Source organism: Nocardia sp. NPDC003999 (genome assembly GCF_053604885.1).
In genome coordinates this window covers 169,781-281,740 of sequence record NZ_JBSGIB010000009.1, presented here as the reverse complement: position 1 = coordinate 281,740, position 111,960 = coordinate 169,781, and the positions used below count along the sequence as shown (strand labels likewise).

The 111,960-nt window shown below is 68.7% G+C and carries 104 protein-coding genes, 1 other RNA gene and 2 pseudogenes (1 of these 107 running past the window's edge); 63 read left to right on the top strand and 44 right to left on the bottom strand.

What is annotated here, in order from left to right:
• The 14 genes and pseudogenes from ACWESM_RS20320 to ACWESM_RS20255 form a co-directional block, all read left to right on the top strand.
• Positions 1-184 (top strand): annotated as a pseudogene (locus ACWESM_RS20320) (hypothetical protein); the annotation flags it as partial.
• Positions 156-1,283: a glycosyltransferase family 4 protein gene (locus tag ACWESM_RS20315; protein WP_452493071.1), complete on the top strand. Its 1,128-nt coding sequence runs from the start codon at positions 156-158 to the stop codon at positions 1,281-1,283. The pseudogene ACWESM_RS20320 and the gene ACWESM_RS20315, both read left to right, overlap by 29 nt.
• A 29-nt stretch (positions 1,284-1,312) precedes the next feature.
• On the top strand, positions 1,313-1,696 hold the full coding sequence (locus ACWESM_RS20310) for a polyketide cyclase / dehydrase and lipid transport (protein ID WP_355072943.1): 384 nt from the start codon (positions 1,313-1,315) through the stop codon (positions 1,694-1,696).
• Between the two features lie 37 nt (positions 1,697-1,733).
• Entirely contained in the window at positions 1,734-2,168 is a 435-nt protein-coding gene (locus ACWESM_RS20305; RefSeq protein WP_355072941.1) for an SRPBCC family protein, read from the top strand.
• On the top strand, positions 2,165-3,466 hold the full coding sequence (locus ACWESM_RS20300; protein ID WP_355073000.1) for an ArsA family ATPase: 1,302 nt from the start codon (positions 2,165-2,167) through the stop codon (positions 3,464-3,466). Before ACWESM_RS20305 ends, ACWESM_RS20300 begins: the two co-directional genes overlap by 4 nt.
• Entirely contained in the window at positions 3,456-3,872 is a 417-nt protein-coding gene (locus ACWESM_RS20295) for a hypothetical protein (RefSeq protein ID WP_452493069.1), read from the top strand. The genes ACWESM_RS20300 and ACWESM_RS20295 overlap by 11 nt, the downstream gene beginning before the upstream one ends.
• Positions 3,869-4,879: an ROK family protein gene (locus ACWESM_RS20290; protein WP_355072938.1), complete on the top strand. Its 1,011-nt coding sequence runs from the start codon at positions 3,869-3,871 to the stop codon at positions 4,877-4,879. Before ACWESM_RS20295 ends, ACWESM_RS20290 begins: the two co-directional genes overlap by 4 nt.
• A gap of 178 nt (positions 4,880-5,057) precedes the next feature.
• Positions 5,058-5,789: a lysophospholipid acyltransferase family protein gene (locus ACWESM_RS20285; protein WP_355072936.1), complete on the top strand. Its 732-nt coding sequence runs from the start codon at positions 5,058-5,060 to the stop codon at positions 5,787-5,789.
• Between the two features lie 44 nt (positions 5,790-5,833).
• Positions 5,834-6,505 carry a phosphoribosylanthranilate isomerase gene (locus ACWESM_RS20280; protein WP_452493066.1) on the top strand — a complete coding sequence of 224 codons (672 nt, stop codon included), beginning with the start codon at positions 5,834-5,836 and terminating at the stop codon, positions 6,503-6,505.
• A 72-nt stretch (positions 6,506-6,577) separates the two neighbouring features.
• On the top strand, positions 6,578-7,342 hold the full coding sequence (locus tag ACWESM_RS20275) for a sporulation protein (protein WP_356965156.1): 765 nt from the start codon (positions 6,578-6,580) through the stop codon (positions 7,340-7,342).
• A 70-nt stretch (positions 7,343-7,412) separates the two neighbouring features.
• Positions 7,413-8,978 carry an alkaline phosphatase D family protein gene (locus ACWESM_RS20270; protein WP_452493065.1) on the top strand — a complete coding sequence of 522 codons (1,566 nt, stop codon included), beginning with the start codon at positions 7,413-7,415 and terminating at the stop codon, positions 8,976-8,978.
• A gap of 52 nt (positions 8,979-9,030) precedes the next feature.
• Positions 9,031-10,308 carry an FAD-binding oxidoreductase gene (locus ACWESM_RS20265; RefSeq protein WP_356965153.1) on the top strand — a complete coding sequence of 426 codons (1,278 nt, stop codon included), beginning with the start codon at positions 9,031-9,033 and terminating at the stop codon, positions 10,306-10,308.
• Between the two features lie 99 nt (positions 10,309-10,407).
• A complete protein-coding gene (locus tag ACWESM_RS20260; protein ID WP_452493063.1) occupies positions 10,408-10,707 on the top strand; it encodes a YciI family protein in 300 nt (99 codons plus the stop codon).
• A 290-nt stretch (positions 10,708-10,997) separates the two neighbouring features.
• Positions 10,998-12,095 carry a CSLREA domain-containing protein gene (locus ACWESM_RS20255; protein WP_364427913.1) on the top strand — a complete coding sequence of 366 codons (1,098 nt, stop codon included), beginning with the start codon at positions 10,998-11,000 and terminating at the stop codon, positions 12,093-12,095.
• Here the strand turns inward: ACWESM_RS20255 and ACWESM_RS20250 are convergent.
• The 3 genes from ACWESM_RS20250 to ctaC form a co-directional block, all read right to left on the bottom strand.
• Positions 12,092-12,748, bottom strand: a complete 657-nt coding sequence (locus tag ACWESM_RS20250) for a TetR/AcrR family transcriptional regulator (RefSeq protein ID WP_355072920.1) — start codon at positions 12,746-12,748, stop codon at positions 12,092-12,094. The genes ACWESM_RS20255 and ACWESM_RS20250 overlap by 4 nt on opposite strands.
• A gap of 124 nt (positions 12,749-12,872) precedes the next feature.
• Positions 12,873-13,289: a cytochrome c oxidase subunit 4 gene (locus tag ACWESM_RS20245; RefSeq protein ID WP_355072918.1), complete on the bottom strand. Its 417-nt coding sequence runs from the start codon at positions 13,287-13,289 to the stop codon at positions 12,873-12,875.
• Between the two features lie 13 nt (positions 13,290-13,302).
• On the bottom strand, positions 13,303-14,394 hold the full coding sequence (gene ctaC, locus ACWESM_RS20240) for an aa3-type cytochrome oxidase subunit II (protein ID WP_364427908.1): 1,092 nt from the start codon (positions 14,392-14,394) through the stop codon (positions 13,303-13,305).
• A 364-nt stretch (positions 14,395-14,758) separates the two neighbouring features.
• On the opposite strand from ctaC, the gene asnB reads away from it, so the two are divergent.
• Positions 14,759-16,702, top strand: coding sequence for an asparagine synthase (glutamine-hydrolyzing) (asnB, locus tag ACWESM_RS20235; protein ID WP_452493060.1), 1,944 nt, complete (start codon positions 14,759-14,761; stop codon positions 16,700-16,702).
• A 58-nt stretch (positions 16,703-16,760) separates the two neighbouring features.
• On the opposite strand, the gene ACWESM_RS20230 is transcribed toward asnB, so the two are convergent.
• Both ACWESM_RS20230 and ACWESM_RS20225 read right to left on the bottom strand, forming a co-directional pair.
• Complete coding sequence (locus tag ACWESM_RS20230; RefSeq protein WP_355072915.1) at positions 16,761-17,729, bottom strand: carbohydrate kinase family protein; 969 nt, start codon at positions 17,727-17,729, stop codon at positions 16,761-16,763.
• A gap of 252 nt (positions 17,730-17,981) precedes the next feature.
• On the bottom strand, positions 17,982-18,332 hold the full coding sequence (locus tag ACWESM_RS20225; protein ID WP_355072914.1) for a HesB/IscA family protein: 351 nt from the start codon (positions 18,330-18,332) through the stop codon (positions 17,982-17,984).
• Positions 18,333-18,588: 256 nt separating this feature from the next.
• Here ACWESM_RS20225 and ACWESM_RS20220 point away from each other — a divergent pair, with 256 nt between their 5' ends.
• Complete coding sequence (locus tag ACWESM_RS20220) at positions 18,589-19,203, top strand: DUF3043 domain-containing protein (protein WP_355072997.1); 615 nt, start codon at positions 18,589-18,591, stop codon at positions 19,201-19,203.
• Between the two features lie 28 nt (positions 19,204-19,231).
• Here the strand turns inward: ACWESM_RS20220 and ACWESM_RS20215 are convergent, their stop codons facing one another.
• Positions 19,232-19,393: a hypothetical protein gene (locus ACWESM_RS20215; RefSeq protein ID WP_355072912.1), complete on the bottom strand. Its 162-nt coding sequence runs from the start codon at positions 19,391-19,393 to the stop codon at positions 19,232-19,234.
• A gap of 85 nt (positions 19,394-19,478) precedes the next feature.
• Between ACWESM_RS20215 and ACWESM_RS20210 the strand changes: the two genes are divergently transcribed.
• The 5 genes from ACWESM_RS20210 (at position 19,479) to ACWESM_RS20190 (ending at position 24,114) form a co-directional block, all read left to right on the top strand.
• Complete coding sequence (locus ACWESM_RS20210) at positions 19,479-20,447, top strand: helix-turn-helix domain-containing protein (protein WP_355072910.1); 969 nt, start codon at positions 19,479-19,481, stop codon at positions 20,445-20,447.
• 142 nt (positions 20,448-20,589) lie between these two features.
• On the top strand, positions 20,590-21,147 hold the full coding sequence (gene cobU, locus ACWESM_RS20205; RefSeq protein WP_452493057.1) for a bifunctional adenosylcobinamide kinase/adenosylcobinamide-phosphate guanylyltransferase: 558 nt from the start codon (positions 20,590-20,592) through the stop codon (positions 21,145-21,147).
• A gap of 154 nt (positions 21,148-21,301) precedes the next feature.
• The gene (gene cobT / locus ACWESM_RS20200; protein ID WP_452493055.1) at positions 21,302-22,381 is read left to right on the top strand and encodes a nicotinate-nucleotide--dimethylbenzimidazole phosphoribosyltransferase; all 1,080 of its coding nucleotides are present in this window, start codon (positions 21,302-21,304) and stop codon (positions 22,379-22,381) included.
• A 166-nt stretch (positions 22,382-22,547) separates the two neighbouring features.
• Positions 22,548-23,303 carry an adenosylcobinamide-GDP ribazoletransferase gene (locus tag ACWESM_RS20195; RefSeq protein WP_397281614.1) on the top strand — a complete coding sequence of 252 codons (756 nt, stop codon included), beginning with the start codon at positions 22,548-22,550 and terminating at the stop codon, positions 23,301-23,303.
• A 97-nt stretch (positions 23,304-23,400) separates the two neighbouring features.
• Positions 23,401-24,114: an MBL fold metallo-hydrolase gene (locus ACWESM_RS20190; protein WP_355072903.1), complete on the top strand. Its 714-nt coding sequence runs from the start codon at positions 23,401-23,403 to the stop codon at positions 24,112-24,114.
• 1 nt (position 24,115) lies between these two features.
• Here the strand turns inward: ACWESM_RS20190 and ACWESM_RS20185 are convergent, their stop codons facing one another.
• The 3 genes from ACWESM_RS20185 to ACWESM_RS20175 all read right to left on the bottom strand — a co-directional run bounded on the left by ACWESM_RS20185 (position 24,116) and on the right by ACWESM_RS20175 (position 27,070).
• A complete protein-coding gene (locus tag ACWESM_RS20185; protein ID WP_355072901.1) occupies positions 24,116-25,213 on the bottom strand; it encodes a branched-chain amino acid aminotransferase in 1,098 nt (365 codons plus the stop codon).
• Positions 25,214-25,319: 106 nt separating this feature from the next.
• Positions 25,320-26,420 (bottom strand): glycine cleavage system aminomethyltransferase GcvT, encoded by a 1,101-nt coding sequence (gene gcvT, locus ACWESM_RS20180; protein WP_397281612.1) that lies wholly within the window; start codon positions 26,418-26,420, stop codon positions 25,320-25,322.
• Positions 26,417-27,070: a GNAT family N-acetyltransferase gene (locus ACWESM_RS20175; RefSeq protein ID WP_364427888.1), complete on the bottom strand. Its 654-nt coding sequence runs from the start codon at positions 27,068-27,070 to the stop codon at positions 26,417-26,419. Before ACWESM_RS20175 ends, gcvT begins: the two co-directional genes overlap by 4 nt.
• Before the next feature lie 109 nt (positions 27,071-27,179).
• On the opposite strand from ACWESM_RS20175, the gene ACWESM_RS20170 reads away from it, so the two are divergent.
• Both ACWESM_RS20170 and ACWESM_RS20165 read left to right on the top strand, forming a co-directional pair.
• Entirely contained in the window at positions 27,180-27,983 is an 804-nt protein-coding gene (locus ACWESM_RS20170) for a TetR/AcrR family transcriptional regulator (RefSeq protein WP_364427885.1), read from the top strand.
• Between the two features lie 9 nt (positions 27,984-27,992).
• Entirely contained in the window at positions 27,993-29,504 is a 1,512-nt protein-coding gene (locus ACWESM_RS20165; protein WP_364427882.1) for a leucyl aminopeptidase, read from the top strand.
• A gap of 203 nt (positions 29,505-29,707) precedes the next feature.
• Here ACWESM_RS20165 and ACWESM_RS20160 read toward each other — a convergent pair whose 3' ends face one another.
• Positions 29,708-30,070, bottom strand: a complete 363-nt coding sequence (locus ACWESM_RS20160; RefSeq protein WP_412806193.1) for an oxidoreductase — start codon at positions 30,068-30,070, stop codon at positions 29,708-29,710.
• 260 nt (positions 30,071-30,330) lie between these two features.
• Between ACWESM_RS20160 and sucB the strand changes: the two genes are divergently transcribed.
• The 7 genes from sucB (at position 30,331) to ACWESM_RS20125 (ending at position 38,533) form a co-directional block, all read left to right on the top strand.
• Positions 30,331-32,124: a 2-oxoglutarate dehydrogenase, E2 component, dihydrolipoamide succinyltransferase gene (gene sucB / locus ACWESM_RS20155; protein WP_364427879.1), complete on the top strand. Its 1,794-nt coding sequence runs from the start codon at positions 30,331-30,333 to the stop codon at positions 32,122-32,124.
• Between the two features lie 19 nt (positions 32,125-32,143).
• The gene (locus ACWESM_RS20150; RefSeq protein ID WP_355072890.1) at positions 32,144-33,052 is read left to right on the top strand and encodes a TIGR01777 family oxidoreductase; all 909 of its coding nucleotides are present in this window, start codon (positions 32,144-32,146) and stop codon (positions 33,050-33,052) included.
• Complete coding sequence (locus tag ACWESM_RS20145) at positions 33,049-33,585, top strand: GNAT family N-acetyltransferase (protein ID WP_355072888.1); 537 nt, start codon at positions 33,049-33,051, stop codon at positions 33,583-33,585. The genes ACWESM_RS20150 and ACWESM_RS20145 overlap by 4 nt, the downstream gene beginning before the upstream one ends.
• Positions 33,586-33,943: 358 nt before the next feature.
• Positions 33,944-34,705 carry a lipoyl(octanoyl) transferase LipB gene (gene lipB / locus ACWESM_RS20140; RefSeq protein ID WP_452493051.1) on the top strand — a complete coding sequence of 254 codons (762 nt, stop codon included), beginning with the start codon at positions 33,944-33,946 and terminating at the stop codon, positions 34,703-34,705.
• The gene (gene lipA / locus ACWESM_RS20135; RefSeq protein WP_355072885.1) at positions 34,702-35,742 is read left to right on the top strand and encodes a lipoyl synthase; all 1,041 of its coding nucleotides are present in this window, start codon (positions 34,702-34,704) and stop codon (positions 35,740-35,742) included. Before lipB ends, lipA begins: the two co-directional genes overlap by 4 nt.
• Positions 35,743-35,980: 238 nt before the next feature.
• Positions 35,981-37,171 carry a Fic family protein gene (locus tag ACWESM_RS20130; RefSeq protein WP_452493048.1) on the top strand — a complete coding sequence of 397 codons (1,191 nt, stop codon included), beginning with the start codon at positions 35,981-35,983 and terminating at the stop codon, positions 37,169-37,171.
• 774 nt (positions 37,172-37,945) lie between these two features.
• Positions 37,946-38,533 (top strand): transglycosylase SLT domain-containing protein, encoded by a 588-nt coding sequence (locus ACWESM_RS20125; protein WP_355072881.1) that lies wholly within the window; start codon positions 37,946-37,948, stop codon positions 38,531-38,533.
• Between the two features lie 185 nt (positions 38,534-38,718).
• On the opposite strand, the gene ACWESM_RS20120 is transcribed toward ACWESM_RS20125, so the two are convergent.
• Together ACWESM_RS20120 and ACWESM_RS20115 are read right to left on the bottom strand one after the other, a co-directional pair.
• Positions 38,719-39,408: an esterase/lipase family protein gene (locus ACWESM_RS20120; RefSeq protein ID WP_452493046.1), complete on the bottom strand. Its 690-nt coding sequence runs from the start codon at positions 39,406-39,408 to the stop codon at positions 38,719-38,721.
• A 538-nt stretch (positions 39,409-39,946) separates the two neighbouring features.
• Positions 39,947-41,290 carry a helix-turn-helix domain-containing protein gene (locus ACWESM_RS20115; RefSeq protein ID WP_452493044.1) on the bottom strand — a complete coding sequence of 448 codons (1,344 nt, stop codon included), beginning with the start codon at positions 41,288-41,290 and terminating at the stop codon, positions 39,947-39,949.
• A gap of 154 nt (positions 41,291-41,444) precedes the next feature.
• On the opposite strand from ACWESM_RS20115, the gene ACWESM_RS20110 reads away from it, so the two are divergent.
• The 7 genes from ACWESM_RS20110 (at position 41,445) to ACWESM_RS20080 (ending at position 45,693) form a co-directional block, all read left to right on the top strand.
• A complete protein-coding gene (locus tag ACWESM_RS20110; RefSeq protein WP_452493042.1) occupies positions 41,445-41,663 on the top strand; it encodes a hypothetical protein in 219 nt (72 codons plus the stop codon).
• Positions 41,660-41,869 carry a hypothetical protein gene (locus ACWESM_RS20105; protein ID WP_364427856.1) on the top strand — a complete coding sequence of 70 codons (210 nt, stop codon included), beginning with the start codon at positions 41,660-41,662 and terminating at the stop codon, positions 41,867-41,869. The genes ACWESM_RS20110 and ACWESM_RS20105 overlap by 4 nt, the downstream gene beginning before the upstream one ends.
• A 114-nt stretch (positions 41,870-41,983) precedes the next feature.
• Positions 41,984-42,493, top strand: coding sequence for a DNA-directed RNA polymerase subunit beta (locus ACWESM_RS20100; RefSeq protein WP_452493040.1), 510 nt, complete (start codon positions 41,984-41,986; stop codon positions 42,491-42,493).
• Between the two features lie 192 nt (positions 42,494-42,685).
• Positions 42,686-43,183 carry a DUF3558 domain-containing protein gene (locus ACWESM_RS20095; protein WP_364427850.1) on the top strand — a complete coding sequence of 166 codons (498 nt, stop codon included), beginning with the start codon at positions 42,686-42,688 and terminating at the stop codon, positions 43,181-43,183.
• A gap of 15 nt (positions 43,184-43,198) precedes the next feature.
• Positions 43,199-43,573 (top strand): hypothetical protein, encoded by a 375-nt coding sequence (locus tag ACWESM_RS20090; RefSeq protein WP_364427847.1) that lies wholly within the window; start codon positions 43,199-43,201, stop codon positions 43,571-43,573.
• Between the two features lie 13 nt (positions 43,574-43,586).
• A complete protein-coding gene (locus ACWESM_RS20085; protein WP_364427844.1) occupies positions 43,587-44,870 on the top strand; it encodes a hypothetical protein in 1,284 nt (427 codons plus the stop codon).
• A 61-nt stretch (positions 44,871-44,931) separates the two neighbouring features.
• Positions 44,932-45,693 carry an ESX secretion-associated protein EspG gene (locus ACWESM_RS20080; protein ID WP_364427841.1) on the top strand — a complete coding sequence of 254 codons (762 nt, stop codon included), beginning with the start codon at positions 44,932-44,934 and terminating at the stop codon, positions 45,691-45,693.
• A gap of 1,241 nt (positions 45,694-46,934) precedes the next feature.
• Here the strand turns inward: ACWESM_RS20080 and ACWESM_RS20075 are convergent.
• Complete coding sequence (locus ACWESM_RS20075; protein ID WP_397281584.1) at positions 46,935-47,060, bottom strand: hypothetical protein; 126 nt, start codon at positions 47,058-47,060, stop codon at positions 46,935-46,937.
• A gap of 22 nt (positions 47,061-47,082) precedes the next feature.
• Here ACWESM_RS20075 and ACWESM_RS20070 point away from each other — a divergent pair, with 22 nt between their 5' ends.
• The gene (locus tag ACWESM_RS20070; protein WP_355072857.1) at positions 47,083-47,304 is read left to right on the top strand and encodes a hypothetical protein; all 222 of its coding nucleotides are present in this window, start codon (positions 47,083-47,085) and stop codon (positions 47,302-47,304) included.
• Positions 47,305-47,329: 25 nt separating this feature from the next.
• On the opposite strand, the gene ACWESM_RS20065 is transcribed toward ACWESM_RS20070, so the two are convergent.
• Positions 47,330-50,773, bottom strand: coding sequence for a phosphotransferase (locus ACWESM_RS20065; protein ID WP_452493037.1), 3,444 nt, complete (start codon positions 50,771-50,773; stop codon positions 47,330-47,332).
• 135 nt (positions 50,774-50,908) lie between these two features.
• Here ACWESM_RS20065 and ACWESM_RS20060 point away from each other — a divergent pair, with 135 nt between their 5' ends.
• The 4 genes from ACWESM_RS20060 (at position 50,909) to ACWESM_RS20045 (ending at position 57,074) form a co-directional block, all read left to right on the top strand.
• Complete coding sequence (locus ACWESM_RS20060) at positions 50,909-52,333, top strand: WGR domain-containing protein (protein WP_452493035.1); 1,425 nt, start codon at positions 50,909-50,911, stop codon at positions 52,331-52,333.
• 133 nt (positions 52,334-52,466) lie between these two features.
• Complete coding sequence (locus ACWESM_RS20055) at positions 52,467-53,957, top strand: serine hydrolase domain-containing protein (RefSeq protein WP_364427829.1); 1,491 nt, start codon at positions 52,467-52,469, stop codon at positions 53,955-53,957.
• 96 nt (positions 53,958-54,053) lie between these two features.
• Positions 54,054-56,249, top strand: coding sequence for an elongation factor G-like protein EF-G2 (locus ACWESM_RS20050; RefSeq protein ID WP_356965107.1), 2,196 nt, complete (start codon positions 54,054-54,056; stop codon positions 56,247-56,249).
• 87 nt (positions 56,250-56,336) lie between these two features.
• Positions 56,337-57,074: a hypothetical protein gene (locus ACWESM_RS20045; RefSeq protein ID WP_452493033.1), complete on the top strand. Its 738-nt coding sequence runs from the start codon at positions 56,337-56,339 to the stop codon at positions 57,072-57,074.
• A gap of 15 nt (positions 57,075-57,089) precedes the next feature.
• Here the strand turns inward: ACWESM_RS20045 and ACWESM_RS20040 are convergent, their stop codons facing one another.
• From ACWESM_RS20040 to glnA (ACWESM_RS20015), 6 genes are all read right to left on the bottom strand, one after another.
• Positions 57,090-58,109, bottom strand: a complete 1,020-nt coding sequence (locus tag ACWESM_RS20040; RefSeq protein WP_452493031.1) for a hypothetical protein — start codon at positions 58,107-58,109, stop codon at positions 57,090-57,092.
• A 13-nt stretch (positions 58,110-58,122) separates the two neighbouring features.
• The gene (locus tag ACWESM_RS20035) at positions 58,123-60,429 is read right to left on the bottom strand and encodes a hypothetical protein (RefSeq protein ID WP_355072843.1); all 2,307 of its coding nucleotides are present in this window, start codon (positions 60,427-60,429) and stop codon (positions 58,123-58,125) included.
• A gap of 89 nt (positions 60,430-60,518) precedes the next feature.
• Positions 60,519-60,839: a hypothetical protein gene (locus ACWESM_RS20030; protein WP_039796979.1), complete on the bottom strand. Its 321-nt coding sequence runs from the start codon at positions 60,837-60,839 to the stop codon at positions 60,519-60,521.
• 130 nt (positions 60,840-60,969) lie between these two features.
• On the bottom strand, positions 60,970-61,317 hold the full coding sequence (locus tag ACWESM_RS20025; protein ID WP_452493028.1) for a hypothetical protein: 348 nt from the start codon (positions 61,315-61,317) through the stop codon (positions 60,970-60,972).
• A gap of 37 nt (positions 61,318-61,354) precedes the next feature.
• A complete protein-coding gene (locus ACWESM_RS20020; RefSeq protein ID WP_355072841.1) occupies positions 61,355-61,648 on the bottom strand; it encodes a hypothetical protein in 294 nt (97 codons plus the stop codon).
• Between the two features lie 405 nt (positions 61,649-62,053).
• A complete protein-coding gene (glnA, locus tag ACWESM_RS20015; RefSeq protein WP_355072839.1) occupies positions 62,054-63,490 on the bottom strand; it encodes a type I glutamate--ammonia ligase in 1,437 nt (478 codons plus the stop codon).
• 252 nt (positions 63,491-63,742) lie between these two features.
• On the opposite strand from glnA (ACWESM_RS20015), the gene ACWESM_RS20010 reads away from it, so the two are divergent.
• The gene (locus ACWESM_RS20010; protein ID WP_364427805.1) at positions 63,743-64,198 is read left to right on the top strand and encodes an RDD family protein; all 456 of its coding nucleotides are present in this window, start codon (positions 63,743-63,745) and stop codon (positions 64,196-64,198) included.
• Positions 64,199-64,272: 74 nt separating this feature from the next.
• On the opposite strand, the gene ACWESM_RS20005 is transcribed toward ACWESM_RS20010, so the two are convergent.
• Together ACWESM_RS20005 and ACWESM_RS20000 are read right to left on the bottom strand one after the other, a co-directional pair.
• Positions 64,273-65,007, bottom strand: coding sequence for a DUF4191 domain-containing protein (locus ACWESM_RS20005; RefSeq protein ID WP_355072836.1), 735 nt, complete (start codon positions 65,005-65,007; stop codon positions 64,273-64,275).
• Positions 65,008-65,069: 62 nt separating this feature from the next.
• Positions 65,070-65,513 (bottom strand): TY-Chap domain-containing protein, encoded by a 444-nt coding sequence (locus ACWESM_RS20000; protein ID WP_364427802.1) that lies wholly within the window; start codon positions 65,511-65,513, stop codon positions 65,070-65,072.
• 614 nt (positions 65,514-66,127) lie between these two features.
• Here ACWESM_RS20000 and ACWESM_RS19995 point away from each other — a divergent pair.
• Both ACWESM_RS19995 and ACWESM_RS19990 read left to right on the top strand, forming a co-directional pair.
• Positions 66,128-66,868 carry a polysaccharide deacetylase family protein gene (locus ACWESM_RS19995; protein ID WP_364427798.1) on the top strand — a complete coding sequence of 247 codons (741 nt, stop codon included), beginning with the start codon at positions 66,128-66,130 and terminating at the stop codon, positions 66,866-66,868.
• Positions 66,869-66,876: 8 nt separating this feature from the next.
• Positions 66,877-67,986 carry a glycosyltransferase gene (locus tag ACWESM_RS19990; RefSeq protein WP_356965094.1) on the top strand — a complete coding sequence of 370 codons (1,110 nt, stop codon included), beginning with the start codon at positions 66,877-66,879 and terminating at the stop codon, positions 67,984-67,986.
• 333 nt (positions 67,987-68,319) lie between these two features.
• On the opposite strand, the gene ACWESM_RS19985 is transcribed toward ACWESM_RS19990, so the two are convergent.
• The gene (locus tag ACWESM_RS19985) at positions 68,320-69,234 is read right to left on the bottom strand and encodes a DMT family transporter (RefSeq protein WP_452493025.1); all 915 of its coding nucleotides are present in this window, start codon (positions 69,232-69,234) and stop codon (positions 68,320-68,322) included.
• 111 nt (positions 69,235-69,345) lie between these two features.
• Between ACWESM_RS19985 and ACWESM_RS19980 the strand changes: the two genes are divergently transcribed.
• From ACWESM_RS19980 to ACWESM_RS19965, 4 genes are read left to right on the top strand one after another with little or no spacing between them, the layout of a single operon-like run.
• A complete protein-coding gene (locus tag ACWESM_RS19980; RefSeq protein ID WP_452493024.1) occupies positions 69,346-71,013 on the top strand; it encodes a CocE/NonD family hydrolase in 1,668 nt (555 codons plus the stop codon).
• Positions 71,010-72,380: a M20/M25/M40 family metallo-hydrolase gene (locus ACWESM_RS19975; RefSeq protein ID WP_452493022.1), complete on the top strand. Its 1,371-nt coding sequence runs from the start codon at positions 71,010-71,012 to the stop codon at positions 72,378-72,380. The genes ACWESM_RS19980 and ACWESM_RS19975 overlap by 4 nt, the downstream gene beginning before the upstream one ends.
• On the top strand, positions 72,377-73,264 hold the full coding sequence (locus ACWESM_RS19970) for an alpha/beta hydrolase (protein WP_364427786.1): 888 nt from the start codon (positions 72,377-72,379) through the stop codon (positions 73,262-73,264). The genes ACWESM_RS19975 and ACWESM_RS19970 overlap by 4 nt, the downstream gene beginning before the upstream one ends.
• A gap of 9 nt (positions 73,265-73,273) precedes the next feature.
• Positions 73,274-73,726 carry a 6,7-dimethyl-8-ribityllumazine synthase gene (locus tag ACWESM_RS19965; protein ID WP_364427783.1) on the top strand — a complete coding sequence of 151 codons (453 nt, stop codon included), beginning with the start codon at positions 73,274-73,276 and terminating at the stop codon, positions 73,724-73,726.
• Between the two features lie 3 nt (positions 73,727-73,729).
• Here ACWESM_RS19965 and ACWESM_RS19960 read toward each other — a convergent pair whose 3' ends face one another.
• From ACWESM_RS19960 to ACWESM_RS19950, 3 genes are all read right to left on the bottom strand, one after another.
• Positions 73,730-75,166 (bottom strand): neutral zinc metallopeptidase, encoded by a 1,437-nt coding sequence (locus ACWESM_RS19960; RefSeq protein ID WP_356965087.1) that lies wholly within the window; start codon positions 75,164-75,166, stop codon positions 73,730-73,732.
• A 298-nt stretch (positions 75,167-75,464) separates the two neighbouring features.
• Complete coding sequence (locus ACWESM_RS19955) at positions 75,465-76,409, bottom strand: endonuclease/exonuclease/phosphatase family protein (RefSeq protein ID WP_452493019.1); 945 nt, start codon at positions 76,407-76,409, stop codon at positions 75,465-75,467.
• Between the two features lie 138 nt (positions 76,410-76,547).
• A complete protein-coding gene (locus ACWESM_RS19950; RefSeq protein ID WP_364427773.1) occupies positions 76,548-77,240 on the bottom strand; it encodes a class I SAM-dependent methyltransferase in 693 nt (230 codons plus the stop codon).
• Between the two features lie 229 nt (positions 77,241-77,469).
• Here ACWESM_RS19950 and ACWESM_RS19945 point away from each other — a divergent pair, with 229 nt between their 5' ends.
• Positions 77,470-77,781, top strand: coding sequence for a hypothetical protein (locus ACWESM_RS19945; RefSeq protein ID WP_397281551.1), 312 nt, complete (start codon positions 77,470-77,472; stop codon positions 77,779-77,781).
• Between the two features lie 227 nt (positions 77,782-78,008).
• Here ACWESM_RS19945 and ACWESM_RS19940 read toward each other — a convergent pair whose 3' ends face one another.
• Together ACWESM_RS19940 and ACWESM_RS19935 are read right to left on the bottom strand one after the other, a co-directional pair.
• Positions 78,009-78,656, bottom strand: coding sequence for a cysteine hydrolase (locus tag ACWESM_RS19940; RefSeq protein WP_379253116.1), 648 nt, complete (start codon positions 78,654-78,656; stop codon positions 78,009-78,011).
• 2 nt (positions 78,657-78,658) lie between these two features.
• Positions 78,659-78,985: a YciI family protein gene (locus tag ACWESM_RS19935; protein WP_040865768.1), complete on the bottom strand. Its 327-nt coding sequence runs from the start codon at positions 78,983-78,985 to the stop codon at positions 78,659-78,661.
• Positions 78,986-79,091: 106 nt separating this feature from the next.
• Between ACWESM_RS19935 and ACWESM_RS19930 the strand changes: the two genes are divergently transcribed.
• Positions 79,092-79,427: a winged helix-turn-helix transcriptional regulator gene (locus ACWESM_RS19930; RefSeq protein ID WP_355072814.1), complete on the top strand. Its 336-nt coding sequence runs from the start codon at positions 79,092-79,094 to the stop codon at positions 79,425-79,427.
• A 58-nt stretch (positions 79,428-79,485) separates the two neighbouring features.
• Here the strand turns inward: ACWESM_RS19930 and ACWESM_RS19925 are convergent, their stop codons facing one another.
• From ACWESM_RS19925 to ACWESM_RS19915, 3 genes are all read right to left on the bottom strand, one after another.
• On the bottom strand, positions 79,486-82,497 hold the full coding sequence (locus tag ACWESM_RS19925; protein ID WP_356965079.1) for a bifunctional [glutamine synthetase] adenylyltransferase/[glutamine synthetase]-adenylyl-L-tyrosine phosphorylase: 3,012 nt from the start codon (positions 82,495-82,497) through the stop codon (positions 79,486-79,488).
• Positions 82,498-82,554: 57 nt separating this feature from the next.
• Entirely contained in the window at positions 82,555-83,892 is a 1,338-nt protein-coding gene (gene glnA / locus ACWESM_RS19920) for a type I glutamate--ammonia ligase (RefSeq protein WP_355072810.1), read from the bottom strand.
• A 164-nt stretch (positions 83,893-84,056) separates the two neighbouring features.
• The gene (locus ACWESM_RS19915; RefSeq protein ID WP_355072992.1) at positions 84,057-85,595 is read right to left on the bottom strand and encodes an alpha/beta hydrolase; all 1,539 of its coding nucleotides are present in this window, start codon (positions 85,593-85,595) and stop codon (positions 84,057-84,059) included.
• Between the two features lie 188 nt (positions 85,596-85,783).
• Between ACWESM_RS19915 and panB the strand changes: the two genes are divergently transcribed.
• The 6 genes and pseudogenes from panB to ACWESM_RS19885 all read left to right on the top strand — a co-directional run bounded on the left by panB (position 85,784) and on the right by ACWESM_RS19885 (position 89,896).
• Positions 85,784-86,638 (top strand): 3-methyl-2-oxobutanoate hydroxymethyltransferase, encoded by an 855-nt coding sequence (panB, locus tag ACWESM_RS19910; RefSeq protein ID WP_379252999.1) that lies wholly within the window; start codon positions 85,784-85,786, stop codon positions 86,636-86,638.
• A 59-nt stretch (positions 86,639-86,697) separates the two neighbouring features.
• Positions 86,698-86,916 carry a DUF2191 domain-containing protein gene (locus ACWESM_RS19905; RefSeq protein WP_355072809.1) on the top strand — a complete coding sequence of 73 codons (219 nt, stop codon included), beginning with the start codon at positions 86,698-86,700 and terminating at the stop codon, positions 86,914-86,916.
• The gene (locus ACWESM_RS19900; RefSeq protein WP_355072807.1) at positions 86,913-87,314 is read left to right on the top strand and encodes a PIN domain nuclease; all 402 of its coding nucleotides are present in this window, start codon (positions 86,913-86,915) and stop codon (positions 87,312-87,314) included. The genes ACWESM_RS19905 and ACWESM_RS19900 overlap by 4 nt, the downstream gene beginning before the upstream one ends.
• A 262-nt stretch (positions 87,315-87,576) precedes the next feature.
• A complete protein-coding gene (locus ACWESM_RS19895; protein WP_355072805.1) occupies positions 87,577-88,026 on the top strand; it encodes a hypothetical protein in 450 nt (149 codons plus the stop codon).
• A 13-nt stretch (positions 88,027-88,039) separates the two neighbouring features.
• Positions 88,040-88,987 (top strand): annotated as a pseudogene (pip, locus tag ACWESM_RS19890) (prolyl aminopeptidase); the annotation flags it as partial.
• 21 nt (positions 88,988-89,008) lie between these two features.
• Entirely contained in the window at positions 89,009-89,896 is an 888-nt protein-coding gene (locus ACWESM_RS19885) for a CHAD domain-containing protein (protein WP_364427969.1), read from the top strand.
• On the opposite strand, the gene ACWESM_RS19880 is transcribed toward ACWESM_RS19885, so the two are convergent.
• The 3 genes from ACWESM_RS19880 to ACWESM_RS19870 all read right to left on the bottom strand — a co-directional run bounded on the left by ACWESM_RS19880 (position 89,886) and on the right by ACWESM_RS19870 (position 92,076).
• On the bottom strand, positions 89,886-90,107 hold the full coding sequence (locus ACWESM_RS19880) for a hypothetical protein (RefSeq protein ID WP_412806216.1): 222 nt from the start codon (positions 90,105-90,107) through the stop codon (positions 89,886-89,888). The genes ACWESM_RS19885 and ACWESM_RS19880 overlap by 11 nt on opposite strands.
• Before the next feature lie 186 nt (positions 90,108-90,293).
• Positions 90,294-91,745: an RNB domain-containing ribonuclease gene (locus ACWESM_RS19875; RefSeq protein ID WP_364427760.1), complete on the bottom strand. Its 1,452-nt coding sequence runs from the start codon at positions 91,743-91,745 to the stop codon at positions 90,294-90,296.
• A 16-nt stretch (positions 91,746-91,761) separates the two neighbouring features.
• Positions 91,762-92,076, bottom strand: coding sequence for a hypothetical protein (locus tag ACWESM_RS19870; RefSeq protein WP_228827325.1), 315 nt, complete (start codon positions 92,074-92,076; stop codon positions 91,762-91,764).
• A 452-nt stretch (positions 92,077-92,528) separates the two neighbouring features.
• Between ACWESM_RS19870 and ACWESM_RS19865 the strand changes: the two genes are divergently transcribed.
• Positions 92,529-92,900, top strand: coding sequence for a hypothetical protein (locus tag ACWESM_RS19865; protein WP_452493014.1), 372 nt, complete (start codon positions 92,529-92,531; stop codon positions 92,898-92,900).
• A gap of 97 nt (positions 92,901-92,997) precedes the next feature.
• Here ACWESM_RS19865 and rnpB read toward each other — a convergent pair.
• Positions 92,998-93,411, bottom strand: an RNA gene (gene rnpB, locus ACWESM_RS19860) — RNase P RNA component class A.
• Between the two features lie 36 nt (positions 93,412-93,447).
• Here rnpB and ACWESM_RS19855 point away from each other — a divergent pair.
• The 4 genes from ACWESM_RS19855 to ACWESM_RS19840 all read left to right on the top strand — a co-directional run bounded on the left by ACWESM_RS19855 (position 93,448) and on the right by ACWESM_RS19840 (position 95,831).
• A complete protein-coding gene (locus ACWESM_RS19855) occupies positions 93,448-94,335 on the top strand; it encodes an alpha/beta hydrolase (RefSeq protein WP_355072799.1) in 888 nt (295 codons plus the stop codon).
• Positions 94,336-94,428: 93 nt separating this feature from the next.
• Positions 94,429-94,716 (top strand): hypothetical protein, encoded by a 288-nt coding sequence (locus ACWESM_RS19850; RefSeq protein ID WP_355072797.1) that lies wholly within the window; start codon positions 94,429-94,431, stop codon positions 94,714-94,716.
• Between the two features lie 32 nt (positions 94,717-94,748).
• Positions 94,749-95,321: an NUDIX hydrolase gene (locus tag ACWESM_RS19845; protein ID WP_452493012.1), complete on the top strand. Its 573-nt coding sequence runs from the start codon at positions 94,749-94,751 to the stop codon at positions 95,319-95,321.
• Between the two features lie 48 nt (positions 95,322-95,369).
• Complete coding sequence (locus ACWESM_RS19840) at positions 95,370-95,831, top strand: GNAT family N-acetyltransferase (RefSeq protein ID WP_355072794.1); 462 nt, start codon at positions 95,370-95,372, stop codon at positions 95,829-95,831.
• Between the two features lie 4 nt (positions 95,832-95,835).
• Here ACWESM_RS19840 and ACWESM_RS19835 read toward each other — a convergent pair whose 3' ends face one another.
• The 3 genes from ACWESM_RS19835 to ACWESM_RS19825 all read right to left on the bottom strand — a co-directional run bounded on the left by ACWESM_RS19835 (position 95,836) and on the right by ACWESM_RS19825 (position 97,978).
• The gene (locus ACWESM_RS19835) at positions 95,836-96,807 is read right to left on the bottom strand and encodes a hypothetical protein (RefSeq protein WP_452493009.1); all 972 of its coding nucleotides are present in this window, start codon (positions 96,805-96,807) and stop codon (positions 95,836-95,838) included.
• On the bottom strand, positions 96,804-97,385 hold the full coding sequence (locus ACWESM_RS19830; RefSeq protein WP_355072790.1) for a GNAT family N-acetyltransferase: 582 nt from the start codon (positions 97,383-97,385) through the stop codon (positions 96,804-96,806). Before ACWESM_RS19830 ends, ACWESM_RS19835 begins: the two co-directional genes overlap by 4 nt.
• Before the next feature lie 185 nt (positions 97,386-97,570).
• A complete protein-coding gene (locus tag ACWESM_RS19825) occupies positions 97,571-97,978 on the bottom strand; it encodes a hypothetical protein (protein WP_356965071.1) in 408 nt (135 codons plus the stop codon).
• A gap of 129 nt (positions 97,979-98,107) precedes the next feature.
• Here ACWESM_RS19825 and ACWESM_RS19820 point away from each other — a divergent pair, with 129 nt between their 5' ends.
• The gene (locus tag ACWESM_RS19820) at positions 98,108-98,923 is read left to right on the top strand and encodes a helix-turn-helix domain-containing protein (RefSeq protein ID WP_397281540.1); all 816 of its coding nucleotides are present in this window, start codon (positions 98,108-98,110) and stop codon (positions 98,921-98,923) included.
• 7 nt (positions 98,924-98,930) lie between these two features.
• On the opposite strand, the gene ACWESM_RS19815 is transcribed toward ACWESM_RS19820, so the two are convergent.
• The 6 genes from ACWESM_RS19815 to ACWESM_RS19790 all read right to left on the bottom strand — a co-directional run.
• Complete coding sequence (locus tag ACWESM_RS19815; protein ID WP_452493006.1) at positions 98,931-106,031, bottom strand: amino acid adenylation domain-containing protein; 7,101 nt, start codon at positions 106,029-106,031, stop codon at positions 98,931-98,933.
• Between the two features lie 313 nt (positions 106,032-106,344).
• Complete coding sequence (locus ACWESM_RS19810; protein ID WP_364427734.1) at positions 106,345-108,816, bottom strand: FAD-dependent monooxygenase; 2,472 nt, start codon at positions 108,814-108,816, stop codon at positions 106,345-106,347.
• A 314-nt stretch (positions 108,817-109,130) separates the two neighbouring features.
• Entirely contained in the window at positions 109,131-110,324 is a 1,194-nt protein-coding gene (locus ACWESM_RS19805; protein ID WP_364427731.1) for a bifunctional RNase H/acid phosphatase, read from the bottom strand.
• 31 nt (positions 110,325-110,355) lie between these two features.
• Complete coding sequence (locus ACWESM_RS19800; RefSeq protein WP_356965065.1) at positions 110,356-111,093, bottom strand: zinc ribbon domain-containing protein; 738 nt, start codon at positions 111,091-111,093, stop codon at positions 110,356-110,358.
• A gap of 72 nt (positions 111,094-111,165) precedes the next feature.
• Entirely contained in the window at positions 111,166-111,810 is a 645-nt protein-coding gene (locus ACWESM_RS19795; protein ID WP_364427725.1) for a hypothetical protein, read from the bottom strand.
• 136 nt (positions 111,811-111,946) lie between these two features.
• Positions 111,947-111,960, bottom strand: partial view of a Nif3-like dinuclear metal center hexameric protein gene (locus ACWESM_RS19790; RefSeq protein ID WP_452493003.1) — the 3' end only. 1,099 nt of this gene lie beyond the right edge of the window; the window shows 14 of its 1,113 coding nt (coding positions 1,100-1,113); the start codon falls outside the window, past its right edge — the gene reads right to left on this strand; the stop codon is at positions 111,947-111,949.

Genomic DNA, 111,960 nt, shown 5'->3' with positions numbered 1-111,960 from the left:
CAACATCAACACCAACCGGATGGACCTCATCCAAGGCAGCCCCGCCGCGTACGCGACGAAGGAGCAAGCGGCGGCCGCGCAAACGCGAGCCACAAAGGGGCCGCGAACACGCCGCGACGAAGTCGCGGCCAAACAAACACAGTATTTTGTTGCGCATGGCTCGAACTCTGCTGGTTACCAATGATTTCCCGCCGCGGCCGGGCGGTATCCAGTCGTATCTGCAGGCGTTGGCCGGTGAGCTGCCGCCGGACGACCTGGTGGTCTACGCTCCGCGCTGGCGTGGCGACAGCCATCTGAAGTTCGATGCCCGGCAGAAGTTCCAGGTCATTCGCCATCCCACCACGCTGATGCTGCCGACTCCGCTGGTGCTGCGCAGAGCCGCGCGCCTGTTGCGCAGCGAGCAGTGCGACACGGTGTGGTTCGGGGCCGCGGCGCCGCTGGCGCTGCTGTCGCCCGCTCTGCGTCGCGCGGGCGCCGAACGGATTCTGGCCAGTACCCACGGCCACGAGGTCGGCTGGTCGATGCTGCCGGGGGCCAGGCAGGCGCTGCGTGCCATCGGCGAGCACACCGATGTGGTCACCTATGTCAGCCGCTATACCCGCCGCCGGTTCGCGTCCGCGTTCGGCTCGAACGCGGCGCTCGAGTATCTGCCGCCCGGGGTGGACTCCGAGGTCTTCCGCCCGGATCCGGCCGCGCGGGCCGAGCTGCGCGAACGATACGGCCTCGGCGACCGGCCGACCATTCTGTGCCTGTCCCGGCTGGTGCCGCGCAAGGGGCAGGACGCGCTGATCCTGGCGATGCGCGATATCCGCGAGCGTGTGCCGGGCGCGGTCCTGGTGATCGCGGGCGGCGGCCCTTTCGAGGACAAGCTGCGCGCCCTGGCGGTCGCCGCGGGCGTCACCGAGGACGTGGTGTTCACAGGCCGCGTCCCGTCCGGTGAGTTGGCCGCGCATCACACGCTGGCGGACGTCTTCGCGATGCCGTGCCGGACCAGGGGCGCGGGGCTGGATGTGGAGGGGCTCGGCATCGTGTACCTGGAGGCGTCGGCGTCCGGTGTCCCGGTGGTGGCGGGTAACTCCGGCGGCGCGCCGGAGACGGTGATCGAGGGCAAGACCGGTCGCGTGGTGGACGGGCGTTCCGTGCAGCAGATCGCCGACGCCCTGGTGGACATTCTGTCCGACCGGGATGCCGCCGCGCGGATGGGCGCGGCTGGCCGCTCATTCGTCGAGCAGCAGTGGCGCTGGGACAGCTTGGGCGCGCGCCTGCGACAGCTGCTGCGGTGATCCGCGTCGCATCTACTACGCTCAGCGGAGTGAGCAGTATCCAGGTCGCAGATCAGACCTTCGTCGCCGCACCGGGGGCCGCCGTGGCCGAGCTGCTGGCGGGACCGAACAATTGGCGCCGTTGGTGGCCCGACCTGGCCCTGGATGTCCGTGAGGATCGAGCCGAGAAGGGTATCCGCTGGTCGGTGTCCGGTGGCCTGACGGGGACCATGGAGGTATGGCTGGAGCCCGCGCTCGACGGGGTGATCCTGCACTACTTCCTGCACGCCGAGCCGGAGCCCGCGCTGCCCGCGGGCAAGCTCGCCGCCGCCAACCGGGCGCGCCGGGTCGCGGGCAAGAACATGTCGTTCGAGGTGAAGTCCCGCCTGGAGGCGGGCCGCCCCGCCGGTGTCAGTCCCGCGCCCCAGCCTTGATCTACCAGCACCGACGCTGAAAGGAACCGCTGTCCGCATGGCCGACCGGACCCAGAGATCGATCGTCATCGAGGCCCCGTCGCAGCAGGTGATGTCCGTCATCGCCGACCTGGAGTCCTATCCCGAGTGGGTATCCGCGGCGAAGTCGGTCGAGGTGCTGGAGGTGGGGCCGGACGGTCTGGCCAAGACCGCGCGGTTCGTGTTGGACGCCGGGGTGGTCAAGGACACCTACGTCCTGTCCTACGAGTGGCGCGCCGACCGTAAGGCGGTCAGCTGGCGGCTGCTCAGCGGCGAGTTGCAGAAGGCGCAGAACGGCACCTACGAGCTGATCGATCGGCCCGGCGGCACCGAGGTCGTCTACACGCTCACCGTCGATCTGAACATCCCGATGATCGGCATGTTCAAGCGCAAGGCCGAGAAAGTGATCACCGATACCGCGCTGAAGGAACTGAAGAAACGGGTCGAAGGCTGACCGCGCACAAGACCCGGGTCGAGCTGTTCATCGGCAAGGGTGGGGTGGGCAAGACCACGCTCGCGTGCGCCACCGCCATGGCCGAGGCCAGGTCGGGCCGTCGCGTGCTGATCGCCTCGCTGGATCAGGCGCATTCGCTCGGCGACGCGCTCGGCTTCCGTTTTCCGCACGATCCGGGCACCGTCACCGGCGTCGCCACCGTGCTGCCCGGACTGGACGTGATCGAGATCGATTCGCTCGCGCTGCTCGAGGACCGGTTCCGCGACGTGGTGCGGGTGATCTCGGCCGGCCGCGGGCACGAGCACGGTTTCGACCTCGCCGCGCTGGACCCGGCGGAACTGACCGGATTGCCCGGCGTGCAGGAACTACTGATGCTGGTGGAGATCGCCCAGTTCGCCGCCGAGGACGACTGGGATCTGATCGTCGTCGACTGCCCGCCCTCGGCGGACATGCTGCGCATCGTCACCGCGCCGGGCACGCTGCTGGGTTACGTGGAACGGATATGGCCGCCGCACGCACGGGCGATGAGCGCCGTCGGCACCGACCTGCGGCGCGCCGTGCTCGCGGCCACGGTCGAACGAATCGTACGGGCGGTCACTGAAGTTCGCGATCTGCTCGCCGACCACCGGCGCACGCGGGCGCGGCTGGTCACCCTCGCCGAGCGCGTCGCGGTGGCCGAGTCGCAGCGGGTGCGCTCCGCCGCGGCGCTGCTGGGCCTGCGGCTGAACGCCGTCGTGGTGAACAAGGTGCTGCCCGATCTCGCGCCGCCCGACGGAGCCGAACATCCGGCGGTGCAGTGGTATTCGAACCGGCGCGGCGAGCAATCCGATGTAATCGCCGAGTTGCGGAGCACGATGCCGGGTATACCGGTGGTGATCGCGCGGCACACCGGCCCGGAGCCGATCGGGCTGAACTCGCTGGCCGCGCTGTCGTACGCGATGGACTCGGCGGGCGACACCGGGGACGCTGCGCTTATGCTGAGCGACAATCAGACGGAGGTCGACGCGAGTTCCGGCGAACCGCTGGTTCTCCTGGAATCCGGCACCGGATTGCAGTCGGTGTACGCGCTGCGCATGCACCTGCCGGTGGTCGACGCCGCCACACTGCGCCTTGGCCGAGTGGAGGACGATTTGATCGTGGGAGCGGACGGTGTCCGGCGCCGGGTGCGCCTGGCGCCGGTATTGCGGCGGTGCACGGTCGACGGCGCCGAACTCGATGACGGATACCTGGTGGTCCGCTTCCGGCCCGATCCGCGGGTCTGGGCGCACGCGTCCGAAAGTCGCGACCATGACCGGTGATCCGCACTCGCCCAGGGGCGAGGAGGTCGGCGGCCACACCGCGCCGGACGGTGTAGCCGAATTCGCCGAGGAACTGAAGCTGCTGGCCGAGGCGGTGCTGGAACGGGTCGAGCCGGTGTTGCGGCGCGCGGCCGACGGACAGGTCGAGTGGTCCAGCTGCAGCTGGTGCCCGGTGTGCGCGGCCGCGGCGCTGGTGCGCGGGGAGCACCACGACGTGCTGGCCGCGGTCGCCGATCACGGCACCGCGATCGTCACCGTGCTGCGCGAGGCGCTGGCCGGAGCGCCGGTCGAACCCGTCATGCCCACCGAAGCCGACCCGGAGACCGGCGCGCCGCATCGCCATGGCCGGCCCGGGGACGACGACGGTCCCCGTTACGTCGACATTCCCGTGACGATCAAGGTATGACGCACCAGATGGCCGGTACGCGACCGCTGACCGTCGGAATAGACGTCGGCGGCACCAACATTCGGGCGTCGGTGATCGATGACAGCGGCGAGGTGCTGGACACGGTCCAGGCGCCGACGCCGCATTCCGCGCGAGCGCTGGAGGACGCGCTGGACCGGGCCGTGCGCGACCTGTCCGGCAGACATCCCATCGGCGCGGTCGGCCTCGCGGTCGCCGGGTTCATCAACGGCGATCGCTCCACCGTCCGGTTCGCCCCGCATCTACCCTGGCAGGACGCCCCGGTCGCCCAGCGTCTCACCGAACGGCTGGAACTGCCGGTGATCCTGGAACACGACGCCAACGCGGCGATGTGGGCCGAGTATCGGTTCGGCGCCGCCGCGGGCGGGCACAACGTGGTGCTCATCGCGATCGGCACCGGCATCGGCGCCGCCCTGCTGATCGACGGCCAGCTGTATCGGGGCACGCACGGCGTCGCACCTGAACTGGGTCATCTGCAAGTCGTTCCGCAGGGGCGGCCCTGTCCGTGCGGCAAACGCGGGTGCTGGGAGCGCTACTGCAGCGGAACCGCTTTGGCGGAGACCGCGATCGAGATGCTGGCCAGCGATACCCTGCGCTCCGTGCTGGCCAGGGATGTGGCACGCGATCCCGGCTCGCTGACCGGACGGCGGGTCGCGGGCGCCGCGCAGGACGGCGACCCGCTCGCCGTGCGGGTGATGGCCGACTTCGCGCGCTGGCTCGGGCTCGGGCTGGCGTTCGTCAGCGACATCTTCGATCCGGACCTGGTGGTCATCGCGGGCGGCGTGAGCAGTTCGGCGCCGTTGTTCCTGGACGAGGCGCGCGAAGAGTACGCGCGCGCGATCACGGGCGCGGGACACCGGCCGCTGGCCCGCATACGAACCACCCAACTGGGTGAGGCCGCGGGCATGATCGGCGCGGCCGACCTCGCGAGGGCGGCACTGCCCTCGGGCGCGCGTAAGTCCGCGCGCGTCGCGCGGACCAGTCGTTGACCACGCCGCCACGACCCCTCGTGGCCTGCCGCGACACGCCGGTCGTCGTCATCGCTCGGCGTCGGGGCCGAAGTGTGGTGAGATTCGCCGCTGCGGTTGGATGTGATCTTGCACCGGCGGTAAAGTCGGCAATTGAAGCAGGTGCCCGCAACTATCCCGGTCCCGGGGGAAGGACGTCATGTTCTACTGGCTGCTGAAGTTCGTGCTGCTGGGACCGTTCATTCATCTCTACAACCGGCCTACGGTCGAAGGCGTAGAGAACATTCCGGCGGACGGGCCGGCCATCATGGCGGGTAACCATCTCTCCTTCGCCGACTGGCTGTTCGCTCCGTTGCTCAGCCCGCGGCGGATCAGCTACCTCGCCAAGGCCGAGTACTTCAACACCCCGGGCATCAAGGGCCGGCTCCAGAAGTTCTTCTTCAGCGCCTCGGGCCAGTACCCGATCGATCGCAGCGGCGCCGACGCCGCCGAGGACGCGCTCAACGCCGCCCGCAAGCTGCTCGACCAGGGCCGTCTGGTCGGCCTCTACCCCGAGGGCACCCGCTCCCCCGACGGCCGCCTGTACAAGGGCAAGACCGGCTTGGCCCGCCTGGCGCTGGAGACCGGCGTCCCCGTCATCCCGGTCGCCGTCATCGGCACCGACGAGGTGAGCCCGCCCGGACCGTTCCGCTGGCGCCGCAGGAAGGTGACAGTCAAGTTCGGCGAGCCCATCGACTTCTCCCGCTACGACGGCATGGGCGGCAACCGCTTCGTCGAGCGCGCCGTCACCGACGAGGTCATGTACGAGCTCATGCAGCTCACCGGCCAGGAGTACGTCGACGTCTACGCCCACAGCCTGAAGAAGGGCGTCCCCAGCGGCAGCCACCCCGCCGCCGTCCCCGTCCGCATCCCGGACACCGCCGCAGGCTGATCACTCCATCGCAGGACGATCAGGGTCCCCTCGAGCCGGCTGACGTGCGCCCGTCGACCGTACGGACGAAGATCTGTGGCATCCGATCGGAGGCCGACCTGCGCGCGGCCGTCGCCGCGGGCGCCGACGCGGTCGGATTCATCTCGGGCGTAACGCATGTCAGTGAAGACGCGCTCGACCGGCGTCGCGCTGCCACGCTGGCGGCGGCCACCCCGCCGTTCGTCACCCGCGTGCTGGTCACACATCTGGAGGACCCGGCGGCGATCATCGCACTGGCCGACCGGGTGGGTGTGGACGCGATCCAGGTCCACGGGCTGGTCTCCGCCGATGTGGTCGCCCGGGTACACGAACGCGCGGCCGGGCGGCCGGTTCTCGCCGCCGTACACGTGACCGGTCCGGAGGCCGTCGGCGCCGCACGCGCCGTGGCTCCGTATTGCGATGCGGTGCTGCTCGATTCGCGCACTCCCGACCGGCTGGGCGGCACCGGACGCGCACACGATTGGTCGGTCAGCGCCACCATCGTCGGCACGATGGCCGAGTTCGACCGTCCCGTCGTACTGGCAGGCGGCCTCACGCCCGCGACGGTCGCCGCGGCCGTCGGGCAGGTCCACCCGTACGCCGTCGACGTCAACAGCGGCGTCGAATACCCCGGCGGCGACAAGGATCCCGCTGCTTGCGACGCCTTCGTCGCCGCCGCTCGATCGGCGCTGCCCTAGACTCGGCCGAGTCGTCCACAGCGACAAGGTAATGACAAGCCTTCGGTAAGACGGCGCGGCGAAAGTACGGGCATGTTCAAGAAGTTGTTGGCGGTGGCCGGGGTCGGTGGGGCGGAAGTGGAGACCGAGTTGTTCACTCCGGGTGTGCAGCCCGGGGGCACGGTGGAGGGCGTGATCCGTTTGCGGGGCGGTGCGGTCGCGCAGGAGATCACCCAGGTGGCCGTCGAGTTCGTGACCAGGGCCGAGCAGGAGTACGAGGATCACGAGGGCGTGCGCGACGTCGCGTTCGGACGTACCGGAGTGCACGGACCGTTGCATCTGCCCGAGGGGGCGCCGCTGGAGTTCCGGTTCGCGGCCCGCGCGCCGATGGAAACACCGATCACGTTCTACAACGGACGACACCTGCCCGGCACGGTGGTCTCGCTGCGCACGATCGTGGAGATCCACGGCGCGGTGGACGCCGCCGACACCGACCCGATCGGCGTCGGCGCCCTGCCCGCTCAGCACGTGCTGCTGGAAGCGGTGGAACGCTTGGGATTCCATTTGCGTAGCGCGGACGTGGAATCCGGCCGGGTGCACGACACGCCCCAGACGCTGCCGTTCTACCAGGAGATCGAGTTCGCGGGCTCACCGCACTACCCGGGCCTGAACCAGCTCGAGGTGACTTTCGTTCCGACCGAGACCGGCATGAGCGTGGTCCTGGAGGCGGACAAGCGCGGCGGTTGGCTCTCCGAGGGCCGCGACGTGTTCGACGCGCTGTGGGTGGACTACCAGCACCTGGGCGGCGTGGACTGGGCGGGCGAACTGCACCACCGTATAGCGCGCCTGGCGCACTGACTCTCGCTTGTTGTCCACACGGACCCGGCCCGTTCACGCGCCGTTGACGTAGTTGCGTCAGGGTTGCCTCATGACCGGCTCGGACTCGAGACCATCCCGGCGCACCGTATTGCGCGCCTCCGCGCTCGGACTGGTGGCGGCCCCTGCACTGGCGGCATGCTCGCCGGACAACGGCCCCGCGCTGGTCCGCGGGCGGCCGGTGCTCACACACGGTGTCGCGGTGGGTGATCCGCGCGCGGACGGCGCACTGATCTGGGCCCGCGCCGATCGCCCCGCCACCTTGCTGGTGGAAACCGCCGCCACGGAATCGTTCACCGATCCCAAGCGTTTCACCGGACCGCTGCTCACATCCGATTCCGACGGCACCGGCCGGGTGCGGGTCAACGGCCTGCCCGCCGGAACGCAGGTGCACTACCGGGTGACGCTGCGCGGCGAGGACGGCGCCACCTCCGAACCGGTCACCGGCGTCTTCCGCACCGCGCCCACCGCCGCGTCGGACATCCGGCTCCAGTGGTCCGGCGACGTCGCGGGCCAGGGCTACGGCATCAACCCGGAGCTGGGCGGCATGAGGATCTTCGCCGTCATGGCCGCCCGCGACCCGCATCTGTTCCTGCACTCCGGCGACTCGATCTACGCCGACGGACCGCTGCGGGAATCGGTCGCCCTGCCCGACGGGCGGATCTGGCGCAATGTGGTGAGCGAGGCGAAAAGCGCTGTCGCGCAGACTCTCGACCAGTTCCGCGGCAACTACGCCTACAACCTGACCGACGAGAATTACCGCCGCTTCAACAGTTCGGTCGCCCAAGTGGTCCAGTGGGACGACCACGAGACGGTGAACAACTGGTACCCGGGCGGACTGGTCGGCGAGTCCAAGGGCTACACCGAACGGGCCATGGACACCCTGGCAACCCGTTCCTGGCAGGCCTTCCACGAGTGGATGCCGCTGGAGCCGAGGGAAGCGGTGGACGGCCGCCTGTATCGCAAGATCTCCTACGGTCCGCTGCTCGACGTCTTCGTGCTGGACATGCGCGCGAACAAGGACGCCAACAACGCGAACAACGGCCCCGACGGCCGCATCTTCGGTCCGGCGCAGACGAAGTGGCTCGTCGACAGCCTGCGCGAGTCCACCGCCACCTGGAAGATCATCGCCAACGACCTGCCGCTCGGCTTGGTCGTCCCGGACGGCGAACAGAAGAACACCACCGCCTTCGAGGGACCCGCCAACGGCGATCCCGGCGCGCCGTCGGGCCGGGAACGCGAGATCGCCCAGGTGCTGTCGTCGATCAAGGCGAACAAGGTGGCCAACGTCGTCTGGCTCACCGCCGACGTGCACTACACGGCGGCGCACCGTTATTCGCCCGAGCGGGCGGCCTTCACCGACTTCGACGAGTTCTGGGAGTTCGTCTCCGGTCCGCTCAACGCGGGCGCGTTCGGCCCGAACCAGCTCGACGGCACGTTCGGTCCGGAGGCGATCTACGTGCACGCTCCGCCGGTGCAGAACAGCTCGCCACTGGACGCCTTCCAGCATTTCGGCGAGGTGCGCATCGACGGAAGGTCAAGGGAACTGACCGTAGATCTGTGCGACGCCGCCGGATCCGTCCTGTTCAGCAAGAGCCTTGCGCCGGCGTCGCGGTGACACCCCGCTTCGGGGGAGCGGCGCGGGCCGCGCTGTGGTTAGCTCTTCTGCCATGAGCACGCCGCACATTGTCTCCAACGCCGAGGAATACCTCCCCCGCGATACCGCCGATGTCGTTCGCACGGTGCGGGATTCACGCGGGCGATCGGAACGGCTGATGGTGCGCGGCGGCGAGCTGCTCGACGAGGGCCTCGCGCTGCCCGCTCAGCCGACCGTGGTGTCGCTGCGCCGGATGAATCAGGTGCTGGACATCAACCTGGGCCGGCGCACCGTCCGGGTGCAGGCGGGCGCCAAACTCTCCGATATCGACCGCAGGCTCGGCGCGCACGGCCTCGGCCTGCCCGTCGTCGGCGATCACCGCGACATCACCGCGGGCGGCTTCGCCTCGGTCGGCGGCGTCAGCGCGGCCTCGCACAAACACGGCCTGTTCATCGACCAGATCGTCGATCTGGAGTACGTGGACACCGACGGGCGCATCGGCACCTGCGGGCGCACCCACCACACCGAGCGGTTCCAGCGCATCCTGGGCGCGGGCGGCCGGGCTGGCATCATCACCGCGCTCACCCTGGACGCGATCGAGATCGACAAGGAACACACCTGGCTGACCACCGACGCCGACCGGTTCCTGGACTTCGACTCCTTCGTCGAGCACGCCTATGCGGAGATCTTGCGGCCCGGCAACGCCGAACTGCAGGTCGGCCGCTGGGTCGATACCGCGCCGCTGAAGGTGGCGCGCCCGGTCGGCACCGGTCACGTACAGCTGGGCACCGTGCGCTTCGGGCAGTGGTCGAGCCTGTACCCCACCGCGCCCACCAGGGGACTGCGCGCCCGGCGCGAGGTCGGGTCGCGCGCGCGGAAATCGCTGGGCGCCATCGCCTCCGCCGCGCCCGGCAAGGCGGGCATGCCTGTGCGCAACGCGGCCGCGGGCGCGGTGCTGTTCGCGCCGAAGGTGCAAACCCTCCGCGATGCGGAGTATCTGGCCGATACGGCGCTCAGCTCGTCCGAGCGTGGTCCCGCCTACCGGGTGGGCATTTTCGCGCCCCTGTCGAGCTATACGTCGGTGTTCTACCGCCTTCACGATCTGTTCTCGGGACACCGGGAACGCACCGGCTGCTTCACGGTCATCTCCGCGATGACCTACGGCGTCCGCTCGCGCTACCTGCGCGCCGAATCCGCCGCCCGCGGCCTGCCCGCCGAAGACCACGGCCTGATCACCTTCACCTGCCGCCTGCGCCCTGCCGCGCTCCCGTCGGAACAGTTGCGCGACATCGTCTCCGGCATCGAGGAGATCTGCCGTTCGGAGAACTCGCTGCGGTACGAAGCCGAGTAGCGGTTCGGCCCGTACCGTCCCTCGGTCGAGGGCCGCTGGTGCGCGTGCCGCCGGAAATCGCCATGACTACCGATCAGGGCCAGCGCTAGCGTTGCGTTCATGTTCGTCGTGACCGTCAGCTACACCGTTCCGCTCGCCGAAGTGGACCCCCTGCGCCCCGCTCACGGTCGCTGGCTGGAGCAGCTCATCACCGACCGGCGCCTCGTGCTGGCGGGACGCCGCGTTCCACTGGTGGGCGGCGTCTACCTGACCACCGATATGCCGGGCGATCGGCTCGACTCGATCCTCGCCACCGATCCGTACCTGCTCCACGGCGTCGCGACGCACGAGGTCGTGGAGTTCACGCCACTACTCGGCGCGCCCGAGGTGATCGCGGCCTCCGACCGCAACGGAGCCTGAGGTGAGCCGGACACAGCGGGTCTGATTCGCGAGCACGCACCGCCGAATTCGCCACTCACACTCGGTGAAACTCCGACTGAGCGCTTCTCGGGCCCGAGGTAGTTCTCGAACACCATCCTGCCGCGGCTGTCAGGATGCGGACGACGCCGATGCCGATCAGCGACTGCGGACCGAATTCCGGAAAACGCCACCGGTAGCGGGTTCTGATGCGACATAGTGGTAAACGCTCACGTTCCCTACTTATACGCGAGCGTACCTTACTCCATGTTCGTGATCGGATCAGAGACCTCATGAGGACGAGCACATCTGCCGCGGCGATCAGCGCATTCGCCATCTCAGCCCTGGTCGCGGGAACCGTGGCCGGTTTTCCCGCAGCGGCCGACGCCGACGCATCACCCACCGCGGGTGCGCCGGGTGTGATAACGGTGGACTCCACGACGGACGACGTAGCGGCCGACCCAGGCAGCGGGCAATGCCGCACGATCTCCGGCGCCTGCACGCTGCGCGCCGCGGTGCAGACGGCCAATGCCCGTCCAGGCAGCACAATCGTGGTTCCCGCCGGTCGATACGTGTTGACGATCGCCCCCGATCAGCGGAAAGTACAGGGTCGCAACCCTGATCCGACCACGGGCGACCTGAACCTGACCGCCCCCACGACGCTGCGCGGCGCCGGTCGCGATCGAACAGTGCTGGACGCCGACGGGATCGACCGGGTGCTCAGTGTCGCCGCGCCGGTGACGTTGGCGGGATTGACGGTGACCGGCGGAGTCGCCGCCCAGCACGAGATCCCGTTCTACGACACCGGCGGGGGCGGCATCGCGAATTCGTCGGATCTCGTTCTCGACGACGTCGTGGTCCAGGGCAACAGCGCCGGATACGGCGGCGGCATCTTCAACGTGCCCGGCTCGGACTTGAAGACGAGGAATACGGTCATCTCCGGCAATTCAGCGGGCGAGGCGGGCGGTGTGCGGTGCGACAACACCTGCACCTTCACCGATACCACGATCGCGGACAACCACGTGGTCGACCCCGGAGTCTGGTACCGCCCTGGCGGATTCGCCGGACGCGGCGGCGGCGTCGACGTTCGGGGAAGGGGCGTGGTGACCTTCGATCGCGCGACGATCACCGGGAACACCGCATCCGACGGCGGCAGTGGCATCAACGTCGCGCCGGCCTACCTCGACACCCTTCCACGCCGGTTGACCGACCTGGTGGACGTCCCTCTCGGCACCGTCCTCCTGCGGGACTCCACGATTCTCGGCAACAGGTCCGGGACAGCTGTGGTCAACTGCGCCGAGGTGTTCGCGAGAATTGCCTCGGAAGGTGGCAACACCAGCGACGACGCATCCTGCAACCTCACCGGGGCCGGCGACAGAGTTCTGTCCTAGTCGGCGGGCGTCGGCGGCCCGAGCAAGGCGCGGTGGATGTACACGACGGCTTCCTCGAGCTCGAGCAAGTCTCCTCCGGCACGGAGGGTTCGGCGGATGGCCTCGTTGGTCGCGTCGGTGACCGCCAGGTACGCGCAATCGGGAACGGTGGAGTCGACGGGGCCCGCTGCCGCACGCCACGATCGGATGAATCCCGCGAACCACTGCTGGCATCGTTCGAACGACTCGATCGCGCGCGACCCGGCCACAGCGGTTTCCAGGTAGAAGGCGCGGGCGAACGAAGGCTCGTCGCGCAGCAGCGTGAGGTACTCACGGATGCCGCGGCGGAGCGCTTCGAGTGGCGTCACCGGCTCGGACGAGATCTGCCTCATGACCTGCCGGAGATGATCGATCATCAGATCGCGGCCGGTCTCGGCCGCCGCGAGGAAGCAGGCTTCCTTGTCCGGAAAGTGCTGATAGAACGTCCGACGCGAAACCTTCGCGGCAGCGGCGATATCCGCGATCGTCGCATCGAGGTAGCCCCGGTCGGCGACGACGACCGTGACCCCGTACAGCAGGCGCTGCCGTTGCGAGCCCGTCACCAGGTCGCGAGCGAGGCCGTGCGGTCCGTGTGGTAACGCCTTCAAGGTCGGTTCCAGCAACTTCTCTCCCACCCGCACCTTCATAGCAGGTGGGGCCCGGAGCTACCCCGGACTCCGCCGCTTCGGCAGCTCGTCGCACACGCGAAACGGCCCCACCGGATTTTTTCCGGTGGGGCCGTTTCGGCAGATCTTCGGCTCAGTGCTTCTCGGGACCGAGGTAGTACTCGAACACCAGCCCGGCGGCGGCGGTCAGGACGCACACGACGCCGATGCCGATCAGCCAGAACTGGAAGAACGCCAGGCCGAGCGCGGTCACCGAACCGGCGGCGGCCAGCGTGATCGGCCAGAAGCTGCCGGGCGAGAAGAAGCCCAGGTCGCCCGCACCGTCGACGATCTCGGCGTCCTCGTAGTCCTCCGGGCGCAGGTCGAGACGACGGGCGACGAACCGGAAGTAGGTCCCGATGATCAGCGACAGACCCGCGGTCAACACCATGGCCGTGGTGCCCGCCCACTCGACACCCGTACGCGACTGACCGGTGAAGAAGCCGTAGACGCCCGCGATGATGATGAAGAACACCGTGAGCAGTTCGAAAATCCGCGCTTCGATCTTCATGTCAGATCAATCCTCACTTGCTCTCGGCCGAGGCCGCGCTCTTGGTGTCGCGCCTGGTGTTGAACGGCGCGGTGGACGTGGCGACCGGAGACTCCCCGATGGACGCGAGCGCCTCGGCGTTGGTCTTGCCCGCCTGGCGCGCGTCCAGGTACTTGGTGAACTTCTCCGGCGTGACCGCGCGGACCTCGAAGTTCATCATCGAGTGGAAGGTGCCGCACATCTCGGCGCAGCGGCCGACGAACGCGCCTTCCTTCTCGATCTTGGAGATCTGGAAGACGTTGTCGGAGTGGTTTTCCTTCGGGTTGGGCATCACGTCGCGCTTGAACAGGAACTCCGGCACCCAGAAGGCGTGGATCACGTCGGCGGCGGCGAGCTGGAACTCGATGACCTTGCCGGTCGGCAGCACCAGGACCGGGATCTCGTTGCTCGAGCCGATCGTCTCGACCTTGTCGTAGTGCAGGTAGGAGAGGATGTCGTTCTCCGGCTTGCCGTGTACCGGGCCCGGCTGCGGGTGACCGTCCTTGGTCCGTTCCTTGTACCCCTCGAGCTGCTCCTGGTTCAGCGCCTCACGCGCGGTGTCGATGCCGTCGAACCGGTAGCCGTCCTTGAAGTCGACGTTGCGGTAGCCGAACTTCCAGTTCCACTGGAAGGCGGTCACGTCGACGGTGACGTCGGGGTTGTCCACCTTCTCGTGCACGTAGTTCTGCACGACCACGGTGAAGTAGAACAGCACGGCGATGATGACGAACGGAATCGCCGTGTAGGTCAGCTCCAGCGGCACGTTGTAGCCGGTCTGGCGCGGGAACTCCGGAGAGTCGGCCTTCTTGCGGTGGAACGCGATGGTCCAGAAGGTCAGACCCCAGACCAGCACGCCCATCGCCAGCGCGGCGATGACCGACCAGGTCCACAACTCCCGCATCCGGGTGGCCTGCGGCGTGATGCCGGACGGCCAGCCGAACCGCAGCCAAACAGTGTCGATCGAGCAGCCCGAGACGAGCAGCGCGGTGATCCCCAAGGACACCGCCAGCCCGGCCCGCCGAAGGATACGGCCCTGCCGACCCCGGGCGGGTCGTGCCCCGATCTCTTCGCTCGCCTTGTGCGCCACGCTCACGCCTTCCTGGTCGCCACACATTCCGACAGTGCATCGTCCGGGCTGCGATGGGCCCCGACGATACGTCCTAAGCTCGTATCAGGGCACTCCCCGGGCCGGCGCATTCGCGCGCGGGTCGCCTGAGAGAGACCTGAGTACTACGCAGCGTAGACCAAACGCACCCCCCCTTTGTCGTCGGGTCGGCTTCGACACCTCACCGGGCCCGCCGGGATCATCGTCACCAGCGATTCCGCCCTGACGTGACGCGCGCGACGCGCGGACGCCCTAGGTGCGGCATACTCGGACACTAGATTTCGTCCCCTTGCGCCCCATCCGGTGCGCGCGTATCCCGACTGTGAGAAATGAGGTTGCCGACGCCGTGTGTGGACTGCTCGGATTCCTGGCATCTGACGAGGCGGCACCTGGCACGGTGGAGCAGGTCTACGAGGCCTTGCACTGCGTGCGCCACCGCGGCCCGGACGAGCGCGGCACCTGGCACGACGACCATGTGATCTTCGGCTTCAACCGCCTGTCGATCATCGACATCGAGCACTCGCACCAGCCGCTGCGCTGGGGCCCGCCCGAGCGGCCCGACCGCTACGCGCTCACCTTCAACGGCGAGATCTACAACTATCTCGAGCTGCGCGCGGAACTCGCCGAGGCGCACGCCGCCGAGTTCCCGGACGGCAAGATCTTCCAGACCGAGGGCGACAGCGAGGCCATCGTCGCGGCGTTCCACTACTGGGGTCCGGAGGCGGTGCGGCGGCTGCGCGGCATGTTCGCCTTCGCGATCTGGGACACCGAGACCAACGAGCTGTTCCTGGCCCGCGACCCGTTCGGCATCAAACCGCTGTTCCTGGCCACCGGGCCGGGCGGAACCGCGTTCGGCAGTGAGAAGAAGAGCCTGCTCGAACTGCTGCCCGTGCTGCGGCTGAGCGACGAGCTGGACCCGCGCGCGCTGGAGCACTACACGGTGCTGCAGTACGTGCCCGAGCCGGAGACGCTGCACAAGGACGTCCGCAGGCTGGAATCGGGCAGCTACGCCACCGTGCGGCCCGGCGCGGCGCCGGTCGTCACCCGGTACTTCACCCCGAAGTTCCCGGTGCGCCCGTTCACCCCCGGCTCGGCGGCGTCCCGCTACCGGGAGATCGCCGCTGCGCTCGAGGACTCCGTCGCCAAGCACATGCGCGCCGACGTGACGGTCGGCTCGTTCCTGTCCGGCGGCATCGACTCCACCGCGGTCGCGGCGCTGGCCATGCGGCACAACCCGAAGCTGATCACGTTCACCACCGGGTTCGAGCGCGAGGGCTACTCGGAGGTGGACGTGGCCGCCGAGAGCGCCGAAGCGATCGGCGCGCGGCACGTGGTGAAGGTGGTCTCCCCCGCCGAGTTCGCCGCGGCGATCCCGGAGATCGTCTGGTACCTCGACGACCCGGTGGCCGACCCGGCGCTGGTCCCGCTGTACTTCGTCGCCAAGGAGGCCCGCAAGCACGTCAAGGTGGTGCTCTCGGGTGAGGGCGCCGACGAGCTGTTCGGCGGGTACACCATCTACCGCGAGCCGCTGTCGTTGAAGCCGTTCGAGAAGCTGCCCCGCGGCCTGCGCAGGCTGGCGGGCAAGCTGTCGGACCGGATTCCGGACGGCACGAGGGGCAAGAGCCTGTTGCACCGCGGCTCGCTCACGCTGGAGGAGCGCTACTACGGCAACGCGCGCAGCTTCAACGACGCCCAGCTGCGCGCCGTGCTGCGCGAGTTCCGGCCGGAATGGACCCACCAGGACGTCACCGCGCCGCTCTACGCGCAGTCGCGCGGCTGGGATCCGGTGGCCCGGATGCAGCACCTGGACCTGTTCACCTGGTTGCGCGGCGACATCCTGGTCAAGGCCGACAAGATGACCATGGCCAACTCGCTGGAACTGCGCGTGCCGTTCCTGGACTCCGAGGTGTTGAAGGCGGCCGAGGGATTGCCGTTCGACCAGAAGATCACCAAGGAGACCACGAAGTACGCGCTGCGTCAGGCGCTGGAGGGCATCGTGCCGCCGCACGTGCTGCACCGCGCCAAACTCGGCTTCCCGGTCCCGCTGCGGCACTGGCTGCGCGGCACGGAACTCTACGACTGGGCGCAGCAGCAGATCGCGGAGTCGCAGACCGAGCACCTGCTGAACAAGGCCGCGATCAGCGAGATGCTGGTCGCGCACCGGGCCGGGACCGCCGATCACAGCCGCAGGCTGTGGACACTGCTGGTGTTCATGGTGTGGCACGGCATCTTCGTCGAGGACCGGATCAAGCCGGAGATCCAGGAGCCGGTCTACCCGGTCTCGCTCTGACCCCGAAACGCGGGAAAGGCGCGCACCCGGCCGGGTGCGCGCCTTTCGTCCGCACGGTCTACAGCAGCGTCTTGATGTCCGCCGCGGCTTCGGGACCGTAGGCCTGGCTGAGGCGCTCGAGCGCGGACTCCTTGGTCAGCGTCCACTCCTGGGTGCCCATGGTCTCCAGCACGAGCACGGCGATCAGCGAGCCCAGCTGCGCGGAACGCTCCAGGCTCAGCCCGGCGGTGTGCGCGGTGAGGAAGCCGGCGCGGAAGGCGTCACCGACGCCGGTCGGCTCGACCTTCTCGATCTCGGGCACGACGCCGACGGTCACGTCGGTGCCGTCGCGATCGACGATCCGCACGCCGTCCGCGCCCAGGGTGGTGACGCGGACGCCGACCTTCTGGGCGACCTCTTCCTCGGTCAGGCCGGTTTTCTGCAGCAGCAGGCCCCACTCGTACTTGTTCGTGAAAAGGTATGCGGCGCCGTCGATCAGCTGCACGGACTGGTCGCCGTCCAAGCGGGCCAGCTGCTGCGAGGGATCGGCGGCGAACGGGATCCCCAATTCGCGGCACTCGGCGGTGTGCCGCAGCATCGCCTCCGGGTCGTTGGCGCCGATCAGGACGAGGTCGAGGTCCCGCGTCTCGGCGAGTTCGGCGATGGAGATGTCGCGGGCCTCGCTCATCGCGCCGGGGTAGAACGACGCGAGCTGGGCCATGTCGTCGTCGGTGGTGCAGACGAAACGCGCGGTGTGCGCGCGGTCGGACACCAGCACGGTGGAGCAGTCGACCCCGTGCTTCTCCAACCAGGCGCGGTACTCGCCGAAGTCGGCGCCGACGGCTCCGATCAGCAGGGGCGTCCGATTGAGCAGGCCCATGGCATAGGCGATGTTGCCACCGACGCCTCCGCGACGGATCTGCAGATCGTCGACGAGGAAGCTCAGCGACACGTGGTCGAGCTGATCGGCCAGCAGTACGTCGGCGAACCGTCCGGGAAAACGCATGAGGTGGTCGGTCGCAATGGACGCGGAAACGGCGATGGACACGTGGCTGAGCCCCTTCAACGGTAGGCGGCAGGCGGTGCAGACCGGGACGCGAGTCCCGATCTCACCGTAGCTGATGCCGCCTCTCCGGGTCTTCAGGCCGTACTAGTTGAGCGGCACCGGATTTGCGTTCAGGTCTTGCGCAAGTGCCGCTCGGGTCCTGGGCGTTCCCGACGAGTTACCCATGTCCTTACGAGATCAGTTGTTCCGATCGAACGCGGCCGATCTCCGCGACCGCGCCGGGACGCTATTCCCTCAGTTGAAGGAGTCGCCGCAGGCGCAGGAGCCGGTGGCGTTCGGGTTGTCGATGGTGAAGCCCTGCTTCTCGATGGTGTCGACGAAGTCGATCGAGGCGCCCTGCACGTACGGCGCGCTCATCCGGTCGACGGCCAGCGTGACGCCACCGAAGTCGACGGTGAGGTCGCCGTCGAGCGAGCGGTCGTCGAAGAACAGCTGGTAACGCAGGCCGGCGCAACCACCCGGCTGCACCGCGATCCGCAGCGCCAGGTCGTCGCGGCCCTCCTGGTCGAGCAGGGCCTTCGCCTTCGTGGCGGCGGCGTCGGTCAGAGTCACACCGTGGGTGGCGGTCTCGTTCTGCACAGTCATGAACTCTCCTCGAGGAACCTGTGGTCGAACCCGTGGAACAGCGCACGGGTCGTGTCGGTAAACACCACTCGGCGGGCTGCTATTCCTCCATCTTGCCACCAGCCGGTCCGCGGTGACACGCAACCTCCGTGAGCCCGCACACTCCGGGCGAATCGGACCGCATTTCTCGCCGCGCCACCCATCGAATAGCCTGGTCGGTGTGAAATTGTTCCGTCGCGGCGAGTCCAGCACCACCGACGCGACCGCCGCATCGACGGTGGTCACGAACGGCGACTCGGCCGCAAGCAGCACCCGCGCGGCGGCCACGGCCACCGCGGGCAAGGGCCGTCCCACCCCGAAACGCCGTGACGCGCAAGGCAAGCGCCGCGGCCCGATAGCACCCGCTCCGCTCACCGCGAAGGAGGCCCGCGCCCGGCGCAAGGCCGCGCGGGGCACCAGAGCGGAGCGCAAGGCGGCGTCCGCGAAGCGGCGCGAGGCCGCCGCGGATCGACGGGAGCGCATGCTCGCGGGCGAGGACAAATACCTGCCGCCCCGCGACCAGGGCCCGGTCCGGGCCTTCGTCCGCGACATCGTCGACGCCCGGCGCAACCTGGTCGGCCTGTTCATGCCGATGGCGCTGGTGCTGATCTTCTCGATGTTCCTCGCGCCCGCGCTGCAGACCGTCGTCACCCTGGCCATGCTGGTGATGATGCTGTTCATGGGCATCGAGGGCGTCCTGCTCGGCCGCGTGGTGAACAACCGGGTCAGGGAGCGTTTCCCGGAGACCACCGACGGCGGCTACCGCCTCGGCTGGTACGCCTTCGTCCGCGCCTCGCAGATCCGCAAGATGCGCGCCCCGAAGCCGCGAGTAACCCCCGGCGAAGCTGTGTAGTTTTGCCAGCGCCTGCGGCGCTGGTTGGTCAGCGGTGGTGGGTGTTGCGGCCGAGCATCGCCGTCAGCTCGGAGTGCAGCCGCTGTACGTCGCGGTCGATCACTTGCGCGGATCCCGCGCGGTCGGTGCCGCGGGTGATGAGTGTGGCGAAAGCCACGATGACCGCCAGGGTGATGAGAAAAGTAACCATGGCAGTAATTTTGCGGTCAGTGATTTACCGCCGAAAGTGGCGGTACTGACATAGTTCGCAAAAATACGGCCACTAGACTGGGCGCATGCTGTCGAAGGTCGCCGTGGTGCTGTCCGAACGCATGGCCATGTTCGAATTCGGGGTCATCTGCGAGGTTTTCGGCCTCGACCGCACGGCCGACGGACTGCCCGCCTTCGATTTCCGGGTGTGCGGGGCCGAGCCGGGTGTCCCGCTGCACTCGACCAGCCCTGGCATCACAGTCACACCGGAGTACGGGCTGGAGGAACTGGCGGCGGCCGATCTGGTGGCCATTCCCGCCGCCGCGGCCGACCATGGATTCGATCCGCGGGTCGTCACGGCCATCCGCGACGCTGCTGCCGCCGGGGCGACCGTGCTCACCGTGTGTTCCGGAGCGTTCCTGGCCGGGGCGGCCGGGTTGCTCGACGGCCGCAAATGCACCACGCACTGGCGCTACGTGGAGAAACTCGCGGCCGAGTACCCCGAGGCAACTGTCGATCCGGACGTGCTGTTCGTCGACGAGGGTGACCTGATCACCAGCGCAGGCACCGCCGCGGGCATCGATGCCTGCCTGCACCTGGTGCGGCGCGAACTCGGCAGCGGCGTGGCCAACGCGATCGCGCGGCGGATGGTGGTCCCCCCGCAGCGCGACGGCGGGCAGCGCCAGTTCATCGAACGCCCCGTCGCGGCCTGCACCTCCGACAGCCTGATCCCCACCTTGGAGTGGATGAACGAACACCTCGACCTGCCGCACACGGTGGAAGACCTGGCCGCCCGCGCCAACATGTCCACCCGCACCTTCGCGCGCCGATTCGCCGCCGAGACCGGAACCACCCCCGTGAAATGGCTCACCAACCAGCGCGTGCTGCTGGCCAAGCAACTGCTCGAGGAAACCGACCTCGGACTGGAGCACATCGCCGACCGCTCCGGCTTCGGCTCCGGCGCCCTCCTGCGCCACCACTTCCAGCGCCTCGTCGGCATCGCCCCCACCGAGTACCGCCGCCGCTTCGGACGCAGCTCGGACACACCCGCCTGATCGCGGAACGGCGAGGGGACCCCGCGCCCGCTCGGCACGTCTCGCCGCAGGCCGCATTCCGAAGTTCGCCGGAGCACGGCACACGCCGGGCGGGCATCGGCAGTCACGCGGCAATCCGCCGTTCGATTGATACCGTGCACTCGTGTCGGAAAGTCCCTCGCCCGCGGCGCGCAGCATCCTCGTCCTGGGTGGCGCGCGGTCCGGGAAGTCGGCGTTCGCGGAGGATCTCGCGCTCCGGGCCGGCGGCCCGGTGCGCTATCTCGCGACCGCCGTGCCCGATCCCGCCGACCATGATTTCGCCGAGCGCATCGCCAAACATCGCGGCCGACGCCCGGCGGGCTGGTCGACCATCGAAAGCGCGGACCCGACAGCGATTCTCACCGCGTTCATGCCCACGCCGCCCGACGTGACCCTGATCGACGACATCGGCACCTGGCTGACGGCCCGCATCGACGCGCGCGAGGCTTGGGAGGCTCCGCGCGGCACGGTCTCCCCCGACACCGACGCACTGGTCGCGGCCGTCGCCGCCTACACCGGTGATCTCGTGATCGTCAGCCCGGAGGTAGGCATGGGCGTCATCCCGGCCACGCGTTCGGGCCGCCTCTTCCGCGACGAGATCGGCACCCTCAACCAGCGCTTGGCCCAGGTCTGCGACGAGGCCTTCTTGGTCGTAGCGGGCCTTCCCCTCCGTCTCAAGTAGCCCGCGCGACTACGAGCGACGACCGGCGGTGAACCGCGCTGATCGGTCGCACCGCCCACCGCCGGAGATCAGGTCACGAACCCACGGCGCGAAGGGGCAATGGCAAGATTGGGCGGCGTAGTCGGCGGAACCGCCATGACCGAAAGGCTCGATAGTGACGCACGGATTCGGACCGGTAGCGCCTCCGGACACACAGTTTCGTGCGGCGGCCGAGCAACGGCAGGCGCAGCTGACCAAACCCGCTGGCGCACTGGGCCGATTGGAGCAACTCGGCAATTGGGTGGCGGCCTGCCAGGGCACGTGCCCGCCGAAGCAGTTCGAGCGCGCCAGGGTCGTGGTCTTCGCCGGGGATCACGGCGTCGCGCGGCACGGGGTGTCGGCGTATCCGAGTGAGGTCACCGCGCAGATGGTCGCGAACTTCCTGGGTGGCGGCGCCGCGGTGAACGCGCTGGCGGCGGTGGCGGGCGCGACGGTTCGGGTGGCGGACATCTCCGTCGACGCCGACACCGATCCGCGGGTGTCCGAGCACAAGGTGCGCCGCTCCAGCGGGGCGATCGATCGCGAGGACGCGCTCACCGCCGAAGAGGTCCGAGCGGCGATCGAAGCAGGCCGTGCCATCGCCGACGAGGAGATCGACGCGGGCGCCGACCTGCTGATCGCGGGTGACATGGGCATCGGCAACACCACTCCGGCCACCGTGCTCGTCGCGAGCCTGACCGATACCGAGCCGGTCGCGGCGGTCGGCCGCGGCACCGGCGTCGACGACGCCGGATGGATCCGCAAGGTCGCCGCGATCCGCGACGCGATGCGCCGTGCCCGCCCGGTGGTGAAGGACCCGGTCGAACTTCTCCGCGTGGCCGCGGGCGCCGACTTCGCCGCGATGGCGGCGTTCCTCGCCCAGGCCGCCACCCGTCGTACGCCCGTCGTCCTGGACGGCGTCGTCGTCACGGCCGCGGCGATGGTCGCCGAGGATCTCGCCGCGGGCGCGAGCGCCTGGTGGCTGGCCGGTCACCGCTCCACCGAACCGGCACACGAACTCGCGCTGCGGCACCTGCGCCTGGATCCGCTGCTCGACCTGACCATGCGCCTCGGCGAAGGCTCCGGCGCCCTGACCGCCCTTCCGATCCTCCGCTCGGCGGTGGCCGCGCTCGCGGAGATGTCCACCTTCGCCGAAGCGGGCGTCAGCACGTCCGACGCCGAACCGGCGAGCGCCTCGCCGAACCTGCGCAAGTGAAGTCCGCCCTGCCGCGAGGCCGCCGCCTGCCTCCGACTCGGCGCGTCTGCCGTGACCTGGTTCCTGCGGGACAGTTCAGGGCTTCGAGCGGTGATCCGCAGGCGTCGGCAGTCCGCCCGCGGCACCCGGCCCCCAGGGAAGCGCCGCCCGTCCGCGGAGGACCGGCGTGAACGGGGTTCGGCTGGCGATCTCCTGGCTCACGGTGCTCCCGGTGCGCGGGCCGGATGCCGTGGACCGCGCGGCGGCGGGGCGGGCGATCCTGCTGGCGCCGCTGGTCGGCGCCCTGCTCGGGGCCGGGGCGGCGGGCCTGCTCTGGGCGCTGACCGAGGCCGGGGCGAGCGCCGCGCTGGCCGGGCTGCTGGTGGTCGGCGCGCTGGCGTTGATCACCAGGGGTATGCATCTCGACGGCCTGGCCGACACCTTGGACGGGCTCGGCAGCTATGGGCCGCCGGAGCGGGCAAGGCAGATCATGAAAAGCGGCGGGGCCGGACCATTCGGCGTCGCCGGGCTGGCGTTCGTCATCGGCATACAGGCGTTCTCGTTCGCGTCCTTGGCCGATTCGGGCCGGTGGTTCGCCGCCGCTCTCGCCGTGGTGACCGGCCGTGTCGCGGTGATCCTCGCTTGCCGGGGCGTCCCGGCCGCGCCGGGCACCGGGTTCGGTGTTCTGGTGGCAGGCACGCAATCGGCCGCCGCCGCGGTCATGTGGCCGGTGACCACGGCGGGTCTCGCCGTGTTCGCCGTGCCGGGCCGCCCGTGGCTCGGCCCGCTGGCCGTGACGCTCGGACTGGCCGCGTCGACGGTTCTGGTCCGGCACTGCGCGCGCCGTTTCGGCGGGCTCTCCGGTGACGTCCTCGGCGCCGCGATCGAGACCACGGTGGCCCTCACCGCGGCCGTGCTGTCCCTCACGATCCAGCCCGGCTGACCGTCTCCGGCGGGCCTTGGGGGCGAGAGTCTGGGTCACTGGAATTTTTCCGGCGGTGGCGCGCGGATCGTCTGGGTCGGGCAATAAGGTGGGCGGTATGTCTTCTGAGCGCCTGTACTTTCGCCAGCTGTTGTCGGGACGCGACTACGCCGTGGGCGATCCGATCGCGACGCAGATGCGCAACTTCGCGTATCTGATCGGCGATCGGGAAACGGGCGACTGCGTGGTGATCGATCCGGCCTACGCCGCGGGTGATCTGGTGGACATCGCCGAGGGCGACGGCCTGCGGCTGAGCGGGGTGCTCGCCACCCACCACCACCCCGATCACGTGGGCGGCACGATGCTCGGCTTCACCCTGCGCGGTGTGCGCGAGCTGCTCGAAAAGACAAGCGTCCCAGTGCATGTCAACGCCAAAGAACTGCCGTGGGTGGCCAACGTCACCGGGATCGCCGAGAGCGAGTTCACCGGCCACGAGCACGGCGACAAGGTCACCGTCGGAGCTTTCGACATCGAGTTACTACACACGCCCGGCCACACGCCGGGCAGTCAGTGCTTCCTGTTCGACAACCGCCTCATCGCGGGCGACACCCTGTTCGTCGACGGCTGTGGCCGCACCGATTTCCCCGGCGGCGATTCGGACGAAATGTTCCGCAGCCTGCGCTACCTGGCCGGACTCGCCGGCGACCCGGTCGTCTATCCGGGCCACTGGTACTCGCAGGAACCCAGCGCCGCTCTGTCCACTGTCCGGGACAAAAACTACGTCATGCGTCCGCAGACGCTGGAGCAGTGGCACATGCTGATGCCGGGCTGAGTCACATCCGCCGCATCCACCCGTGCTTGTCGGCGAAGGTGCCGCGCTGGATGCCGGTGAGGGTGTCGCGCAGGGCCATGGTGACCGCGCCGGGCTCGCCACCGCCGATGGTGAATTCGCCCTCACCGGAGCGAACCCAGCCGACCGGCGTGATCACCGCGGCGGTGCCGCACGCGAAAACCTCTGTGATCTCACCGGATTCGGCGCCCTTGCGCCATTCCTCGACCGAGATCTTGCGCTCCTCGACCGGGAAGCCGGAATCGGCGGCGAGGGTGAGCAGCGAGTCGCGGGTGATGCCGGGCAACAGCGAGCCGGACAGTTCCGGGGTGACCAGGCGCGCGTCGGAGCCGGAACCGAAGACGAAGAACAGGTTGTTGGTACCCATCTCCTCGACGTAGCGGCGCTCACACGCGTCCAGCCACACCACCTGGTCGCAGCCCTTGGCCGACGCCTCGGCCTGGGCCAGCAGCGAAGCCGCGTAGTTGCCGGCGACCTTCGCCTCGCCGGTGCCGCCCGGCGCGGCGCGCACGTATTCGGTGGACAGCCAGACCCGCACCGGCTTGACGCCACGCGGGAAGTACGCCCCCGCCGGGGAACCGAGCAGCAGGTACTTGTACGCCGCGGCGGGCTTCACGCCGAGTCCGGCCTCGGTCGCGAACATGAACGGCCGCAGGTACAGCGATTCCTCGCCGCCCGCCGCGGGCACCCACTCGCGGTCCACCTCGAGCAGTTGGCGCACCGACTCGATGAACAGCTCGTCGGGCAGCTCGGCCATCGCCATCCGGCGAGACGACCGGCGGAAACGCGCGGCGTTGGCGTCGATGCGGAAGCAGGAGACGCTGCCGTCACCGTGCCGGTAGGCCTTGAGTCCCTCGAAGATGGCCTGGCCGTAGTGGAACACCATGGTGGCGGGGTCCAGCGCCAGCGGCCCGTACGGCTCCACCCGCGCGTTCGTCCACGTGCCACCGACGTAATCGATCGAGACCATGTGATCGGTGAAGTACCGCCCGAACCCCGGCTCCGCCAGTACCTCCTGTCGCCGCTGCGCCGGAAGCGGCGCGGGGTGCGGAATACGGGTGAACTGTGCGGCAGCGGTCATGGCGACGATCCTATCCGGCCCGATTCCGGCCATTTCGCCTTGGTCCACACCCCTCAGCGCAGCGCCGCCCGCAGCCGATCGCCCATGCGTCCGGGAGAAGGACGGGTCACTTGGTGCTGGTCCGCACGAACGGCGGGCGCACGATTTCGCAGCGCACGCGGCGGCCGCGCACGTCGACCTCGACCTCGGCGCCGGGTTGGATGTCCGCCGCGGTGTCGAGCAATGCCAGCGCGATGCCGACCTTGAGGGTGGGCGAGAAGGTGCCGGAAGTGGTTTCGCCGACGGGCTCGCCATCACGCAGCACGGTCTGCCCTTGCCGGAGCACACCCCGGTCGAGTGCTTTCAGCCCCAGCAGGATTCGACGCGGACCGGCCGACTTCTCCTGTTCCAGAGCGGCCTTCCCCCAGAACTCCGGCTTCTGCCAGCCGACCGCCCACCCGCAGCGCGCCTGCACCGGGGAGATGTCCAGGGAGAGTTCGTGCCCGTGCAGCGGATAGCCCATCTCCGTACGCAGGGTGTCGCGGGCCCCGAGCCCGGCCACCTGGCCCGCGGCGGCGCGCACCCGCTCGACCAAGGCGCGGAACAGCGATTCGGCGTCGGCCCAGCGCGGCAGCAATTCGTAGCCGTGCTCGCCGGTGTATCCGGTGCGGCAGACCCGGACGGGACGGCCGTCCCACTCGGCGTCGGCGTAGGCCATGTACTCGAGGTCGGTGGGCAGCCCGAGCGCGCTCAGCACCTCGCCGGAGCGCGGGCCCTGCACGGCGAACACGGCGTAGTCGCGATGCTCGTCGGTCACCGTGACGCCCTCGGGCGCGACCTTGCTCAGTTCCGCGACGACCGCCGCGGTGTTGGCGGCGTTCGGCACCAGGAAGATCTCCTCGTCGCCGACGTAGTAGGCGATCAGGTCGTCGATCACTCCGCCGTCCGGGGCGCAGCACAGTGTGTACTGCGCCTTGCCCGCCCGGATCCGGCCGAGATCGTTGGTCAGGGCCGAGTTCACGAACGCCGCGGCGCCCTGGCCGCGCACCGTCGCCTTGCCGAGATGGCTGACGTCGAACAGCCCCACCGTCGTGCGAACCGCCTGGTGCTCGGTCACCGTGCCCGCATAGGACACCGGCATCTCCCAGCCGCCGAACGGCGCGAAGGTCGCCCCCAGCTCGACGTGCACGGCGTGGATGGGTCCTTGCAGCAGGTTCGTCTCGGTCACCAGCCGAGCTTATCCGGGACCAGGGCGTCCGACGCTCGCACGCACTGAGGCCGGAACCACATCGGGATGAGCGTCGGGCCGTTCTGCGGCAAAGTGTGCGTCGTTCCGGTCGGCGCGAATCCGCAGCGGCTGTAGAGCCGGGCGGATCGTTCGGTGCTGGCTTCCAGGAACGCCGGGACGTCCGCTTGGGATGCCGCCTTCAACCGATCGGCGAGAATCGCCGCACCGGCCCCCTTTCCGCGATGCTCCGGCACCGTGACGATCACCTGCAGGTACCGATGCGGGAACTCCCGGGGGTGTTCGCGGGCGAGCAGGTCGGTGACGATCACCAGCCGCTGCGCCACGCGCAGATCGGGAGCCTGCTCGAGCATGGTCCGCGCCTCGGCGGCTTCGTCGGCGAATCGTTCGACCGAGGTGACGTGCTGCCAGATCGACATCGACCAGATCTCCTCGCCCGCGCCCGCGACCCAGATCTCGTCGTCGCGCAACGCTCGATCGACCAGACCGGGCACGAACGCGGTACGGAAACCCGTGTCGGGCTGTCCTTCGAGCACCCACGCGGTCACCACCTCGTCCGCGCTGGCGATGCCGAACGCCTCGATCAGCGCGTCACGGTCCTGGACACCCGCCTGGCGAGCGGTGATCTCCATCCGCCTCCCCTTTCCCTGCGAACACCGTATTCACGCATGAATCTAGGCAGGTCGAAGCCGTATCACTACCATTTCGTCACACCTGTTCGTGTGTCGAAACGGAATCCGGATGACCTGCGCTATCTGCCACGGCGACCTCGCCCAGCCCAGCCGGGGCCGACGGCGCAAGTACTGCTCGCGCTCCTGCCAGGCCCGCGCCTATCGCGCCCGCCGCGCGGCGATTCCGGTGCGCCGCCCCACCCGTCCGGCGCGGCTCACCACCGTCGGCATCGCACGCGCGGCGGTGGAGCTGGCCGACCGCGACGGGCTCGACGGTCTCACCATGCGCCGCCTGGCCGGCGCGCTCGGCGTCGCGACCGCCACCCTCTACCGCCACTTCCCCGACCGCGAAGCGCTCCTGGCGAGCATGGCGGAGCTGGCGCTCGACGAGATCCCGCCGCCCGGGACGGAGTGCGGCGGCTGGCGTCCCCGGCTACGGCACGAAGCGCGCGAGGAGTGGCGCCTCTACCGCAGGCATCCGTGGATGCTGCCGCTGCTGGCGCGCGTCCGTCCGCCGCTGGGCCCGGCGCTGCTGGACGTCCTGGAGCGCAACTTCGCCGCCCTCGACCATCCCGGCCTGACCCGGCAGACCGGATTCGCGATCTACCTCGCACTGTCGGGCCTGGTCCAAGGGCTCGCGCTGTTGTGGAGTTCCGAGCGCGCCGACCGCCTCGGCGATCCGCGCGACGCCGCCGAGACGGCCGCGCCACGCGAACTCGCCGAACTGCTCGACCCGGCGCTGCGTCCCGTCCTGCACCGTTACTTCACCGGCCTCGACTCCACCTTCGAGATGGACTTCGACGACCTGCTCGCGACCTCGGTGGAACTCCTGCTCGACGGCGTCGCGGTGCGCCATCCGGAACGAAGCGAATAGCCTGTGCCAATGACCGCTGTTGCAGATCGCTCGCTCGGACCGGAACTGGCACGCACCGAGACCATCGGCGCGGACACCGATGTGCTCGTCATCGGGTTGACCTCCTCGGAGGACGGTCCCGCCATCGTGCCCGAGGACCTGTTCGGCGACGTGCTCACCGCCGACGTGCGCACGGAACTGCTCGATCAGCTCGGCGTGGTGGGCGCCAAGGGCAAAGCCGAGGAGCTGACCCGCATCCCGGCGCCGGTCGGGCTGGACGGCGTGAGCAGCGTCCTGGCCGTCGGCCTCGGCTCCGCCGAGAAGCTCGACGCCGAGCAGATCCGCCGTTCGGCGGGTGTGGCCGCCCGCTCGCTGTCCGGCACCGAACTGGTGGTGACCACGCTGTCCGGGCTGGATATCGGCGCCGCCGCCGAGGGCTTCTACCTGGGCGCCTACTCGTTCACGCCGTTCCGCTCGGACAAGTCGGCGCCCAAGCCGGACGAGCGGCCGGTGGCCCGCGTCGAGTTGCTCGTGCCCGAGCCGGGATTCGGCGAAGAAGCCTTGTTCCGTGCGCAGGTCACCGCCGAGGCCGTCGCCACCGCACGGGATTTCGTGAACACCCCGCCCAGCCACCTGTTCCCGGCCGAGTTCGCGTCGCGTGCTCAGGAACTCGCCGAGGCCGCGGGCCTCACCGTGGAGGTGCTCGATGAGAAAGCGCTGGAAGCGGGCGGTTACGGCGGCGTGCTCGGCGTGGGCAAGGGTTCCTCGCGCCCGCCGCGCCTGATCCGGATCACCTACGCGGGCGGCCCGAAGAAGGTCGCCCTGGTCGGCAAGGGCATCACCTTCGACACCGGCGGCATCTCCATCAAGCCCGCGCAGAACATGGAGAACATGACCTCCGACATGGCGGGCGCCGCCGCCGTGATCGCCACGACGCTGCTGGCCGCGCGGCTGAGCCTGCCCATCACCGTCACCGCGACCGTGCCGATGGCGGAGAACATGCCGTCGGCCACCGCGCAGCGCCCCGGCGACGTGCTCACCCAGTACGGCGGCATCACCGTCGAGGTGCTCAACACCGACGCCGAGGGCCGGTTGATCCTCGCCGACGCGATCGTGCGCGCGAGCGAGGACGACCCGGAGTACCTGATCGACGTGGCCACCCTGACCGGGGCGCAGATGGTCGCGCTCGGCACCCGCACGCCCGGCGTGATGGGCACCGACGACTTCCGCGACCGGGTCGCCCGCATCTCCCGCGAGGTCGGGGAGAACGGCTGGGCCATGCCGCTTCCCGCCGAACTGCGCGGCGACCTGAACTCCAAGATCGCCGACCTGGCCAATGTCGCGCCGCACCGCTGGGGCGGCATGCTCTCGGCCGGGCTGTTCCTCAAGGAGTTCGTCCCGGAGAACGTGCAGTGGGCCCACCTCGACGTGGCGGGCCCGGCCTATAACACCGGCGGTCCGTTCGGCTACATCGGCAAGGGCGGCACCGGCGTCCCCGTTCGCACGCTGATCGCCGTGCTCCAGGACATCGCCGGGGAGTGAGCGCGACGCGCGTCGTCCGGGACGACTCCCGGACGACGCGCACAGGCCACCCCGCCCGACCGCATCACGTGTTCCATGCTCCTGGCCGGACTCCGGACCGACATTCCGGCGCGGCCGGCTCGCGTCACTGACGGCAAGCGAGACGGCTCCCCGGCACCCCCACGGGTCCGGCGGGAATCGGGCGCAACGGACAATCCGACGGCTCAGAGGTCGTACAGATCCCGCTCCATCTCGCGCTGCCGCTCCACCCGCTTACGCGCGTCGTAGTCGCGCATGCGTTGCGGATACCCGGTCTTGCGGACGTCGTAGACGGGGATGTGCAAATCCTTGGCAAGCCGTTGCGCCCCGCGCTCGCCGACGATCCGGCGTGTCCATTCACCATCCGCGGCAATAAGGACGACTGTGACATCTGTCACCGTGGTCTTCGGTTCGATGTAGCCCTCGACGCCCACGTGCGTGCGCACCCAATCGGCCAGATAACGAGCGTCCGGCCCGGACACCGAACCCCCACGTGAAGTGCCGCCACCCCAGGCGGCGCCGCCGCGGAAACGATCCAGCAAACCCAACGACGCCGACCTCCTTTCCTGCACCGGAGAATGTTCACCGCCGGTCTTCCCATACTGCCAGCTCCGCGCAGTACGCCGCCCTGTGCTACATCGCTTGCGCGCGAGTGCAAGGATGGACCGCGGTACAAGAACCACACGGATCTCCGGTGCCACGCACAATGATCGGTGGCTTCCGGACTCCCGTCGCGACCCGCGCCGGGCGTCCGCAGTGAGATCAACTGTTGTAGAACCCCGTCGAGCAGTCAGAGGAGTCAACGGACATGGCCTTCTCCGTCCAGATGCCCGCTCTTGGTGAGAGCGTCACCGAGGGAACGGTGACCAGGTGGCTGAAGCAGGAAGGAGACACGGTCGAGGTCGACGAGCCGCTGCTCGAAGTCTCCACCGACAAGGTCGACACCGAAATCCCGTCCCCCGCGGCGGGTGTGCTGTCGAAGATCGTCGCGAACGAAGACGACGTGGTCGAGGTCGGCGGCGAGCTCGGCGTGATCAGCGAGCCCGGTGAGGCGGCTTCTTCCGCTCCCGCGCCCGCTCCCGAAGCCGCAGCGCCCGCGCAGGAGACCCCGGTCCCTTCGGAGGAAGCGCCTGCCGCCGAGCCCCAGCCCGCTCCCGCCGAGCAGCCCGCGCCCGCCGCCCAGGCCGCTCCCGCGTCGTCGGGTGACGGCACGCCGGTGAAGATGCCGGAACTCGGCGAATCGGTCACCGAGGGCACCGTCACCCGCTGGCTGAAGGCGGTCGGTGACGAGGTCGCCGTCGACGAGCCGTTGCTCGAGGTCTCCACCGACAAGGTCGACACCGAGATCCCCTCGCCCGTCGCGGGCACCCTGCTGGAGATCTCCGCCCAGGAAGACGACATCGTGGCCGTCGGTGGGCAGCTCGGCGTCATCGGCAGCGGAGCACCGGCGGCCGCCGCCCCGGCTCCCGCGCCCGCCCCGGCACCTGCTCCGGCACCTGCTCCGAAGCCCGAACCGGCCCCGAAGCCCGAACCGGCCCCGGTCGCCGCCGCCCCGGCTCCCGCGCCCGCCCAGGCTCCGGCTCCGGCTCCGGCTCCCAAGCCCGAACCGGCTCCCGCGCCCGCCGCCGCGGCGGCCGCCGAATCCTCCAACGGCGCAACCCCGTACGTCACTCCGCTGGTCCGCAAGCTGGCCGACGAGCACAACGTCGACCTCGCCGCGATCACCGGTTCCGGTGTCGGGGGCCGCATTCGCAAGCAGGATGTGCTCGCCGCCGCCGAGGCCAAGAAGGCTCCTGCTCCGGCGGCTGCTCCCGCCGCGGCCGCGCCCGCCGCACAGGCGCCCGCCGCGCCCGCCGCCGCCCGTTCCCAGCTGGCCCACCTGGTCGGCACGGTGCAGAAGGCCAACCGCATCCGCCAGATCACCGCGACCAAGACCCGCGAGTCGCTGCAGACCACCGCGCAGCTGACCCAGGTGCACGAGGCCGACGTCACCAAGATCGCGGCGCTGCGCAATCAGGCCAAGGCGGCGTTCAAGGAGCGCGAAGGCGTCAACCTGACGTTCCTGCCCTTCTTCGCCAAGGCCGTGGTCGAGGCGCTGGGCGTGCACCCGAACGTCAACGCCAGCTACGACGAGTCCAGCAAGGAGATCACCTACCACGCCTCGGTGCACCTCGGCATCGCCGTCGACACCGAGCAGGGCCTGCTGTCCCCGGTGATCCACAACGCCAGCGACCTGTCGCTGGCCGGGCTGGCGCGGGCCATCGCCGACATCGCCAACCGGGCCCGCAACGGCGGACTCAAGCCCGACGAGCTGGCCGGCGGCACCTTCACCATCACCAACATCGGCAGCCAGGGCGCGCTGTTCGACACCCCGATCCTGGTTCCGCCGCAGGCGGCCATGCTGGGCACGGGCGCGATCGTCAAGCGTCCGGTCGTCGTGACCGACGAGACCGGCAACGAGTCCATCGGCGTCCGCTCGATGTGCTACCTGCCGCTCACCTACGACCACCGCCTGATCGACGGCGCCGACGCCGGGCGCTTCCTGACCACGATCCGTCACCGGCTCGAGGAAGCGGCGTTCGAGGCCGATCTCGGCCTGTGAGGAAGGTCCCGCGGCACGTATGAAGGTCGTGATCGCCGGCTCGTCCGGGTTGATCGGGACGGCGCTCGTCGCGGCTCTGCGCCGCGACGGGCACGAGGTCGCCAGGCTGGTGCGCAGGAAAACCGCGGGTCCGGACGAATTCGCCTGGAACCCGGCCCGCGCCCACCTGGACGAGCGGGCGCTTCGCGGCGCCGACGCCGTGGTCAACCTGTGCGGCGCGGGCGTGGGACGGCGCCGCTGGAACGGCAGTTTCAAACAAGAGCTGCGGGACAGCCGGATCACGCCCACCGACGTGCTGGCCGGGGCGGTGGCCGACGCGGGTGTCCCCGTGCTGCTCAACGCCAGCGGCGTGCACTACTACGGCGGCGCGACCGGCGATCGGGTGGTGGACGAGTCATCGCCCGCCGGTTCCGGATTCCTGGCCGCGCTGTGCCGTGACTGGGAGAAGGCGACCGAACCCGCCACGGCGGCCGGGGTGCGCACCGTGCTGTTGCGCAGCGCCGTGGTGCTGTCCCGGGCCGGTGGCCTGCTCGGCATGCTGCATCCGCTGTACGCGGTCGGCTTGGGCGGGCGGCTGGGCAACGGTCGCCAGTACACGCCGTGGATCTCGATGGCCGACGAGATCGGCGCGATCGTCTTCGCGCTCACCCATGACACGATGTCCGGTCCGATCAACGTGGTCGGTCCCGCACCGGTCACCAACGCCGAGTTCAGCCGCGCGCTGGGCCGGGCGCTGCATCGCCCGACTCCGCTCGTCATCCCGGCATTCGCGCTGCACGCGCTGGTCGGCGAGATGGCGCGGGAGGCGATCCTGCACGGCCCGAGGGCCATTCCCACCGCGCTCGAGGAAGCGGGCTACCAGTTCCACCATCCCACCATCGGCGCCGCGCTCGCGGCCGCGGTGGGACGACCCGGAGATGTTCGATGACCGACCGACTCGACACCAGGCCCGCCACCGTCATCCGCGACGCCACCACCGACGATCTTCCGGCGATCCTCGACATCCACAACGCGAATATCGCCACGTCCACCGCGATCTGGGACACCGAGCGCGTCGGCTTGGACGAACGGCTCGGCTGGTTCCAGGCCCGCACCGGCGCGAGCCTGCCCGTGCTGGTCGCCGAGATCGGCGGGGAGCTGGCCGGTTACGCGAGCTACGGGCCTTGGCGAGCCAAATCGGGATACCGCTACACGGTCGAGAACTCCGTGTACGTCGACGAACGCTTCCAGCGTCGCGGCATCGCCACCGCCCTGCTCACCGAGTTGATCGACCGTGCGCGCCGCGCGGGCGCCGTGCACGCCATGATCGCCGCCATCGAATCCTCCAACACCGGTTCGATCGTGCTGCACGAACGCTTCGGCTTCCGCACCGTCGGCGTGCTACCCGAGGTGGGCCACAAATTCGGCCGCTGGATGGATCTGACCCTCATGCAGCTGACCTTGCCGGTCGAGGTCGACTGACCCGCATCTTCGCACCTCACCTGCCGAATCTCGCGCGGAGTACCAGTTGTTCGCGCGGCAATGCGCTCGTCTACGCAGGCAGCCGGGCCGTAGTCGAGCCTCGGCGTCGCTGCGAGCGTGTCCGTCAGATACTGCGGTCTCGGCACCTGCCCGCGAGACCCCATCGCATGGACCTGGCGACAGCCTCCAGGATGCGAGATCGCCTGTCTGAGATCAGGCCGAACAAGGACCGGGAACCTTCTCCGGTCAGCGTAAGGGCAACCCTCCAGCTCTCCACCTGGCAACCCCGCCACGACTGTGGGGGTTCCCACATCCAGGTGCTGGAACCGGCCGTCCCCGTGGGCGTACCGTCGTCGCTGTGATCAACCCGCGCACCACCCGGTCCGCCCGATTCGATACGACCCCGATCGTGGTCGAGGATCTCGGACTCATCGACTATCACGCCGCCTGGGACCTGCAACGCGGCATCGCCGAGCAGCGCGCCGACAGCAACGGATCCGATCATCTGCTGCTGCTCGAACATCCGTCGGTGTACACCGCGGGCCGCCGCACCGAGGCCGACGACCTGCCCATCGACGGCAGTCCGGTGGTGCAGGTCGACCGCGGTGGCAAGATCACCTGGCACGGTCCGGGCCAACTGGTCGGCTACCCCATCGTGCGGCTCGCCGAGCCGGTCGACGTCGTCGACTACGTGCGCCGCCTCGAGGAGGCGTTGATCACCGTGTGCACCGGCCTCGGTCTGGTCTGTGGCCGCGTCGAGGGCCGCTCGGGCGTCTGGCTGCCCGCCACCGAGTTGTACGCCGAACGCAAGATCGCCGCGATCGGGGTGCGCGTGCAGCGCGGCGTGGCCCTGCACGGCGTCTCGTTCAACTGCAACGCCGCCATGGACGGGTTCCAGGCCATCGTCCCCTGCGGCATCCGCGACGCGGGCGTCACCACGTTGACCCGCGAACTCGGTCGAGAAGTGACCGTCGCCGAGATCAAGCCGCTGGTGGCCGACGCCATCATCCGCGCGCTCGACGGCGACCTGCCGGTCGGCGAGCACGATATCTCCCGCGTCACTCCTGGTGACACCACCCCCGCGTACCACGAACGCGACGGCGTAAGGTCGATCAAGTGACCTCAGTCGATACCCCGACACCACACAACGCGTCCGCACCCAACGGCCGCAAGCTCTTGCGCATCGAAGCCCGCAACGCGGAAACCCCCATCGAGCGCAAACCCAAGTGGATTCGCACCCGCGCCACCATGGGGCCCGAGTACTCCGAACTCAAGGGTTTGGTGAAGCGCGAAGGCCTGCACACTGTTTGCGAGGAAGCGGGCTGCCCCAACATCTTCGAATGCTGGGAAGACCGCGAGGCCACCTTCCTGATCGGCGGCGAACAGTGCACGCGCCGTTGCGATTTCTGCCAGATCGACACCGGCAAGCCCGCCGCCCTGGATCGCGACGAGCCCCGCCGCGTCGCCGAAAGCGTCCAGGCCATGGGCTTGCGCTACTCGACCATCACCGGCGTCGCCCGCGACGACCTGGAAGACGGCGGCGCCTGGCTCTACGCCGAAACCGTCCGCGCCATCAAGCGTCTGAATCCGCACACGGGCGTGGAACTGCTGATCCCCGACTTCAACGCGAACCCCGACCAGCTCGCCGAGGTCTTCTCCGCGCGCCCGGAAGTGCTGGCGCACAACCTCGAAACGGTTCCGCGCATCTTCAAGCGCATCCGCCCGGCCTTCCGTTACGAGCGCTCCCTCGCGGTCCTGACCGCCGCCCGCGAAGCCGGTCTGGTCACCAAGTCGAATCTCATCCTCGGCATGGGCGAAACCCCCGAGGAAGTCACCCAGGCCATGCGCGACCTGCACGAGGCAGGCTGCGACATCCTCACCATCACCCAGTACCTGCGCCCCTCCCCCCGCCACCACCCTGTGGACCGCTGGGTGAAGCCGGAGGAATTCGTCGAGCACTCCGAGGCGGCCGAGGAAATCGGCTTCGCGGGCGTCATGGCGGGCCCCCTGGTCCGCTCCTCCTACCGGGCCGGGCGGCTCTACGCCCAGGCGATGGCCCACCATGGCCGCGAGATCGCCCCGGAAATGGCGCACCTCGCCGAAGAAGGCACCGCCTCCCAGGAGGCCAGCTCGGTGCTGGCCCGCTTCGGCAACTGACCGATTCTGGCAATTTTGTCTCACGCACGTCTTAGCCGTACGCGCGGGTTGAAGCACGTTTTGACGTGCAGCGGCCCGCGCGTTCCGGTGCCGGATGGACGCAGGATCCCCCTCTGCAAGTCGCTTGATGCCCAACGCAGCTGAAAAGTACAACAGCGGCATCTTTATTATACTTTCACTACGCTAAAGTATAATAATCTCGCAGACTGTGTACGTTTCTCCGGCGAATGGAGGTTTCATGGGCTGGCCACCCCATCGCTTCGAGACCCGCGCGTGGAACCCACGACACCGGCAGGGCTCACGGGCCGACCGCACTCTAGCTGAGATCGAAGTTTCGATTCCGCCTCGGATCGCCGACCTTCCATACGCACCCGCAGGCCGCGTCGCACGAGCACACGAAGACGCGATCATCGCGATAGTGCGACTCGAGGCGGGCTTCGGTCAGCACTTGGCACCGCTGGCGGACTTCCTGATGCGAAGCGAGTCCGTGGCTTCTTCGAAGATCGAGCACATTGATGCGGGCTGGCGAGCCTTCGGCAAAGCGGTTGCCGGCGGGAAGGCCAGCGACGAGGCCAAGGCACAACTGGCTGCGGTCCGCACGCTGGCAGCACTTGTCGCCGCAGCCTCTGAGGGGCCGATCCGCCTCGAGTCCATCCTCGAAGCACACCGACTGCTGATGGCTCCCGACTACTACACGGCCCGAGACTCGGGCACGCTCCGGACCGTCCAGAACTGGATCGGCGGCAGCGACTACACCCCGATCGACGCGATGTTCGTGCCACCCCCACCAGAACTGGTCGTCGAACTGATGGACGACCTCATCCTCTTCCTAGACCGCAGTGACTTGCCGATTCTCGCGCAGGCCGCCATCGCGCACGCGCAATTCGAATCGATTCATCCGTTCACCGACGGCAACGGCCGGATCGGACGCGCTCTCATCAGCGCCGCCCTGAGGCGGCGCGGCCTCACCCAGCGGGTCACCGTCCCGTTGGCGTCGGCAATGCTTGCGAATACAGAGCGCTACTTCGGACAGCTCAACGGTTACCGCGAAGGCGGTGTCGACCAATTCGTGGAGTATATGGCGATCGCGACGATTCATTCGTGCGAGGCAGCACACGAATCCGCCCGCGCCCTCGCCGAGCTTCCCACGCGGTGGCGCGCCATCGCCAAGCCCCGAGCCAACTCGGCGGATGAAGCGGTACTCGCCGCGTTGCTCGACACGCCGATTCTCAATGCCGATGCCGCACAGGCGATTACCGGAACCACCGAAGCCAGCGTCTACCGCGCCCTTGGCAGATTGACCGACGTCGGCATCCTGGAGGTCTTGTCGGAGAACAAACGTCACCGGATCTGGGCCGCATCCGATGTATTGGCCGAGCTGGACGCGCTCAGCGCAGCCATCGGAAGGCGAAGCCAAGTAACTGGCTGACGCTACAGCGATGTCGGCTCCGATCCGCTTCTGTTCGATCTTGCGAAGAACTGCCGCTCGCATTGCATTGGGGGCCAGAGGATCTCGTTCGAGCATGGGAGTGAATCTCGATCCGAATCGGTCTGTTGAGCCGAGCGGACGCCCGGATAATCTGCGTCCACGACTCGAGGATGCCGAGCGGTGCGAACGGAATCGACTCAACGGACGGGCGGAACTTTTCGCGGAGCGCGATCTTGCAAGCCGGTAGGAGTGGTTGCGAGGTAGTCGCGAGGTAATTGCCCATGCCCGCTCCGAGTTGTCAGGGGCACAAGCGTGGATACAGAGTTCCGGTAATCGGATCGAGACCAAGTTGGTCTCGTTACTGCAAAATACTAATTTGTGGTCCAAATCACGTTTGTTAGCAAAATGCCTGGTAGTGGCGTTGATAGGTATAGCCGATCGGCGCTTACAAGATCGCTTATCCGGATCATTAACTGACTGTTTGCCGTGCGTTAACCAGCCGTGATCAAGCTGAGATCAGGTCTGAGAGGGACCTGGGAAACAGCTCCACAGCCCACGGCTTGTTTCTCTTCGGGTACGGCAGCGGCACCGACGGGCATCGCCCCCGAGTCGTGCACCGCGTCGCGCCGCCAGGAATTCGAACCCTGGCCTTCACAACGAAATCCGAAAACCGCACACGAGCCGAGATGGCGAACACCTTACCTGGTGCCCGCCGTGGATCCGCGCTGGGTTTTCCCGGCCGGATCGCCGCACGAACAAGGAACTGATTTCTCGATGTCTGACGCACGCCTTTCTTTTCTCCGCCGCCCGTCCCTTCGTAAGGGCGCTGCCCTCGCCGCCACCGTCGGCGTGATCGCCGTCGGCTTCTCCGCCGGTGTGGCGGTGGCCGACGACAGCGCTCCGGCGCCCGTTACGCCGGTCGCCGCGCCGTTCGACCTCCCGGCTCTGCCGGGACTGCCCGCGCTGCCCGAACTGCCCGCGTTGCCGGGGCTGCCCGCGCCCGCGCCCGAGGGTCTCGCGCCCGCGCCGCCGCAGGTCTACGAGAACAACCTCGACGGCTGGATCCGCCAGTCCCTCGACGTCATGCGCCTGCACGGCATTCCGGGGAGCTACGAGGGCATCCACCGCAACATCATGCGCGAATCCGGCGGCAACCCCAAGGCCATCAACCTGTCGGACTCCAACGCCGCCAAAGGCACCCCCTCCAAGGGCCTGCTCCAGGTGATCGACCCGACCTTCAACGCCTACCACGTCGACGGCACCGCCTTCGACATCTGGGACCCGGTCGCCAACATCACCGCCGCCTGCAACTACGCGGCTCATCGGTACGGCTCGATGGACAACGTCAACGGGGCCTACTGAGCCTCGAACTCGGATCCGGCAAGCGCCTCCTCGTCTCCTCGACGCGGAGGCGCTGCCGTTTCCGGGTGCGACCGCACCACCGCGGCACCGCTGTTTCAGCCCTGTCCCCACGACTCGGGCTGGACTTCCTCGACGCGGAGGCCGTCGACGCTTGCGGACAGCTTTGCGGGGCCGGGCTCAGCCGACTACTTCACGAAGTCGCGCACGCCCTCGAAAACCGTCGACGAGGACAGCAGCGCGATATGGCCGAGGCACGCCGTCTGGGTGTTGGTGGCACCGCTGAGAATCGTGCTCTGATCGGGGTTGATGATCTCATCGCACGGCGACCACCAGGTGCCGTAGTTCACCCGGCCGGGGGTTTCGTCGGTGCTGTTGAGTTCGGCGAGGAAGGCTGAGCCGGGCCGCATCTCCGCGCAGGAGGCGTCGAAGCATCCGTTGGCGACGTCGGTGCCGTGATTGGGGCCGGCGATGGAGACCCAGTCGTCGACGAAATTCAGGCCGTCCAGCTTCTTCAGGTACCAGCGACTGTTGAGGCCGCCCATCGAGTGGGAGATGATGTCGACCTTGGCGGCACCGGTTTTCGCGCGCAGCGCATCGGCCTGCGCTTTCACCTGTAGTGCGATGTCCTTGTTCGACTGGGTGGTGTCGTAGCTGAATCGTGCCATCTCTTCTGCGGAGTATCCCGCGTCGCGGAATCTGCTCCACATGTAATCCCAGTCCGCCGCCGATCCGTGCCAGCCGTGGACGAAAAGGATCGGATCTCGCGCCGGCGCCGCAGCCGCCTGTGGCGTGGCGATGCCGAGTGCGGCCGTAGCCGTCGTGACCAGGGTGATTGCGGCCATTCGTAGGCGGCGCGTGATCGATGTGATGCGCATGACTTGACTCCGATCTGCTCGCTGCACTGCGAGCAGACAGAAGGTAGCGCCTCGAAGCTCATCCGGGGGCATTGTGAGACTTGGTTGTTTCAACTCGTCGCCGAGTCCTTGGATCTGTCGCGACATTCCGCGAAGAAGGTCCCGGGCGAAGCTACGCCGCGCCGACGAGCTGGCAGCAGAGGGCAGGCCGGGAGAGGAGTCCAGAGCCTCGAACCCGTGCCCGTTGAAGTCGCGGGCCGCCTACCGTCCATACGATTCCGAATACTCACGTCAGCCCGGCAACGAATCCGACCGGCTGATGCTTGTGCCGACGCCATCACCACCGCCCGCTGAATCCGGACCAGCCGCTTGCCGCGCAGCGGGATATGGGCCAGCTTGCGGCTGCCACCCCGGACCGTGGGTACCGCATCAAATTCCGGACGCGGCACCAGGGACGGCGCACCGCGCCAAGACCCACCTTCGAGCTAGACCTCGATGCGGCGAGTCCTGGTTCGCGCTTCCCACGAGCTGGTCGATGCCGACTAATGGATACGAGGTATCAGACTTGTGCCGCGCGCCGGGCCAAGAAATCTCGAACCTCTGGAACCCGGGAATGACCGCGAACCTTATTCGCGATGGCATCGATGCGTTGATGCAGGCGGGTGGACGCGAGTCCGGCGATGGTGTCGTAGTTTTCGGCGAGCAGTGAGCATGCTCGTGCGACGTCACCGGACGTGGTGAAGTTCTCCGCGAGATGGACCTGCCACGCGGCGCGCTCCCTGGGCCATGCCGATGAACTTTCGATCGCGGCTTGCAGGTTGGATGTCGCCTGCGAGTGCTCGCCGAGCCGCATCTGCGCCCAGCCGATGCCACCGACGAATTCGCCTTCCGGCAGGTAGACCCAATCCGGGTCGTGCCCACGAGTCGATTCGAATGCACGGTGCGCCCGGCTGATCGCCGCCGTCATCGCGGACTTGTCACCGCGTACCCCGTGAGCTTCGGCCTCCCTGATCGCCATCAACGCACGCAGTTTCGGACCACCCTCGCGGAGCGATGCCCGCACCCCGGCCTGTGCGTATTGCACGGCAAGAGGATTGCCCTTCGCGTCGTCTCCGGGACGACTCGCCATCAGAAAGCTGGCGTTCCCCAGCGCATGCGCCGCAGCGATCCCGTCACCGGCCGCATTGGCGGCGTTCGCGGCGTCCGCGTAATACCGCCGAGCATCGTCGAGACGCCCGGCGTCGTAGTGCACCCACCCGGCGGCGGTCATCATCTCGGCGGCGGCGCTGGTGAGCGCCCGACCAACCGCCTCGGTGTAACTCCCCTGGTCGAGAAGCTGCTCGACATAGCGGACCTGATTGGCCGCCACCCGGCACAAACGGTCGCCGCCGACCACCAGATCCAGTTCGTGGATCTGATTCACGCTGTCGATGATCGCTTCGACATCGCTCGCGCCGACTTTCCCTGCGGACGCCGACGCGGCGTTCGCGGCGGCGGAAACCGACATCATGGCGGCCCCCGCGCTTACTGATGCCCCTGCTTTGAAGAAGTTGCGACGGTCCACATCTGCCTCCCGGTCCGACTCCACTACCAGTATGGCAAGCGGAACGTCCAGTGCACGGGCTACGAGCCGCAGGACCCGGACGTCGTGCGAGGCCGGGCCGCCGCGCTCCAGACCCGAGACGGCGGGCTGCGAGAAGTTGATGCGCGCGCCCAATTCCGTCTGCGTCATGCCGACGGATTTCCTGATGCGCCGAATCACTTCGCCCGTGGTCATGTACATGGCCGAGCCCCCCGATCGTTGGTCGAATTTCCCTACAGCTTTTACCCCGAAAGCGATTGCACCGGCAGGATATACGGCTCTTCGCATAGCCGGAACGGAAACCGCGATCCGTGCTCCCACCTCGGTGTTCGCGCGACCTACGTTCGGTCGCGGGTGCCCGGTACCGGGGTGACGCCGCACTCTGCGCGGCGCACCAGCTCGCCAGAGTGGCGGGCCGGTGGCGACAGCCCCCGGTACCGGGCATCGGTCGATCCGCGAGACAGAGAGGTTTCCCGTGTCCACGCATTCCCTCGCCATGTACCAGCTCATCGCCCTGTGTGACGCGGCCGCCCACCAAGCGCCGATGCGGCCGCTCAGCATCCGCCAGGCCGCCCATGAGGTGATGCAGATCCATGTGGCTTGCCGCGCGAAACACTGCGCACGCAAAGCGGCGGCGCGACAGGTGCTGGTCGACAGCGGACGGATGGTGCCGGACCCGAGCAGGCCGCAGTGACGGCAGCTGCTCCCGGGCCGCCGAACCGGCGCCGCCACATCCAAATCGAAACCGGTCCGCTGCGCCTGGACTACCAGGCGAGCGCCGAACAGGCCGAAAGCGTCGCACGCGCACTGGCGCAACGGTTCCCGGAAATCACGGTGACTGTGGACGACGACCTGGACGACGATCTCCCGCACCTTCCTTGCGCACAGCTGTGGGACTGATCGCTCCGCGCCGCCACCCCTTCATCCTCGAAATGCGAACGGAGACTGCAACGATGCGATCTGCCCAACTCGAACAAGGCCGACTCCACCCCGGTTCGTGCTGACGGAGCGGCCATGAATACCGATCCCGCCTCCGATCCCACACTCACCCGCTGCCAGCGCTACCGGCACGTCTACGGCCTGCCGTGCTACGTACACCAGGAAACTCGGCGAATCACCCTGCGCGCGGGAGACGTAGGCGCGGTCACCGTGCCCGAACAGCTCGGCAGAATGGTCCACTCCGACCTCGCCGGGCAATACTTGCTCGGCCCCGTCATCGCACACGGCTCCGGACGCTGGACGATCCTCGTCCGCCCCGACGACACCCACCAGCTCGCCAACGACACCGACATCTTCGTCGCACTGCTGCGCGCCTCCGCGACGATCGTCCCCGACGGCGGCGAGATCCTGCTGCCCTCCCCCGCCGACGAACGAACTGGATACCGCCGGTGGGTCGTCGCACCACGCGACGCGTTCCGCCCGCACATCAGCACCGTCGTCCAGTCGATCATCATCTGCGCGGACCGAACTGCACACCACCACTATGGGTTCCAAAAACCCGACCAGCCGCGAGAACACCCCTAGCAACACCCACTCACCTGCGCGCCCGTCGATCAGATGACGCAACGACCCGAAGCTCCTGATCCGAACGAACCGAATCCGGTGGAACCGGAGACCCTGTATATGCGTCATAGACTTCAGGGACGACTTTGACGGCCCGGATCGGGAGGCTTCGTGGGACGACGGACGACGGCGACAGTTGTAGCACTCGCTGGGGTGGCGCTGGTCGCTTCGGGGTGTGATTCGGGCACGAACGGGACTGCCACGCCCAGCACGATCGATACCTCGGCGGCCACGGCCGCCCTGTGGGATCCGTGCACGCAAGTATCGGATCAGGTACTTCAGAAAATCGGCGTGGGCCCGTCGACGAGAGAGTCCGGGGTGGGCGGCGTCGAAGAGCCCGGTTGGAAGCACTGTAACTGGAGCAATGCCGACTTCACACTCGGCATCTGGTCGACAATTCATTCCGTGGACGACTTCAGGAGGAAGGAAGGAAATATCGACTTCACCGATATTTCCGTCGGCGACCGAAACGGCGTTCAGTACCGTCGAGCGAAGGACAAGTTCGATGAAGACTGCGACCTGGTCTTTCCCGCAAGCCATGGCGCACTGAGTATCACGATTTACAACCATGCCTCATCGAAGAATGTGATCGCGCCATGCACCAGGGCGATGAAAGCCGCTGAGACTCTAGTCCCGATATTTCCGCGCTGACCAAGGAGATCATCTATGGCTATGGAAGAGGAGGTATCGCGCTGGCGATACCTCGCTGACGAAGCGAAGGCTGGCCGCCTCTACCTGGACCGCTCGGTTGCGAAAGCATGCTGGGATGCCTGCGATCGTCAGATCCAGCTCTACAACTCTCTCCGCACGAACCTGAAGGATGTCGAGATGGTCACGGGCCTCGGCAAGTTCGACTGCTCCATCGATCTAGCGAACATGCTGGGGGCCAAGGCAATCGGCGGCGACGGGGATGTGGACTCCGCACTCAAAGAGCACATCGAAGTACTGACCCTGATGCGTGATACGATCCAGATTTCCGTGGACCGCATCGGCGCGACGGACGACTCCAATGCGCAAGACACGAGCAATCTGCTGAACTGACCGGGGGATAATCATGGGCCTGCCGTTCTTGGTAGCGATTGGCGCCGCGCTGTACGAGCAGTCGAAATCCGGCCCGCCGGACAGCGGTTCGCGCGATGAGAGCCCCGACGCGGCCATCGCGCGGAACCGCATCACCGAAATCATGCGCGCCGGTAGTGATTTGCAGACCCAGTCGCCGAAAGTTCCGGAGAGCGCGTACAAGAACCCGGACGGCATGGACGATCTCTATCAACGCGTGCAGGCGATGTCGATCGATGGAGTCGTCGCGCTGCACCAGCGGTGGGAGTCCATTCGCAACCGGCTCGAGCAGGGTTTGCAAGGTTTCGCCCCGGAGATCGGCAAGGCCATGGAAGGCAAATGGGAGGGGGCGGCGGCGAAGGCCGCGGCGGACGGGATCAAGGAATATGTCGACAAGTCCGGCGGACTGATCAGTTCGGTGCAGATCGTCGCCGAGAAGGTGAAGATCATCCGGTCGGGTATCGAGGTCACCCGGCCCGCCGTGCAAGAAGCACCCGCCCATACGTGGACCAGCGACGTCGCGAGTTGGGTGCCGGGCCCGACCTGGAAGCTGAACCAACATCGCGAGGACGCCGCGCACGACGCGTCCGTGAACGTCGTCAAGAACGTCTTCTACCCTGCCGTCCGGGAAGCCGATACCGGCGTTCCACTGGTGCCCAAGCCGTACAACCCGGTGCACAATTCGAGCGATCAGCCGTACACGCCGAACAACGGCTGGCAGCCGTCGTCGTCCGGCACCGGCACCGGCACCGCCGGCAAAGCCACCACGGCGGACCCAGCACAGCAACCAGGCACCGAGAACACGCCGGAGACCACCGTCCCGTCCAGCACGAATCCTGTTGCCGAGCAGGAAAGCACGACCGAACAGAGCGCGACCACACCCGCGAGCACGAACCCGTCGACCCAACCGGCGAGCACCAATCCCGGAACCGATCCATCGCTGACCCGCCCCGGAACACCGAGTCCCGGATCTCCCGGCACGCACAGCCCGGGCACACTCAACCCGAACGCTCCCGGCCTCGGCGCTCCCGCACCGGGTCGCAGCATCAACGGTGTCCCGGGCGGCGTTCCCGCCGCCGCTTCCGCGCGGCCCGGCACCGGTCGGCCGGGAGCGAGCGGCATGCCGGGCATGATGGCGCCGGGCGCTCGCGGCAAGGGCGACGACGACAAGGAGCACCAGACGAAGGACTACCTGGTGAACCAGCGCAACGGTGAGGAACTCACCGGTCTCGGTGCGGAGAACAGTGTGAAGTCGGTGCCACCGGTGATCGGCGAATGAGCCGGACCGGTCTCGACGCCACGCCACCACGCGCGCGGTCCATGACGAAGGAGCCGGTTGCATGAGCCGACGGGACTGGTCGTTCACCGCGCTCGGCTTCACGGTGCTGTGGCGGGCCGTCGAGCGCGACGTGCTGCCATACCCCTTGCAGTACCGATCCACGGCGGAGACCGTCGCCGATTACGAGTCGGAGTGGAAGTCCGAAGCCGCCGGACTGCACCGCCGCCTCGACGAGTCCCTGTACAGCGCTCTGCGTGTGCTGGCCGAACCCGAGGCACGCATCGAGATGGCGGGATTCAGCGGGGAGGACAAACTGCGCGTCCACGCGGCCGTCCATTATCGGCATGCCGTGCTGCTGGTACAGGAGCCCACCGCATCGCCGGATCGCGGTGGAGCCGTGCACATGTCACTGATCGCTGCGGAGAGCGTGAGCCGTCGGGTCATCGACCACCTACCCGACGCCGCACGCGGCAGCGGCCCCGGCATCGAGATCTCCCGGCACGAACTCGACGCCGAGGACGAGGAACCGTACCGCGTGGGCGCACCGGCCCCGCCCCGCGCCCGAGCCGAGCAGTTCTTCGAACGCCCCCGCACCACCATCGCCCACGTCGCGGTCTACGCGGGCCCGGCCTGGGACAACCGCCCGGCGCCCGCCCGCGGCTTCCACGTGATGGACTACCCCGACGGCCGCTACCTCGTCCGCAGCGGAACCACCATCAAGGCCGTCCCCGCCGACACCACGGAAGTGCGAACCCAACTCGACCGGGTCGTACACGCAACGGTCGCGGCCTTCCGCGAGGAAAACGATCCCAGCTACACCTGACCCACCTAGCCGGGACCAGGCGCGCCAGAGAAAGTAGCCAACGATCCAGCGCCGCAAACGCACCGGAGTCCACCAGCCCGATTCTCCGGACAAGACCTTGATTTCGGTGGCAGGCCTTGTTCGATGGCCTACGTGTGGTGTACCGGCTCAGCGACGACCGGATCGTCGAACCCGGCTGAGCGGGGAGACGACCAGAGGCCGAGAGGTCCTGCACAAGTCGATCGGGACCACGCCGCCGAGCGGGGACAGCGGGCTGCTTCACTCTACAGCCCGCGCACCGGACACAAGAGCTGCTGCAACCACTGCACGTCGACCAGCCCCCGCGGAACTGTAGTTCAATCCGATGACGCGGGCATTACTCACGCCACGTATGTACTCACCCCCGGAAGAACGCGCCCGGCTCCACAACGGCCGCCGAATCAACCCGCCACGGTGACCGTGACTTCGCGTGTGGCCCCAGCGAGGGATCGCCCGCCGCAACGACGCCATCGCTCGGAGCAAGTTCGTCCAGGATGCGGGAAAGGGCCACCACAGCGGCAGGCGCTTCGATGACTCGGCCGAGAATGTTCACCATTACCGCCGCGATCACTCGGGCGAAGCAAGCCGAAGACGACCCACCGGTGCGAGTCCAGCTGGGTCCGGAGCTTGCGGGGCACTCGCGCCTGGCGAGAGGTGGCGGGGTGCTGTGGTCGATGAGCGACGTACGCTGCCCCACAGACGATTTCGGCATCAACCGCAGTGCCTGTTGCGCCACGTAGTCGCCACGCGAACGGCCCATCAGCCCGACAACGGCCCATCGATGCAGGTCACACCGCTACTCCCGCCAGTGACAACAAACACAGCGCCGGGTGAACATAACCTTGCCCTATGCCTCGCTGGAGTACGCACCGACGGAAGCCGGCGGAGGTGGGACGGCTGGCACGAGTCGGCGGGGATCCCGAATCATTCTCGGCAGCAACACTTTCCAGATCGATAACCAGATCGATCACTGCCGCCGCGAGTGGGCCCGGCGCATCGTCGAACGCGCACAACCAAGCACCGCCGCAGCCGCGAGTACATCCGGGCGCACTCGCGCCGAAGAGTGAATCCGATTCGCAGACCACGGCAATGGCTATGCCTCCGCTGCCACAACCACGTCAGGACGACGAGCCGCACCGGCTGCATCATTCGGGCGCGGCCGCTTTCGTCGGACTCTGCGTCGGCGTGGTGCTCCTGCTGGTGTCGGGGTGTCTGCTGGTGAATCACCCGACGGGGACGTCGGCGTCATCCACGGCGCTGCGCACCAGCGCACCGAGCACTCCGGCACCTACGTCCACCGTGCGAACGACCGCGCCGGTAGCCGCTCCCCCGCCCGTCCGGACGGGCATCGGTGTCACCTTCGGAAAGGTCGTGGCCAATGACGGCACGACATTGGTGGTCAGAAACGCGTTCACCAGCAGCAGCGTCAAAGTCCGCGCCGACGCCAACACCAAGGTGAACGTCCTGGTTGCCAAACAGGCGACGGACATCCGCGTCGGCGCTATCGTCGCCGTCTACGGACGGCAGTATCCCGATCACACGATCGTCGCGGAGTTCATCACCGGCATTTCGATCGGGGCCCCGACCCGGTGAGCACGGGCGTACGCGGATCGCCGCGTCAATCACGCCCGCGCAACGCCGCTTCCACCGCCGCGTCGTCGACCGGCTCGGTCTGTCCCCACACGTCTCGCGCCAGCCGCAGCTTTCCGCACATGCTGGCCACCAACGCCGCCTCAGCCGCCGCGTCGGCCCCGCCCTGCCCGATTGCTTTGCGGTAGCGAACCGCATCGACGACGACCGATTTGACCCGCTCGTGTGCGAGGTAGGTCCGCAGGTCGCGACGCCACTGCCCGATCGCGGCCTCGGGCTCGGCGGCGACCCACGCGGCGAGGAACGCCTCTTGCTCTTCCGGCAGGTAGCCCATCTTGTGCAGATGCGTGGCCACGTCGTAGACCGGATCGCCGTACAACGCGAATTCCCAATCCAGGAATACGACCCGATCGTTTCGCACGATCATGTTCTTCCGGTGCACGTCGGCATGCAGCATTCGAAAAGGCCTGGCCTCGAGCGTGTCCCACGCCGCGAGGATGTGCTCGAGCGGCTGATCGGGCACACCCAAGCGGCGGTACAGCTCGCCGAACTCCGCACTGCTGTCACGGTGCACGCGGGCGGTGACGGCGGACAATCGGCGCGCGAACCCAGCGGGTTCGTCACCCCAGTCCGGCTCGACCGGCGGCAGTAGATCTCGGGGGATGCGCCGAAGTTCCCCGAACAGCGCCGCCACATCAGCCGGTACATGAGCCGGAACTCGGACCCCGCGCGGCGCGATGTGATCCAGCAGGTCGCCGTCGATGTAGTCGTGGATCTGATAGGCGGGGTGAACCGATTCCCAGCGCAGTCTCGGCGCCGCGGCGACGAAGGGCTCGATCGCGATCAGCACCGCGGGTTCGGGCCATTGCCGCAGGTCCATCACATCGGCGCCGGCTACCGGAATCCGCACGTTCACCGCACCGGCGACGCCGTCGACGCGGACGTTGTGGTTGTAGTACCCCGCGGCCGACTGCGATCGGGACAGCGCTTCGACGTACATCGCCTCGGCGTCGACACCGATCACCCGGGCGATCACGCGTGCGGCGTCGCGGTCCAATCCCGATCCGGGCGTCGGCGGCTGAATGCGCGACCGCGCGGCCGCCGCGGCTTCGGAGATGTCGGGTTCGGTCCAGCCGTACAGCGCCAGGACCGCTCGCGCGACGAGGACCAGCCCCGGATAGACGTTCGCCCCCTGGAATTCCGCGATGGCCCAGCGGGCACTGCGGACGGCATCGTCGCGCCTCCCGCGGCGCGCGAAGACCCCCGCGCGGAACAGTTCGGCCCTGGCCCGACCGGAGCGGTACCCGGCCTGCTCGAGAATCTCGCACGCTTCGGCGAGCGCGTGCTCGGCGGCATCCAGCTCCCCGAGCGACAACCGCGCCAGACCCAATGCGGTGTAGGCCTTTCCGAGTTCGTGCAACGCGCCGAGTTCACGCTGCCGCACGATCGCCGCTCCGGCGGCCTCGATCGCCCGGGCCGGGTCCGTGAGCGCCAAGAGTTCCGCCAGGTTCGTCGCGACATTCGCCTGTCCGACAACGCTGCCCGCGGCTCGATAATGGGTGTCGGCCTCCGTCAGATACCGGGCGGCGCGTTCGGTGTCGAACGCCAATCGGTAGGCGAGATGACGCAACCGGGCGATGTCGCCGAGGAACTCGTGGTCGTCCTCCGCCATCGCGACGAGTTCCTCGCACATGCTCAGCGCCTGACCGAATCGGCCCTGGCACATGTGCAAATCGGCCGCCCACTGCCCCGCGACGAGCCGGGCCCGCCCCGATCCGCGCGACCACACGTCGTGATAGATGGCCAACGCGTCGTCGGTGTCGCCGAGTATGCGGCGTGCGTTCGCCGCGGCGACTGCCAACCGCTCCGCGATCGGGCCGGTCCGGTCCAAAGCGACCTCCCGGGTGAGCCGATCGGCTTGTTTGGCGTCGCCGAGCAGCACCGCCGCTTCCGCTTCCAGGCACCGCGTGAGTTCCGACAGTTCCGCCATACCTGTCAGGTTCTCATGCGGATCGCTCAGATAGCGGTCCAGATCGCTGATCACTCCGCCGATGCCCTGGCTGCCACCCGCCGCCTCGATCCGGTCGACGTATCCCAGCAACGTCACCGCGGACAGCAGCCCGGACCGGACACCGTGATATCCCGCCTCCCGCAAGGCCGCGACCCGGCCGAGCGACCGTTCGGCGCGTGCGAACCACAGGTCGTGCAGCACCCCGTGCAGAGTGCGCCGGACGTCCGGGTCCAAACGCCACTGCAACGCGTCCACCATCAATTGGTGCAGCTGGAAGCGCTCACCCTCGTCGTTCTCGTCCGCCGCGTACACGAACGAGTACGCGACCAGGGACTTCCACGCGGCGATGTGGTGCGGTAGCTCGAACTGCCGGGCGACCGCGGTGAAGATCTCCCGATCGAAGGTGCGCGGCAGGCCCAGCAGTTCCAGCATGCGAACTTCGTCGGGGCGCACGTGCTGGAGGAAACGCTCGAGAATCGTTTCCGGAGACACCAATTCGGCGGGCGTCACCCAGCCCGCGCGGGTACGGGCATCGATGGCCAGATGCAGATAGAACGGGACACCCGCGCTCGAAGCGGCGATCGCCGCGCGCTCGTCGGGATCCTCGATGCCGGAGGAGTCGAGCAATTCGAAGCGGGCGTCCATCGGCAGGTCGTCGACGGGCACGGCCCGGATGCGGGCCGACCACTCCGAGTCGTGCCGCTCCCAGCCCAGCGGCTCGCGGCTGGCGATCACCACCAACCCGGTGTCCAGCTGCGCGACCACATCGCGTAGCCAGGCATCGGACGCCGCCGCGCGGCCTTCACGATCGGCGCCGCCTATCAGCGCTTCGTAGGCGTCCAGGAAGACCACATACGGTTTCCCCTCCGTCCCGCTCTTCAGATCCTCCGCGAACAGGTAGGAGACGGCTTCTTCCAGGCCCGCGAGACTCAACCGGTCGAGTTCCCCGAGGACCGGATCGTGGCGGATCCGGTGGGTGCGGATCACCTTGCGAGCGCCGAGTTCGAGCAACCGGGTCGCGGTGCCGAAGACCGGGATGCCGGTGGCGTCGTTGAGGATCTCGGTCAGGATCTCGCTGTGCTCGGCGAGCGCGAGCGCGTCCGAGGTCAGGCGCAGATGCGGGTGCATGCGCTGCCACAACACCGCGCGGGCGATGTCGAAGCGGTGGAACTTGATCTTCTGCGCGCCGAACTGCATGCGCAGCACGGCGAGTCCGTCCGCGGCCTGGCGATGACTCGGAACCTGCAGGTCGAGCACCGCCGCCGGGTGTTTCTTGCCGACCCGCGCCCGCAGTTCGGTGACCAGCCGGGACTTGCCGATCCCGCCGACACCGCCGAGCAGCATGACGCGGGGATGCCCGGCGGCCTCGGCGAGCAGTTCGTCGAACCGTGTCAGCACCGGCGCGCGGTCGACGAACGGACGGCTGGTCGATCCCGGCTGGAACCGCGCGGTCAACACCATGGCGTACCCCCTCCTCACGAGCCCGGCACGATTGTGCCAGAGCCGGCCGCCGGCGATCTCGCACGCGCCGTCGAATGTCGGTGCCTCTTGCTAACTTTCGTCTCGTTCTGATCTGACGAAAACAGGCGAGGCGCTATGACTATCGGGGGAACCACCTATCTCGAACTGTCCGAGGACAGTGGTACCGCGCACAAGTTCTACGAGGTGATCGTCGCGGGTACGCAAGTGAGCGTCCGCTTCGGTCGCATCGGGGAACAAGGGCAGACGAAGGTGAGTTCGTTCGCCTCCGAGGAGAAGGCGCAGGCGGCCGCGTCGAAGAAGATCGGCGAGAAGGTGCGCAAGGGCTACGCGCCCGCCGTGCTGGGCGCGCGGGCCAGGCGTCCGGTGACCAGGCGCGCGATCAGCAGCGGCCGCTCCACGGCGAAGGCAGCGCCCGTGTTGTGGAGTTTCGACTCCGGCGCCGCCGCCTTCGGCATCTTCGTCGACGAGCGCCGCTGCTGGGTCGGCAACGAGAGCGGCGACGTGTTCACCCTGACTCCCGACGGTGTGGTCACCGGCCGGTACCGCCTGCCGGATTCGGTCAAGTGCATCGTGGCCGACGACTTCTGGATCTACGCCGGCTGCGACGACGGGCGCGTCTACGACCTGTCGGGCAAGGTGCCTCGGGCGGCCTACGACATCGCGGCCGATGTCGACATCTACTGGCTCGACATCCACGACGGCATCCTCGGCGTCTCCGACCGCCAAGGCGGGATCACCGTGATCGACTACGAGGAGGAGTCGCTGTGGACGCGGCGCAGCACCGGCGATTCGGGCTGGATGGTGCGCATCGACGCGAACGGCGTCTACCACGGGCATTCCGCCGGCGTCACCAAGTACGACCTGGACAGCGGAAGCACCCTGTGGCAAATGGGCACCGGCGGCGGCGTCCTGTTCGGCTGGCAGGAATCCGACGCCGTCTACGCGGGCACCGCCCGTAACCAGGTCCGCATGGTGGCCAAGAGCGGCCGGGCCGAGCGCGTCTATCAGTGCGACGCCGCGGTCTTCTCCTGCGCCACCTCGCCCGACGGCCGGTATGTCTTCGCCGGCGACAACTACTCCTCGGTGTACTGCTTCGACGCCGCCGGGAACCGCGTGTGGAAGCTCGCCACCGGCTGCGGCTCGGCGTATTCCATGCAGTACCACGACGAGAAGCTGTACTTGGTCACCACGACCGGCACGCTGGCCTGTCTCGATGTCGGCGACGCCGCCATCCGCGACGCCGAGCAGGGTGTGCTGCCCGAAACGGTGTCGGTGAAGGCTCCCGAGATCTCGGCGGTGGTGCCCAGCGACACCGTCGAGATCACCTCCGAAGCGGGTAGCGGAATCGTCGTGGAGTGCGTGAGCCAGGGCAGTTCGCTGCGCGTGCGAGTCGTCTCGCCTGGATATCACCAGGGGTGGAATGTGCAGTTCCCCAAGGATATTCGTCTGGCTGGGGCTCGTTACGTGGTCGACGGCATAGCGGAGTCGGCGCGCGGCGGCTTCTACCGCGTCCGTGGGGACATCCGCCGGTTGTCCTGAGCGGCAGACGTTCCCGATGGAGCGTTCCTCGCACGTCGGCGCGAGATGTGCGAGGGACGTCCCTGATGGGAACACGGCTGTTCGGTGGTCCTGGCACACTGACAAAAGCGCTATCGAACAGGGGGGGGGCTCGATGAGGGGACGATTCACATCGTTGTGTGCGGTCGCCGTGGCGCTGACGACGGTGGCCGCGCTGCTGGCCGGATGCGCATCGGACGAGCGCGAGGAACGAGGCTTTCCAACCGAGGCAGCCGAGCGGATCGACCGCATCGTGCGGCCGCAAATGGACGCGCGGCTGGCCCCCGGGGTACTGGTCGCGGTGCACGACCCGAAACGGGGGTCCTTCGTCAGGGCTTACGGCACAGCGGATCTCGCGACGGGTCGTCCGATGGACGTAGCGGATCATGTCCGGATCGGGAGTATCACCAAGACGTTCACCGCGACCGCGGTGCTGCGCGCGGCCGACGAGGGCAAACTCTCGTTGGACGACGTGCTGGAACGATATGTGCCGGGAGTGCCCAACGGCGGCACCATCACTCTCCGCGACCTGCTCGGCATGCAGGGCGGCGTCTGGGATCTCCGGGACTATCCGGCCTTCGCCGAACAGTTCGACGCGGAGCCTACGGCATCCGAATGGCACGAGGGCGACCGGTTACGCGCGATCATCGCTCAGCCGGAGCGGGCGAAGCCACCGCGTACCCGCGTGGAGTACTCGAACTCCGAGTTCTACCTGCTGGGTCTGGTGCTCGAGAAGGTCTTCGGGAAGCCGGTGCCCCAAGTCATCGGTGAAGTCGTCGCCGCGCACGGGTTGCGCGCCACGACGTATCCCACCGACGCCACCATGCCCGCGCCTGAGAGTCGCGGGTACTCCTACTTCGACGAAGCGCCCACCGACGTCACCGCGCGGACCACCCCGGCGCTCTTCGGTGCGGCGGGCACGATGGTGTCCACTATCTCCGACCTGGCCGACTACGCCCGCATGCTGGGCCGCGGCGATCTGCTGAAACCGGAGACCTTCCGGGCCAGGACCCAGTTCGCCGGAAACCTGCGCTACGGACTCGGCATGGTGGAGTCCGGCCGCTGGCTCGGCCACAGCGGCGCGGTGCTGGGCTACACCACCCACATGGGCTATCTCCCCGAGCAGGACGTCAGCGTCACCGTCGCGGTCAACGAATTCACTTCTCCACCCCTGCTCGGGGTGACCGCCTCGGTCATCTGGTTCGGCATCGCCCGTCAGCTGTATCCGGGCACGGTGCCCGACGCCCCGGCGAACACCCAGCCCGATCCACCGGCGCCCACGGTCACCGATCTCGACAATCGACTACGACAGACGCTGGACCCGGCGGTTCCCACGGAGCGGAAACCGCTGCGGATCGCGGACGACGACAAGGACCCGGAGTTGATCACCCGGGTCGCTCAGGCCTTCACCTCGATCACCACGACGGTCGGCAAAGTGACCGGCGCGGGCGGTTACCTCCTCGCGACCGTCGTTCTCGCCGGACCGAACGGCCGCCGTCCGACGATCGTGCCGTTCGTCTCGCGCGACGGCTCCTGGCGTATCGACCGGTACTGGGCGTGCGAGAACATCGCCGGGACCGGGCCGCCCTCGCCCGCCTGCGAATGACCGGCTCCGTGCCCTGATCTGCCGATTCGTCGACGGAACGCAACGCCCGGTGGGAAGGTGGATGTACGGCAGGTGTCGGGCGAAGGAGCGAGACACATGGTGGACAAGACCAACGGAGCTGCCGCGGGCGACGGCGGCGTGATGACGGCGGACCGCCCCGAGCAGATTCGCAACGTGGTCCTGGTCGGGCACAGCGGGTCGGGAAAGACCACGCTGGTCGACGCCATGGCGCTCACCGCGCGGGCGGTCAATCGCGCCGGGCGGGTCGAGGACGGCACCTCGCTGTCGGACTACGACGAGATCGAGCATCGCCAGCACCGGTCCGTGCAGCTGTCGGTGGTGCCGGTGGCGTGGGGCGGCATGAAGATCAACCTGATCGATACGCCCGGATACGCGGACTTCGTCGGCGAACTGCGGGCAGGGCTGCGCGCGGCGGATGCGGCGCTGTTCGTCATCTCGGCGGCCGAGGGCGTAGACGGGATCGCCGGAGCGACCAGGGCGCTGTGGGAGGAGTGCGCCGCGGTCGGGATGCCGCGTGCGATCGTGATCACCCATCTGGACACGGCGCGTGACGAGTACGACGTGATGACCGAGGCCTGCCGCACCGTGCTGGGCGGCGGCTCGTCGGAGAGCATCCTGCCGCTGCACCTGCCCGTGTACGGCCCGAAGAATCCGGACGGTCACCGGCCGGTCACCGGCATGGTGGAGCTGCTGCCGCACTGCGTGGGCGACTACTCCTCCGGCGAGGAGGTCCAGGGCGACCCTTCGCCCGATCAGGCGCCCGCGCTGGAGGAGGCGCGCAATCGCCTCATCGAGGGCATCATCGCGGAAAGCGAAGACGAGAGCCTGATGGAGCGCTACCTCGACGGCGAGGAGATCAGCCTGGCCACGCTGGTCGCCGACCTGGAGCGCGCGGTCGCGCGGGGCAGCTTCCATCCGGTGCTGTTCGCCGCGCCCGCGCCCGAAGGGGCGAAGCAGGGCCTCGGCACGGTGGAACTCCTCGACCTGATCACCGGCGGCTTTCCGACGCCGGTCGAGCACCCCATCACCGCCGCCAACGGCGCGCAGCCGCATCCGCTGCGCTGCGACCCGGACGGCGAGCTGGCCGCCGAGGTCATCCGCACCGCGTCCGACCCGTACGTCGGGCGAGTCTGCATGGTCCGCGTCTTCTCCGGCACCTTGCACGCCGACGACACGGTGCACGTCAGCGGGCACGGCCTGGAGGATCGCGGCCACGAGAGCCACGAGCTGGACGAGCGGGTCGGCGCGATCTCGGCTCCGTTCGGCAAACAGCAACGCCCGCTACGCCAGGCCATCGCGGGCGACATCGCCTACGTCACCAAACTCGGTCACGCCGAAACCGGCGACACCCTCTCGTCCACCGACAGCCCCTTGCGGATCGAGCCGTGGCCGATGCCCGATCCCCTGCTGCCCATCGCCATCAGCGCGCACAGCAAAGCCGACGAGGACAAACTGTCGCAGAGCCTCGCCCGGCTCGCCGCCGAGGACCCGGCGCTGCGGCTGGAGCACAATGCGCAAACCCACCAGCTGGTGCTGTGGTGCCTCGGCGAAGCGCACCGCGACGTAGCGTTGGAACGATTGCGGACCCGGTTCGGCGTACAGGTGGACGTGACCGATCACCAGGTGGCGTTGCGAGAGACTCTCGCGGGCAAGGCGACCGGGCGCGGCAGGCATGTGAAGCAGTCCGGCGGACACGGCCAGTACGCCGTGTGCGAGATCGAAGTCGAACCGCTACCCGAAGGGTCCGGGATCGAGTTCGTGGACAAGGTGGTCGGCGGAGTGGTCCCGCGCCAGTTCATTCCATCGGTGGAGAAGGGCGTCCGCGCGCAAGCCAACCGCGGATTGACCGCCGGATATCCGCTCGTGGACGTGCGCGTCACCCTGTTCGACGGCAAGGCCCATTCCGTCGACTCCTCCGACGCCGCCTTCCAGACCGCGGGCGCCCTCGCCCTGCGTGAGGCAGCGGCGGCCGCGGGAATCAGAGTGCTGGAGCCTCTCGCCGAGGTCTGGGTGCTGGTCACCGACGAATACGTCGGACCGGTGCTGAGCGACCTGTCCAGCCGCCGCGGTCGCGTCCTCGGCACCGAGCCGCACGGCGCCGGGCGCACCCGGATCCACGCCGAAGTCCCCGAGCTGGAACTCAGCCGCTACGCCATCGACCTGCGCTCGATCTCCCACGGCACCGGCGATTTCACCCGTAGGTACGCGCGCCACGAACCGATGCCGAACCAGGTCGCCGCCTCGGTGCGGGGCGAAAAGGCACGCGCATAGCGACATTCGGCCGACTTCCCAACAGCTGTTGATCTTGGTCTGGCCGGGTACAGTTGGGCTCGTATTCGAGCCTTGGTAGGTGGAGAAATGGAAAAGGACCCCAGGCGCTGCGTCGTGCTGGTGCCGGTACACGACTACATCGAACCCGGTTGCGCAGAGGGCCTGGCGGAACTCGAACGGCGCGGCTACCCGGTCTGGCGCATCTACGGTTGCTCCGCGATCGACCAAGCTCGCAGCCAGATCGCCACCGATGCGTTGGCGCAAGGTTTCGAAGAGTTGATGTGGATCGATGCGGATGTGCGCTTCCACCCGGATGCGGTGGACACGTTGCGGTCCCACGATCTGCCGGTTGTCTGCGGAATCTACGCCAAGAAAATGACACGCGAACTGGTGTGCAGTCTTCTGCCCGGTACCGAGAAGATAATTTTCGGCGACGGCGGCGGCACAGTGGAAATCCGGTATGCGGCCGGCGGGTTCCTGCTCACCCGACGCGACGTCTACGAGAAGATCGTGGAGAAGGAAGAACTGCCCGTCTGCAACCTGCAGTTCGGGCGTGCCAATGTGCCGTACTTTCTGCCGATGATCGTCCCGGACGGCGAGAACCAGTGGTACCTGGGTGAGGACTACGCGTTCTCCGAACGCGCTCGGCGCAGCGGCTTCAGCATCTATGCCGACACCCGGATCCGGCTGGAGCACATCGGCAAGTACGGATTCACTTGGGAGGACGCGGGTAGCGGCAAAAACCGCTATAGCAGTTACGAATTCAGTTTCAGGCAGAGATCCACGGATACCGACGCGGAGAAAACTGCCGAGCAGGCCCGCTAACGGTAATAGTCGAGTTCAGGATGTGCCATCCCGAGGAGTCGGTGACCCGTCGGCGAAGGCGAACTCATCGGGACCGGCTGGATATAACCTTATCGAGGACTCGTCCCGCGGCACCCCGATGCGTTGCGCCGTACCCAGAACGGACGATCCATCGGCGTCACCGAGAACGCGAGCCAGCCCGGGCCGGGAAGCGGACCCGCCAGGCGCAGGGGCCGACCGCAGCCTGCTCGACAGTGCCTGTCGCCATTCCGGCACCCGGTCGTACTGATGCACGATCGGGTACAGCATGCCGGTGGAGGTGCGCACGGAGTCCCCGACCAAGCTCGGCTCGGGCTCCAAGAGGAACGGACGCAAAGTACCGATCTTGCCCGGGTCCGCGAAGGTACCGGCCTGGCAGGCGAACCCGTCCTCGGACGGCACGAACTGCATCGCGGACCGATACGGTTCCATATCGAGCAGCAGGTTGTATCCGCTCTGATCGGCTATCGAGACCCCGGACGACGCCGCGACCAAGGAGATGGCCAAGCACAGATCAGCCATCACACCCGCCTCCCCCGCGAGCACTCCGACATTGCAGACCGGCTTCGACCACAGGCGCTGGACATGTGCCGGGAAACTTCGTTGCAGATTGTCCCGGTTCCACTTCTCATCGGAGTACCGCAACCCCTCGCTGACTGCAAGAAAGGGGCGTCGAAGGTGGTTTTCCAACCACGTGATCGGGTCAGACTGGAAATACACGTCGCGGACATCGGTGACGACGGCGAATCGGAGGGAAGGCGCGAACATACGCAGCACCTGAGCGATGTCTTGGAATCGCCCGTTGTACACGCTGTCCGGAGGCGGCATCCGTACGGCGTACAGCCCCAGCGCTTCCAGGTTCTCGGCGATGGCGTCGCCGCGGTCATCGCGGTCGTACACGATGACCGCCCCCACACCGGCGAAACCGCTCGCGACGAGACTCCTGGCCCACGGCTCGACGTCCGGCCACTCGTAACCGGCCGCCGCTCCTATGACGATGTCCTTTTTCGCGGCCATACCTTCCAGTCGCTCAGGTCTGTTGCGGTGGTGGCGGCACGGGCGGCGGCGAGGTGGGCGGCGCCTGGCTCGTGGTCGGCGGCGGTGCCGCAGCCGTAGCACCGAGGTCTGCATTGCCGGTGTCCAAACCGGTCGGGTGGATGTAGCCCGTGGAGACACCGTACTTGTCTTCCAGCGGTGGATGCTTGGGATCGAAAGGAATGAGATTGCCGTTATCCAGGACAAAGAATTGATTTTGTTCCCTGACAATCAGCGCACTGTGTCTCTCCCATTGAAGAATATCACCCGTATTGAGCGCCTCAAGATTATTCACCACCCGAGGCGGATGTTCCGCCGACAACTCCCCCGCAGTTCCCTTATACGCGGATACGGCATCTATCGCGACATTCTGCCCCTGCTCGGTCAAAGCCTTCGCCACCGGCTGCGATGCATGCACAGTCTTATCGCCGATCTGGACATCCGCCATTGTGCCCGGCGTCGTCACCGGCGGCGGACTGCCCGCATAGGCCGGGGCCGTCACACCGGTAGGCGATGTCTGAGCAGCCTGTTGGGCGTTGGCCGTTTGAGCGGCGCGGCGCTCCTCCCTTGCGTGTTCCCGTTCTCGTTGCCGTTCCTCACGCGAGTCCCGGTCGTCGTTGTACCTATCGTCTCCGGCCTGCTGAGTACGGGGCTGGTTCATTTGTCCCAAGGCATTCATGAGCGCCATCTGGCCCATCATGTCGTTCATGTTGTTACCCGTATTGGCAGCCGGCGTGGTGTAGGCGGCGGGTGTGGCCGTGCCGGTGCCCGTGCCGGTCCCGGTGCCGGTCGGCATCGACGCGTAGACCGGCGAACCGAGATCCGAGCTCGAAGCGGTGCCACCCGTACCGCTGCCCAGGGTGGGCTGGGTGCTGTCGACCGAACCGGTAGGGTCCGTGGTCGACCCGAGCAGGTCGTCGTACGTGGAGCTGAAGTCCTGGCTCGTGCTGACCGGCTGAGTGGTGGTGCCCTGGGACGACGCGGGAGGCGTATACGGAGGGGTGTACGGGGGGGCGGCCGTCTGGCCGGCGCTGGTGTGCTGGGTAGCTGGGCTGTTAGCGGGGCTGGACGCCGAACCCGAGCCAGAGCTCGAACCAGAGCCCGAACCGGACCCGGACCCCGAGCCCGAACCGGACCCGGACCCCGAGCCCGACCCGGATCCCGAGCCCGACCCGGAACCGGAGCCGATCGGGAACGGAAGCTGCGCGGCCCTATCCGCGTATGCGATCACCTGATCGGTGCAGAATTTCACCGCATCTCGGATCAGACCGTAAAGCGGCGCCTCCTCGGCAACATTTTGTATGCCGTCATCCGTGTAAATTTTCGACCCACCCGGATGATTTCCCGCGACACCGTCGTTGAGCTTGTCCCAGATCTTGTCGTGGGTGTCCTGGATCTTGTTGTACATACTGCGGTAGTACGAGTAATTGGTGCGAGAAAGCTCCTCGGTCGCCTGCTCGAACTTGAGGTCCCCACTCTGCCACTGGTCCGCCAGGCCGTTGAGGTAGAAAACAGCTGAATTGTAGGCGTCTTCGGTGTAGCCCGAGCCGTGACCACGATGCTCGAGTTGCTGAATGAAGGAGTCGGCGAGATTGTCGTCGCGCCAGTTGTCGTCCTTGCCTTTTTCGGGGGAAATCAGGAATTTGGGTTTCTCGGGCTTCCCACTGCCCATCTGAGCCATGAGATAGAGCAGCTGAGAATTGGCTACGTCGATGAACGCCTTGAGTTCGGGGGAGACTTTTCCCGGCGGCGTTCTGATTTCCAGTTTGAAATCTGAAATCTTCTTGCCGTCGGTGATGTCGTTCTCGTCGGCGTCCTGCCCCAGGAACTTTCGTTTGGCGACATCGGCAGGAAGCTCATCGAACCAGACGATGTTGCCGTCCGCCGGGCGATTGCCGTCCCAATTGTCGCCGACTTTGTCTTTGACGGCGATCAACTGTCCGTCGTTCGTCAGAACATATTGCCCGACCCCGTCGTCTTCATCATCCCAGTCATCGGTGGCTGCGCCACCTTCGTGTTTTTTGTCGCCGGGCTCCGATACCGCATGGATTTCATTGTCATCCTTGTCGTGGAGCTCGAGCCTGGTCTCGCTGCCGGATCCCTCCTGATCCTCGAATCTGATCTGGTTGGCGTCGCTACCTTTTTCGCCGGATGTATGAATGACATTGCCGGTGGGAACATGTTCGATGACCATCTGGCCATCGCGCATACCCATCCGGTATTGCTTGTTCTGGGAATAGAGCCATTCCCCCTCTTTGATTCTCTGTTCCCGATTGAGGATGCCACCGTCGATATCACCCATCAGTTCAACCCCCGATCACCCACGTGACACCGAACTGTTCGCGAGCCGGGAACAGCCATTCCACATCCTCCTACCCGGATACCTACGCCTCATACATTCGGGTTGGTCCTGCGCACGTACGCGCCGCCATCGATATCCGAGATCTCGAAGGTGTCCCCGGCCGTCGTCGAGTGGTCACCGGTAGCGTATCGCCCATCGCCCAGAGCGGTATAACCGTTGCTACTCTCAGTGACGTACTTCTGGGTGAACACTTTGTACGCATTGGCTGCCTTACCGAAGATCCGCTCGATCTCGCCGGCCGCGAAATCGGGATCTCTATCGGCCCGTTCGTAGGCGGGAGCGCTGGCAGCGCGGTTGGCGTTACCCAGCCTGCGCAGCTCATGCGGATCTTGAGCAAATTCCTTGACCATATCGACGAACTCTCCATTCCCACCGGCTCCCCCCATTCTCGGGCATCCCCATCACTGGGGACTCCAGGGCCGGAGGGTTGAGGCTGGACACCGACGCAACCGCGAAAGTCCAGTTCCGCCGAGTTCGCGATCAGAGGTCTCGAGCGAACTCCGTCTTCTCCATGAGGTTGTAGTCGGCCTCGGTCGGCAACTCCAACGAGTCCGCGAAATGGGGCAATCCGCCCCGGTACAGCAGCTCGGCGCGTCGGCCCACCCGAGATTTCTGGTGAGCCAGCCGAGCGACGCGCAGGACCTCCTCGGCGAGCCAGCTGTCGGGATGCTCGAGCACTTCATCGCCGAGATGCAGACCGACGATCATGCCGCTGCGGTCGCAGGCCACCCCGACCGAATAGTCCGGGTTGAACACCTCGTAGATCAAATTACGCCAATCGGGCGCGGCTTCCGCTCCCGCGACGTCCGACGTATCCAGCTCTGTCACGGCATCACTCCTGGGTAGCGTCGACCGCACCGGCGAGTCAGGGCTGCGGCCACGGTACCTTCGGCAGGGTCGTTTCCTTGACGGCGATCTTGTGCTGCCGTAGGGCATCGACAGTACTGTCCCGGATCGCAGCCATAAGGTCGGCGGCGATCTCCTGGCCGCTCGCGGCGCTGGCGACCGTCCCGGGCGCGATGTACAGAGCGGTCAGCCTGCCCATCCCGTCCACTTCCGGAATCACTCGAGAACTGGGCGAAGGGCGCCGGGCGCGGATGCGATCGACCCGTTCCAGCATGTCATCGATGGTGTTCACCACCGCACGACCGCTTTCCACCGCCGATATCGTTTCCGGGTGCATATCGCGGGGCCAGATGTCCGCCACGATCACACCCCCTCGGACAGGTGACCAGCCGTCTTCTCGCCAACAATGAATGGCTCGGAGACCGCCCGAACAGGCGCGTCCGGCAGCGAAGGCGTCGGACGCGAACTCGGATCGGCGCTCAACTCTCTACGCATGCCACCTCCACCCGCAAAGTTTACTGGCCTATTCTTGCCACTCCGCCAAAGACTTCCCATATCTGGGAATCGGCGTTCGTTCCCGGACGCAGACGAGTCCACCCGTTCGGCAACCAGTGAAGTGATCACGGAACAGGTGGACTCGCGGGAACCTACTGCGGACGAACTGCGGACGGAGGACCCTTGGTTAGCGCTCCGCCACAGGTCAGAAGCCCGGAAGGGCTTACACGTCGAAGTACAGCTCGAACTCGTACGGGTGCGGCCGCAGGTTCACCGGGGCGATCTCGCCCTCGCGCTTGAGGGTGATCCAGGTCTCGATCAGGTCCTCGGTGAAGACGTTGCCTTCGGTGAGGTAGTCGTGGTCCTGCTCGAGGCGGTCGATGACCGACGAGAGGCTGGTGGGGGCCTGCGGGATGTTCTTGGCCTCCTCCGGCGGGAGCTCGTAGAGGTCCTTGTCGACCGGGGCCAGCGGCTCGATCTTCTTCTTGATGCCGTCCAGGCCGGCCATCATCATGGCGGCGAAGGCCAGGTACGGGTTGCCCGAGGAGTCCGGCGCGCGGAACTCGAGGCGCTTGGCCTTCGGGTTGTTGCCGGTGACCGGGATGCGGACCGCGGCGGAGCGGTTGCGCTGCGAGTACACCAGGTTGATCGGGGCCTCGTAGCCGGGGACCAGGCGGTGGTAGGAGTTCACCGTCGGGTTGGTGAACGCCAGCAGCGACGGCGCGTGGTGCAGGATGCCGCCGATGTAGTGGCGGGCCAGGTCGGACAGGCCGCCGTAGCCGGCCTCGTCGTGGAACAGCGGCTTGCCGTCCTTCCACAGCGACTGGTGCACGTGCATGCCCGAGCCGTTGTCACCGAAGAGCGGCTTCGGCATGAAGGTGACGGTCTTGCCTTCCTGCCACGCGGTGTTCTTGACGATGTACTTGAACAGCTGCAGGTCGTCGGCCGCGGCGAGCAGGGTGTTGAACTTGTAGTTGATCTCGGCCTGACCGGCGGTGCCGACCTCGTGGTGGCCGCGCTCCAGCTCGAAGCCGGAGTTCTGCAGGTTGGTCGAGATCTTGTCGCGCAGGTCGACGTAGTGGTCGTAGGGCGCGACCGGGAAGTAGCCGCCCTTGTTGCGGACCTTGTAGCCGCGGTTGCGGGTGCCGTCCGGGTTGAACTCCGCGCCGGTGTTCCAGGAACCCGAGACCGACTCGATCTCGTAGAAGGCGCCGTTCATGGCCGAGTCGTAGCGGATCGAGTCGAAGATGTAGAACTCCGCCTCGGGGCCGAAGTACGCGGTGTCGGCGATGCCGGTGGAACGCAGGTACTCCTCCGCCTTGCGCGCGACGTTACGCGGGTCGCGGCTGTAGGCCTCCCGGGTGAACGGGTCGTGCACGAAGAAGTTGAGGTTCAGCGTCTTGGCGGCGCGGAACGGGTCGACACGCGCGGTGGAGAAGTCAGGCAGCAGCAGCATGTCCGACTCGTCGATGGACTGGAACCCACGGACTGAGGAGCCGTCGAACGCTAGCCCTTCTTCGGCGAGGTCGGTGGTGAAGGCCTTCCCGGGGATCGAGAAGTGCTGCTGCACACCGGGCAGGTCGCTGAACCGGATGTCGACGTACTCGATGTCCTCGTCAGCGATGAATTTGATGACCTCGTCGGCCGTGCTGAACGTCACTTGTTCTCCTTACGGATCGGTTCCCAGCCAGTGTCGCTTGCATGGGTTCGTCGCGACCAGACGCTATGGATGCCGTGTTTCCCGGCAGTCAAGGATTTGTTTCGCCGGTGTTACACGTGCGTCCGGCAGCGTGGTACTGACCACCATGACTCGAAATGCATGGTAGTCCTGCCCGCGCCGCGGTGCGCGGGGAGGCTGAACTCCGCTTATGCGGTACCGGGCGCCGGTCCGGGCGCGCCTATTCTGGGGTGCATGGCACGCATCACCGGCTCCTGGCTCTCCGGACCTCCTGCCGACTCCGGTGGCCCGGCAACCACCGAGTTCCCCGGGGCGCAACTCGGCCTGCCGAAGGCCGGAGCGGGCTCGCTGGCCGGTATGGGCCGCCGCATCGCCGCCCTGTTCGTGGACTGGCTGATCGCCCTCGGCATCGCGGCGCTGATCACGCGCAGCGGTTCGGCGTCGAGCTTGACGCTGCTGATCTGGTTCGTCATCGGCGTCGGCGCCGTCACGCTCTTCGGGTTCACGCCGGGGCAGTATTTCCTGCGGCTGCGTACGGTGCGCATCGACGCGGCTGCGCCGGTCGGCTTCGTCCGGGCGCTGGCCAGGCAGGTACTGCTGGTGTTCGTGGTGCCCGCGCTGTTCACCGACGCCGACGGGCGCGGCATGCACGACCGCGCGACCGGAACGGCGCTGGTGCGTTCACGCTGATCTTCCGACCCGCGCGGTGACGACCGGAAAGGCCCGCGCCCCGGGCGGGGCGGCGGGCCTTTCGAGCGAGCAGGTCAGCGGCGGCGGATGGTGCGCTGCACGCCGCGCATCTTGGCGCCCGCGGGCATCGGCCCCTTCGGCAGGGCGGGCCCGCTGCGCGCACTGAGGGCGGCCAGCCTGCCTTCGATGAGGTCCATCCGCTTGGTGTCGATGTTGCGCGGCAGCTTGGTGAGGTAACGCTGCAGGTCCTTGAGCGGAATCTGACCTTCGTCGTTGCCGATGACGACGTCGTAGATCGGGGTGTCGCCGATCAGCCGAGCCGTGCGCTTCTTCTCCTGGGCGAGCAGCGACTTGACCCGTTGCGGTGAGCCCTCGGCGACCAGCACCACGCCGGGCAGGCCGATCACCCGGTGCACCGCGTCCAACTGCGTGGTGGCGGCGATGCCGTTGCTCACCCGCCATTTGCCCTGGAGGTTGTCCAGCACCCAGGCCGCGGCGCCCGCCTGCCCCTCGGCCTTGCGGTAGACGCTCTTCTGCACCCGCCTGCCGAAGATGATGAACGCCACCAGCGCGCCGAGCACCACGCCAAGCGGGATCAGGAACCAGGTCAGCCCGAAGATCAGGCCGATGACGGCGAAGACGGCGGTGATGCCGACCAGGGCGCCGATCATCAGCGGCAGCAGCAGCTTGTCTTCCTTGCGCTGCATCTGGAACGCCTGCCACAACTGCTTGCGGCGTTCTCTCGACTGCTGCTTGCGGGCCGCCTTCGCCGCGGCCTTCGCTTCCTTGGTGGGCTTACCTGCTGCCATGACACTCAGGATAGTGCCCAGGTAGTCGCGGCTTCGCCGTGGGACAGCGGCCCGACCGGGCGCTACCCGCGGCGCGCGATCGATCCGAGCACGGTGAGATCCAGGTCACCCGAGGCCTCGGTCCAGCCCATCGCGCGCAACTCGACCGGCGCCGCCACACCCAGGGCGTCGCGCAGGCCGACGGCGACCGAGCGCGCGAACTCGAGCAAGCTGCTCGGCGCGATGGGCCAGAAGAGGATCCTTGTCCAGTTGTCCGCGTCGTGCCGATCCGCGGGCTCGTGCCAGCCCAGTGCGCGCAACTCCTGTGCGGCGGTCTCCGGGATCGGGTCGCTCAGGTAATTGTTCCCGGCCAGTTCGGCGGACAATTTGATGTCGTATTGGACAAATTGGACATAGCGATTTCCGGGGGCGGCGATGATCAGGGTTGCCCGCGAGGGCAGCTCCGAGAGGCAGTGCGCCAGCGATTGCACGAACCGTTCCCAGTCCGCTGTCGCCGGCTCGCTCATTCTTCCCCCGGGTATTCGCACTGGCCTGATCATACGCCGACCCGGCCGGGACACCAGACGAAACTCGTTGCGACGTTGCGTAGTTCGTTCGGGCTATAGCCGTTTGCCATATCCCATATCGGCTCTCGGCCGAGCACCAGCCGGACCTGCGGCGTCTCCACCGGCGACACCGAGTCGGGCCGGTGCGGCGCGCACGGACCAGGCAGCGGAAACCCCGGAGCGCAATTGAGGTTTTCGTTTCCGCCCCGGCGTTTTCCGCCGACGCAGGAATGGGTCCGGCGGAATGCTTTCGATGGGAGACCGTAGCGTTCGGGTTCGCGCTTGGAATCGCGCTATGGATTTCGTCTCGGCGGCATGGAGTCCGGCGTGGGACGAGTAGGAGCGGTATCGGGTGGGAACCCAGTACCTGTTCACCTCGACCACGGGCCGAGTCGTCGCATGCCCGGGTTCCGGAAAACGCATAGGCGCCCCTGCTGGTGCGAGCGTTCCGTCGCCTTCGATCTGCCGGTGCGGCCCGCCTGGACGGACATCTGGTGATCGGCGGTACGCATCTTTCAGCCGAGTGCACCGCGCTGTTCAGCTGACGGCCACCGGGCGGTGTTAGCTTCCCCGACGTGTGTGCGCGGTTGGTGGTGAGCGTCCATGACGTCGCACCGGCGAGTGCGGCGGAGACGGAGCGCTGGTGCGCCGATGCCGATCGGTTCGGAATTCCCGTGTCGTTGTTGGTGATACCGGGGCCGTGGCGGGGCAGGCGGTTGGCCGACGAACCCGATTACGCGGCGTTCTTGCGGGAGCGCAGGCAGGCCGGTGACGACGTCTTGGTGCACGGGTGGTCGCACCGGGCGGGGCCCGAGGGTGATCGGCCGCGCCGCGCGGTAGCGCATGCGGTGGCGCGCGGCGCGGCCGAGTTCGCCGCCATCGATGTCGGCACGGCCACCGTGAAACTGCGCGCCGCCACCGAAGTGATGATCGAAGCCGGTCTGCCGACTACCGGTTTCACGCCGCCGGGCTGGCTCGCCTCGCCCGGCGCGAAACAGGCGTTGCGCGCGGCGGGTTTCACCTACACCACCTCCCACTTCGGCGCCGAGCAATTGCGCACCGGACGCCGGTTCCACGGGTTCGCGCTCTCGCACCGGCCGGGCGGCGGCTGGTCCGAGCGGTTCGGCGCGGCGCTGCTGGAGACGGCGGCGCGCCGCACGGCCGAACGCGGCGGGCTGGTCCGTCTGGCGCTGCATCCCGACGATCTGAGCAGACCGGGCCTGCGCGACACCACGTTGCGCGCCATCGACGCGGTGCTGCGCACCGGCGCGCACGCGATCACCTATCGCCAGCTGGTCGGATCGGCGGTCGACTAGTGCGGATCGTGCAGATCGCCAACTTCTACACTCCCGCCTCCGGCGGTTTGCGCACGTGCCTCGACGAAATCGGACGCGGCTATTCGGCGGCGGGGCACGACCGGGTCCTCGTCGTGCCCGGTCCGCGCGACGCCGACGAGCACACCGCGTCCGGGCATCGGATCACCGTGCGCAGCCCCAAGTTCGGCGATGCCGGCTATCACGTGCTCACCGCCCGGCGCACCCGTGCCGTGCTCGATCGGCTGGCCCCGGACGTGCTCGAGTGCAGCGACAAACTCAGCGTCCGCTGGCTGGCGCCGTGGGCGCGCGGGGCGGGCGTTCCGCTGGTGTTGTTCTCCCACGAACGTATCGACGCCATCCTGCGCTCGCGGGTGCCGCGCGGCTTCCCGCTCACCGCCGCGGCCGACCTGGCCAACCGGCGGCTTTGGGTGCGCGCCGAGAAGGTCGTGGTCACTTCGCGTTTCGCCACCGCCGAGTTCGCCCGGGTCGGCGCGCGCAACGTGCGCAGGATCCCGCTCGGCGTCGACCTCACGACCTTTCGCCCGTCGACCGAGAACCGGCGCGACGACCGCTCCGACGATCCGGTGCGGCTGGTCCTGGTGAGCAGGTTGTCCCGGGAGAAACGAGCCGAACGCGCCATCCAGGCGGTCCGCGTCCTGGTCGAATCCGGTGTGCGCTGCGTGCTGTCGGTCATCGGGGACGGCCCGCTGCGTTCTCGCCTGGAGCAGCTGGCGGCAGGGCTTCCGGTCGTCTTCCACGGCCATCTCACCGACCGGACCGCGATGGCCGCCCTGGTCGCCGCGGCCGACGTCGCAGTGTTTCCCTCCCCTGCCGAGACTTTCGGCCTCGCCGTGCTGGAGGCGCTCGCCTGCGGGACTCCGGTCGTCGTTCCCGCGGCGGGCGCGGCTCGCGAACTCGTCGGCGACCCCGGCTCCGGCCTCGTCTGCGACGGGACTCCGCGCGGCCTCGCCGACGGCGTGCGTGAACTGCTCGCCCTGCCCGCGGCCCAGCGTCGTCGCGCGGCCCGTGCCGCGGCGGAACGCTTTCCGTGGTCGGCGACGGTGCAGAGCATGCTCGCGCTCTACGCCGATTACGAGACTCCGGCCCGCTCGGCCTGAGGAACAACCCCGGCGTTTATCACTATCGCGTTGATCCAACCGCTGAAGTCGCCCACCCGGGGCGTCGACCTGCGTGCCGCCGATTCCGCGCAGGACTCCCGGCGTCGACGAGCCGGGCAAAGGCACGTGCGCTGGCCTCGATGGGGCAAGTGCGGGTCACCGCGCCTCGGCGTGCGAATGCCGCTCACGGCGAATGATTCGCCGTTTCCAACCGCGCAGGATGCCCAGCGACCGCTATCGCGCCGGATGCTCGCATCGGCCCGGTGGTTCGCCCCGCTCGTGCCCGTCGGATCCCCTTCCTCCGGTCAGCGCGCCCCCGCATTGCGCCGGAGTTCACCCGGCCTTCGCCCGTACCGCCGGGCGGGTCGCTTCCGCCGACATCTCCCGCTCGTCGTGCAGCGTCGGCGAATTCGCCAGCAGTGCGACACCGACGATCACCGCGGTGGCCGCGCAGGCAAGCAGCGTCGGGCGCGGGTGGATCGTCGCCGTGAACAGCGTGAGACCGGCCAGGTAGCTCAGCACCGGGTCGGTGATCGTCATCGCGGTCAGCGCCGTGGGCAGTGACCCGCGTGCGTACGCCTCCTGGGTCAGGATGCCGCCGAGGACGGTGGACACCGGAATGCCCAGCAGTGCCCAGCTCGGGTCCGGCAGCGTCCTCGTCGCCACCACGACGAGGACCGCCGTAGTGGCGAAACAGCAGCCCGCCGCCACCGCCACCAGCGCGGACCGCACCTGGGTGGAGCGGACCGTCCTGGACAGACCGAACAACACGACGACCGTGCCGAACACCCCCGCGCACGCCCCCGGGAGCAGCTGCGTGCGCACCGCCGAATGCTCGGGAATCCCCGGCCCGACGAGCAGCATCAGCCCCGCGCACACCGCCGACGTCCCCGCCCAGTCTCTGGCGAGCAGCGCGCGACCACGCCGCAATGCCGCGAACGGCAGCGCGAACAACAACTGCACGACCAGCAGCGCCTGCACCACCGCGATGGCGCCGAAGCGCAGCGCGACGGCGTGCACGACGAATCCGGCCACGTTCGCGCCCTGTCCGGCCAGCCAGCGGCGGTCGGTGATCAGACGACGAGCGATCGCGGCGATCACCAGGAATCGTCCCTGCCCGGACGCGGTGGCCGCCTGCCTGGCAGCGCCTTGTTGCAGGAACGCCGACACCGCGAACAGGAACGCGGCCGACAACGCCAAACCGACCGTCCCTACCGAGTCGACGGACCCGAAACCGCGCTCCGGCATGGCCTCGATGCTGACCGGTCCGGATGAACACCGGATGGCGTTCGCCCGGCTACTGGACGACCACCCCGGTTCCGGGGGCTGGACGGCCGTCCGGGCAGACTCGATAGTCCTATGGTGATCGAACGAGCCGTCCTGTCTCGTGCCCTGTGCGGCCTGTTGTTGCTGTTGGCCGCGTTCACCCCGATGCGAGCGGCCGCCGAACCGCTGGCGGTGCCCTATCAGTGGAAGCAAGCGTTCATCGACGGCACGGACGGCACCCGGCTGCACGCGGACGTCCTGCGCCCGGCCGGTGTCTCCGACGACACCCGCACACCCGTCATCCTGACCGTCAGTCCGTATCGCGCGCACCTGGCCTATCTGAGCGAGCCGCGCCTGACCGGCGGCCCGTCCACCGACAACCTCACCGCCGACCTCTTCATGAACGCGGGCTACACCTACGTCATCGTCGACCTGCGTGGGTTCGGCGGCTCCGACGGTTGCCCGGACTTCGGCGGGCCGGGGGAACGAGCCGACGTCGCCACGGCCGTGGAGTGGGCGGCGAGCCAGCCGTGGTCCACCGGCAGGGTCGGGCTGTTCGGCACGTCGTACGAAGCCTGGACCGGCCTGATGGGCCTGGCCGCCGCCCCGAAGGGCCTCGCGGCGGTGGGCGCGTTCGAGCCGGTCGTCGACCCGTACTCCTACCTGTACATGCAGGGCGTCTCGTGGAAGTTCTCCGGCAAACCGATCACCGAGAGCGGCGTGCGTCCCGCCGACTTCGCGGGACTCGAGCACCTGCTGATCGCCTCGACGCCACCGCGTCCGGAAGACTCCGGCGAATACCAGGCGAACGCGACGCAGTTGCCGTGGCAGTGCTACCAGCAGTACCTGACCCAGATCGGCGACCACGATCCCGACACCGCCTTCTGGCGCGATCGCGACCTCGTCGCGCGGCTGCGAGGCGCCACGATTCCGCTGTTCCTCGGTCAAGGCTTCGTCGACTACAACACCCGTGCCTACCGTGTGTTCGATCTGTGGAACGGCCTCGGGCCCGGCGAGCACCGCGCCTGGTTCGGCCAGTGGGGACACCGCACCTGCCACGACAAATGCGGCACGCCCCACTTCGACACCGAGTTGCTCGCGTTCTTCGACCAGCACGTCGCCGCCCGCGACGTGCGGGTGCCCGGCCCGCCGATCACCGTCGGCCAGTTCGACGGCCGCTGGCGCGCGGAGAGCGCCTGGCCGCCCGCCGACGCCCGGCGGGTTCCGGTCGAGCTGCGGACCGGCGATTACACCGATCGCGGGTTGATTCCCGGACCCGATCGCGAGATCTGGTCGGTCTCCGCGCCGCTTACCGGCGAGCAGCATCTGTCCGGCATTCCCACCGCCATCCTCCGGCTCAGCGGCCCGCCGAACGCGACGGTCGCGGTCGAGCTCTACGACATCGCGCCCGACCTGCGCGCGACCGTCATCACCCGAGGGATTGCCCCGGTCCGCGACACCGCCGAGGTCAGGCTGCTCGCGCAGGACTGGCCGATCGCCGCGGGCCACCGGATCGGCGTGCGGATCACCGACGTGGTCGACGACGTGTGGTCGCACTCCCCCGCCCTCGCCGCGGTCACGGTGGCCTCCGCGAGCATCGAGTTGCCCTTGTTGACGGCGACGCGCCGCCCCGATCTGCCGGGCGAGCTCACCGAAGGCATCGTGAAGTGGCGAAACGAGAAGACCATCGCCCTCGACCCGAGCATGTTGAACAATGCAACGGTGTCCATGAATCTGCTCGACCGCACCGGTGACCGATGACGGAGCCGGTCGACGACGTGACCGCCGAACGCCTCGCCACCGCGCTGCGGTGCGTGACGGTGTCCACCGACGACCCGCGCGACACCGACAGCGCGGCGTTCGACCGCCTCGACGCGCACCTGCGGACGTCGTTCCCCCGGGTGCACGCCGAACTCGAACTGCGGAAGTTCGCGCACAGCAGGCTCTACCGCTGGCCGGGCGCCGACCAGGACCGGGTGGCCGCGATCCTGCTCGCGCATCAGGACGTGGTCCCGGTGGACGACGCCAAGCGCTGGACGCACCCGCCGTTCGCGGGAGTGGTGGACGACGAGTTCATCTGGGGCCGCGGGGCGATCGACGACAAGAGCCGCGTGCTCGCCATCCTGGAGGCGGCCGAATCGGCGCTCGCCGCGGGCCTGCGCCCCCGGCACACCGTGTACCTGGCTTTCGGGCATGACGAGGAGGTCTTCGGCGGCGAGGGCGCCGAGCGCATGGCCGAGCATCTGCGGCAGGCGGGCGTGCGCGCCGAGCTGCTGCTCGACGAGGGCGGGGTGATCACCGCTGGCGTCGTCGAGGGCGTGCGGCAGCCGGTGGCGACGATCATGCTCGGCGAGAAGGGCTACGCGACGGTTCGGTTGTCGGTCACCGAGGTCGGCGGGCACTCGTCCATGCCGGGCAGGCAGACGGCGGTCGGCCGGATCGCGCGGGCGGTGGGCCGCATCCAGGACCATCCGATGCCGCTGCGCCTGACCCCGGTGATCGCGGACATGCTGACCAGGGTGCGCGAGGTCATGCCCGCGCCGCGGCGACTGCTGCTGGGCCTGGCGAATCTCGCCGCACCGGTGGTCACCCGGGTGATGGCGGCCCAGCCGCAGACCGAAGCGATGGTGCGCACCACCACGGCGCCGACGGTGATCCGCGGCGGAGTGCGGGCGAACGTGTTGCCCCAGCGGGCCGAGGCCATGGTGAACTTCCGCATCCTGCCCGGCGACACCGTCGCCTCGGTGCTGGCGCACTGCCGGAAAGTCGTGCGCGACAAGGGGATTCGATTCGATCTGGTAGGCATGTCGTCGGAGCCGTCGCGGATAACGCGGCCCGGCCCCGCATTCGATCTGATCGCCGATCTCGCCCGCGCCGTCGTCCCCGGCATCGCGGTGACCACCGGCATCGTTCCCGGCGCCACCGACTCCAGGCACTACGACGACCTGGCGGGCACCCGGTGCAATTTCGCCCCGATCGTGCTGGACGAGCGCGACCTGGCCTCGATCCACGGAACCGACGAGCGCATCTCGCGAGTCAACTACGCTCGACTCATCGAGTTCAACCGGCGGCTGATCGAGCATTTCGCTACGGTCGGCGCGCCATCGACGTCAGGAGCGCAGGGATGACGACCGAGCCGACGGCGGGCGACACCGCGTCCACCGAGCAGCCCGCGATCCGCACCGAGTCCGGCGAGTTCGACGGTGTCGGCAGCGGAGTCGCCTGGCGGGCGTGGCTGCCGGAGGGCGCGGCGCGGGGCGTGATCGTCCTGGTGCACGGCGTGGCGGAGCATTCCGGCCGCTATGCCCATGTGGGACAGCGTCTGGTCGCCGCCGGTTTCGCGGTCTACGCGCTCGATCACATCGGGCACGGGAAGTCCGCGGGCAGCAAGGCCAACATCGGCTCCATGGCGGGCGCCGCGGACAACGTCGCCGCCATGCTGGACATCGCGACCCGAGAGCAGCCCGGCGTGCCGCGCTTCCTGGTCGCGCACTCGATGGGCAGCCTGATCACCCTGTATCTGGCCACCCGCGCGCCGATCGACGTGGCGGGCATCGTGTTGTCCGCCCCGCCGCTGGACATCCCGGTGGGCAATCCGGTGCAGCGCATGCTCGCACCGGTGTTGAGCAGGCTCACCCCGAATCTGGGTGTGCTGAAACTGGATTCGTCGCAGATCAGCCGGGACCCGGCGGTCGTCACGGCCTACGACAACGATCCGCTGGTCTATCGCGGCATGCTGCCCGCGCGCACCGGCGCCGAGATGCTGAGCGCGACGAATACGGTCAAGCAGCGGTTGGCGAAGGTCACCGTGCCGCTGCTGGTGCTGCACGGCACCGCCGACGCGATCGCCGCGCCGTCCAGCTCCGATCTCATCGAGCGGGGCGCCGGGTCGGAGGACCTCACGGTGATCCGCTACGAGGGCCTCTACCACGAGGTGTTCAACGAGCCCGAGCAGCAGAAGGTGCTCGACGACGTCGTCGGCTGGCTGGAAGCGCACCTTACCGAACAGTAGTATTTCTCCATGAGTACTACCGGATCCATCGCGTTCATCCGCGCCAGCTGGCACAGCTCGATCGTCGAGAAGGCGTACGAGGGCTTCCGCGCCGAATACGCCGACCTCGGTTTCGATCCCGCGGGCATCGACGTCTACGAGGTGCCGGGCGCCTTCGAGATCCCGCTGCACGCCAAGCGCCTGGCGCATTCCGGCCGGTACGCCGCGATCGTCGCGTCCGCGCTGGTGGTGGACGGCGGCATCTACCGGCACGATTTCGTGGCCTCGGCGGTGATCGACGGGCTGATGCGGGTCCAGCTGGACACGGACGTGCCGGTGTTCTCGGTCGTGCTCACCCCGCACCACTTCCACGAGCACAGCGAGCACGTCACGTACTTCACCGAGCATTTCCTCACCAAGGGCGCCGAGGCGGCCCGCGCACTGGCGGGCACGCTCAGCTCGCTGCGATCGCTGCCGGTGTAGCGACTACCGGAACTTGGCCAGGCAGGCGCTCTCACCGTCCAGGACGCCGGTCCGGAACGCTTCGAGCCGCTGGTAGCCGCTCGGCACTACCTTTCCGTTCACGTCGGCGGCCGCCGCACCGTCGGCGAGCAGGCCGGAGACCGCTTCGTCCAGATCACCCGCGGACAGGTGCGGGTCGCTGCCCGGCTCGCTCAACTTGGTGGTCACCACGCCGCTGAGGCATGCGGTGCGCAGGCCCGCCGTCTCCGCGCCGGTCAGCGACAGCTTGCGATCCTGTTGCAGCGCGAGCACATAGCGCGAGACGAAGACGACGAACGCGTTGTAGTCGCCGTCCACGACCGCCGACAGCGGGTCGCCGTCGGTCATCGTTCCGCCGCGGCGGGCCAGAGCGGGCACGTCCGTGCCGATCCGGTTCGCGCTCGGGCAGTACGACACCGGCCGGGTGACGGTGCCGTCCGAGCAACCGCGGCCGACCCCGGAGTAGTCGAACTGCGGCGTCCGCGTGACCGGGAAGATCTTGGTCAGCGCCTGGCTCAGGCTGGTCAGCGCGGCGGCGTCCACCGGAAGTTGCGCCTGCTCCTCCCCGGGCTCGAAGGTGGTGGGGAGATTGCCGCGGCGCTGGGCGATCTCCTTCCTGGTGATCTTCTTGCACCCGTCGGCGCCGTCGGTGTAACCGATCTGCACCGCCGTCACCCGCTCGAAGGCCGAGCCGTGCACGTTGTCCGGATCGTTGGGGTCCCGGTCGCGCACCGCCACCGTGGCGCCGAGCACGGCGTTGAGGCCGTCGGTGGTGTTGAGCGTGAAGTGCGCCGAATTCCCTTCGGCCACATGGCGCAGGAATACACCGCCGAGGCAGTCCGCCTGCTGTTCCTGCACGAGCGGCGGGGTCAGCAGGCCCGCGAGTCTGGCCTGCCCTTGGATGGCGTGCCCGTACTCATGGGCGAGCACCATCACCACCGCCATCTCGCCGTACTTCTGCACCAGTTTCGGCAGCAGGACACCCCGGTCCCAGCCGATGGTGTGGTCACCGCCGCAGTAGGCCGCGTTCACCACCTGGTAGGTGTCGGACTTACAGAACTTGACCGACTGCGTTCTGGGCGCCTTGGCGTCCCAGGAGATGAACCTGGTCACCGGCTTGAACGTGCCGGGGAAGTGCGCGGGGTACTCCTTGGTCCAGAAGTCCTGCACGTCGGCGATCGTATTGAGGGCGAGCTTGTCGATGGCGCCGCCATCGCCGTTCTCCGCCGTGAGCGGCGCGTCCGGCACACCCTTGCGGGGACCGTTCGGGCCCGAAGCCGTCATCGACCCGGCCAGTTCCCAGGTGTCGGCGGGCGGCGAGACCTGCCGTGCGGCACGGTCGTTCGTGCCCTGCGCGCATCCGGCCGACACCAGCGCCACCACCGCGAGCACGGCCACACCGAATCGCCTGTACTTCCTCATCGAACTCGCCTCCCCGAGTACCGCGTCTCGGGCTCGCCGAGCGCTCACATCGTAATCGCCGCGAGCGCGCTGCGCGCATCACAGCGCCACGATCGTCTCCGGATCGGCAAGGCGCGCAGCACTTTCACGCCTGGTCAGGCGCGCAGCAGGGAATCCGGTGCGGTCGATGATGGGAGCGGCCTCAGCGCGACAATCGAAGATCACCAGAAGCCGACCGGGGCGCATCGCGACCCTGCTGGCGGCGAAGTTCGATGTGGCGGCCGTCGCGCGGGGTCTGTGCGCGCCCGACAGTGTGGGGTCACTGAAGGTGGATGTGGGAGAGCAGCGCTCGATGATCGGAGCCGGGGACCGAGAGGGTGCGCACCTCTTCGGCGGTGGCGTCGGCGAGCAGGATGTGGTCGATGCCGATCACCGGTCCCCACGCGCGGTCGGCGGGGAAGGTGGGCAGCAAGCCTGCGCCTGCCTGGTCGGCCGCCGAGGCGAAGCTTCCGCGTAGCAGGTCGCGGAAGGCGGTGTGGTCACGGGTCGCGTTGAAATCCGCGCCCACGATGGCCGGGCCCCGTTGCGCGTCGAGGATTTCCCTGGTCTTGCGCATCTCCGTCTGCCACGCGGGAAAATCGAACGGCGGCGGGACCGGATGGAACGCGAAGACGGTGATCGGTCCCCGTTCGGGGTGATCCATCGTCGCGGAGATGTTGTTGAGGATGTATCCGTCGTATTTCTTGGTGTCGCGCAGCGGATATCGGCTGTAGATGCCGGTGCCGCCACCGCCGTCGCGGGTGGGCTCGGTGTAGTAGTAGGGCAGTTCACCGACCAGGCCCGCGCCCGCCAACCGCTCCAGCGCGGCGTCGGTCAGTTCGTCCACGGTCAGCACGTCGACCCGGTCGTCCCGCACCGCGCGCACAACGGCGGCCGGGTCGGCGCCGCCGAACAGCAGATTCGACTGCATGACGGTCAGCTTCGGACCGTCGGCTGCCCGGCCCTGCGGCACGAACGCGGGCACCAGCGTCCACAGCGTCGCCGCCGCCAGCACCCCGGCGACAGCGGCGCTGCGCCATCCGTGCGCGATCAGCAAGAGCACCAGGCCGACGATCGCGCCGATCATGAAGTACGACGCCCCCGACGCGAGCAACACCAGCACTCGCCGCTGCCACGCCCCGAAGTGCAGCGCTATCCCGATGGCGCCTGCGGCTACTGCGCACCACCCCACACCGAACAATGCCCGGTCCATCCATCTACGCATGCGGTCGAGCCTAGGCAATGCCGGTGAAGCTGTTGATCTGGTGCAGCTCGAGACCGGCACATAGGAAACCCGGCCACTTCGATGCCTGGCGATGTCCCTCGCCCGGGCGACGCACCCCGCGACTTCGCTGTCGGAGAATCAGCCCAGGTGGGCCGACAGCAGCCAGGCCGGAACCGACTTGCGGCCGCCGGGCTCGTCGCGTATCCCTTCGAACCGGACAGGCGCGCCCTCGGGCAACTCCGCGGGCAAGTTGGCGTGAATTCGCGCCGGCCTGATCTCATCGATCGTCCAATACTTCGACACCGCCTCCCGAAGCTCATCGGCGGTGACCGGCGACGGCCCCGGCTGGGGCACTTCGGGCAGGCCCGCCCGGTCGAACACGAGCGCGAAGTAGGACGCACCCGGCGCGGCGGCGCGTGCGATCGCCTGCTGGTAACCATCCCGCGACTCGACCGGGATCGAATGGAACAGCGTGCTGTCGACGATGGTGCCGAAGCGGCCGTCGTAGCCGGTGAAAGAAGTGATGTCGGCGACCTCGAACGAAGCGCTCGTCAGGCCGCGCCGGGTTGCCTCGGCACGGGCCAGCTCGACCGCGGTCGGCGACAGATCCAATCCCACGATGGTGTAACCCCGCTCGGCCAGATACAGCGAGATCGCCGCCTCCCCGCAGCCGACGTCGAGCACGTCACCGTGGAATTTCCCTTCGTCGATCAGGGCGGCGAGTTCGGGTTGGGGTTCGCCGATACTCCACGGTGCTTTGACACCCGGACCGAACGGGCCGCCGGTGCCCCTATAGATGGCATCGAAATCGAAATCCTCTGGCGTCGTCATAGCAAACGAATATCAGTGCACCTGTCCGATGTCGGGGACCCTCGCCCACGACGCGCTCGATCCGCTCGACGGGCGGGATGACACCGGGGCTGGGCGAGATCTCCCGCACCGCTCGACACGTCACTGATCGAGACCGGACCGTGGGGCTGGGCGGCGGATCGTCGTCCATGACGAGGTCGGCCGGTCTACCCTTGGCCCAGAACTGATGGCGACGTGACGAGGGGGAGAAATGTACGTCGAGCAATTTCGCGCACAGGGACCGCTCACCGCCGAGATCGCGGAAGAGCTGGCATTCATTCCGGGCTCGTATCGTTCGTCCATCACGATCAGCGGCAACGGCCGCAGCGTGCACGCGCCCGTCCTGCCGGTGGCCTGGGACGTCCTGCGAATCCGCTCCGGCACCCAGGTCACCGTCACTACCGCGAACGGGCTCGGCGACGAAGACCGGCTCGCCTTGCGCCGGTTCGTCGATCGCTTCCAGATCTTGACCGGCGCCGCGAACACCCCACCGCAGGACGACCTGGCGTGCGGGAGTCCGTGACCCGGCCCGCGCAGTGGAGATCACCGCGCGGGCCTGGTGGTGATCCCACACCGAGCAGCGCCTCGTCCGGCCGGTGGTCGACTTGGGCGCCGCATGGAGACCGCGCGCAGGAACGTGGATCGGCCGATTCGCTCCCTGCCGAGATATAGCAGCACATTCGGCCGGGCGAACGAGCCGATGGCCACGGAACCGGCGCGCGACGCACACCGGTTCGGCGGACCGCAGCGTCAGTGGGCGTGCCGACTCATGGCCTCGGTCAGCGCGGCGGTGTCCGTGGTGAGCGATCCGCCGGTGAATTCGAGTGTGGCATGCGACCTTTCGGCCGCCGCCGGATGACCGGCGCCGCACGCGTCGGTGACGATGATCGGCAGATAACCCAGGTCCAGGCTGTGCCGAACCGTCGGCTCGATGCCCACCTCCATGGCGATGCCCGCCACGGCGTAGGTGTCGATGCCGCAGTCGCGCAGCGCGAAGTCCAGCGGGGTGGCCGCGAACGCCGACATGGTGATCTTGTCGAACACCACCTCGTCCGGACCCGGCGTCAACTCGGGCACCAAGTGGAATTGCGGCGAACCCTGCGGGAAGCTCGAACGCACGTCCGCCGGGTCGTCCACCCGCTGCCAGGACATCGCGGTGCGCAACTGGGCGACGCCCGACGCCGCCACCGGCAAGGACATGTGCCGGGTGTAGAACACCCGGAAACCCCCCGCCCGGGCGGCGTCGCGCAGCCGCACGCACGCGCGCACGATCTCCTCGCCGCCGGGAATCTGCCGCACGATGCCGACCTGCATGTCGTAGATGAGCAGCGCCATCCGCGCGGGATCGCAGGCCTCCGGCACGGTCTGCGGGATGCTCAGGCCGAAGGCGTGGCGCATGCTCACGCGGTCCGGTCGTAGGGCTCGGCGACGTCGACGGCGGGATCCATCAGCGCCTCCAGCGGCAACGGCGCCTGCACCGGGACGAACGTCCATTCCAGGTATCCGGCCTTGGTGAGCGGGAAGTCCGCGACGTACTTCCGCGCCTCCTCGACGCTGTCGACCTCGAATACGATCACCACGCCGGGCTCGTCGGCGCGGGCGTAGTTCTCGCGGACGATGCCCGCCTTCCACAGCCGCCACACGTTGGCGACCTCCTCGGGCAGGTACGGGTTGATCGTCTCCAGGGTGACGCCTGGCTTGAAGCGGTCGAAAACGATGACCTTCACGATGTTTCGCTCCATGATTGCGGTGGTCGATACCAACGGCATTCATGGAATCGCGATGATTACAGTGTTACAAGAACGCACTTTTCAGTGAGTACCCGGAGGACAGGTGCCCGACAAGCGCTACAACTGCGCCGTGGAGGTGACCGTCGACCTGATCGGCGGCAAGTGGAAGCCGGTGATCCTGGCCCACTTGAAGGAGGGTGTGCACCGTTACGGCGAGTTGCGCAGGCGGATGCCGACCACCAGCGAGAAGATGCTGGTTCAGCAGTTGCGCGAACTGGAGTCCGACGGCTTGGTCCGGCGCACCACCTTCGACACGGTGCCTCCGCAGGTCGAATACACCCTCACCGACGAGGGCCGCACACTCGTCCCGGTCCTCACCGCGCTCTACGACTGGGGCGAACAGCGCGCCGCCCGCGCGGGTCTGACCGTCGGTCCTTGAGCCCGGCCGCGGGCTCGATTTCGTCAGGCCGAAAGGGACGTGCGCACGGACAGGAACCTCACGCGCCGAAGACTCGTTCGACGACCGCTTTGGCGCGCCGGGTGACGCGCATGTAGTGGTCGAGGAATTCGCTGCCGTCGTCGTTGGGCCACCCCGCGACGCGGGCGACGGCGGAAAGCAGCCGCCCCGGACCCGGTAGCTGATCGCTGGGTTTGCCGCGTACCAGGACCAAGGCGTTGCGGGCATTGGTGGCGGTCAGCCACGCGTCACGCAGCAGCGCGACGTCCTGCGCGTCCAGCAGCTCGGTTCGCTCGATCACGTCCAGCGCCTCGAGTGTGGAGGTGTTGTGCAAGCCGGGCACCTCGTGGGCGTGCCGCAACTGCACCAGCTGAACCGTCCACTCGATGTCGGCTAGGCCCCCACGCCCCAGTTTGGTGTGCGTGGCCGGATCGGCGCCGCGGGGCAACCGCTCGGCGTCCACTCTGGCCTTGATCCGCCGGATCTCGCGCACCGCCTCGGCGGACACACCGCCCTCCGGGTACCGCACCTTGTCGATGACGTGCAGGAAACGCACCCCGAGTTCCTGGTCACCGGCCACTTGGTGCGCGCGCAGCAACGCCTGCACCTCCCAGGGTTGCGCCCACTGCTGGTAGTACGCCTCGTAGGCGGCCAACGTGCGCACCAGCGCGCCGTTGCGCCCCTCCGGGCGCAACCCGGCGTCCACGTGCAGCGGCGGGTCGGTGCTCGGCGCGCCGAGCAGCTGCTGCACCCGGTCGGCCACCCCGATCGCCCACTTCACCGCCTTGGTCTCGTCCTCGCCCGGCCGCGGGTCGCAGACGAACAGCACGTCCGCGTCCGAGCCGTACCCGAGCTCCATGCCACCGAGTCGGCCCATGCCGATCACCGCGATGTCGGCAGGCGCGGGCGCCCCCCGCTCCGCTTCGCCCGCCCGGATCACCGCACGCAACGACGCCTCGAGCACCGCCACCCACACCGACGACAACGCCCGGCACACCTGCGGCACTTCGAGCATGCCCAGCAGATCGGCCGACGCCACCCGCGCGAGTTCGTGCCTTCGCAGCGAACGGGCCGCGGCCACGGCGCGTTTCGGATCCTCGTAGCGCGCGGCGGCGGTGAGGATGCCGCGGGCCACCTCGTCGGGCTGCGGTCCGAGCAGCAGCGGGCCGCTCGGGCCGTCGGCGTACATCCGGATCGTCTCCGGCGCGTTGATCAGCAGATCGGGCAGGTACTCGGAGGAGCCGAGCACGATCATCAGCCGCTGGGCGATCGCCCCCTCGTCGCGTAGTTCGCGCAGGAACCAGATCTGGTCGGCGAGCCCCTCCGACACGCGGCGATAGGCCAGCAGGCCCGCGTCGGGATTCGGTGTCTCACCGAGCCATTCGAGCAGCGTCGGCAGCAGCAGGGCTTGGATGCGCCCTTTGCGGGACACGCCGCCGGTGAGGGCCTTCAGGTGGCCGAGGGCGTGTTCCGGCGCCGCGTAGCCGAGAGCGGCCAGCTGCCGGATGGCGGCTTCGGGGCTCAGGCGCAGCGCGTCGGGTTCCAGCCGCACCACCGAATCCAGCAGCGGCCGGTAGAACAGCTTGGCGTGCAAGCGCCGCACGCGCACCGCGTTCCGGCGGATCTCGCTGCCCAGCACACCCACCGCGTCCTGCCTGCCGTCGGGCCGGATGTGCGCCGCGCGGGCCAGCCAGCGCATGCCCTCCTCGTCGTCGTCGGCGGGCAGGGTGTGGGTGCGACGCAACCGCTGTAACTGGAGCCGGTGTTCCAGCAACCGCAGGAACTCGTAGGAAGCCGTGAGATTGGCCGCGTCGTCGCGACCGACGTAGCCGCCCGCGGCCAGCGCGGTCAGCGCCTCCACGGTGCCCTGCACGTGCAGCGTCTCGTCCACCCGCCCGTGCACCAATTGCAGGAGCTGCACGGCGAATTCGACGTCCCGGAGGCTGCCGCGCCCCAACTTGAGTTCGCGTTCGCGCAGGTCGGCGGGCACCAGATCCTCCACGCGGCGGCGCATCGCCTGCACGTCGGCGACGAAATCGGGACGCTCCGACGCCGACCACACCATCGGCATGAGCGCGGCTCGGTACTGCTCGCCGAGCGCGATGTCACCGGTCGCCGGACGATTCTTCAGCAGCGCCTGGAACTCCCAGGTGCGTGCCCAGCGCTTGTAGTAGGCGATGTGCGAATCCAGCGTCCGCACCAGCGCACCGGCCTTACCCTCCGGTCGCAGCGCCGCATCTACCTCGAAGAACGCCTGGCTCGCCACGCTCATCATCTCCGCGGCCAGACGCGTGGCGGTGGCGTCGGCGGGCTCGGCGACGAACACCACGTCGACGTCGCTGACATAGTTCAATTCGCGCGCGCCGCACTTGCCCATCGCGATCACGCCCAGCCGCACCGGCACCGGCTCGTCCTTGCAGACCCGCGCCACCGCCACCGCCAGCGCAGCGGTCAACGCGGCGTCGGCCAGGTCGGTGAGCTGCCTGCCGACCACCTGGTAGGGCAGCACGGGCTCGTTCTCCACCGTGGCCGCCAGATCCAGCGCGGCCAGCAGCATCAAGTGATCGCGGTACCGCTTGCGCAGCGACGCCGCCACTTCGGGGCCCGAGATCGCGGCGCGGAACAGCATCGGGGTCGCGTTCGGCCCCTCCTCCGGTGCCGCGTCGACCACGGCGAGCAGATCGGCGATCAGCTCGTCGCGTCCAGGTAACTCCTTGCGGCGCAAGCCTTCCCACGACTCCGGCGCCGCGACGAGATGATCGCCGAACGCGCTGGAGGAGCCGAGCAGCGCGAACAGCCTGCCCCGCAGCGACGTATCCGTACGGATGGCCGAATCGACCGCGTCCCAACCGTCCCCGATGCTCTCGCGCAATCGCATGAGCGTGCTCAACGCGAGGTCGGCGTCCGGCGCGCGGGACAGCGACCACAGCACGGGAATGCTCTCGACGTTGTCCCAGCCCAATTCGCGCAGCGACGCGGCGGCGGACGGCTCGAGCAATCCGAGCCGACCGACACCGGGGACAGCGGAGCGCGCAGAGGGGGGCCGGACCATGGTTCTCAAATTACCTGGCCGCGATCGGGGGCACGCCGCCCCCGGGCATCGCTCGGATTACAACCCCAGGTATTCCTTGAGCTCGAACGGCGTGACCTGGCTGCGGTAGTCCGCCCACTCCCGGCGCTTGTTGCGCAAGAAGAAGTCGAACACGTGCTCGCCCAGGGTCTCGGCGACCAACTCGGAGCGCTCCATCGCTTGCAGCGCCTCGTCCAGCGTGCCGGGCAGCTCGCGGAAGCCCATCGCGCGCCGCTCGGCGACGGTCAGCGACCACACGTCGTCCTCGGCCTCCGGCGGCAGCGTGTAGCCCTTCTCGATGCCACGCAGACCGGCCGCGAGCAGCACGGCGAAGGCCAGGTAGGGGTTGCACGCGGAATCGGGGCTGCGGATCTCGACGCGCCGCGAGGAGGACTTGTTCGGTGTGTACATCGGCACACGGACCAGGGCGGAGCGGTTGGACCGGCCCCACGAGGCCGCCGTGGGCGCCTCGCCGCCGTGGATGAGGCGCTTGTAGGAGTTGACCCACTGGTTGGTGACCGCGCTGATCTCCGGGGCGTGCTCGAGGATGCCCGCGATGAACGCGCGCGCCGTCTCCGACAGGTTGATCGGGTCGTCGGGGTCGTGGAAGGCGTTGGTCTCGCCCTCGAACAGGCTCATGTGCGTGTGCATCGCCGAGCCCGGGTACTGGGCGAACGGCTTGGGCATGAAGGTCGCGCGCACGCCCTCGTCGATGGCCACTTCCTTGATCAGGTAGCGGAAGGTCATCACGTTGTCTGCCATGGACAACGCGTCGGCGTAGCGCAGGTCGATCTCCTGCTGGCCCGGAGCGCCCTCGTGGTGGCTGAATTCCACGGAGATGCCCATGGACTCCAGCGCGTCGATGGCGTGGCGGCGGAAGTTCGGCGCCGAATCGTGCACGGCCTGGTCGAAGAAGCCGCCGGTGTCGGCGGGGACCGGGACGCCGTCACGCGTGCCGTTCTCCAGCAGGAAGAACTCGATCTCGGGGTGCACGTAGCAGCTGAAGCCGACGTCGCCCGCCTTGTTCAGCTGACGGCGCAGCACGTGGCGCGGGTCGGCCCAGGACGGCGAGCCGTCCGGCATGGTGATGTCGCAGAACATGCGCGCGGAGTGCTGATGGCCCTTGCTCGTGGCCCACGGCAGCACCTGGAAGGTCGACGGATCCGGCCGGGCGACCATGTCGGCCTCCGAGACACGGGCGAAGCCCTCGATGGCCGAGCCGTCGAAACCGATACCCTCTTCGAACGCGCCCTCCAGCTCGGCGGGCGCGATCGCGACGGACTTCAGGTAACCCAAGACGTCGGTGAACCAGAGACGTACGAAGCGGATGTCCCGCTCTTCGAGCGTCCGCAGCACGAATTCCTTCTGGCGATCCATGTCCGCGAGCGTAAGCATCCGGCGTTAAATCTGTGTTACATACACGCTTAAGATTGCTGACCTGGTTTTTTCGGAAGACTCCGCACAGTCGGATCGTCCGGTTTGTGAGATTCTTCTGGACCGGGCAGCATCGCGTGACCGATCAGCAACCGCGCGCGCCCGGCTCAGCAGGTGAGGCCGGAGGCGGGCTCGGTCAGGTCGACCAGATAGGCGATCACCGCGTCGTCGACGCAGGGGACGCCGCCCGCCAGCGCCACCGTGTGCCGGTTGCCCTGATAGGTGATCAGCGCGGCGCCCAACTGGTCGGCCAGGTCGACTCCGGCCTGGTACGGCGTCGCCGGGTCCTCGGTGGTCGACACCACCACCGTCTTCGGCAGACCGGTCACCGAGATGCGATGCGGTTCACTCGTGTTCGGCACCGGCCAGGCGGTGCACAGCTCCAGCGGCGCCGCGCCGGTGCCGCGCCCGTCGTCCAGGAACGGGGCCGCTTTCCGGTATTCGGCGTCCTGGCGTCCGGCGACCCCGCGATCGGTGATGCGCGGATCGTCCACACAGCGGATCGCGTTGAACGCGTCGCTGGTGTTGGCGTAAGTGCCGTCGTCGCGACGTCCGTCGTACAGGTCGGCCAGGGCCAGCAGCGTATCGCCGCGCCCGTCGCGCAGCTCGGACAGCCCGAGCGTGAGCACCTTCCACAATTCGTCGGTGTAGAGCGCCTGGCGCACGCCGGTGAGCGCGTCGCCGTAGGTCAGACCCCGCGGATCGGTGGTCGGCGCCGGCTTGTCCCACAGCGGGTTCACCAACGCGCGGAACCGCGGCACCGCCTGCGCCGGGTCGGCGCCCAGCGGGCAGTCGGGCTGCCGCGCGCAGTCGGCGGCGTAGGCGTCGAACACCTTCTGGAAGCCCGCCGCCTGGCGCAGCGACTCCTGCACCGGATCCTGCGAGGAGTCGATGGCGCCGTCCAGCACCATGGCGCGCACGTGGTCGGGGAACCGTTCCGCGTACGCCGAACCGATCTTGGTGCCGTAGGAGTAGCCGACGTAGGTCAGCTTCGGGTCGCCGAGCGCGGCGCGCATGATGTCGAGGTCCTGCACGACCTCGCGGGTGCCGACGTGGGCGAGGAACTCCTTCCCGGTCCGATCGGCGCAGCGGCCCGCGTACCGGCGGTTGTCGGCCTCGGCGTCGGCGATGCCCGCCGGGGTGTAGTCGTCCTCCGGCTCGGCGCGCTCGGAGTCCTGCTCCTGGGGTGTCTGGCAGACGATCGAGGGGGTGGAAGAACCGACACCGCGCGGGTCGAAGCCGATCCGGTCGAAGCGCTCGGCCAATTCCGTCTTGTTGCCGAGCGACGACAGGCCGAGACCGGACTCTCCCGGCCCGCCCGGATTCATCACCAGCGAACCGACCCGCCGCCCGGTCGCCCGCGTCCGGGAGATCGCGATCTGGGCGGTCGGCCCGTCGGGCGCCGCGTAGTCCACCGGCACGGTGATCCGGGCGCACTCGGTGCTCGGCGACAGCCGGTCGTCCGGCCCGCCGAATCCGGTGCAGTCACCCCACTGCACCGCCTGGCCGTAGAACTTCTCCAGCCCGGTGGGCGGCGTGGGTGCGGGCTGCCCCGTTTCGGTGCGGGTGACGGCGCACCCCGCAACCAGCACAGCCAGCGACGCCAGCACCGCCACCGGGAGTGCACCGCGCCCATTCCGCACCATCGACATGCTGTCGATACTGCCATCGGGCGAACGCGGTGGCCGCCCCGGGCAAACCCCGTGCCGCGCTGTGACCAATCGCACCGGTCATCGGCCTTAATCCGCCTCGGTGGCGGGTGGCACACTGAAATCGTCAGACACTCCCGGGGACCCGGACGGGCCCCGAGGCGACACAGACGAAAGGGACGATGATGTCCGTATCCGACTCGGAAACCCCTGCCTACGGTGCGGCGCCCGCCGAGCCCAAGAAGATGCGCAAGACCCGGGTGCACCACCTGCAGCAGATGAAAGCCGACGGGGAACGCTGGGCGATGCTGACCGCCTACGACTATTCCTCGGCGCGGCTGTTCGAAGAAGCGGGCATTCCCGTGCTGCTGGTCGGCGATTCCGCGGCCAACGTGGTGTACGGCTACGACACCACCGTGCCGATCACTGTCGACGAGCTCATCCCGCTGGTGCGCGGGGTGGTGCGCGGCGCGCCGCACGCGCTGGTCGTGGCCGACCTGCCGTTCGGCACCTACGAGTCCTCCCCGCAGCAGGCGCTGGCGACGGCGACCCGGTTCATGAAGGAGGGCGGGGCGCACGCGGTGAAGCTGGAGGGCGGCGAGCGGGTCGCCGAGCAGATCGCGCTGATCACCGCGGCGGGCATCCCGGTCATGGCGCACATCGGCTTCACCCCGCAGAGCGTGAACACCCTCGGCGGATTCCGCGTGCAGGGTCGTGGCGACGGCGCCGAGCAACTGATCGCCGACGCCATCGCCGTTCAGGAGGCGGGCGCGTTCTCCGTGGTGATGGAGATGGTCCCGGCCGAACTGGCGGGGCAGGTCACCCGCAAGCTGACCATTCCGACCGTCGGCATCGGCGCGGGCGCCGACACCGACGCGCAGGTGCTGGTCTGGCAGGACATGGCAGGCTACACCAGCGGCAAGACCGCGAAGTTCGTCAAGCGCTTCGGCAACGTCGGCGACGAATTGCGTGCCGCAGCCGCTGCCTACGCCGACGAAGTGCGCCGGGGCACCTTCCCCGCGGCGGAGCACAGTTTCTGAAATCGCCACCTCCCTTTGATATACTGACGTATATCCGTATATCAAGGGAGGTGCGGAGCATGACGCGGACCATAGTCGATCTCGACGACGGCGCACTGGCACTCGCTCAGCAGCAGCTGGGCACACGCACCAAACGTGACACGATCAATCGGGCTTTGGCCATCGCGGCGGGCCTGACCGCGGACGATCGCGCCCGCAGTTTGGCCTGGCTGCAGGCTAATGCCGAGGACGTTTTGGACTTCGACGTTCTGGCAGGCGAGGAGCATCCCCAGCGGTGACCTACCTCGCCGATACCTCGGCCGTGTGGCGACTGCTCCGCGGCCAGGTCGATGATCCATGGCCCCGCCAGGTGGCGCAAGGACTCGTCGCGATCTGTCCGCCGGTCGAAGCCGAGCTCATGGTTTCCGTTCGATCGGGCAAGGACTTCGAACCGTTTTTCGCTGTTCTCGGACGCACGTTCGGCTGGTACCCCGCGCTCGACGATCCCTGGCGCCACGTGTTGGCGGTGCAGCGTGATCTGGTCCGCATCGGCCATCATCGCGGGCCGTCGCCGATGGACATCGTCATCGCGCTCACCGCGCTCGAGCACCGCCTGACGCTCATTCACGCGGACGCGGACTTCGACTCGATCGCGAAGGTACGACCGGAACTTCCGATGATTCGCGTCGACCGATAGAACTCGGGAAGTGCGGCAGGTAGAGCGACGCCACTCGATCACCCTGCGTCGGTGGCGAACCGAGTCCGGCCGACGCCCTGTCTCCGGGCAGTGATTCTCCGTCCATCGAGCGGCTCGGGCGTCGCATGAACACCGAAACTGCTCGACGAGCCGCGCGCGCACTTCGGCTGAACTCTTCCCACCGAAAACGGCCGGTTCGGGCCGGTCGGCGGAATCAATGGCAGACTCGATGCCGACAATACCGACACGACCAGAGGTACCCATGCCGTACAGCCGTTGGATTTCACGCAGCACCCTGCTGGTGGCGGGCGCTCTCACCGCCGCCGCGTTGACCGCTTGCGGCAGCGACTCGGGCCCGGCGCCCACCGGCAGCTCGAGTTCCACCACGGTGTCGGCCACCGCCGCTCCTGGCACGACCTCCGGCCGCGTCACGCCGACGAGCCCGGAGATCTCCGACGCGGCCGCGACCCAGCTGTGCGACATGATCCGGCCGGAGTTGTCCAACTGGCGGATCCAGGGCGGGACCCTGGGCAAGATCGGGCTGAACGCCCTGGTGCACGAGTGGGCGCTGCGCAACGGCGGCATCAACGGCGCGGTGCTGGCCGACAAGCCGATCGTCGACCGCGCCACCGTCAAGAGCTGCCCGGATGTCCGTCAGCAGGCCGTGGAGGCGCTCGGCATCCCGGATCTGGCCTCTGGTCTGGCGTTCTGAGCCGGGCGGCCGGATGCGCACCCTCTATCCCGAGATCGAGCCGCATGACTCCGGCATGCTCGCTGTCGGCGACGGTCAGTCGGTCTACTGGGAAGTCAGCGGCGATCCGGCCGGTAAGCCGGTCGTCTTCCTGCACGGTGGGCCCGGCGGCGGCACCGCGCCGTTCCATCGGCGCTTCTTCGATCCGGCCGCCTACCGGATCGTGCTGTTCGACCAGCGTGGTTGCGGCCGCTCCACTCCGCACCTGGCCGACGGCGCGAGTCTGGAACACAACACCACCGGCCACCTGATCTCCGACATCGAGAGGCTGCGCGAACATCTCGGCATCGATCGCTGGCAGGTGTTCGGCGGTTCCTGGGGCTCCACGCTCGCGCTGGCCTACGCGCAGCGACACCCCGATCGGGTGACCGAACTGGTGTTGCGCGGCATCTTCCTGTTGCGCCGCAAGGAAATCGACTGGTACTACAACGGCGCGGCGGGCTACGTCTATCCGGACGAGTGGGAGAAGTTCCTCGCGCCGGTGCCCGAAGACGAACGCGATCAAGACCTGGTCGAGGTCTACCACCGCCTGCTGCACTCGGCCGACGAAGACATCGCCCGCACGGCCGCGATCGCCTGGTCCAGCTGGGAGGGCGCGACGAGTTCGCTGCTGCCGCATCCGGATCGGGTGGCCGAGACGTCCGAGCCGCGATTCGCGCTGGCGTTCGCGAGGATCGAGAATCACTACTTCCGGCACGGCGGGTTCCTCGAAGAGGGCCAGCTGCTGCGTGACATCGACGCCATCGCGCACATCCCGGCCGTGCTCGTGCAGGGCCGCCACGACATCGTCTGTCCCGCGGTCAGCGCGTGGGAGTTGCACCGAGCCTGGCCCGGGTCGGTCCTGCACATCGTCGACGACGCGGGGCACGCGGCGAACGAGCCCGGCATCACGCATCACCTGGTCGAGGCCACCGACCGATTCGCGAAAGCGCGGACCAGCACGGTGATCACGGCGGGGTCCGCTCTGGTGGACGCGTTGCGCGAGGACATCGACCGGCTCGCGGCCGCCGAACCCGAGGTCCGCGCGGACGCGGAGGACTCGGTCCATCAGATGCGGGTGGCCACCCGCAGGCTGCGCAGCGTGTTGCGGTCCTACGGCAAACTGCTCGCCAAGAAGCCCGCCGCCGCGATGGGCGCGGAACTCAAGTGGCTGGCCGGGTTGCTCGGTGAAGCGCGGGACGCGGAGGTGCGCGCCGATCGGTTCGCCACGCTGCTGGCCGATCATGCCGAGCGAGCCGACCCGGCGGAGGTCGACGCGGTCACCGCGCGGCTGGTCGACGCCGAGCGGGAGCGCTATCGAGCGGCGCACGACGAGGTGCTGACCGCGTTGGACGGCGCCCGCTACCGCGAGCTGCGCGACGAGCTGTCCCGATGGCGCACCGACCCGCCGCTGCGCCACTCACGCGCCGATGTGGCGGCGCCGGACGTGTTCCGGGAGGTGCTGCGGCGCGACCTCGACCGGGTGGAATCCCTGATCCGCGCCGAGCCCACCGTCGATCCGCTCGAACGGGTGGAACTGCTGCACGACATCCGCAAGAGCGCCAAGCGGCTGCGGTACTCGTGCGAGGCGGCGCAGCAGGTCCTCGGCGACGACGCCGCCGATCGCGGCGTCCGGGCGAAGAAGCTGCAGACCGTGCTCGGCGACCATCGGGACGCGGTGGAGTCGCACGACGCGATCCTGCACCGGGCGGCCGAGGCCGCGGCGGCGGGCGAGCGTGCCGGCCTGTACGAGGCCCTCGCGGCCACGGAGGACGCCGCGGCGGGCCGTGAACTGAGCCGCTATCCGGCCACCGCCGCGGCGCTGTTCGGAGCGGCCGTCATCACGGGGTGATCCGGTGTCCCGGGGCTGAGCCGGTCGAGACGAGCCGATCACCGCGTTCGCCGACCAGCAGCGCCGCGGGCGGTGCCGTGACCGGTAGCGGTCGTCCGCGGCCGGGATACGACGCGGCCGCGCGTCCGGAGTCGGCAATTCGGGCCGCCTCGTGTCCGGTCGGCAACGCGGCCACCCGCCCGCGGTCGATCAACCCAGCTCGCTGGCCCACGGTCGATCAACCCAGCTCGCTGGCCCACGGTCGATCAACCCAGCTCGCTGGCCCACAGTCGACAACACGGCTCGCTGGCCCACAGTCGACAACACGGCCGCAACCCACGGTCGGCCGCAGTGCAGACCTCTGCTCATCGGCACGCTCGCGAGACGAGGCCGTGTACGGCGCGGCCGCCGCTGCCGTTCACGCAGGGAAGGTGAAGGACACCTTCCGTTCCCTCGGGTCGGCCGACAGCAGCCGCACCCGCACGGTCTCGCCTTCCGGCGGTTTCCCCTCACACGGGCCCAGCACCGGCGGGTCGGCGACGAAGACCACGGCGGGCCGGTTGCCGTTGGCCTCGCGCACCACGACGGCGTCGAACGTCGCTCCGGTACGTGGCGCGAGCAGGGTCGATTCGGTCAGGTCGATGCAGGCGCGTTCGATCTTGCCCGCGACGCTGTCGCTGCGCCGCATGGTCTCGGCGGCGCTCACCAGCCCCTCCCGCACCCAGCGCGGCACCTCGGCCCCCGCGCACCGGGCCAGGCAGATCTCGGTCGCGAACCGGTCCGACAACCGCCGCAGCGGAGCGGTGACGTGCGCGTACGGCGCGCCGATCGCGCTGTGCCGCAGAGCTTCCGGCGCGTGCGGCGCTCCTGCCGCGCCGTCGACGACGGTGTAGGAGGCGCCGCGCAGCAAGCTCGTCGCCTCGGACATCAGGACCAGTGCCGCGGGAGTGCCGGTGTCCAGCCGGGCCAGCATCCGGCCGACAGCTTCGCCGTCGGGCCAGGCCACGCCCAGCGCCTGCGCGGTCCGGCGCATCGACTCGATCGCGGATTCCGACGGTGGCGGCATGGTGCGCAGCAGCGCGACCCGGTCCAGTGCGGGCGCGTGCCCGTCCAGCATGATCCGCGCCGCGCACATGCCGGTCAGCAGCGAGACCTGCTCGTTCCAGTCGTCGGCGGCGGTGCGCGGTTCCACCACCAGGCGCCAGTGCCCGTCGGCGTGCTCGTCCTGGACCACGCTTTGCGCGGGCAACCGCAGCCCGATCGCGCCGCGCGCCAGCCCCGCCTCGATGCGCCGCGTGCCGAATTCCGGCAGGGCCGCGATCGAGGGATGCAGCCGACCCGCCTCCGCGTCGGCCTGCACACGGGAGTAGTCGAGCCGGGCACGGGAGCGCACCAGGGCGCGGACAACCGAGTACCGCACCGGTTCGGCCTGCTCGTCGAGTTCGATAGTCCACAGCGCGGCCGGGCGCGTCCGGTCCGGAAGCAGGCTGGCGGACCCTTCCGACAACGCGGGTGGGTGCAGCGGGACGGTGCCGTCGGGAAGATAGAAGGTCTGGCCCCTGGCGCCGGACTCTTTGGCGAGCGCGCCGTCGGGGAAGATCACGGCGCCCACGTCGGCGATGGCGTAATGCACGAGGAAGCCGCCGGGGCCGCGTTCGATATGCAGGGCCTGGTCCAGATCCATGGCCCCGGGTGGGTCGATCGTCACGAACGGGATGTCCGTGCGATCGACCCGGTTGCCCGCGAACGCGTCGACCGCGTCGCGGGCCTCGGCACTGGCCTCGGCGGGGTACGCCGAGGCCAAGCCGAACTCGGACCGGATGGCGCCGAAATCGACCGGCGCCGACACGATCCGCTGGTGGAGTTCCACGCTGGGGCGCCGGGTCCTACTGCAGCGCCAGCATGGAGCCGTTCAACTGGTCGAACGGCCCGTAGACGGTGAAAGTGACCCGGCCGTTCGGCACTGAGGACGACACCTGAGCCGCCGCGTCCAGCGCCTCGCCGAAGGAGGCGGCGGACGGATGCGGCAGCCCGGCGATAGCCAGACCGACATGATTCTGGTGCACCCATACCGTGTCGGCGGGACTCAGGTCGACCTGAACCCCGCCCGGCAGCGGGGTGACCGCGACCGCGCCGGCCGACCCCGCACCCAGCACCGCGAAAACCGAAGCGGCGCCTGCGACCAATGCGCCGGCGACCATGGAGCGAACTACTCGCATATGTGTTGAGACCTGCTTTCCCGCGATCGAAGTATGAATGGCCCGGTGCTGCCCCGCACCGGCCCTTACCAACGGCGACTACTTTATGACGTCGATCACGATCAGGGCCAGTTCCGCACGAATCGGACAGCGGAAATTCTCGCCCCGCGACACGACCCGGGCGGCGCTGCTAACGTGGCCCGCCGTGACGGGCGTGGGTTCGCCCGCACGTTTGGATATGTCCCGCACGTCGACAATTTGGGAGCTCCACAGCTATGTCATCGATTTTGTTCGACTACCTCTTGCCGCTGCTGGGCCCGGAGCAGGCCGCGTACTGGGCGCAGGTTTTCGTGATCAACCCGATCTGACCGCGCGATTCTTTTTCCCACTGCTCGTCGCCTCCCGTTAACCTGACGGGAGGCGGCGGTGGTTATAGGCGGCTAGCATGCCGCTCCGTGACAAGAACTACCGCCGCCATCGCGGCCAGCGCCACCCTCTTCGCCCTGCTCCTCACCGGGTGCGGGGACGACAAGACCAGCAATACCACCTCGTCCGCCACCACCACGGCGGCACAGGCCGCCGCCCAGGTCGACAGCGTGAAGGCGGGCGCGTTCCTCGTCAGCTTCCGCGGCGCGTTCCCCAAGCTGGCCGAGGGCAAGGACGACGCGAAGATCGCGAGCATCCTGACCGAAACCTGCGGGGACATCAAAGCGGGCAAATCCGAGGACGACGTCGTCGAGAACATCACCAAGCGCGCGGGCGGCGCCACCCAGCCCAGCGCCGAGGAAGCCAAGGCGATCTACCAAATGGCCAAACTGATGTGCTGACCCCCGCGCTATCCCGGCGTGCTTCGCACACCCGCCGAGCTCGCGGAACGCGACCTCGCGCGGAGTAGAGCCGGAGTGCGGAGCACGCGCCGGCGGGCGGACGAGTTGGTCTGTAAGCCGGATCCTGTCCCCGGCCTGAGCCGGGAGGCGGCCATCCATCTGGGCACTCCGTTGCCGGGTACCTCGAGCGGTCCACCCGCAGGCTCGGGCGAGCAGCCCTCGAGCGCCTGCGCAGCCGCACCGTAACCGGTGCGGCCTTCGACCTTGCTCCGGGCGGGGTTTACCGAGCCGCCCCGGTCACCCGGGGCGCTGGTGCGCTCTTACCGCACCGTTTCACCCTCACCGCACGACCGCTAGGCCGTGGGCGGTCTCTTTTCTGTGGCACTTTCCCGCGGGTCACCCCGGGTTGCCGTTAACAACCGCCCTGCTCTGTGGAGTCCGGACTTTCCTCGGCGCCGGGCGGCGGCACAGCCGTGCCCGTTCCCAGCGCCGCGGCCGCCCGACCAACTCGTCCGCCAGAACAGGATACTGGGTACGGTTGATGGCCATGGAACGTGTCGAGGTCGGCTTCCCATCCGGAAGCGAACAGTGCGCGGCGTGGCTATATCGCCCGGACGGCGCACCCAAACCCCGCCCGCTAGTGGTGATGGGACACGGCCTGGGGGCCAATCGGGAAATGGGACTGGATCGGTACGCGCGGCGTTTCGCCGCCGCGGGAATGGCGGTCCTGGTATTCGACTATCGGCATTTCGGCGCAAGTCAAGGCACGCCGCGCCAGTTGCTGAACATCGCGCGCCAGCGCGCGGACTGGCATGCCGCCATCGCGTTCGCGCGCACGCTGCGCGGCATCGACGCGACCCGGATCGCATTGTGGGGCACGTCGTTCGGCGGCGGCCACGTGCTTTCGGTCGCACCGGACGATGCCTACATCGCGGCCGTGGTCGCGCAGGTGCCGTTCACCAGCGGCCTGTCCTCGGCGTTGGCCAAGGGGCCGATCAGCCTGGTCAAGGTCACCACCATCGCGGCTACCGACCTGCTGCTCGGCACGCTCCGGCGCAAGCCGGTCGGCATTCGGCTGGCCGGACGCCGCGGCGCCGCGGCGCTGATGAGCGCGCCCGACGTACCGGACGGCTTTCGCAGGCTGACCGACGAGAGCGAGACCTATGAGCCGAAAGTGGCCGCGCGAGTAGCATTCTCGGCACTCTTCGACGCACCCGCGCGGCGCGCGAAGGCACTGAAGATGCCGGTGCTGTACGCGCTGTGCGATGACGATTCCGTCGCGCCGGTGAAATCGGCGCTGCGCGCCGCCGAACGCACCAAGCACGCGGTGGTGAAACGTTATCCCGCCAAGCATTTCGACATCTATTTCGACGAGGTCTTCGAGAAGACCGTGTACGACCAAACCGAATTCTTGGTGTCGGTGCTGCGACCATAGGGCGTTCGCGGCCCGGCCCGGCGGCCGGGCCGCACATCGGTGCCGCGCTCGGTAGATTGCGAAAGAGCACGCGTCGATCGAAACGAGGCACCGATGATCGATCCCTTGATACTGGAACAACGGCGCGGCCGATTGCTGCACCGGGTACGCGAGTTGCGGCGCGACCTCGCGGCGCTGGCCGACGACTACGGCGCGTTGCCGGATTCCGGGCTGCTGATCGACACCGACGGGATCGGCGCGCTCACCACCCCCGGCTACTGCGTCGCCGGGGCACGCGAAGTCTTCGAAGAAGCGCTGATCGAACTCGCGGCGGCCGCCGACGCGCTCGACCGCGCCGCGGCGTACACGGCCCGGCTGAAACCCGTTGTGCTGGACGGCTGAACCTGTCGGTGCCCAGCGCTACTGTCCGTGCCATGCAGCCCTCCACCGCCGCGGTCGCCGAGATCGTGCGTCGGATCGCGCCCCTCGACGAGCTCGAGCGACGGCACATCGACACGACGCTGGCGTGGCTCGCGTCGACCGACGACATCTTCCGGCGGGCCAGACCGGCGACCCCGCCGCGGCACCTGGTCTGCTATGTCGTGCTGGTCGATCCGGCGGCACGGGCGGTGCTGCTGGGCAAGCATCGCCTTGCCGGGTTGTGGTTGCCGACCGGAGGGCACGTCGATCCGGGCGAGCATCCGCTCGATACCGCGCGGCGAGAAGCGGCCGAGGAGATCGGCGTCGAGGCCCGATTCGACGTCATCGGGCCCGACCCGCTGTTCCTCACCGTCACCACCACGGTCGGCTCGGACTCCGGTCACGAGGACGTCAGCCTCTGGTATGTCATCCGCGGTGACCGCGCCGACGGCCATGCCCTGGATCCGCGCGAGTTCGACGGTGAACGATGGTGGGAACTGGACGGATTCGCCCTCCACGACACCGACCCGCACTTCGGACGTTTCCGCACCAAGCTCGACATCGCTCTGCGACCCGCCGCCGACTGAGGTCCCTTCGAGTCGACGGCGGCGGCCGATGGTGTCACGATGGCGCGGATGATTGTCAGGCTTGCGCGAGAGGACGACCTCGCCGGTTTTCTCGAACTGGCGGGGCAGGTCGAGCACTGGTTCGGCGCGTCCGCCGACGATGCCGGATTTCGCGCCGCGGTGCTGCGGCACGTGCGGCGCGGTACGGCGCTCGTCGCCCGGTCCGCGGGGGCGGAAGTGCTCGGCGGCATCCTGTTCGGCTCGAACCCGCCGACCTACCGGGTGCATTGGCTGGTCGTCGCGGAACAGGCGCGCGGGCACGGGATCGGCCGGGCGCTGACCACGGACGCGATCCGCCGTTACGTGCCGACTCCCGGCACGCTCGAAGTGGTCACCTTCGGGCCCGACCATCCCGGCGCGGTCGCCAGTGGTGCGCGCGCGTTCTACGAGAACCTGGGCTTCCATCCCGCGGAGGAGGCGGATCCCGGGCCAGAGGGCGGATCTCGGCAGTTCTACCGGCGGCGCGTGTAAGGGGTCAGCCTCGACGGAACGCGCGCCAGAAAATGAAAGCCAGGACCGAGGCGGGAATCGCAGCGAGGACGGGCTTGTCGCGGAGCGTCTCCAACAGGGTGCGGCCCGGGTGCGCCACCGGGCCGGGAATTCCCGCCGCGCCGCGTTCGGCGGCGGTGGCGGCGTCCGCCTGGACTCGTTCGGCGCGCTCGGCCGCGCGTCGAACCGACTCCCGGACCGGCGTCTGCTCACGACTCCCGGCTCCGGCCGCGTGCCTCCCAGTGGATTCCGGCCCCGGTTCCGGCTTTTCCGCCGCACCAGGAGCGCTACCCGCCTGCGCAGCCGCATCGGCCGGAGTCACCGGCTCCGCCGCACCAGTCATGCGACCCGCCTGCGCAGCCGCCGCCGAAGACACCGCCGCCGCATCGGCGGTACCGCCAGTCTGCGGGGCCGCACCGGTCGCAATCTCCGCCGAAGACACCGGCTCCGCCGCACCGGGCGCGTGGTCCGCCTGCGGGGCCGCGCCGGTACTCACGGACTCCCCCGCATCAGGCGTGCTGCCCGCCTGCGGGGCCGTGCCGGTCGAAACCTCCCCCGAAGACAGCGGCTCCCCCGCACCAGACGCGCTGCCTGCCCGCGAGGCCGCACCGGCAGTCACGGACTCCCCCGCATCAGGCGTGCTGCCCGCCTGCGGGGCCGTGCCGGTCGGAACCTTCCCTGAAGTCACCGTCGCCGCCGCGTCGGCGGCGCCGCCCGCCTGCACGGACGCGTCTTCCGAGACCTGCGCCGCACTCCCCGTGGCCGACGCTCCCGCGCCGCCTTCGTCGGAGTCGCCGGGCGTGCCCGCCGCGCGCCGAGTGGCGCCCGGCTCCGGCTCCCGGCCCCCGTGCGCCGCACCCTCGGCCGGTTGCCCGGTTCCGGCCGACCGGCCACCGGAGACGTCGGCGGTGTCTTGCACGTCGTCGGGTCCCTTGTCCGTGGGCTTGCGCTTGTTCATGGCTGTCTCCTGTGCTCGGCGTCGCGGTGCGGGACGGGCGTCTCGGATGCCGTCGCGGCCCGGATACCCTGCGAAGGGGCGGACAAACGGGACGGCCGCCACGCCATCTCGAATTCCCGTCGCGGGTCGCCCGGGGCCATGGGCCCGCTCACCCCGGTCCGCACGAAGCCATTGCGCAGATACAGCCGCTCCGCGAAGGCATTGTGCTCGGCGAACTCCAAACGGACGACGTCGTGTCCGCCCGCGACCGCCCAGTCGAGCACCGCGCCGACCAGCCGGTCGGACACGCCGGTCCCCCGTGCCCGCGGCGCCACCCACATCGAGATCAGGTGCACGCCACCGCGTTCCGGGTCGAGCATGCCCGCGACGGTGCCCACTTCGGTCCCGCCCGACTCCGCCACGAACTGCACCCGGTCCGACAGGGCTCGCCGCCAGTCGCTTTCGGTGCGGGCCCGCGCCTCGGCCAGGGTGGTACCGAAGAACTGCGGCGCGTCGGTCAGCGCCGCGAGCCGGACACGCCGGAACACCGCCCAGTCATCGGGCGCGAGCGATCTGATCCTGGGTATCGAGACGTCCATCCGCATGTCTCTACCGGGTCGAAGACCTCGTGCACAACGGATTTCGACCACGGCGAGGCGCTGTCACCGCGACATCGGCGACGGGCAACCCGATCCTCGCAACCTCGAACCGGCAAGGGTGTCCGGAGCAGTCGCGCGGGTCGCTTCGTCGGCGCGGCGGGACCGGTCGTCGTCGAGCACGGCGCTCACCCGAGCCTGCGCAGTCCGGCGAACTCCAGCCCGGCGAAGGTCGCCACCGCCGCCGCTCCGACGAGTAGGAATGCGAGACCGAGCCCGGTCAACGCGAAGAATCCCGAACCGGCCAGCCCGATCATCCCGGCCGCGGAGAGCGCGTTGACCGTGACCACCGCCCCCGCGTAGCGCGCGGCGACCGCCGGGCGCCGGGCGATCGACAGCAACGCGAGCGCGCCGCCGAGCATGACGACGCCGAATGCGAGGCTCCAGCCCGTCGGTACCCCGAGCGGGTCGCGCAGCAGTCCGGCTCCGGCGAGCAACACCCCGCCGAAGATCCCGGTGCTCCAGCCGTCCACGCGCAATGCGGAGCACAGGAACGCGGCGCCGCCGTCGCGGCGAGCCAGGGTGGTGGGTCTCATGTCGTACTCCCGTGGTCGATCCGGCGGGGCCGATCGGCTCCCGGCACCAACCCTGCTGCCCGGAGATGGGCGTCTCAATAACCTCCGAGGTCATGGCCGCACCGCGCGCCGGGATGCTTAGCTGACCGGGTGACTTCGGTGCGGACACAGTCGAGAGCGGGCATCCTGCTGCGGGAATGGCGGCAACGGCGCAGGCTGAGCCAGCTCGACCTGGCGCTGGCCGCGGACACCTCGGCGCGGCACCTGTCCTACGTGGAGACCGGCCGAGCCGCGCCGAGCCGGGCGATGGTGCTGCGGCTGTGCGACACGCTGGAGGTGCCGCTGCGCGAACGCAACACCCTGCTCGTCGCGGCCGGTTTCGCGCCCGCCTACCGGGAGAGCAGCCTCGACGACGCCCATCTCGCGTCGGTCCGCTCCGCGCTGGACGCCATGCTGACCGCCCACGAACCGTATCCGGCGGTGGTCATCGATCGGCTGTGGAACGTGGTGGTGGGCAACGCGGCGATGAGCGTGCTGATGGACGGCGTCCCCGAGCACGTCCGCGCGCCCCGGCCCAACGTCTACCGGCTGGTGCTGCACCCGGACGGGCTCTCGGCCCGGTTGGCCAACCGCACCCAGGTGCGCGAGCTGTTCCTGGAGCGGCTGGCCAGGCAGGTCAGCGCGAGCGGTGACACGGAACTGACCGCACTCTACGACGAGGTCTCCGCCTACCCCGATCCGCCGGGGACGGACGCGCAGGCGCGGACCGGCATACCGTCCAGCCCGTTCGAGGTGCCGATCCGGATCAGCACCCCGGCGGGCGAACTGTCGATGTTCAGCACGATGGCGACCTTCGGCGCTCCGGCCGACGTGACGCTGTCGGAGCTGGCCATCGAATTGTTCTATCCCCTGGACGACTTCACCGCGGCCGCGCTGCGCGGGGCGGCGGCCGCGGCGAAGTCGTGAGCGGACCTCAGGCGTCCAGCATGGACTCGTCCCACTCGCGGTCCAGGTCGGGATCGGCGGCCGACAGCACCTCGTCCAACCGCAGCCCCAGCTCGCCGATGTTCGGCTCGGTCATCATGTTCAGGTGATCGCCCGGCACGTCGATCACCGTGAACCGGCGCGCCGCGTACTGCTTCCAGCCGTTGTCGGCGCTGTCGAACATGCTGCCGACGGTCTTGTGCGCCAGGTCGACGCCCGGCGGCAGGCCCTCGGTGGCGCGCAGCAGCGTGATGTCGCGCTGGTACGGCTCGAGCTTGTAGTCCAGCATGGCCGAGTAGTTGGCGAAGAACACCTCGTAGAGCCGCCGGATCGCCTGCGGCGAACTGTCGGCGGGCAGGATGCCCGACCGCACCGACTCCGCCAGCATCGCCGCGAACAGATCCTCGGAATTGTGCACGCCGGGCTCGAAATCGACCAGGGCGGAGCGGCTTCCCCGCGCGTACCACAGCAGCTCGAGGAAGAACCACCGGATGAGCTTCTCCTCCGGAATCGGGGTCCGGGTGCGTGCGCGCAGCGCCATGGTGTCCAGCAGCGTCACACTGGAGACCTCGTGCTCGGGCAGCTGGCGGGCCATCTCCAACGCGACGTAGCCGCCGAACGACCAACCCGCCAAGTGATACGGCCCCTTCGGATGCACCCGCCGCACCGCCTGCAGGTACGACTCCGTCATCGCGGGAATGGTCTTCTCCGGGGCGCTACCGGAATCCGCGCCTGCCGCCTGCAACCCGTAGATCGGGCGATCCGGATCCAGATAACGCGCGAGGGCCAGGTAGCACAGCACGTTTCCGCCGATCGGGTGCACCAGGAACAGCGGTGGCTTGCTGCCGCCGACGCTGATCGGCACCAGCGGGTCGAATGTGCGTTGCACGGCACCCGCCCGCACCAGGGTGGCGATCCCGGCGGCGGTGGGCGCGCCGATGAACGCGTCCAGCGGCACCTCGACGCCCCACCGGCGCGACAGCGCCATCACCACGCGCATCGCCCCGATCGAGGTGCCGCCCGCCGCGAAGAAGTCGTCGTCCACACCGATGGCGCGCAGTCCCGCGTACTCGGCGAGCAGTTCGACCGCCGACCGCTCGTACTCGTCGGCGGGCTCCCGCCGTGCCGACACGGTTTCCGTCGCGTCCTCGCCGTAGGCGCGCAGCGTCGCGTCGTCGCGCTTGCCGCTGGGCGTGCGGGGCAGCTCATCGAGCCAGGCGAACCGCGACGGCACCATGTGCGCGGGCAGCATCGAGCGCAGGTCGTGCCGCAACGCGGCGAGGTCGGTCTGCTCGGGCGCGCCGACCAGGAACGCGATCAGCGAGCCGTCGATGCCGCCGAAACCGCGCGCCACCACTGCGGCCTCGGTGATGCCGGGGAACTTCTCGACCAAGCTCAGGATGCACAGCTCGACTTCGGCCGGCTCCACCCGGAACCCGCGGATCTTCACCTGGCTGTCGCTGCGTCCCAGGCAGACGATGTCGCCGGAGAACAGCCGGACGCCGAGATCGCCGGTGCGGTAGCGGATTCCGCCCGCGTGCGTGGCGACGAACCGCTGCGCGGTGAGCGCGGGCCTGCCCTCGTAGCCGCGGGCGATGCTGCGGCCGCCGAGATAGATCTCGCCGATCACGCCGTCCGGCACCGGCCGCAGGGCGCTGTCGAGTAGTTCGACGGTGTCGCCGTCGACGGCGCGCCCGATGGGCGGCAGCGCGGGGAACTCGTCGGCCGGACCCGTGAGCGTGAACTTGGTCGCGACGTGGGACTCGGTGGGACCGTACTGGTTCTCCAGCACCAGGCCGGGAACCACCTTGCACAGGGCGCGGATCTCGTCGGTGATGCGCAGCTGCTCGCCGGAGGAGATCAGCACCTTCAGTTCGGTCGGGAACATCCGGTGCGCCACGGCCGCCTCGGCGAACGCCTGCAAGGCCACGTACGGCAGGAAGAGCCGTTCGATGCCCTCTTCCACCACCGTGGCCAGCAGTTGCTCGACGTTCGATCGCAGATCCGCCGAACTCACCCGCAGGGTGGACCCGGCCGCGAGGGTGGTGAAGATCTCCTGGAACGAGACGTCGAAACTCAACGGCGCCAACTGCAGTGTGCTCAGCAGGCCGCTGCCGGTGGCCGCGCGATTCTGCCAGTCCACCAGGGAGGTCAGGCCGCGATGCGGCATGGCGACGCCCTTGGGCTCGCCGGTCGACCCGGAGGTGAACAGCACGTAGGCCACCGCGTCGGGCGAGACGTGGTCGGGCAGCGCCACTTCCGCGTCGGGCACCGAGTCGTCGAAGAGCGCGGCGGTGTCCAGCACCAAGGCGGCGTCGTCGACGATGTCGCGATAGGCGGTGTCGGCGATCACCCGGTGCGGGCGGGCTCGGTCGATCATCAGATTGAGCCTGGCTCGCGGGTAGCTGACATCCAGCGGAACACACGCGGCCCCGATCCTGGTCAGCGCGAGCACGAGCAGCACCAGTTGCGGGCGGCGCCCCATCAGGATGCCGACCCGGTCGCCCGGCGCCACCCCGAGCCCGACCAGGCGCCGGGCCAGCCGGTCGGAGCGCTCGATCAGCTCGTCGTAGGTGACCGATTCCTCGTCACCGGCCAGGGCGATGCGGGTGGGGTCGAGCGCGGCCGCCTCGGCCACCAGCGTGCCCACGTCGCGGGCGGTCGCGGGGCCGACGCCACGGTCGATCGCCGCGTCCGGGTCGGCGACGATTCCGGCCAGCATGCGCAACTGGGTGAGCGCCACGGTCTCGCACTGCTCGGCGGTCAGCGTGTGGTCGCCGTCCACCCGCAACCACATCCGGCCGTCGCGCGGGTCGGTGGCCGCGGTGACCAGCAGTTGGAAGTTGGTCTCCTCGCGAGCGTCGAAGTCGAGCAGGCGCACGCCGTCCAGCACGAGCATGGGCTGGAAGACGTGGTAGTTGACGAAGTTGAACGCCGTCTCGAAGACCGGCCCGCCGTCGGCGAGGATCGACCGCAGCGGGTAGCGGCGGAACGGGTAGGCCTCGCGTTCGCGTCGCGCGATCTGCTCTACCGCCGCGCGCCATGTGGTCGCGGTGCCGTCCAACCGGATCGGCAGCGTGTTGAGGAACAGGCCCGCCACTCGTTCGGCGCCGGCCCGGTCCGGGCGACCGTGGCTCACCACGCCGGTGGTGACGTCCGTGCGGCCGGTCAGCGCCCGCAACGCCAGGCAGTGCGCGGCCAGATACACCGATTTCTCCGGCACCTGGTGGCGCGTGGCGAACGCGGAGACCCGTTCGGCCAGCCTGCGCGGCACCAGCGCCCGCGCTTGCGGCACGCCCGCCACCACCGGCTGGTGCACCCCCAGCGCGGTGAGCGCGGTGGGTTCGGCGCCTTCCAGGGCGGTCAGCCAGTACGCGCGGGCCGCGCTGTCGCGCGCGGCGCTCTGCTCGGCCCGCGCGTACTCGGCGAGCACGGTGGCCGGATGCGGGGTGGCCTCGACCCGGTTGCGAGTCATGCCGATGTGGTGGAGGTAGTCCAGCAGCAGTTCCAGCACCGACGTGGCGACACTCCAGCCGTCCAGGATGGCGTGGTGGAAGCTCAGCACCAGGTCCACCGTGCCGACCGGCTGCTGCGAGCCGGGACGGACGAATACCCGGATCGCGAACAGCGGAGCGCGTGAGATGTCGTACTGGGCGTGGGCCCGCTCCTGGAGATAGATCTCGATCAGATCCTCGCCGTCCGCCTCGTCCATCTCGCCGAGATCGATGATCTCCAGTTCGTAGGGCGGCGCGACATGCACGATCTGCAACGGAACCGAATACCTGCTCAGCTCGAACGACGAGCGCAGCGCGGGTTGACGCCGCACCAGCCGGCCCACGGCATCCCTGAATTGCGAGGCGTCCCAGGGTACTTCGAGCCGATAGCGGAACACGTCCTTGTAGGTGACCGAGTCGGCGCGCTCGATGCTGTGATACAGCATGCCCAGTTGCAGGGCCGTTGCCGGGAACGCGTCCTCGGCCTGGTGCAGCGCGGCGCGGTCGATCAGCGGCACCGTCTCCAGGGGCGCGGCGACGCGGCCACGCTCGTCGTGGCGGTCGTCGCGCACGACGCGGGCCAGCTCCGCGATGGTGGGCGCCTGGTAGAAGGCGTCCACGTCGAAGTAGAGCCCGGCGCGTTCGGCTGCGGTGCGCACGGCCAGCGCGAGGATGGAATCGCCGCCGTGGGTGAAGAAGTTGTCGTGCACGCCGACCGACTCGACGCCCAGCACGGTGCGCCAGACCTGCGCGAGCCTGGTCTCGACATCGGTGCGCGGCTCCGCGCCCGCGACCGGCTCGCCGCCGTGGCCGAGGACGAGCTGCTCGGCCAGGGCGCGCCGGTCCAGTTTCCCGTTGCGAGTCAGCGGAATCCGATCCACCCGGATCAGTCGCGACGGCACCATGTAGCGGGGCAGCCGGGCCGCCAGCTGCGCGGCGATCTCCTCACCGGAGACGTCGGCGCCGACGAAATAGCCGACCAGTTGCACGCCGTGCGCTTCCGAGACCTCGTCCACCACGGCCGCCGCACGGACCCCGGCGCAGCCGAGCATCGCGTTCTGCACCTCGCCGAGGGTGATCCGGTTGCCGCGGATCTTCACCTGATCGTCGAAGCGACCCAGGTATTCGAGATTGCCGTCCGGCAGCCAGCGCGCCAGGTCACCGGTCCGGTACCGGCGGCGCCCCGGCACCGCGCGATCGTCGACGAACGCCGCCGCGGTCAGCTCGGGCCTGCCGCGATAGCCGCGGGCCACGCCCACCCCCGCGATGTTCAGCTCCCCCGGCACGCCGACCGGCACCCGGCGGCCGATGTGATCGAGCACGAGCAAGTCGATGTTGTCGATCGGGCGGCCGATCGGCACCACGTCGAGCGGATCGTCGGCGGGGCAGTCGAAATAGGAGACGTCGACGGTGGCCTCGGTGGGTCCGTAGAGATTCACCAGCTGCGGCGCCGACGCCCCGGCCGCGGCGAAGACCGCGTGGAACCGGCGCACGAGCGCCGGGGGTAGCGCCTCGCCGCTGCAGAAGACCCGTCGCACGCTGCCGATGCGGGCGACCGTGGCGGGGTCGGCCGCGAGTTCGTCGACGAACGCGGCCAGCATGGAGGGCACGAAGTGCAGCACCGTCACGCCGTGTGCGGCGATCGCGTCGGCGATGCGGCGCGGATCGCGCTCGCCGCCAGGTTCCAGCAGCGCCACTTTGGCGCCGGTGATCGCCCACCAGAACAGCTCCCACACCGAGACGTCGAAGGTCACCGGCGTCTTCTGCAGGATCACGTCCGAGTCGTGTAGGGGGTAGCGTCGCTGCATCCAGGTCAGGCGGTTCACCACCGACCGGTGCTCGATCATCACGCCCTTGGGCACGCCCGTGGAACCGGAGGTGTAGATGAGATAGCTGAGATCCGCTGGATGCGAGACGTTTTCGATACCACGCGCCGGGACGGTGTCGGCCACCGTGATCCTCGTGACGCCCAGCCTGTCGAAAACCGCTCCATGCTCCGGCCCCGCCGCGACGAATCGTGCCCCGCAGTCGGCGAGCACGGTCTCGATACGAGCGGCCGGGAAGTCGGGGTCGAGCGGCACATAGGCGCAACCGGCCCGCAGCGCACCGAAGATCGCGACGAGCATCTCCGTCGAGCGGGGCAGTACCACCGGGACGCATTCGTTGCCGGTCGCGCCCAATGCGTGCAGCCTCGCGGCGAAACCGTCGGCCAGCGCGGACAATTCGGCGTAGCGCAGCGGCTGCTCCCCGGACCCGGCGACCGGTTCGATCGCGATCCGGTCCGGATGGCGCGTGGCCACGTCGGCGACCAGCCGGTCGATCGTCGTGTACGGGAATTCCTCGCGCGGTCCGGATTCGAACGCGGCGACGGCCGCCTGCTCCCGCCGCGACATCAGCGGCAAGTCCGAGATCGGCGCCTCAGGCCGGTCCAGCGCCGCCACCACCAGCGCACCGACGCCGCGCACGACCGACTCGAACGGGAAATTCTCGTCGAAGACGTCCTTGTCGTAGTACAGCTGGAGGTTCAGCGAGCCGTCGCGCGCGTGCTCGACGCCGAGAATGTTCAGCGCCTCGAGCACCGTGCCCGGGTTGACGATGTCGAGGGTGCCGAGAATCTTGTCGAGGTGATCCGACGGCGGCATCTTGATGTAGGAGTACGCCACGTCGAACAGCGGCGGCGCCGTGGGATCGCTGCTGAGGGCACGTGCCAGGTCACCGTAGGGAAAACGCTCGTAGCGCTTGAGTTCCCGGATCTGCGCGGCCACTTCCGAGGCGACCGCCGACAGCGGCTCGGCGGGGTCGACCCGGATGCGCAGGGGCACCACATTCGTCCGGTGCCCGGCGGTGCGGAAGGTCTCCGCGCTGTGCCGGTTGAGCATCGGGACGCCGATCACCACCTCTTCGGAGCGGTGAATGGTGGTCAGGTAGGCGGCCAGCGCCGAAACCGTGAACGCGAAGACGGAGAAGCCGGTGGCGCGAATGCGGTCGAGAAACGCGGGTTCCACCACCACGCGCCGCCGCCCCCGGTCGACGTTGGGGGTGCTCGCACGTCCGGAGAACAGCGCGGGGACCACTCCCTCGAAGCGACGCACCAGCGCGTCGCGGTCCGCCACCCACTGCGGGGAGGACAGATACTCCTCGTGCTCGGCGGCGATCTCGCGATAGGTCGCCGCGCCGCGGTCGGTCTGCTCGGTGAACGGATCCGGCTCGGCGAGCTGCTCGAGCGAGAGGTCGGTGCGGCTGTAGTTGTCGACCAGGGCGCTCCAGAGCGCGTTCACGCCCCAGCCGTCGATCATCGCGTGGTGCATCGCCACGTAGAGATGGAAGTGGTCGGGCCCGTCGACCAGCGCGGCGATCCGGAACGGCTGCCGGGGCGGGGACGGCGTCACATTGGCCCGGTTCACCCAGTCGCGGCGCGCCGCGGCCGGGTCCGACGCCCAACTGAGATCGACCAGCTCGACCTCGGGTAGCTCGTCGGAGACCCACTGCCAGAAGCGGCCTTCGGAGAACTCGAACCGCAGGCGCAGCGCCTCGTCGGCGAGCAGCGCCCTGCGCACCACGGCCCGCAACCGGTCCATGTCGAACGGTTCGTCCATGAACGCGCAGTAGGCGTTTCGGGTGACCGGCGCCGGGGCATACCGGTAGGCGACCGACAAGACATCGCGTTGGTACGCGCTGACCGGCCAGGCTTCGGGGGGTCTCTCGGAAGTAGCACTCGGTTCGAATGTCACAGTCACTCCTATCGCGACAGTCGCGGCACCGGCCGTGCGCGGATCTACTCGAGCCCACCCTGATCGCTGACACGCAAAGCTGCTACCACACTTATCCAGTTATCGATATCGCGAATCACGGCATCGGCACTGCCGATGCCGCGACTCTGCTGTTGTTATCGCGGTGTATGCGGGCCGGTCAGCAAGCTGACAGCAGCGCGCGCACGCTTTCGTCGGCCAGACGGTCGGCGCGGTCACGTGATACCGCGGGCTCGACGTAGCCGATGTTGAGGGACAGCTCGTTATGCGTCGCATTGGCGGTGGCCATGATGAAGCCGCTGACGGACATGCCGGAGACGAACTGCGCGCCCTCCAGCTGCCAGGAGCCGATCTTGGCCGGGAACGGGTAGTCGCCGAGGTAGGTCATACAGAGATGTCCCGGGCCGCGAGTGTCCATGAGTTTCACCGTGGACGCGCTGGCGGCCACCGACTTCGGCGCGGCCACCTTCAGCAGGTTCAACGCGGACAAGTGATCGCGCCGGTCCATCCGCGCACCGTACTCGCGCTCGATCTCGGCGGCGATCTCCCACAGCGAAGCCCACGGTGCGTACTTCGCCGGGGTGGCGATCATGCCCTGATAGGTGCCGACCTCGGTGTCGCCCGCGGCGCCGTCGAGATGGTCACGGAAGTTGACCGAGCTGCCGACGGTGTACCAGGCGGCCTTGTCGGTGCCCGCCTCCCTGGCCGCCGCGGTCAGCAGCGCGGCGGAGAGCGCGGCCTGCAGGCCGACGCCGTGGCGGGCGCAGCCCGCGGTGAGCGCCTCCAACTGGTCGCCGTCGAGGCTGCGGTGCACCACCCGGCTGCGCCGCTGTGCGGGCGGGGCGAGCCTGGTCGGCTCCAGCCTGCGCGGCTTGCGCAGCTGCGACTTCTGGTCGCGCAGGAACGATCCCGCGGTGCGCAGCGCACCGCCCGCACCTTGGAAGCGCGGGGGGAACAGTTCTTCCGGGCCCGGCCGGACCGGCGCGGGCGAGAAGTCCCCCCCTTCCCCGGCGGCCACTTGGAGCACCTGCTTGGCCACCGACAACGCGCTCTCGCCGTCGGCGATGGCGTAGTGCAGCGTGACGATCAGCTCGTTGGTGCCGTCGGTCTCCTTGATCAGCACCGCCCTGGCCAGCGGGCCGGTGCGCCAGTCGAACGGCTCGCGCAGCTCCACCTCGTCGGCCTCGGTCAGCCAGTTCGTGCTGTCCTCGGATTCGATCACGCGCAGCGGGATGGGCGCTTGCACCGGAACGAAACGCGGTGCGGTGCCGTCCGGTTCGGCGGCGACGGCGACCCGCAAGAGCGGATGTCGGCGTTGTACTTCGTCCAAGCCCGCGCGAATCCGGTCGGCTTCGACGTGGCCACGAATTCGCACCCGCGACAGGATGTGCAGCGGTGCCAGCTGATCGGCGATCCAGTGCCAGCGCTCGACCGGCGAGAGCGGACGCGGCAGTCGCGCCGTCGGCCCGTCCGGCGGCGGGAACGACATCGGTTTGCCGAGTTCACGCAGGAAGAATTCGGTGGGCGCGTGGCGGAAGTAGGTGTCGCGCACTCGCACCAGGCGCGGGTCGGTGGTCTGCTCGATCTTCGCCAGCGAAGCCGATCCGTTCACGAACATGGCGGTGCGGTCAGCGCGCAACTTCTCGTAACGACGCAGGCCCGCGACCGGGTCCAGTGAGTTGCGCAGCACACTGGCCAGCACCACCGCGTCCTCGATCGCGGCGTTGGCGCCCTGGCCGAGGCTGGGCAGCATCGGGTGCGCCGCGTCGCCGAGCAGCGTCACCCGGCCGCGGCCCCACTGCGCCAGCGGCGGGCGGTCCTGAGCGGGCACGGCCAGGATCGCCGCTTCGTCGGTCTGCTCGATGCAGGCGCGCACCTCTGGCGCCCAGTCGGCGTACAAGCGCAGTAGGTCTTCCTTGTCGCCCTGCCAGTTGGCGGCCTCGTCGGCGGGGAGCGTCTTGGTGCCCCACCAGTACACCCGGCCGTGACCGATGTCGTGGATGCCGAAACGCATTCCGGTGCCCCAGAAGTGCGCCGACAATCCGCGCGCGACATTGGGGTGCTCGAACGGGATGCAGGCCAGCCAGCAGACGAAATCGCCGGGCCGCGGCTCGGCGCGACCGTGCAACTGGGCGCGCACCACCGAGTGGATACCGTCGGCGCCCACGAGCAGATCGCCCTCGGCGACCCGGCCGTCGGCGAACTCGACGCGCACGTGCTCGCCGTCGTCGACGAAGCGGGTGGCCTGCGCGCCGACGAAAGTCGGCGTGTCGCCGATCGCGTTCAGCAGCACGTCGTGCAGGTCGGTGCGGTGCAGCGCCACGGCGGGTGCGCCGAGCTGGGCGTCGAGCCGATGCACCGGGAGCACCCGGATCGGGCTGCCGTCGGGGTTGCAGAAACGGAAGGTCTCGACCCGGCCGCCGCGTTCGAGCAGCTGCTCGTCGATGCCGAGACCCAACGTGCGCAGTGCGTTGATTCCGTTGGCCTGCACGGAAAGTCCGAAGCCCTGGGCCCGCAGTTCCGGGCCCGCTTCGTATAGTTCGACGCCGAATCCCGCATGCCGCAGGGCGGCCGCGGTGGTGAGTCCTCCGATCCCTGCCCCGAGAACGACAACCTTGATCGGACTGCTCATCGAACCTGCACTCTCATCGAACCACTCGACGGCACAGGTGGTTCCCGCCGCGACGCGGCCCGCGGGCCACTCTGCCCGCGCGAAACCGTCCCGCTGAGCAGCACTGACCGAGGTCACTGCGTCGACCCCGACCAGGCAGGCAGCTAGGACGCCTGTGCCTGACCGTCCGGAAGCCTACCGCTACTCGGCGCGCAAGGCCGAGTTGAAGTGAGATTCACCGCATCGCGCGATTGTGAAACGGAAATGTGTTGCAATGAGGCATAATTCGCCCTCCACGCACCGCGTTCGCCCTCGAATCGGGCTCGTCGTCGGCTTCAGAGGTAGGACGTATCGTTCACCAGACGCACCGAAGACCCGCCGTCGAGATAGAACTCGGCTATCGAGAGCGACGCCAGATCCAGATGCAAGCGATACAGCAGCGACGGGCCGGCATCGAGGGCCAGCCGCAGCAGCGTCTTGATCGGGGTCACATGACTGACCACGACCACATTGGCGCCGGGGTACCGCTCGAGCAGGTCGCGCAGAGCCGCGTCCACCCGCGCGCGGACCTCCTCGAAGTTCTCCCCGCCGGGCGCGGCGACGGTGGGGTCACCGATCCAGCGGGCGTGTAGATCCGGGTCGCGTTGCGCGGCCTCCGCGAAGGTCAATCCCTCCCACGCGCCGAAGTCGGTCTCGATCAGCCCGTCGTGGATCTCGACCGGGACCCCGAGCGCGGCGGCGGCCGCCTCGGCGGTCTCCCTGGCCCGGCCGAGCGGAGAGCTGACCACCGCGGCGATGCCGCCTTTGGCGGCCAGCATTTTCGCGGCGCGCGCGGCCTGCTCGCGGCCCAGCGCGGTGAGCGGCGGATTGCCGCGACCGGAATAGCGGCGTTGCACCGACAACTCGGTTTGACCGTGGCGAAGCAGCAGCAAACGCGTGGGCCGACCCGTGGCACGGGTCCAACCGGGACCGTGCTGCGCGGGCTTCGACTGCTCGGCGTTCGCTTCCCTGGCTTCGTCGATCCAGCTCGGCAGATCGCGCTCGGTGTCCGCGAGAGCCGGATCGGCGGCTTCCACCGACCGGGTGGAGGCGGCCTGGGCACGGCCCTCGTCCACGTCGGCTCCGGCGTCCATAGCCTCGTTCGCGAGCCGGTCGGCATGCGAGTTCTGCGCGCGTGGGATCCAGCGGTAACTCACCCGGGCGAACCCGGCCGCGATCCTGCGGGCCTGGTCGGCGAGCGGGATCAGGGCCGCGTGCTTGATCTTCCAGCGACCGGACATCTGCTCGACGACCAGCTTGGAATCCATCCGCACCACGACCGATTCGGCGCCCAGCTCCGCGGCCGCCGCCAACCCGGCGATCAGTCCGCGATATTCGGCGACGTTGTTGGTGGCGATGCCGAGGAACTCCCGGCGCTCGGCGAGCACCCGGACGTGATCGGCGTCGTAGACCACCGCGCCGTACCCGGCCGGACCGGGATTGCCCCGCGAGCCGCCGTCGGCTTCGACGATCACTTCGGGGAAGCTCATCGCATCTCCCCGGCAATCGGTCGCGGCGAACTCACAGCCCCGATTCCCTGGTCCGGACCAGGATGGCGCCGCACTCCGGGCAGCGCACGACCACGTCGGGAGCGGTCTTGGCGATACGGGCGATCTCGCCGCGATCGAGTTCGATGCGGCACGCGCCGCAGCGCCGCGCCTGCAACAGGGCGGCGCCGACACCGTGCTGTTCCCGCTGACGGTCGTAGATGGCCAGCAGTTCGCCGGGCAGCTTCGCGACCACGCCCGCGCGATCGGTCTCGCAGCGCGTCTGCGCCACGTCCAGGTCCGCGAGCGCCTCGTCCCGCTGTCGCCTGGCATCGCCGAGTTCCTCGTCGGTCTTGCTCAACCGCGCGCCCGCGTGCTCGTGGTCGGCGGCGGAGGCTTCGCGCCGCTCCATCACCTCGAGCAGCTCGTCCTCCAGCACGGAGCGGCGGCGCTCCAGACTCCCCAGCTCGTGCTGGATCTCCGAAAGCTGTTTGGCGTTCACGGTTCCCGCGGTGAGCAGACTCTTGTCCCGCTCCTCGCGCTTGCGCACCGCCTCGACCTCGCCCTCCAGCTTGCGGATGTCGCGGTCGAGATCGTCCAGCACGATCTCCACGGCCACCGCGGCGTCGGAGTGCGCGTTGCGCTCGGCCTCCAGCCGCGCCACCTCCTGCTGCTCGGGCAGCACGGTGCGGCGGTGCGCGATCCGGGTCAGCTCGGCGTCGACGGCGGCGAGCCGCAGCAGCTCGGCCTGGATCGGGGGTTCGACATTCAACGCGGACAAACTCCTGGACGGGGTGGACGGGACTGGTGTTCAACCGTACCCCGCCGGATCGGCGGACCGGCGTCAGCCGCCGACCGTGCGAGTTTTGATGGCGTCGCGGGAGATGTAGACGTCGTATTCGCCGGGCACCGCGATCACCGCGTTGCCGTAGGCGGAGCGCACGAACGGCTGGGTCCACCAGCGGCCGGCGCGCATGTCGGCGAAGAAGTCGCGGTCGCCGTCGTTGAGGAAGATCTGGTTCTGTTTGGTCGCGACGCCGTCCAGACGCTGACCGTACAGGCGGCTGATCCGGTAGCCGGAGTGAAAGCCCAGCGCGTTCACCCACGGCTCCAACTCGACGATGCCCGCTTGCAGTACCCACATGTCGCCTTCGACCTGGTGGGTGAGACGCTGCTCGGGGTGGTCGTCGTCGCCGTACAGGGTGACATCGACGTCGAGCAGGTGTTCCTGTCCCGCCACCGGCTTGGCCACCACATGCGCCGCTTTGATCTCGCCGGTCAATCCGAGATAGGTCTGCAGCAGCGTCGCGATCCACAACAGCACCGCGGCGACCAGCAGCAGCGCGAGTCCGCCCGTTCCGCGTGCGAGCAGCGGCCGCATTCCCACCCGGCGCGCGGCGATCAGACCGGAGATGATCAGCGCTACACCGACGACCAGCAGCAGGATCAGCCCGATCTGCACGAGCCCGAAATCCACCGGGAAGTTCATGCGGTAGTTGTACCCCGCGCGAACTACTCGATTCACCCGAAACGCCCAACCCGTTCCGGCCCGGCGCGGACACGCCCCGACACGCCGTTGCCAGTTCGTCGCCGAGACAACGGGTTCGGACGCGGACGTGCGACGCTCAGCCGGGCGCGC

Excerpts from the sequence above, each read along its gene's own strand:
- ACWESM_RS20315 (WP_452493071.1), top strand. The coding sequence starts at position 156 with ATGGCTCGAACTCTGCTGGTTACCAATGATTTCCCGCCGCGGCCGGGC.
- ACWESM_RS20305 (WP_355072941.1), top strand. The coding sequence starts at position 1,734 with ATGGCCGACCGGACCCAGAGATCGATCGTCATCGAGGCCCCGTCGCAG.
- ACWESM_RS20295 (WP_452493069.1), top strand. The coding sequence starts at position 3,456 with ATGACCGGTGATCCGCACTCGCCCAGGGGCGAGGAGGTCGGCGGCCAC.
- ACWESM_RS20290 (WP_355072938.1), top strand. The coding sequence starts at position 3,869 with ATGACGCACCAGATGGCCGGTACGCGACCGCTGACCGTCGGAATAGAC.
- ACWESM_RS20285 (WP_355072936.1), top strand. The coding sequence starts at position 5,058 with ATGTTCTACTGGCTGCTGAAGTTCGTGCTGCTGGGACCGTTCATTCAT.
- ACWESM_RS20275 (WP_356965156.1), top strand. The coding sequence starts at position 6,578 with ATGTTCAAGAAGTTGTTGGCGGTGGCCGGGGTCGGTGGGGCGGAAGTG.
- ACWESM_RS20270 (WP_452493065.1), top strand. The coding sequence starts at position 7,413 with ATGACCGGCTCGGACTCGAGACCATCCCGGCGCACCGTATTGCGCGCC.
- ACWESM_RS20265 (WP_356965153.1), top strand. The coding sequence starts at position 9,031 with ATGAGCACGCCGCACATTGTCTCCAACGCCGAGGAATACCTCCCCCGC.
- ACWESM_RS20260 (WP_452493063.1), top strand. The coding sequence starts at position 10,408 with ATGTTCGTCGTGACCGTCAGCTACACCGTTCCGCTCGCCGAAGTGGAC.
- ACWESM_RS20255 (WP_364427913.1), top strand. The coding sequence starts at position 10,998 with ATGAGGACGAGCACATCTGCCGCGGCGATCAGCGCATTCGCCATCTCA.
- ACWESM_RS20245 (WP_355072918.1), bottom strand. The coding sequence starts at position 13,289 with ATGAAGATCGAAGCGCGGATTTTCGAACTGCTCACGGTGTTCTTCATC.
- ACWESM_RS20225 (WP_355072914.1), bottom strand. The coding sequence starts at position 18,332 with ATGACTGTGCAGAACGAGACCGCCACCCACGGTGTGACTCTGACCGAC.
- ACWESM_RS20215 (WP_355072912.1), bottom strand. The coding sequence starts at position 19,393 with ATGGTTACTTTTCTCATCACCCTGGCGGTCATCGTGGCTTTCGCCACA.
- ACWESM_RS20210 (WP_355072910.1), top strand. The coding sequence starts at position 19,479 with ATGCTGTCGAAGGTCGCCGTGGTGCTGTCCGAACGCATGGCCATGTTC.
- ACWESM_RS20190 (WP_355072903.1), top strand. The coding sequence starts at position 23,401 with ATGTCTTCTGAGCGCCTGTACTTTCGCCAGCTGTTGTCGGGACGCGAC.
- ACWESM_RS20185 (WP_355072901.1), bottom strand. The coding sequence starts at position 25,213 with ATGACCGCTGCCGCACAGTTCACCCGTATTCCGCACCCCGCGCCGCTT.
- ACWESM_RS20175 (WP_364427888.1), bottom strand. The coding sequence starts at position 27,070 with ATGGAGATCACCGCTCGCCAGGCGGGTGTCCAGGACCGTGACGCGCTG.
- ACWESM_RS20170 (WP_364427885.1), top strand. The coding sequence starts at position 27,180 with ATGACCTGCGCTATCTGCCACGGCGACCTCGCCCAGCCCAGCCGGGGC.
- ACWESM_RS20165 (WP_364427882.1), top strand. The coding sequence starts at position 27,993 with ATGACCGCTGTTGCAGATCGCTCGCTCGGACCGGAACTGGCACGCACC.
- sucB (WP_364427879.1), top strand. The coding sequence starts at position 30,331 with ATGGCCTTCTCCGTCCAGATGCCCGCTCTTGGTGAGAGCGTCACCGAG.
- ACWESM_RS20150 (WP_355072890.1), top strand. The coding sequence starts at position 32,144 with ATGAAGGTCGTGATCGCCGGCTCGTCCGGGTTGATCGGGACGGCGCTC.
- ACWESM_RS20145 (WP_355072888.1), top strand. The coding sequence starts at position 33,049 with ATGACCGACCGACTCGACACCAGGCCCGCCACCGTCATCCGCGACGCC.
- ACWESM_RS20130 (WP_452493048.1), top strand. The coding sequence starts at position 35,981 with ATGGGCTGGCCACCCCATCGCTTCGAGACCCGCGCGTGGAACCCACGA.
- ACWESM_RS20125 (WP_355072881.1), top strand. The coding sequence starts at position 37,946 with ATGTCTGACGCACGCCTTTCTTTTCTCCGCCGCCCGTCCCTTCGTAAG.
- ACWESM_RS20120 (WP_452493046.1), bottom strand. The coding sequence starts at position 39,408 with ATGCGCATCACATCGATCACGCGCCGCCTACGAATGGCCGCAATCACC.
- ACWESM_RS20100 (WP_452493040.1), top strand. The coding sequence starts at position 41,984 with ATGAATACCGATCCCGCCTCCGATCCCACACTCACCCGCTGCCAGCGC.
- ACWESM_RS20090 (WP_364427847.1), top strand. The coding sequence starts at position 43,199 with ATGGCTATGGAAGAGGAGGTATCGCGCTGGCGATACCTCGCTGACGAA.
- ACWESM_RS20085 (WP_364427844.1), top strand. The coding sequence starts at position 43,587 with ATGGGCCTGCCGTTCTTGGTAGCGATTGGCGCCGCGCTGTACGAGCAG.
- ACWESM_RS20080 (WP_364427841.1), top strand. The coding sequence starts at position 44,932 with ATGAGCCGACGGGACTGGTCGTTCACCGCGCTCGGCTTCACGGTGCTG.
- ACWESM_RS20075 (WP_397281584.1), bottom strand. The coding sequence starts at position 47,060 with ATGCCCGTCCGGACGGGCGGGGGAGCGGCTACCGGCGCGGTCGTTCGC.
- ACWESM_RS20065 (WP_452493037.1), bottom strand. The coding sequence starts at position 50,773 with ATGGTGTTGACCGCGCGGTTCCAGCCGGGATCGACCAGCCGTCCGTTC.
- ACWESM_RS20060 (WP_452493035.1), top strand. The coding sequence starts at position 50,909 with ATGACTATCGGGGGAACCACCTATCTCGAACTGTCCGAGGACAGTGGT.
- ACWESM_RS20055 (WP_364427829.1), top strand. The coding sequence starts at position 52,467 with ATGAGGGGACGATTCACATCGTTGTGTGCGGTCGCCGTGGCGCTGACG.
- ACWESM_RS20050 (WP_356965107.1), top strand. The coding sequence starts at position 54,054 with ATGGTGGACAAGACCAACGGAGCTGCCGCGGGCGACGGCGGCGTGATG.
- ACWESM_RS20045 (WP_452493033.1), top strand. The coding sequence starts at position 56,337 with ATGGAAAAGGACCCCAGGCGCTGCGTCGTGCTGGTGCCGGTACACGAC.
- ACWESM_RS20040 (WP_452493031.1), bottom strand. The coding sequence starts at position 58,109 with ATGGCCGCGAAAAAGGACATCGTCATAGGAGCGGCGGCCGGTTACGAG.
- ACWESM_RS20035 (WP_355072843.1), bottom strand. The coding sequence starts at position 60,429 with ATGGGTGATATCGACGGTGGCATCCTCAATCGGGAACAGAGAATCAAA.
- ACWESM_RS20030 (WP_039796979.1), bottom strand. The coding sequence starts at position 60,839 with ATGGTCAAGGAATTTGCTCAAGATCCGCATGAGCTGCGCAGGCTGGGT.
- ACWESM_RS20010 (WP_364427805.1), top strand. The coding sequence starts at position 63,743 with ATGGCACGCATCACCGGCTCCTGGCTCTCCGGACCTCCTGCCGACTCC.
- ACWESM_RS20005 (WP_355072836.1), bottom strand. The coding sequence starts at position 65,007 with ATGGCAGCAGGTAAGCCCACCAAGGAAGCGAAGGCCGCGGCGAAGGCG.
- ACWESM_RS20000 (WP_364427802.1), bottom strand. The coding sequence starts at position 65,513 with ATGAGCGAGCCGGCGACAGCGGACTGGGAACGGTTCGTGCAATCGCTG.
- ACWESM_RS19985 (WP_452493025.1), bottom strand. The coding sequence starts at position 69,234 with ATGCCGGAGCGCGGTTTCGGGTCCGTCGACTCGGTAGGGACGGTCGGT.
- ACWESM_RS19980 (WP_452493024.1), top strand. The coding sequence starts at position 69,346 with ATGGTGATCGAACGAGCCGTCCTGTCTCGTGCCCTGTGCGGCCTGTTG.
- ACWESM_RS19975 (WP_452493022.1), top strand. The coding sequence starts at position 71,010 with ATGACGGAGCCGGTCGACGACGTGACCGCCGAACGCCTCGCCACCGCG.
- ACWESM_RS19970 (WP_364427786.1), top strand. The coding sequence starts at position 72,377 with ATGACGACCGAGCCGACGGCGGGCGACACCGCGTCCACCGAGCAGCCC.
- ACWESM_RS19965 (WP_364427783.1), top strand. The coding sequence starts at position 73,274 with ATGAGTACTACCGGATCCATCGCGTTCATCCGCGCCAGCTGGCACAGC.
- ACWESM_RS19960 (WP_356965087.1), bottom strand. The coding sequence starts at position 75,166 with ATGAGGAAGTACAGGCGATTCGGTGTGGCCGTGCTCGCGGTGGTGGCG.
- ACWESM_RS19955 (WP_452493019.1), bottom strand. The coding sequence starts at position 76,409 with ATGCGTAGATGGATGGACCGGGCATTGTTCGGTGTGGGGTGGTGCGCA.
- ACWESM_RS19950 (WP_364427773.1), bottom strand. The coding sequence starts at position 77,240 with ATGACGACGCCAGAGGATTTCGATTTCGATGCCATCTATAGGGGCACC.
- ACWESM_RS19945 (WP_397281551.1), top strand. The coding sequence starts at position 77,470 with ATGTACGTCGAGCAATTTCGCGCACAGGGACCGCTCACCGCCGAGATC.
- ACWESM_RS19940 (WP_379253116.1), bottom strand. The coding sequence starts at position 78,656 with ATGCGCCACGCCTTCGGCCTGAGCATCCCGCAGACCGTGCCGGAGGCC.
- ACWESM_RS19925 (WP_356965079.1), bottom strand. The coding sequence starts at position 82,497 with ATGGTCCGGCCCCCCTCTGCGCGCTCCGCTGTCCCCGGTGTCGGTCGG.
- glnA (WP_355072810.1), bottom strand. The coding sequence starts at position 83,892 with ATGGATCGCCAGAAGGAATTCGTGCTGCGGACGCTCGAAGAGCGGGAC.
- ACWESM_RS19915 (WP_355072992.1), bottom strand. The coding sequence starts at position 85,595 with ATGGTGCGGAATGGGCGCGGTGCACTCCCGGTGGCGGTGCTGGCGTCG.
- panB (WP_379252999.1), top strand. The coding sequence starts at position 85,784 with ATGTCCGTATCCGACTCGGAAACCCCTGCCTACGGTGCGGCGCCCGCC.
- ACWESM_RS19905 (WP_355072809.1), top strand. The coding sequence starts at position 86,698 with ATGACGCGGACCATAGTCGATCTCGACGACGGCGCACTGGCACTCGCT.
- ACWESM_RS19895 (WP_355072805.1), top strand. The coding sequence starts at position 87,577 with ATGCCGTACAGCCGTTGGATTTCACGCAGCACCCTGCTGGTGGCGGGC.
- ACWESM_RS19870 (WP_228827325.1), bottom strand. The coding sequence starts at position 92,076 with ATGGTCGCCGGCGCATTGGTCGCAGGCGCCGCTTCGGTTTTCGCGGTG.
- ACWESM_RS19855 (WP_355072799.1), top strand. The coding sequence starts at position 93,448 with ATGGAACGTGTCGAGGTCGGCTTCCCATCCGGAAGCGAACAGTGCGCG.
- ACWESM_RS19850 (WP_355072797.1), top strand. The coding sequence starts at position 94,429 with ATGATCGATCCCTTGATACTGGAACAACGGCGCGGCCGATTGCTGCAC.
- ACWESM_RS19845 (WP_452493012.1), top strand. The coding sequence starts at position 94,749 with ATGCAGCCCTCCACCGCCGCGGTCGCCGAGATCGTGCGTCGGATCGCG.
- ACWESM_RS19840 (WP_355072794.1), top strand. The coding sequence starts at position 95,370 with ATGATTGTCAGGCTTGCGCGAGAGGACGACCTCGCCGGTTTTCTCGAA.
- ACWESM_RS19835 (WP_452493009.1), bottom strand. The coding sequence starts at position 96,807 with ATGAACAAGCGCAAGCCCACGGACAAGGGACCCGACGACGTGCAAGAC.
- ACWESM_RS19830 (WP_355072790.1), bottom strand. The coding sequence starts at position 97,385 with ATGGACGTCTCGATACCCAGGATCAGATCGCTCGCGCCCGATGACTGG.
- ACWESM_RS19825 (WP_356965071.1), bottom strand. The coding sequence starts at position 97,978 with ATGAGACCCACCACCCTGGCTCGCCGCGACGGCGGCGCCGCGTTCCTG.
- ACWESM_RS19815 (WP_452493006.1), bottom strand. The coding sequence starts at position 106,031 with ATGGACGAACCGTTCGACATGGACCGGTTGCGGGCCGTGGTGCGCAGG.
- ACWESM_RS19810 (WP_364427734.1), bottom strand. The coding sequence starts at position 108,816 with ATGAGCAGTCCGATCAAGGTTGTCGTTCTCGGGGCAGGGATCGGAGGA.
- ACWESM_RS19805 (WP_364427731.1), bottom strand. The coding sequence starts at position 110,324 with ATGAGCTTCCCCGAAGTGATCGTCGAAGCCGACGGCGGCTCGCGGGGC.
- ACWESM_RS19795 (WP_364427725.1), bottom strand. The coding sequence starts at position 111,810 with ATGAACTTCCCGGTGGATTTCGGGCTCGTGCAGATCGGGCTGATCCTG.